93 protein-coding genes, 2 tRNA genes, 1 pseudogene and 1 CRISPR repeat array (2 of these 97 cut by a window edge) are annotated in these 115,343 nt (G+C 62.7%); of the genes and pseudogenes, 34 read left to right on the forward strand and 62 right to left on the reverse strand.

Features of this window, described 5'->3' with window-relative positions; genetic code table 11:
- The 4 genes from ligD to M3465_RS11575 all read right to left on the reverse strand — a co-directional run.
- Window positions 1-1,523 carry the 5' portion of a DNA ligase D gene (ligD, locus tag M3465_RS11560; RefSeq protein ID WP_249501900.1) on the reverse strand. 925 nt of this gene lie to the left of the window's left edge, so 1,523 of the gene's 2,448 nt are visible here — the first part of the coding sequence; its start codon is at window positions 1,521-1,523; its stop codon lies off the left edge, out of view.
- A complete protein-coding gene (ku, locus tag M3465_RS11565) occupies window positions 1,524-2,357 on the reverse strand; it encodes a non-homologous end joining protein Ku (RefSeq protein WP_249501901.1) in 834 nt (277 codons plus the stop codon).
- A 3-nt stretch (window positions 2,358-2,360) separates the two neighbouring features.
- Window positions 2,361-3,215, reverse strand: coding sequence for an SDR family oxidoreductase (locus M3465_RS11570; protein ID WP_249501902.1), 855 nt, complete (start codon window positions 3,213-3,215; stop codon window positions 2,361-2,363).
- 66 nt (window positions 3,216-3,281) lie between these two features.
- Window positions 3,282-5,753 (reverse strand): NAD-dependent epimerase/dehydratase family protein, encoded by a 2,472-nt coding sequence (locus M3465_RS11575; RefSeq protein ID WP_249501903.1) that lies wholly within the window; start codon window positions 5,751-5,753, stop codon window positions 3,282-3,284.
- A 167-nt stretch (window positions 5,754-5,920) separates the two neighbouring features.
- Between M3465_RS11575 and M3465_RS11580 the strand changes: the two genes are divergently transcribed.
- Window positions 5,921-6,658, forward strand: coding sequence for a Crp/Fnr family transcriptional regulator (locus M3465_RS11580; RefSeq protein WP_249501904.1), 738 nt, complete (start codon window positions 5,921-5,923; stop codon window positions 6,656-6,658).
- Here M3465_RS11580 and M3465_RS11585 read toward each other — a convergent pair.
- Genes M3465_RS11585 through M3465_RS11635 form a run of 11 tightly spaced genes read right to left on the reverse strand, consistent with a single transcriptional unit; the run spans window position 6,591 to window position 14,178 of the window.
- Window positions 6,591-7,082, reverse strand: a complete 492-nt coding sequence (locus tag M3465_RS11585) for a CBS domain-containing protein (protein WP_249501905.1) — start codon at window positions 7,080-7,082, stop codon at window positions 6,591-6,593. The genes M3465_RS11580 and M3465_RS11585 overlap by 68 nt on opposite strands.
- A gap of 1 nt (window position 7,083) precedes the next feature.
- Entirely contained in the window at window positions 7,084-7,983 is a 900-nt protein-coding gene (locus tag M3465_RS11590) for a F0F1 ATP synthase subunit gamma (protein WP_249501906.1), read from the reverse strand.
- On the reverse strand, window positions 7,967-9,478 hold the full coding sequence (locus M3465_RS11595) for a F0F1 ATP synthase subunit alpha (protein ID WP_249501907.1): 1,512 nt from the start codon (window positions 9,476-9,478) through the stop codon (window positions 7,967-7,969). The genes M3465_RS11590 and M3465_RS11595 overlap by 17 nt, the downstream gene beginning before the upstream one ends.
- Window positions 9,468-10,220, reverse strand: a complete 753-nt coding sequence (locus M3465_RS11600; RefSeq protein WP_249501908.1) for a F0F1 ATP synthase subunit B family protein — start codon at window positions 10,218-10,220, stop codon at window positions 9,468-9,470. Before M3465_RS11600 ends, M3465_RS11595 begins: the two co-directional genes overlap by 11 nt.
- Window positions 10,221-10,224: 4 nt before the next feature.
- Window positions 10,225-10,515: a F0F1 ATP synthase subunit C gene (locus M3465_RS11605; protein WP_249501909.1), complete on the reverse strand. Its 291-nt coding sequence runs from the start codon at window positions 10,513-10,515 to the stop codon at window positions 10,225-10,227.
- Window positions 10,512-11,213: a F0F1 ATP synthase subunit A gene (locus tag M3465_RS11610; RefSeq protein WP_249501910.1), complete on the reverse strand. Its 702-nt coding sequence runs from the start codon at window positions 11,211-11,213 to the stop codon at window positions 10,512-10,514. Before M3465_RS11610 ends, M3465_RS11605 begins: the two co-directional genes overlap by 4 nt.
- Complete coding sequence (locus tag M3465_RS11615) at window positions 11,204-11,509, reverse strand: N-ATPase subunit AtpR (RefSeq protein ID WP_249501911.1); 306 nt, start codon at window positions 11,507-11,509, stop codon at window positions 11,204-11,206. Before M3465_RS11615 ends, M3465_RS11610 begins: the two co-directional genes overlap by 10 nt.
- Entirely contained in the window at window positions 11,509-11,796 is a 288-nt protein-coding gene (locus M3465_RS11620) for an AtpZ/AtpI family protein (protein WP_249501912.1), read from the reverse strand. Before M3465_RS11620 ends, M3465_RS11615 begins: the two co-directional genes overlap by 1 nt.
- Window positions 11,793-12,203 (reverse strand): ATPase, encoded by a 411-nt coding sequence (locus tag M3465_RS11625; RefSeq protein WP_249501913.1) that lies wholly within the window; start codon window positions 12,201-12,203, stop codon window positions 11,793-11,795. The genes M3465_RS11620 and M3465_RS11625 overlap by 4 nt, the downstream gene beginning before the upstream one ends.
- Entirely contained in the window at window positions 12,200-13,597 is a 1,398-nt protein-coding gene (atpD, locus tag M3465_RS11630) for a F0F1 ATP synthase subunit beta (RefSeq protein ID WP_249501914.1), read from the reverse strand. Before atpD ends, M3465_RS11625 begins: the two co-directional genes overlap by 4 nt.
- Window positions 13,598-13,614: 17 nt before the next feature.
- The gene (locus tag M3465_RS11635) at window positions 13,615-14,178 is read right to left on the reverse strand and encodes an HdeD family acid-resistance protein (RefSeq protein ID WP_249501915.1); all 564 of its coding nucleotides are present in this window, start codon (window positions 14,176-14,178) and stop codon (window positions 13,615-13,617) included.
- Between the two features lie 183 nt (window positions 14,179-14,361).
- Between M3465_RS11635 and M3465_RS11640 the strand changes: the two genes are divergently transcribed.
- The gene (locus M3465_RS11640) at window positions 14,362-14,796 is read left to right on the forward strand and encodes a hypothetical protein (protein ID WP_249501916.1); all 435 of its coding nucleotides are present in this window, start codon (window positions 14,362-14,364) and stop codon (window positions 14,794-14,796) included.
- Window positions 14,797-14,818: 22 nt separating this feature from the next.
- Window positions 14,819-15,106, forward strand: coding sequence for a sll1863 family stress response protein (locus M3465_RS11645; protein ID WP_249501917.1), 288 nt, complete (start codon window positions 14,819-14,821; stop codon window positions 15,104-15,106).
- Between the two features lie 83 nt (window positions 15,107-15,189).
- Here M3465_RS11645 and M3465_RS11650 read toward each other — a convergent pair whose 3' ends face one another.
- From M3465_RS11650 to M3465_RS11670, 5 genes are all read right to left on the reverse strand, one after another.
- Window positions 15,190-16,407, reverse strand: coding sequence for an acetate/propionate family kinase (locus tag M3465_RS11650; RefSeq protein WP_249501918.1), 1,218 nt, complete (start codon window positions 16,405-16,407; stop codon window positions 15,190-15,192).
- 45 nt (window positions 16,408-16,452) lie between these two features.
- Window positions 16,453-18,360 (reverse strand): PHA/PHB synthase family protein, encoded by a 1,908-nt coding sequence (locus tag M3465_RS11655; RefSeq protein ID WP_249501919.1) that lies wholly within the window; start codon window positions 18,358-18,360, stop codon window positions 16,453-16,455.
- 62 nt (window positions 18,361-18,422) lie between these two features.
- Window positions 18,423-19,373 (reverse strand): aminotransferase class IV, encoded by a 951-nt coding sequence (locus M3465_RS11660; RefSeq protein WP_249501920.1) that lies wholly within the window; start codon window positions 19,371-19,373, stop codon window positions 18,423-18,425.
- A complete protein-coding gene (locus M3465_RS11665) occupies window positions 19,370-20,542 on the reverse strand; it encodes an iron-containing alcohol dehydrogenase (protein ID WP_502846115.1) in 1,173 nt (390 codons plus the stop codon). Before M3465_RS11665 ends, M3465_RS11660 begins: the two co-directional genes overlap by 4 nt.
- The gene (locus tag M3465_RS11670) at window positions 20,515-21,276 is read right to left on the reverse strand and encodes a hydroxypyruvate isomerase family protein (protein ID WP_249501921.1); all 762 of its coding nucleotides are present in this window, start codon (window positions 21,274-21,276) and stop codon (window positions 20,515-20,517) included. The genes M3465_RS11665 and M3465_RS11670 overlap by 28 nt, the downstream gene beginning before the upstream one ends.
- 118 nt (window positions 21,277-21,394) lie before the next feature.
- On the opposite strand from M3465_RS11670, the gene M3465_RS11675 reads away from it, so the two are divergent.
- The gene (locus tag M3465_RS11675) at window positions 21,395-22,654 is read left to right on the forward strand and encodes a 3-phosphoshikimate 1-carboxyvinyltransferase (RefSeq protein ID WP_249501922.1); all 1,260 of its coding nucleotides are present in this window, start codon (window positions 21,395-21,397) and stop codon (window positions 22,652-22,654) included.
- On the opposite strand, the gene ade is transcribed toward M3465_RS11675, so the two are convergent.
- Window positions 22,644-24,347: an adenine deaminase gene (gene ade / locus M3465_RS11680; RefSeq protein WP_249501923.1), complete on the reverse strand. Its 1,704-nt coding sequence runs from the start codon at window positions 24,345-24,347 to the stop codon at window positions 22,644-22,646. The genes M3465_RS11675 and ade overlap by 11 nt on opposite strands.
- A gap of 440 nt (window positions 24,348-24,787) precedes the next feature.
- Here ade and acs point away from each other — a divergent pair, with 440 nt between their 5' ends.
- From acs to M3465_RS11715, 7 genes are all read left to right on the forward strand, one after another.
- Entirely contained in the window at window positions 24,788-26,761 is a 1,974-nt protein-coding gene (gene acs / locus M3465_RS11685) for an acetate--CoA ligase (RefSeq protein WP_249501924.1), read from the forward strand.
- 5 nt (window positions 26,762-26,766) lie between these two features.
- On the forward strand, window positions 26,767-27,453 hold the full coding sequence (locus M3465_RS11690; protein ID WP_249501925.1) for an adenylate kinase: 687 nt from the start codon (window positions 26,767-26,769) through the stop codon (window positions 27,451-27,453).
- Between the two features lie 74 nt (window positions 27,454-27,527).
- The gene (locus tag M3465_RS11695) at window positions 27,528-27,815 is read left to right on the forward strand and encodes a DUF4212 domain-containing protein (RefSeq protein WP_249501926.1); all 288 of its coding nucleotides are present in this window, start codon (window positions 27,528-27,530) and stop codon (window positions 27,813-27,815) included.
- A 2-nt stretch (window positions 27,816-27,817) separates the two neighbouring features.
- Window positions 27,818-29,599 (forward strand): sodium:solute symporter family protein, encoded by a 1,782-nt coding sequence (locus M3465_RS11700; protein ID WP_249501927.1) that lies wholly within the window; start codon window positions 27,818-27,820, stop codon window positions 29,597-29,599.
- A 96-nt stretch (window positions 29,600-29,695) separates the two neighbouring features.
- On the forward strand, window positions 29,696-31,519 hold the full coding sequence (locus tag M3465_RS11705; RefSeq protein WP_249501928.1) for a DUF294 nucleotidyltransferase-like domain-containing protein: 1,824 nt from the start codon (window positions 29,696-29,698) through the stop codon (window positions 31,517-31,519).
- 25 nt (window positions 31,520-31,544) lie between these two features.
- On the forward strand, window positions 31,545-32,045 hold the full coding sequence (locus M3465_RS11710) for a hypothetical protein (protein WP_249501929.1): 501 nt from the start codon (window positions 31,545-31,547) through the stop codon (window positions 32,043-32,045).
- Window positions 32,046-32,049: 4 nt separating this feature from the next.
- Window positions 32,050-33,459 (forward strand): 3'-5' exonuclease, encoded by a 1,410-nt coding sequence (locus tag M3465_RS11715; protein WP_249501930.1) that lies wholly within the window; start codon window positions 32,050-32,052, stop codon window positions 33,457-33,459.
- On the opposite strand, the gene M3465_RS11720 is transcribed toward M3465_RS11715, so the two are convergent.
- The 3 genes from M3465_RS11720 to M3465_RS11730 all read right to left on the reverse strand — a co-directional run bounded on the left by M3465_RS11720 (window position 33,452) and on the right by M3465_RS11730 (window position 36,483).
- Window positions 33,452-34,942: a tripartite tricarboxylate transporter permease gene (locus M3465_RS11720; RefSeq protein ID WP_249501931.1), complete on the reverse strand. Its 1,491-nt coding sequence runs from the start codon at window positions 34,940-34,942 to the stop codon at window positions 33,452-33,454. The two genes, M3465_RS11715 and M3465_RS11720, sit on opposite strands and share 8 nt — an antisense overlap.
- Window positions 34,939-35,430 (reverse strand): tripartite tricarboxylate transporter TctB family protein, encoded by a 492-nt coding sequence (locus M3465_RS11725; RefSeq protein WP_249501932.1) that lies wholly within the window; start codon window positions 35,428-35,430, stop codon window positions 34,939-34,941. Before M3465_RS11725 ends, M3465_RS11720 begins: the two co-directional genes overlap by 4 nt.
- A 75-nt stretch (window positions 35,431-35,505) precedes the next feature.
- Window positions 35,506-36,483, reverse strand: a complete 978-nt coding sequence (locus M3465_RS11730; protein ID WP_249501933.1) for a tripartite tricarboxylate transporter substrate binding protein — start codon at window positions 36,481-36,483, stop codon at window positions 35,506-35,508.
- Between the two features lie 132 nt (window positions 36,484-36,615).
- On the opposite strand from M3465_RS11730, the gene M3465_RS11735 reads away from it, so the two are divergent.
- Window positions 36,616-37,506 carry a LysR family transcriptional regulator gene (locus M3465_RS11735; protein ID WP_249501934.1) on the forward strand — a complete coding sequence of 297 codons (891 nt, stop codon included), beginning with the start codon at window positions 36,616-36,618 and terminating at the stop codon, window positions 37,504-37,506.
- Complete coding sequence (locus M3465_RS11740; protein ID WP_249501935.1) at window positions 37,503-38,246, forward strand: sulfite exporter TauE/SafE family protein; 744 nt, start codon at window positions 37,503-37,505, stop codon at window positions 38,244-38,246. The genes M3465_RS11735 and M3465_RS11740 overlap by 4 nt, the downstream gene beginning before the upstream one ends.
- Here M3465_RS11740 and M3465_RS11745 read toward each other — a convergent pair.
- The 11 genes from M3465_RS11745 to M3465_RS11795 all read right to left on the reverse strand — a co-directional run bounded on the left by M3465_RS11745 (window position 38,243) and on the right by M3465_RS11795 (window position 52,654).
- Window positions 38,243-39,808 carry a thiamine pyrophosphate-binding protein gene (locus M3465_RS11745; RefSeq protein ID WP_283255030.1) on the reverse strand — a complete coding sequence of 522 codons (1,566 nt, stop codon included), beginning with the start codon at window positions 39,806-39,808 and terminating at the stop codon, window positions 38,243-38,245. The genes M3465_RS11740 and M3465_RS11745 overlap by 4 nt on opposite strands.
- Window positions 39,808-40,908 (reverse strand): sulfite oxidase, encoded by a 1,101-nt coding sequence (locus M3465_RS11750; RefSeq protein WP_249501937.1) that lies wholly within the window; start codon window positions 40,906-40,908, stop codon window positions 39,808-39,810. Before M3465_RS11750 ends, M3465_RS11745 begins: the two co-directional genes overlap by 1 nt.
- Window positions 40,905-41,570: a fumarate hydratase C-terminal domain-containing protein gene (locus M3465_RS11755; protein WP_249501938.1), complete on the reverse strand. Its 666-nt coding sequence runs from the start codon at window positions 41,568-41,570 to the stop codon at window positions 40,905-40,907. Before M3465_RS11755 ends, M3465_RS11750 begins: the two co-directional genes overlap by 4 nt.
- Complete coding sequence (locus tag M3465_RS11760) at window positions 41,557-42,522, reverse strand: fumarate hydratase (RefSeq protein ID WP_249501939.1); 966 nt, start codon at window positions 42,520-42,522, stop codon at window positions 41,557-41,559. Before M3465_RS11760 ends, M3465_RS11755 begins: the two co-directional genes overlap by 14 nt.
- Window positions 42,523-42,730: 208 nt before the next feature.
- Window positions 42,731-44,491, reverse strand: coding sequence for an L-aspartate oxidase (locus tag M3465_RS11765; RefSeq protein ID WP_249501940.1), 1,761 nt, complete (start codon window positions 44,489-44,491; stop codon window positions 42,731-42,733).
- A complete protein-coding gene (gene sdhC / locus M3465_RS11770) occupies window positions 44,491-44,829 on the reverse strand; it encodes a succinate dehydrogenase, cytochrome b556 subunit (RefSeq protein ID WP_249501941.1) in 339 nt (112 codons plus the stop codon). Before sdhC ends, M3465_RS11765 begins: the two co-directional genes overlap by 1 nt.
- Window positions 44,826-45,152: a succinate dehydrogenase gene (locus M3465_RS11775; RefSeq protein WP_249501942.1), complete on the reverse strand. Its 327-nt coding sequence runs from the start codon at window positions 45,150-45,152 to the stop codon at window positions 44,826-44,828. The genes sdhC and M3465_RS11775 overlap by 4 nt, the downstream gene beginning before the upstream one ends.
- A complete protein-coding gene (locus M3465_RS11780; protein WP_249501943.1) occupies window positions 45,152-45,862 on the reverse strand; it encodes a succinate dehydrogenase/fumarate reductase iron-sulfur subunit in 711 nt (236 codons plus the stop codon). Before M3465_RS11780 ends, M3465_RS11775 begins: the two co-directional genes overlap by 1 nt.
- 125 nt (window positions 45,863-45,987) lie before the next feature.
- Window positions 45,988-47,457 (reverse strand): sensor histidine kinase, encoded by a 1,470-nt coding sequence (locus tag M3465_RS17155; RefSeq protein WP_249501944.1) that lies wholly within the window; start codon window positions 47,455-47,457, stop codon window positions 45,988-45,990.
- 215 nt (window positions 47,458-47,672) lie between these two features.
- On the reverse strand, window positions 47,673-48,941 hold the full coding sequence (locus M3465_RS11790) for a DEAD/DEAH box helicase (protein WP_249501945.1): 1,269 nt from the start codon (window positions 48,939-48,941) through the stop codon (window positions 47,673-47,675).
- A 308-nt stretch (window positions 48,942-49,249) separates the two neighbouring features.
- The gene (locus M3465_RS11795) at window positions 49,250-52,654 is read right to left on the reverse strand and encodes a DUF8508 domain-containing protein (protein WP_249501946.1); all 3,405 of its coding nucleotides are present in this window, start codon (window positions 52,652-52,654) and stop codon (window positions 49,250-49,252) included.
- 348 nt (window positions 52,655-53,002) lie between these two features.
- Here M3465_RS11795 and M3465_RS11800 point away from each other — a divergent pair, with 348 nt between their 5' ends.
- Window positions 53,003-54,268 (forward strand): tyrosine-type recombinase/integrase, encoded by a 1,266-nt coding sequence (locus M3465_RS11800; protein WP_249501947.1) that lies wholly within the window; start codon window positions 53,003-53,005, stop codon window positions 54,266-54,268.
- Window positions 54,269-54,369: 101 nt separating this feature from the next.
- On the opposite strand, the gene M3465_RS11805 is transcribed toward M3465_RS11800, so the two are convergent.
- The 5 genes from M3465_RS11805 to M3465_RS11825 all read right to left on the reverse strand — a co-directional run bounded on the left by M3465_RS11805 (window position 54,370) and on the right by M3465_RS11825 (window position 65,226).
- The gene (locus tag M3465_RS11805; protein ID WP_249501948.1) at window positions 54,370-57,453 is read right to left on the reverse strand and encodes a type III restriction-modification system endonuclease; all 3,084 of its coding nucleotides are present in this window, start codon (window positions 57,451-57,453) and stop codon (window positions 54,370-54,372) included.
- A 61-nt stretch (window positions 57,454-57,514) separates the two neighbouring features.
- On the reverse strand, window positions 57,515-59,170 hold the full coding sequence (locus tag M3465_RS11810; RefSeq protein ID WP_249501949.1) for an RNA-binding domain-containing protein: 1,656 nt from the start codon (window positions 59,168-59,170) through the stop codon (window positions 57,515-57,517).
- Complete coding sequence (locus tag M3465_RS11815; protein ID WP_249501950.1) at window positions 59,170-61,287, reverse strand: site-specific DNA-methyltransferase; 2,118 nt, start codon at window positions 61,285-61,287, stop codon at window positions 59,170-59,172. Before M3465_RS11815 ends, M3465_RS11810 begins: the two co-directional genes overlap by 1 nt.
- Entirely contained in the window at window positions 61,280-61,969 is a 690-nt protein-coding gene (locus M3465_RS11820) for a DUF4391 domain-containing protein (protein ID WP_249501951.1), read from the reverse strand. Before M3465_RS11820 ends, M3465_RS11815 begins: the two co-directional genes overlap by 8 nt.
- The gene (locus tag M3465_RS11825) at window positions 61,966-65,226 is read right to left on the reverse strand and encodes a helicase-related protein (protein ID WP_249501952.1); all 3,261 of its coding nucleotides are present in this window, start codon (window positions 65,224-65,226) and stop codon (window positions 61,966-61,968) included. The genes M3465_RS11820 and M3465_RS11825 overlap by 4 nt, the downstream gene beginning before the upstream one ends.
- Window positions 65,227-65,765: 539 nt before the next feature.
- Between M3465_RS11825 and M3465_RS11830 the strand changes: the two genes are divergently transcribed.
- Both M3465_RS11830 and M3465_RS11835 read left to right on the forward strand, forming a co-directional pair.
- A complete protein-coding gene (locus tag M3465_RS11830; protein WP_249501953.1) occupies window positions 65,766-67,817 on the forward strand; it encodes a hypothetical protein in 2,052 nt (683 codons plus the stop codon).
- Between the two features lie 243 nt (window positions 67,818-68,060).
- Window positions 68,061-69,287, forward strand: coding sequence for an IS256 family transposase (locus M3465_RS11835; RefSeq protein ID WP_249501954.1), 1,227 nt, complete (start codon window positions 68,061-68,063; stop codon window positions 69,285-69,287).
- Window positions 69,288-69,502: 215 nt separating this feature from the next.
- Here M3465_RS11835 and M3465_RS11840 read toward each other — a convergent pair whose 3' ends face one another.
- Both M3465_RS11840 and M3465_RS11845 read right to left on the reverse strand, forming a co-directional pair.
- On the reverse strand, window positions 69,503-71,263 hold the full coding sequence (locus M3465_RS11840; RefSeq protein ID WP_249501955.1) for a TRAP transporter permease: 1,761 nt from the start codon (window positions 71,261-71,263) through the stop codon (window positions 69,503-69,505).
- 60 nt (window positions 71,264-71,323) lie between these two features.
- A complete protein-coding gene (locus M3465_RS11845; protein WP_249501956.1) occupies window positions 71,324-72,277 on the reverse strand; it encodes a TAXI family TRAP transporter solute-binding subunit in 954 nt (317 codons plus the stop codon).
- A 444-nt stretch (window positions 72,278-72,721) separates the two neighbouring features.
- Between M3465_RS11845 and M3465_RS11850 the strand changes: the two genes are divergently transcribed.
- On the forward strand, window positions 72,722-73,552 hold the full coding sequence (locus M3465_RS11850) for a protein NO VEIN domain-containing protein (protein WP_249501957.1): 831 nt from the start codon (window positions 72,722-72,724) through the stop codon (window positions 73,550-73,552).
- Between the two features lie 88 nt (window positions 73,553-73,640).
- The gene (locus M3465_RS11855) at window positions 73,641-74,648 is read left to right on the forward strand and encodes an LLM class flavin-dependent oxidoreductase (protein ID WP_249501958.1); all 1,008 of its coding nucleotides are present in this window, start codon (window positions 73,641-73,643) and stop codon (window positions 74,646-74,648) included.
- Window positions 74,649-74,863: 215 nt separating this feature from the next.
- Here the strand turns inward: M3465_RS11855 and M3465_RS11860 are convergent, their stop codons facing one another.
- The 3 genes from M3465_RS11860 to M3465_RS11870 all read right to left on the reverse strand — a co-directional run bounded on the left by M3465_RS11860 (window position 74,864) and on the right by M3465_RS11870 (window position 79,232).
- The gene (locus tag M3465_RS11860; RefSeq protein WP_249501959.1) at window positions 74,864-75,928 is read right to left on the reverse strand and encodes a DUF4365 domain-containing protein; all 1,065 of its coding nucleotides are present in this window, start codon (window positions 75,926-75,928) and stop codon (window positions 74,864-74,866) included.
- A 134-nt stretch (window positions 75,929-76,062) separates the two neighbouring features.
- The gene (locus M3465_RS11865; RefSeq protein ID WP_249501960.1) at window positions 76,063-77,871 is read right to left on the reverse strand and encodes an ATP-binding protein; all 1,809 of its coding nucleotides are present in this window, start codon (window positions 77,869-77,871) and stop codon (window positions 76,063-76,065) included.
- Complete coding sequence (locus M3465_RS11870) at window positions 77,868-79,232, reverse strand: SIR2 family protein (RefSeq protein WP_249501961.1); 1,365 nt, start codon at window positions 79,230-79,232, stop codon at window positions 77,868-77,870. The genes M3465_RS11865 and M3465_RS11870 overlap by 4 nt, the downstream gene beginning before the upstream one ends.
- An 892-nt stretch (window positions 79,233-80,124) precedes the next feature.
- Between M3465_RS11870 and M3465_RS11875 the strand changes: the two genes are divergently transcribed.
- Window positions 80,125-81,255 carry a metallophosphoesterase family protein gene (locus M3465_RS11875; RefSeq protein WP_249501962.1) on the forward strand — a complete coding sequence of 377 codons (1,131 nt, stop codon included), beginning with the start codon at window positions 80,125-80,127 and terminating at the stop codon, window positions 81,253-81,255.
- Complete coding sequence (locus M3465_RS11880) at window positions 81,252-83,855, forward strand: AAA family ATPase (protein WP_249501963.1); 2,604 nt, start codon at window positions 81,252-81,254, stop codon at window positions 83,853-83,855. The genes M3465_RS11875 and M3465_RS11880 overlap by 4 nt, the downstream gene beginning before the upstream one ends.
- 268 nt (window positions 83,856-84,123) lie before the next feature.
- On the opposite strand, the gene M3465_RS11885 is transcribed toward M3465_RS11880, so the two are convergent.
- The 5 genes from M3465_RS11885 to M3465_RS11905 form a co-directional block, all read right to left on the reverse strand.
- Window positions 84,124-84,537, reverse strand: a complete 414-nt coding sequence (locus tag M3465_RS11885; RefSeq protein WP_249501964.1) for a helix-turn-helix domain-containing protein — start codon at window positions 84,535-84,537, stop codon at window positions 84,124-84,126.
- A 466-nt stretch (window positions 84,538-85,003) separates the two neighbouring features.
- Window positions 85,004-85,771 carry a recombinase family protein gene (locus M3465_RS11890; protein WP_249501965.1) on the reverse strand — a complete coding sequence of 256 codons (768 nt, stop codon included), beginning with the start codon at window positions 85,769-85,771 and terminating at the stop codon, window positions 85,004-85,006.
- 416 nt (window positions 85,772-86,187) lie between these two features.
- The gene (locus M3465_RS11895) at window positions 86,188-87,741 is read right to left on the reverse strand and encodes a DUF927 domain-containing protein (RefSeq protein WP_249501966.1); all 1,554 of its coding nucleotides are present in this window, start codon (window positions 87,739-87,741) and stop codon (window positions 86,188-86,190) included.
- A gap of 126 nt (window positions 87,742-87,867) precedes the next feature.
- Window positions 87,868-88,092 (reverse strand): helix-turn-helix transcriptional regulator, encoded by a 225-nt coding sequence (locus M3465_RS11900; RefSeq protein ID WP_249501967.1) that lies wholly within the window; start codon window positions 88,090-88,092, stop codon window positions 87,868-87,870.
- A 310-nt stretch (window positions 88,093-88,402) separates the two neighbouring features.
- Window positions 88,403-88,492: transfer RNA gene (locus M3465_RS11905), tRNA-Ser, on the reverse strand.
- A gap of 184 nt (window positions 88,493-88,676) precedes the next feature.
- Between M3465_RS11905 and M3465_RS11910 the strand changes: the two genes are divergently transcribed.
- From M3465_RS11910 to M3465_RS11940, 7 genes are read left to right on the forward strand one after another with little or no spacing between them, the layout of a single operon-like run.
- Complete coding sequence (locus tag M3465_RS11910; RefSeq protein ID WP_502846116.1) at window positions 88,677-89,582, forward strand: SPOR domain-containing protein; 906 nt, start codon at window positions 88,677-88,679, stop codon at window positions 89,580-89,582.
- A gap of 47 nt (window positions 89,583-89,629) precedes the next feature.
- Entirely contained in the window at window positions 89,630-90,820 is a 1,191-nt protein-coding gene (locus M3465_RS11915; RefSeq protein ID WP_249501969.1) for a D-alanyl-D-alanine carboxypeptidase family protein, read from the forward strand.
- Complete coding sequence (gene tmk, locus M3465_RS11920) at window positions 90,817-91,443, forward strand: dTMP kinase (RefSeq protein ID WP_249501970.1); 627 nt, start codon at window positions 90,817-90,819, stop codon at window positions 91,441-91,443. The genes M3465_RS11915 and tmk overlap by 4 nt, the downstream gene beginning before the upstream one ends.
- Window positions 91,440-92,558, forward strand: a complete 1,119-nt coding sequence (locus tag M3465_RS11925) for a DNA polymerase III subunit delta' (RefSeq protein WP_249501971.1) — start codon at window positions 91,440-91,442, stop codon at window positions 92,556-92,558. Before tmk ends, M3465_RS11925 begins: the two co-directional genes overlap by 4 nt.
- 45 nt (window positions 92,559-92,603) lie before the next feature.
- A complete protein-coding gene (locus tag M3465_RS11930) occupies window positions 92,604-93,407 on the forward strand; it encodes a TatD family hydrolase (protein WP_249501972.1) in 804 nt (267 codons plus the stop codon).
- Window positions 93,407-94,207, forward strand: a complete 801-nt coding sequence (locus M3465_RS11935) for an MBL fold metallo-hydrolase (protein WP_249501973.1) — start codon at window positions 93,407-93,409, stop codon at window positions 94,205-94,207. Before M3465_RS11930 ends, M3465_RS11935 begins: the two co-directional genes overlap by 1 nt.
- Before the next feature lie 16 nt (window positions 94,208-94,223).
- Window positions 94,224-95,159, forward strand: a complete 936-nt coding sequence (locus M3465_RS11940) for an AEC family transporter (RefSeq protein ID WP_249501974.1) — start codon at window positions 94,224-94,226, stop codon at window positions 95,157-95,159.
- A 72-nt stretch (window positions 95,160-95,231) separates the two neighbouring features.
- A CRISPR array of direct repeats spans window positions 95,232-97,944; the repeat unit is 29 nt; unit sequence CGGGTCATCCCCGCGGGTGCGGGGAACGC.
- A 61-nt stretch (window positions 97,945-98,005) separates the two neighbouring features.
- Here the strand turns inward: M3465_RS11940 and cas2e are convergent.
- The 10 genes from cas2e to M3465_RS11990 all read right to left on the reverse strand — a co-directional run bounded on the left by cas2e (window position 98,006) and on the right by M3465_RS11990 (window position 106,426).
- Window positions 98,006-98,290: a type I-E CRISPR-associated endoribonuclease Cas2e gene (gene cas2e, locus M3465_RS11945; protein ID WP_249501975.1), complete on the reverse strand. Its 285-nt coding sequence runs from the start codon at window positions 98,288-98,290 to the stop codon at window positions 98,006-98,008.
- Window positions 98,287-98,481, reverse strand: a complete 195-nt coding sequence (locus M3465_RS11950) for a hypothetical protein (RefSeq protein WP_249501976.1) — start codon at window positions 98,479-98,481, stop codon at window positions 98,287-98,289. The genes cas2e and M3465_RS11950 overlap by 4 nt, the downstream gene beginning before the upstream one ends.
- A gap of 42 nt (window positions 98,482-98,523) precedes the next feature.
- On the reverse strand, window positions 98,524-99,219 hold the full coding sequence (cas1e, locus tag M3465_RS11955; RefSeq protein ID WP_249501977.1) for a type I-E CRISPR-associated endonuclease Cas1e: 696 nt from the start codon (window positions 99,217-99,219) through the stop codon (window positions 98,524-98,526).
- A 3-nt stretch (window positions 99,220-99,222) separates the two neighbouring features.
- Window positions 99,223-99,897 (reverse strand): type I-E CRISPR-associated protein Cas6/Cse3/CasE, encoded by a 675-nt coding sequence (gene cas6e, locus M3465_RS11960; protein ID WP_249501978.1) that lies wholly within the window; start codon window positions 99,895-99,897, stop codon window positions 99,223-99,225.
- Window positions 99,894-100,595: a type I-E CRISPR-associated protein Cas5/CasD gene (cas5e, locus tag M3465_RS11965; protein ID WP_249501979.1), complete on the reverse strand. Its 702-nt coding sequence runs from the start codon at window positions 100,593-100,595 to the stop codon at window positions 99,894-99,896. The genes cas6e and cas5e overlap by 4 nt, the downstream gene beginning before the upstream one ends.
- On the reverse strand, window positions 100,588-101,658 hold the full coding sequence (gene cas7e, locus M3465_RS11970) for a type I-E CRISPR-associated protein Cas7/Cse4/CasC (protein WP_249501980.1): 1,071 nt from the start codon (window positions 101,656-101,658) through the stop codon (window positions 100,588-100,590). Before cas7e ends, cas5e begins: the two co-directional genes overlap by 8 nt.
- Window positions 101,655-102,143: a type I-E CRISPR-associated protein Cse2/CasB gene (gene casB / locus M3465_RS11975; RefSeq protein WP_249501981.1), complete on the reverse strand. Its 489-nt coding sequence runs from the start codon at window positions 102,141-102,143 to the stop codon at window positions 101,655-101,657. Before casB ends, cas7e begins: the two co-directional genes overlap by 4 nt.
- Entirely contained in the window at window positions 102,140-103,615 is a 1,476-nt protein-coding gene (casA, locus tag M3465_RS11980; protein WP_249501982.1) for a type I-E CRISPR-associated protein Cse1/CasA, read from the reverse strand. Before casA ends, casB begins: the two co-directional genes overlap by 4 nt.
- Before the next feature lie 80 nt (window positions 103,616-103,695).
- A complete protein-coding gene (cas3, locus tag M3465_RS11985) occupies window positions 103,696-106,161 on the reverse strand; it encodes a CRISPR-associated helicase Cas3' (protein WP_249501983.1) in 2,466 nt (821 codons plus the stop codon).
- Window positions 106,162-106,339: 178 nt separating this feature from the next.
- Window positions 106,340-106,426 (reverse strand) — tRNA-Leu (locus M3465_RS11990).
- 161 nt (window positions 106,427-106,587) lie between these two features.
- Here M3465_RS11990 and lipB point away from each other — a divergent pair.
- The 4 genes and pseudogenes from lipB to M3465_RS12010 all read left to right on the forward strand — a co-directional run.
- A pseudogene (gene lipB / locus M3465_RS11995) lies at window positions 106,588-107,289 on the forward strand (lipoyl(octanoyl) transferase LipB); the annotation flags it as partial.
- A 227-nt stretch (window positions 107,290-107,516) separates the two neighbouring features.
- On the forward strand, window positions 107,517-109,190 hold the full coding sequence (gene ctaD, locus M3465_RS12000) for a cytochrome c oxidase subunit I (RefSeq protein ID WP_249501985.1): 1,674 nt from the start codon (window positions 107,517-107,519) through the stop codon (window positions 109,188-109,190).
- A 245-nt stretch (window positions 109,191-109,435) separates the two neighbouring features.
- Window positions 109,436-109,927, forward strand: coding sequence for a DUF2244 domain-containing protein (locus M3465_RS12005; RefSeq protein ID WP_249501986.1), 492 nt, complete (start codon window positions 109,436-109,438; stop codon window positions 109,925-109,927).
- Between the two features lie 12 nt (window positions 109,928-109,939).
- Window positions 109,940-110,866, forward strand: coding sequence for a hypothetical protein (locus tag M3465_RS12010; protein ID WP_249501987.1), 927 nt, complete (start codon window positions 109,940-109,942; stop codon window positions 110,864-110,866).
- 19 nt (window positions 110,867-110,885) lie between these two features.
- Here M3465_RS12010 and M3465_RS12015 read toward each other — a convergent pair whose 3' ends face one another.
- Window positions 110,886-111,350 carry a GatB/YqeY domain-containing protein gene (locus tag M3465_RS12015; protein ID WP_249501988.1) on the reverse strand — a complete coding sequence of 155 codons (465 nt, stop codon included), beginning with the start codon at window positions 111,348-111,350 and terminating at the stop codon, window positions 110,886-110,888.
- Window positions 111,351-111,530: 180 nt separating this feature from the next.
- Here M3465_RS12015 and carA point away from each other — a divergent pair, with 180 nt between their 5' ends.
- Window positions 111,531-112,700 carry a glutamine-hydrolyzing carbamoyl-phosphate synthase small subunit gene (gene carA, locus M3465_RS12020; RefSeq protein ID WP_249501989.1) on the forward strand — a complete coding sequence of 390 codons (1,170 nt, stop codon included), beginning with the start codon at window positions 111,531-111,533 and terminating at the stop codon, window positions 112,698-112,700.
- A 66-nt stretch (window positions 112,701-112,766) separates the two neighbouring features.
- Window positions 112,767-114,545 carry a glycosyltransferase gene (locus M3465_RS12025; protein ID WP_249501990.1) on the forward strand — a complete coding sequence of 593 codons (1,779 nt, stop codon included), beginning with the start codon at window positions 112,767-112,769 and terminating at the stop codon, window positions 114,543-114,545.
- Between the two features lie 31 nt (window positions 114,546-114,576).
- On the opposite strand, the gene M3465_RS12030 is transcribed toward M3465_RS12025, so the two are convergent.
- Window positions 114,577-115,224 (reverse strand): GntR family transcriptional regulator, encoded by a 648-nt coding sequence (locus tag M3465_RS12030; protein ID WP_249501991.1) that lies wholly within the window; start codon window positions 115,222-115,224, stop codon window positions 114,577-114,579.
- A 102-nt stretch (window positions 115,225-115,326) separates the two neighbouring features.
- On the opposite strand from M3465_RS12030, the gene M3465_RS12035 reads away from it, so the two are divergent.
- Window positions 115,327-115,343, forward strand: partial view of a pyrimidine 5'-nucleotidase gene (locus tag M3465_RS12035; protein ID WP_249502013.1) — the start only. The gene runs 628 nt beyond the window's last position; only the first 17 of its 645 coding nucleotides appear in the window; the start codon lies at window positions 115,327-115,329; its stop codon lies beyond the right edge, outside the window.

Raw genomic sequence — 115,343 nt, forward strand, 5'->3', positions numbered from 1 at the left:
ACCTCCCGCGCGGCCTTGTCCTCGCGCAGGCCCAGATAGCTGCCATGCCTGATATGCCCGTCGGCGGTAAATTCGGTGAAATCGACCTCAGCCACCAGTTCGGGGCGCAGCCATGTCGCATGTTTCGCCACGTCTTTTGGCACATCGTCGAAGGGCGGCGTCTTGCGCGGCGTGAAGGCTGCGGCCAGCGTCTCGAATGCCTCCGCATCGAACCCGGTGCCGACCCGCCCGCGATAGCGCAGCGTTTCGTCTTCCCATGTTCCGAGCAGCAGCGAGGCAAACGGCCGGTCCTTGTCCGACGGGGAATAGCCGCCGATCACGAATTCCTGCCGCCGCGTGCATTTGACCTTGCGCCAGTTCCTCGTGCGCTTGCCGCGATAGGGCGCATCGATCCGTTTGGAGATGATCCCCTCCGCGCCGGCCTCGCACGCCTTGGCAAACACCTCCGGCCCATGCCCCTCGACATGCTCGCTCATTCGCAAAGGGCCGTCCTTGGGCACGCCCGACAGGAGCCGCGCCAGCCGTTCCCGGCGGTCCATCTGCGGCGCGCCGGTCAGGTCCTCACCGTCGAGCGACAGCAGATCGAAAGCGAAGAACACCAGCGGATCGCCCTCCGACAAAGCCTTTTGCAGCGAGGAGAACGCCGAGCCGGACACCTTGCGCGCCATCACCTCGCCATCGATCAGCGCCGCATCGCAAGGCAGCGGATCGAACGCATGTTCCAAAGCAGCGAAACGGTCCGACCAGTCCTTGCCCGACCGCGTATAGAGCCGCGTGCCGCCCTTGCCCAAGGCGGCAAGGCAGCGATAGCCGTCGAATTTCGTCTCGTGGATCCAGTCCTCGCCTTCGGGCGCTTCATCAACCAGCGTCGCAAGCTGAGGCTTTTGAAATTTCGGCAAGGCTTTGCCGCGCTCAGGGGCGGCGTCCGCAATATCGCTCACCTCCTTTTCATCAGCAATATCAGACATTTCACGCCCGGTCTTCACAGACCGGTCGAACCCGCCGGTCAACGCGTCGGGATCGTCCTGCGCGTAGTCATCCCGCTCCTTGATAAGCAGCCAGTTCTCGCGCTTCTCGCCGCCGCGCATCCGAACCATCGCCCAGCCGCCGCGCATCCGCTCGCCCTGCAACGTCAGCTTCAACTTGCCCTTTTCCAGCCCTTCCGCCACGTCGCCTTGCGGCTCCCAAGTGCCGCGATCCCAAAGCATGACGGTGCCGCCGCCATATTGGCCCTTTGGGATGGTGCCCTCGAAACTGCCGTAATCGAGCGGGTGTTCCTCCGTCCGCACGGCCAAGCGCTTCTCGCCCGGATCGGGGCTCGGCCCTTTCGTCACCGCCCAGCTGAGCAGCACGCCGTCCCATTCCAGCCGGAAGTCGTAATGCAGCCGCGTGGCCGCGTGTTTCTGCACCACGAAGGCCAGCCCGTCCTTTCGCAGCTTGCCCGGCTTACCGGCGGGTTCGCCTGTCTGGTTGAAATCGCGCTTGGCGTTATAAGCGGCCAGCCTGTCGGGGGTCTTCGCCATCTAGCTTGCCTTCTTCTTCGCGCGCCCACCCTTTTTCTTGCCACTGTCGGCTTTCTTCAGGCTCTCCTTCAGCGCCGCCATCAGGTCGACGACATTCTCGCCCTCGGCGGCCTTTTCGCCCTTGGCGGTGGTGCGCGGGGTTTTCTTGTCCTTGCGCTTGGCTTCGATCAGATCGCGCAGGGCGGCCTCATAGCTGTCGGTGAAAGCCGACGCATCGAAGGGCGCGGTCTTGCGGTCGATCAGGGAGGTGGCGACCTCCAGAAGATCGTCATCAGCCTCGGCATCCTCGATGGCGGAGAACATCGGTTCGGCCTCGCGGATTTCCTCGGCGTAATGCAAAGTCTCCAGCAGCAACCCATCACCGCAGGGACGGATCGCGACAAGCTGTTCCTTGCCGCGCATCGTGAGTTGCCCGAGCCCGACCTTTTCCGCCTGCCGCAGCGCGTCACGCACAACGCGATAGGCATCCTGCGCCAGCTCATCGGTGGGAACGAGGTAATAGGGCCGGTCGAAATAGAGCGGCGGTATCTCGCACACGCCGACGAATTGAACGATTTCGAGCGTTTTCTTCGACTCCAGCTTGATCTCGTCAATCTCTTGGGGATCGAGAAGGATATACTCGTCGTCCCCGACCTCGTACCCCTTCACGATATCGTCGCGATCCACCGGCCCAACGCCCTGCACCGTCTTTTCGTAATGCACCCGTTTGCCGGATGGCTTGTGGATCTGCCGGAACGAGACTTTCGAGCCTGTCTTCGTTGCGGAATAGAGCTCCACCGGGATGGAGACCAGAGACAGACGCAATTGCCCCTTCCACGTGGCGCGCGGAGCCATGCCCTACCCTCCGACCAGATCGCCGCCATTGGGATGCAGCACCTGGCCCGTCATGTAGGACGCGTCCTCGCAAGCCAGAAACAGCATCGCGGGCGCTACCTCGTTCGGCTGGCCGGGCCGGCCCAGCGGCGCGGATTTGCCGAAGTCCTCGACCTTGTCGGGCGGAAAGCTTGCCGGGATGAGCGGCGTCCAGATCGGCCCCGGCGCCACGCCGTTGACGCGGATGCCGTCCGGCGCCAGCTTGCTCGACAATGCGCGCACCATCGACAGGATCGCACCTTTGCTCGACGCATAATCGACCAGCAGATCCTGCCCGCGATACGCCGTCACCGAGGTTGTGCACACGATCGACGCGCCGCGTTCCAGATGCGGCAGCGCGGCCTGCACCATGAAGAACTGCCCGCCCAGATTGGTGCGGAACGTATGAAAAAGCTGCTCCTCGGAAATGTCCGTCACGTCCTCGCGGGCGTGCTGTTCGGCGGCGTTGTTCACCAAAACGTCGAGTTTGCCGAACTTATCGACGGTTTTCGACACAACCTCCTCGCAAAAGGACTTGTGCCCTAGATCGCCGCTCAGGCAAAGCACCCTCCCGCCTTCCTCGCGGATGGCCTCGGCGGTCGTTTCGGCATCCTCGCCCTCATCCAGGTAAACGATGATCACATCCGCGCCTTCGCGCGCAAACAACACTGCCGTTGCCCGCCCGATCCCGGAATCGCCCCCGGTGATGATTGCGCTTTTTCCCTTGAGCCGCCCGGAGCCGGGATAGCGCGGCATGAATTCAGGCGGCGGGTCCATGCGGCTTTCGACCCCCGGCTGGCGGTCCTTGGTTTGCAGCTTGTCCAGATCGTCTGTCTGCATTGTCTGTCTCCGGCTTTGGACTGTCTCGAAAGGCAAACGCCGGTTGAAGGCGGGGGTTCCGCGCGGTCAACGGATGAAGCGATCCCAGTCCCCAAAACTGCCCTTGACCGTCCCGCGCGGGATGCTCAGCCCGATCAGGGCCAGTCCGCAGAGCACCGAAAAGGCCAGCCCCGCAAGAGACGCGCCCGCCACCATCGGCGCGAAGATCAGCACCACGCCCATCAGAGTATTGAGGAACCGGCCCAGCCGCGCGACAGGCGCAAGCGCCGCGACCGTCACGGTGATGACCAACGCGCCGACGATATGGTTCGTTGCGGCAACGCCGCTGCCCCAGGGAAAGACGAGCGGCGACAGCATCAACACCACGCCAATCCCGATCATCGCCACGAAGGTCCAGGGGAAACTCATCCCGCCGCCCAGCATCTCGCCCAGAAGAACGCGCGGGGAGCGTTCGAAATCGTCCTGCCGAAGATCGGTCTCGCCCTCATCGGTATCGCCGGTGAAGAACACGCGCAGCCATGGTTGGCCCGCCTTGTGACGGCGGCGCAGGAATTGGTAGGTCGCGACCAGTTCATCCAACGAATAGGGGATCTGCCAGACCATCGCGGCGGCGGCGATCAGCGCCAGCGTCGAATAGGTGCCGATCACGATGGGCTGGATGACGATGAAGAAGATCGAAATCGCCCCAAGCGGCACGATCATGATCCCGAAGAGCACCACCAGCCAGGGCATCGTGCGCCAGCGCCGCGCCGAGCCGACGGCCCCGACGATGATCTCCAGTGCATAGGTCAGCGCGCCGACGCCCGCGTCGGGGACCGGCCAGGCCTCGGAGACCGAGGAGGTGATGATCTGCTCGGTCCCGTTCTTGCCTTCGAGTGTGCCGGGAAAGAACGGCTCCCACACGCCGTCGATGGTTTCGAGCTGGTAGCCCGTCAGGTAACGCGAGACGAGCAGGCCGACGACGGCCAGAACGATCACCGGCAGGCGCTGGAACCAGTCCGAGGGCGAATAGCTCCAGCCCTTCGGAATGGTCGGGCCGGTTTGCGCGGCCACGGGCGAAACGCCCGGCGATGGCGGCAAGCAGAGTGCCAGCGCGGTTGCGAGCATCCCGACCAGCGTGCCGTTCAGATAGGCCGCGCCGTTGTCGGTCCAGAAAACCAGCGGCGCGAACATGATCCAGACACCGACCGCCGCCGCCGCGAACCGTGCCCAGGGCGCGCGCCATGACAGCGACATCAGCCCGAAGGCGAAAAGCAGCAGTCCGGCCAGAACGTCGCTCGCGATCATCCACGGATCGTCCAGCCCCAGAAGCGGCGGCGAGGTCACCATCCAGACGCCCAGCCCGGCATTGGCCCATCCGGCCCAGAGATTGCGACGGTGCTGCGTGCGATACTCTTCCTCGTGCCGCGCGCGCAGCGCCTCGACATCGTCCGTGCGCGCATCGGCGGCTTCGAGCCAGGGCGGCGGCGTGATGCCGTTCGCCCGATACCATTCCAGTGGATCGTCCTTCAGTTTGTCGATCAGAACCGGCAGCTTGTCCGCGATCCGCTCCTTCGGCTCCCAATCCAGAAGATGCCGCGCCTTCGAGATGTCGAGCGCGTAGTGATCGCTCGCCATGTCGATCATGAAGGGCCGGATGAACGGCTTTTCGCCCTGATCGAAAGCGTCGGGCACCACCGGCTCCGCATCCGTCTCCAGCTTGGCGCCCAGCTTTGCGACCGGGGCGGGCAGAACGAGCGTGCGCCATGTGTCCTCTCCGTGGATCAGCGCGCCGATGCGGTTCTGCAGCGCCGTGTAACTCATCGTGTCCGGCTCGCCGGCAAGGATCACCTCGCCCGGCTCCAGATCGCCCCGGCGGTCCACCACTTGCCGGAACAGGCGCATCATGTCGTTCAGGTGAATGAACGCCTGCCCCGCATGCGTATCGCCCGAATAGACATGCGACTTGAAATCGCGCTCGTAGATCCGCGCGATCTGGTGGCTCAGCGTGGGAACGGCGGTTTCGTCGTCGTAGAGCCCAGCAAGGCGCAGGAACACGGTTTTCATGCCCTCCGCTTCCTCGCGGATGATCCTTTCGGTGCGCGCCTTGGATTGCGGATAGGCCCAAGCGGGCGCAAGTGGCGCGTCTTCGGTGATCCGCTCGCCCGGAACGCCGGGTTCGTGCACCAGCATCGTGCCGGAATAGACGAATTGCTCGACCTCGACCTTTTGCAACGCCCGCAGCAGGTTGCGCGTGCCCTCCTCGTTGACGGCCTCGTATTGCGGGCGTTCCTTGCCGCTGAAATCGAAATAGGCCGCCAGATGGACGACCGATGCCACGTTCCTTTCGCCAAGCATCTCGCGCAACGTATCGACAGCGTGCTCGCAGGATTTCGCATCCGTGATATCGCAGCCGATCATGTCCTCGCGATCCTCGCAAAGCTGCGGCAGATCGAACCCGATGACCCGATACGCCCCGGACAATTCGCGGCTCAGGGCCGAGCCGATATTCCCCGCGGCGCCGGTGATGATGACAACTGATTTGTCCTGCGTGCTCATGTGCGTCCCCTCATATCTTACCCGCCCAACGAACGACTTTGCCGATGGTTCACCGCGGCGCGGCGTCGGCCGTTGCGCGAATTTCCGCTCATGCGCTGTTGAGAACGGCTGAAACCGCGGGCAGGATCGCTTAGAAGTTGTGCAACGCGTCAAGACGGGACAGATTCATGACCCTGCCGATCCCATCCGGCACCGGCATCGCGCCGGCCCGTTTTTCATCCATTGTGGACGAATACCTCAACCTCTGGCCGCATCTGCCCGTCCAGCACGCCGCAAAAGGGCAGTTCATCGTCGATGAGGGCGATTTCGCCGACAGCTCGATCCTGCTGCTCGATGGCTGGATGGCGCTCTCCAAGACGCTGCCCGACGGCGAGCGGCAGATCATAGACGTGCTGCTGCCCGGCGATTTCGTGCTGCTCGGGGCCAGTGTCGCGCCGGTCGCCGCCTGTTCGGTGGAGGCACTGAGCGATGCCAGCTACACCGTGCTCACGCCCGAACGCGCCAACGGGCCCGAGCCGGTGATGGCGCGGCTACGCACCCTTCTGGCGGCGGTGCTGGTGACGACGCAGGCGCGCACCGCCGAATTGCTGCTTCGGCTCGGCAAGAGCAGCGCGGCCAGCCGAACCGCCTATGCGCTGCTCGAACTCTACGTCCGGCTGGAGCCGCTCGGCCTTGCCAGCGATGGCCGGTTCAGCCTGCCGATGACACAACAGAAGATCGGCGAATTCGTCGGGCTGAGCAACGTCCATGTCTGCCGCACGATGCGCCGGCTCGAACGCGACGGGATTATCAGCCATCCGGCACCCGGCGAGATTCGCATCGACGATCTGGAGGCGCTCAGCCGGATCGCCGATATCGATCTTGCGCTTTTCCGCGAGGAAATCCTGCTGCGCCGTCCGAGTTGACGGTCTCGCGCAGTTCCACGATCTCGCCCAGCGTCTGGCCGGCCATTTCCTCGCTGGCATCTTGGGCGATATCGCCCAGCGTCACGATCCCGGCCAGGGCGCCCTGCGCATCGAGCACGACCAGTCGGCGCAGTTGCAGATCGCCCATGAGCGCCGCGGCTTCGGCCAGCGGCTGATCGGTGCGGCAGGTGAAGACCTTGCGGGTCATGATCGTCTCGATCGCCCCGTCGCCACCGCCCGCGCAGGCCTTCGGACACCACCGCGTGACGATATCGCGATCGGTGACGACGCCCAGCACGCGGCCCGCCTCGCAGATCGGAACGAACCCGATGTCGAGCTTGCCCATCAGGGCCGCGACCGCCCGGATCGAGGTATCGCCTGTCACCGTGGTGATGGGCCTGCGCATGATGGTTTCGACCTTCATTTCATCCTCCGCCTGCAATATTCCGCCGCGCGCCGCGCCGGTCGTGTTTCAGCGCCTCGAAACCGATGATGACGTCCATCAACTCGGTCGTGATCTCGGACTGCCGCAGCATCCGCATGTCGCCCGTCAGCCCCTCCAGCCGTTCGTCGATGGAGCGTTCGGCCTGCTGCATCCGCGCCAGACGCGCCGCGTTCTCGGTCACCAGCGCCTCTGCTGCGGCGTGGAAAATCTCGGCAAAGAGATAGCCGCGGATCAATGCGGCGAGCAGCGGCGCGGGCGCCATGCGGGCAAAGGGCAGGCTGCGCGACGCCCAGCTTTGCCGCGTGAAACCGCGCAGTAGGTCCGGATCGAAGGGCAAAAGCCGCTGCAGCGCGGGCGCCTGCCGGCCATGATCGCCCCGCTGCATGAAGATCAGCGCAACAGGCGCATCGGGCGCCCCGCGCAGATCGTCCAGCGCCGAGATAGCCCGCCCCGCGAGCCGCCCCAGCCCGTCCGCGCTGGCCGGCGGCATCAGCACCCGCTCCAGCACGATCCCTTCGGCGCTCAGCGCGTCCTCCATCCGTGCGCCGACGCAAAGCACGCGGGCGGGCGCGTCCGCCACCGCGCGCAGCACGCGCGCCGCGACCGTTTCGTTGTAATTGCCGCACAGCCCGTGATCGGATCCGAAGGCGATCATTACCGGCGCCGCGTCCCCGGCCTGGGCTTGCGGCAAAGGCCCATGTGCCAGCACATGCGCGTGCAGCCCGGCCAGAACCGTGCGGCGGTAATCGCCGATCGCGTCGGCAGCCTCCTCGTAGGGCAGCGCGTTGATCGCCGACATGGTTTTCATCGTGCGCACGATACCCCGAATGCTTTGCATCGTGTCGCCGCGGCGGGTGAGCTGTTCAAGCGTCTGCGTCATCGCCGCCCCCGCGCACCGCCGCCCTGGCTGATGCGATCACCTGCTCGCGCAGATCAGCCTCCAGCGCCTCGCCTGCGGCAATGCGCTCGGCCAGCCCGTGATCCTCCTGCCCGAGCGCCGAGCGCACGGCCTGCATCGCCGCTGCGGCGCGCGCCTCGTCCATACCGTCGAACACGCCCTCCATCGCGGCCAGTAGCACGCCAAGCTGTTCGCCCGCCGGGATCGGATCGCGCTCGGGCTGGCGTAGCGCGCTGCGCACCGCCGCGCCGCGCGCGAGCCGCTGGCGTGTAGCCTCGTCCAGACGGGTGCCGAACCGGGCGAAGTCCTCGAGTTCTTCGAATTGCGACAGCGTGACCCGCAGGTTGCCCGCCACCTCGCGAAACGCCCGCGCCTGCGCCTTGCCGCCCACGCGGCTGGCCGAGACGCCCAGATCGACCGCCGGGAACTGGTTGCGCCGCACCAGACGCGGCGAAAGGTAGATCTGTCCATCGGTGATCGAGATGAGGTTCGTCGGGATATAGGCCGACAGGTTCTCCGCCTGCGTCTCCACCACCGGCAGCGCGGTGATCGAGCCATGCCCTTCGGCGAACTGGCCCGCCCGTTCGAGCAATCGCGCATGGACATAGAAGATATCGCCCGGAAACGCCTCCCGTCCCGGCGGGCGGCGCAGCAGCAGCGACAATTCGCGATAGGCATGGGCATGGCGCGTCAGATCGTCGAAGACGATCAGCACATCGCGCCCCTCGGCGGCGAAGGCTTCGGCGACGGTCATCGCGGCATAGGGCGCGACATAGGCCAGACCGGGTGCATCCTCGTCGCCGGCAACGACGATCACGCTGCGATCCATCATGCCGCCATCCCCGATGGCGCCGATCACCTTGGCGACAGCATCGCCGCGCTGACCGATGGCGCAATAGACGCAAGCGACCTGCGTGTCGCGCTGGTTGAGGATGGCATCGACGGCGATGGAAGTCTTGCCGGTCTGGCGATCCCCGATGATCAACTCGCGCTGGCCCAGTCCGACCGGCACCGCGGCATCGATGGCCTTCAGCCCCGTCGCCAGCGGGCGCGACACCGCGCGGCGTGCGCGGATGGGGGGCGCATCCGCCTCGATCGGGCGGCGCGTCTGCGCCCCGAGCGCGCCTTGGCCGTCGCGCGGACGGCCCAGCGCGTCGACCACGCGGCCCAGCAACTCCGCACCCACCGGCACGCCGATCACGCGCCCGGTGCGCCGCACGTCCTCGCCGGGCGCGACGCGTTCGGACGGGCCGAGCAGCACAACGCCGAGCCGGTCCGGCTCCAGATCGAAGACGACGCCCTGCACGCCCGACGCGAACTCCAGAACCTCGTCGGCCAGCGCGCGCGCCAGACCGGAGACGATGGCCACGCCATCGGCCACTTCCGCAACGCGGCCGATCTCCCGGACCACCGGGGCGGGCGCGGGACTGGTGATGAGCGCCTCCAACAACGCGCCGGTGCCGGTGTCAGGACGCATCGCGCATCTCCTCGGCAAGCGTGTCGAGCGTGGCGTCCAACTGCGACAGGTAACTTTCGACAGTCCACTCGATCTCCGTCGCGCCAAGCGTCAGGCGCAGGCCCGGCGACATGGCGGGATCGACGTCAAAACGCAACGCAGCGTCCGGCACGAGATCGGTCACGGCTGCCTGCACAGCCTCCCGCGTCTCAGGCGGTAGCGCTTCACGGCTGATTGCGGTGATCGCGGCGCCGCCCTCGGCCGCGCCCGCCAGATCGCCCGAGGCCGTGCGGAGCCGCTCCGCCCCGCGCTCCACGATCCGCCGTTCGAGCGTTTCATCGGCCAGATCGGCCAGCGCTTTGCGCGTCAGTGCCAGAATGGCGGCGGCCCCATCGCGCTCCAGCCCGGCCCGCATCTCCTGCGCGGCCCGCTCGCGCTCTTTCAGGCGCTCCGCTTCCTCGGCCCGCGCCGCTTCGCGTGCCTTCTGCAGAAGCTCCGCGCGCTCGGCTTCCGCATCGAGCCGCGCGGCGGCGAGCACATCGGCGCGGCTGGCGCTCAGTGCGGCGATCTCGGCGCGGTATTCCGCCTCGCGCGCTTCGGCTTCGGCACGAATCTGGCCGGCCTCGCCCATGCGCTCGGCAATCTCGGCCTCGCGTGCATCGATGCCGTCCAGGATGGGACGGTAGAGAAACCGTTTCAGAAGCCAGACCAGCACGAGGAAATTGGCGATCTGCGCCCCGACGGTGATCCAGTCGATCGACATCGCGTCAGCCTCCGGCTCCCTGCCCGGCCGCTTCGAGCGCTGCGTTCCAGAACGGGTTGGCGAAAAGCAGGATCATCGCGACGACGAAGCAGTAGATCGCGGTGGATTCGATCATCGCCAGCGAGACGAAGAGCGTGCGCGACAGCGTACCGGCGGCATCCGGCTGCTGCGCAATCGCGCTGAGCGCGGTGGCCGCGGCGCGGCCCTCGCCCAGCGCGGGGCCGATGGCGCCAAGCGCCACGGTCAGACCGGCGGTAAAGATCGAGATCATGGCGATGAGGGAAAGATCGGTCATGCACTGTCCTTTCGTGGCACGGATTCGCCCGGCGGCGGCGTGGCCGTGGCCGAAGAGATGTAGACGGTTGCGAGGATGGCGAAGATATAGGCCTGGATCACGCCGGTCAGCAGGCCGAGCATGTTCATCAGCACCGGGAAGAAGAACGGCGCGATGGCAAGCAGGATCGCCGCGATCACCGCGCCCGACATGATGTTGCCGTAAAGGCGGATCGCCAGCGACACGCCGCGCGACACCTCGCCGATGATGTTGAAGGGCAGCATGATCGGCGACGGCTCGATATAGCTGCGCAGATAGCCCGCAAACCCCCGGTTGCCGATCCCGAACAGCGGCACCGCGACGAGCACCGCCAGCGCCAGCGCCACCGTGGTCGAGAGCGACGCGGTCGGCGTGTCGAAGCCCGGAACGACCGTCAGAAGGTTGGCGGTCACGATGAAGAGAAACAGCGTGCCGACGAAATAGAGGATGCGCGGATCGCGGTTGCCCGTGATCTCGGCGATCTGGTCCACGATCCCGCCCACGGTGACTTCGAGCGCGGTGCGCCAGCGGTTCGGCGGCACATCGGGCTTGAGGTTGCGCGTGACGATGGCCGCGATGCCGGTCAGCAGCGCCATGATCACCCAGGTGTTCACGATGGTGGCGTTTATCGCCACACCGGCAAGCGTGAAGAGGATCGTATCGTCCGGCGTCAGTTGCATGGCGCGCGCTCCGTGCTTGCCGGCAGCCGCCGGCGGGCGATCAGCAGAATGAGCAGCCTTGCGGCCAGGAATCCCGCCATGAACCCGCCGAGCATGGGCGCGCCCTGCAGCGCGACAAGCCAGCCCGCGCCGAGCAGCGCTGCGAGCCGCAAGGCCGCGCTGGCGAAAAGAACCGCGCCGGGCCGAGCGCTGCGCAGCGCGAGCCGAAGGCCGACGGCGAGACCGCCGAAGAAGAGCATGGCGGCCAGCCCGCCCGCAGCCGCGCCCAGCGCGAGCGCCGTCCAGTCCAGAGCCATCACTTCCCGCCTCCTTCCCTGTCGATCCAACCCCAGGCGATCAGCCCCCCGATCACGACCCCCGCCAGCAGGAGCGCCAGCGTCCAGGAGAAGTCCTGCGGCAGGGTCCGGTCGAGCCAGAACCCCAGCAAGGCGCCCCCCACCGTCGGCACCGCCACGGACCAGCCGACCATCCCGAAGGTGCCGATCCCGCGCAGCGGGCTCGGGGCTGGATCGTCGCGCGCGGTTTTCATCCGCCGCGCGCCATGTCCGATCCGCTCGGCGCGTCGCTTGTCATCCTCGCTCATGGCTGTGCCTTCCTCAGATTGGCGAAGCTGCGCACCATGTCCGCTTCGAGCCGCGACAACGCGGCGCGTGCCATGCGTTCCTCGTCCTCGGCAGCCGCGAAGCTGTCCGAAACCCGCGCGGCCACGCTGTCCAGATCATCGCTCTCGATCCCGCGCCGCACCGCGATCTCGACAAGATCGCCCGTCTTGACGAGCACTCCTTCATCGATCCCGAAAACACGCTCGCGCCCGCCCTCATCGGTGAGCAACAGCACGGAGGGCACCAGCGCCGTGACGAAATCGGCATGGTTCGGCAGGATCCCGAAACGGCCATCCTCCGCCTCGGCGGTCAGGCGGAGCGCGCGGCCGTGATATAGGACCGAGGAGGGCTGGCGCAGGTGGATCTGCATGTCGCTCGCCATGCTCATGCCGCCGCCTCCTCAAGCTCCGAAAGCGCGCCGATCATGTAATAGTCGGTCTCCGGCCGCTCGAACGTGGTTTGCGACAGGATCGCCTCGCAGCCGTCCAGCGTCTCGGCGATCGGGACCAGCCGCCCTGTCGTTCCGGCCGACGCGCCGACGGTAAAGAAGGGCTGCGTCAGGAACCGCTCCAGCCGCCGGGCGCGCGCGACCACGGCGCGGTCATGCGCCGACAGTTCCTCGATCCCCAGCATGGCGATGATGTCGCGCAAATCCTCGTATTCGGCCAGCGTGCGACGCACGCCGCGGGCGATGTCGTAATGCCGCTGCCCCACCACGTTGGGCGTCAGCATCACCGAAGTGGAGGCCAGCGGATCGACCGCCGGATAAAGCCCCTCGGACGCCCGTTTGCGCGACAGCACGACCGATGCCGACAAATGCGAGAAGATATGCGCCGCCGCCGGATCGGTGAAATCGTCCGCCGGCACATAGACCGCCTGGATCGAGGTGATCGCGCCGCGCCGGGTCGAGGCGATGCGCTCCTCCAGTTCGGCCAGTTCGGTGGCCAGCGTCGGCTGATAGCCCACGCGGGAGGGCATGCGCCCCAGAAGGCCCGAAAGTTCCGAGCCGGCCTGCACGAAGCGGAAAATATTGTCGATCAGCACCAGAACGTCCTGCCCGCGCGTGTCGCGAAAATACTCGGCCATTGTCAGCGCGGATTTGCCGACGAGAAAGCGCACGCCCGGTGCCTCGTTCATCTGGCCGAAAAGCATCACCATGCGCTCGCGCACCCCCGCCTCGCCCATCTCGCGCCAAAGCTCCTCGGCCTCGCGGGAGCGCTCGCCGATGCCGCAGAACAGGCTGACTCCGGAATGATGCTCGACCGTGTTGTGAATGAGCTCGCTCAGCAGGACGGTCTTGCCGACACCAGCACCACCGAAAAGCCCCGTCTTGCCGCCGCGCTCGATGGGCGAAAGCAGGTCGATGGCCTTGATCCCGGTTTCCAGCACTTCCGCGCGCAGCACACGGTCGGCCAGATCCGGCGGGGCGCGGTGGATCGGATCGCGCCGAACAGCCTCGGGCGGCGCGGCGCCGTCGAGCGGCGCACCGAAAAGATCAAGCATCCGGCCCAGAACGCCCTCGCCCACCGGAACCGTGATCGGCCCGCCACTGCTTTTCACCTTGGCGCCAAGGCCAAGCCCGCGCACCGGGGCAAGCGCGATGCAGCGCACGGCGTTCGGCCCGATGATCGCCGCCGCCTCAAGCGGCAGGTCGCCCGCGTGCAAAAGCGTGCCGATCTTCGGGCAGGCCTGCGCGAAGGCGACATCGACGATGCCGCCGCGAATGGCGGTGATCCGGCCCTCGGCAGGCGCGTCATGCGCGATATCGGGGTCTGCGTTCATATCGAAAGCTCCGGCGCTCAGACCGTCGCGGTCTCATCGGGATCCATCCCCTTCAGACGGAAGGCGAGGATCACGAAAAGCACGCCGAAGAGCACCGCGTAGAGACCGATCAGCCATGTGACCGAAATCAGACCCGCAACCGGCATCGCGATCAGCAACCCGCCGAAAAGGATCGACAGCACGCCGCCGAGGATCAAGAGCCACTCGCCGGTGATCTCGTGCCGGATCTGGAAGGCCAGCACGATCCGCAGCACCCCGCCGATCACCGCCCAGGCTGCGATGAACATCAGCAGAACGAAAGCGGTCACACCGGGCATGAGAAGCGTCAGCAGGCCGAAGACGATCCCGAGGATCGATTCCAGCACCAGCGGCCAGATCCGCTTGAACCGCTCGCGATAGCGCACCGTGTCGATCAGCCCGAAGACGCCATCGACCAGCACATAAGCCCCGAGCATCACCACAAGGACCGCCATGGTCAAAGCGGGCCAGAAAAACGCTGCAAGGCCAAGCAGGATTGCGGCGATGCCCCGCAGAAGGAAAATCCACCAGTTGCGCTGCATTCGTTGTAAAATCGGCTCCATTTGAAATCTCCTTACTCTTATGTCGGCATTGCGATTGCCCCATGTCTATCGGACGCCCATGCGGCTGCATTAACGCCCGTTAAGCCGGCTGCCGCGCGGCTCGCCGCCGGTCTTGACGAAAGTTAATGCAGTCCCGCGCGGATCGCGCCATGCTGCCTGCGCAATCATGAAAGGAAACCTGACATGCCCGCTGCCAAATCCCTTCCGCTCAACGATCTCCAGCAACAGGCGCTCGACGCCGCGCAGGTGATGTTCTCGATGAATCCGGCCTATGCGCCCCAGGTCACCCATTTCTGGGAGGCACAGGATCTCATGCTCAAGGAAGCCGAGAAATTCGCCTCTTCCTGGTTCGAACGCCGCCACGAGGCGACGCAGTCCGCGCTCAAGGCCGCAACCGACGCCGACAATACCGATCTTCGCCATCCAGCCGTCGCCATGCAGGCGATGCTCGATTGGCAAAAGAACTCGATGGAACGCATGGCCGAGGACTTGAGCGAATGGTCCGCGATGATGTCGCGTTGCGCCGGCATCTGGACCAGCAACGAGACCGAAGCGATGGAAGAGACCGAAGCCAACGCCAAACGCACCGCCAAACCGGCCAAATCCACCGCGCTTTGAATGCTTATTCAGGAGAAATGACATGGACAGGCAACAGGATTACCAAGCCAAGCTCGATGCCCAACTCGCCGAATGGAAGGCAGATATCGCCAAGCTTCAGGCGAAGGCCGAAGCGGCCGGTGCCGAAGCACGCGAAGACGTCCGCGAAGCGGTGGAGGGCCTGCAAAAACGCCGCGAGACGCTCAAGGTGCAACTGAAGGAAATGCGCAAGGCTCAGGATAGCGCGTGGGACGACATCAAGAAAGGCGCCGATGACGCTTGGGACGATATAGAGCGCGCCTTCAACCGTGCATGGAGCCGGTTCTCCTGACCAGAAACGCCGCCCTGCCGTCGGCTCGGGCTCGGGCGCGGGTTCGCGCTCGACCCGAGGATCTCGCAGCTCACCAGACCCGGTCAAGCCCGCTGAACACGCCCCTCCGCCCCGGCGCCGACGAGGGCAGCCGCCCCGCGGGCGAGGATCTGTTCCTCATCCGTGGGGATCATCCACACCGGCAGGCGGCTGCTTGCCGTGGTCAATCGCGGACCACCGGCGGCGTTCGCGCCGGGGTCGAGTTCGGCTCCGGCCCAGCCGATCGCCTCGACAAGACGGGCGCGCAGGGGGGCGATGTATTTGCCCATGCCGCCGGTCAGGACGACGCCGTCCACCCCGCCCAGTGCGGCGATCAACGAGCCGGTCCAGCGGCTGAAGCGATAGGCGAAATAGGCCACCGCCTCCTGCGCCTCGGGGCGCTCGCTGGCAATGAGATCGTTCATCTCCCCGCTGATCCCCGACACGCCGAGCAGGCCCGAGCGCGTATAAAGCATCTCGCGCACCTCCGAGGCGCTCATGCCGCGATCCTCGATCAGATGCAGCACCGCGCCGGGATCGACCGCGCCGCAGCGCTCGCCCATCGGCATTCCGGCAAGCGCGGTGAGACCCATCGTCGTCGCCACGCTCTGCCCGTCCTTCATCGCGCAAAGGCTCACCCCGTGGCCCAGATGCGCGACGATCACGCGGCCACCCGCGACCTCCGGCCAATCGCGGCGCAGGGCGCTGGCGATGTAATCGTAGGACAGGCCGTGAAAGCCGTAGCGCAGGATCCCGGCATCGGTCAGCTCGCGCGGCAGGGCGTAGATCTGCGCGACGCGCGGCGCGGTGCGGTGGAACGCGGTGTCGAAACAGGCGACCTGCACCGCGTCCGGGTAATGTGCTGAAAACTCGCGGATCGGGCGCAGGTTGTGAAGCTGATGGCTCGGCGCGAGCGGGGCCAGTGCTTCGAGCGTTGTCAGAACCTCGTCCGTCACGCGCACCGGCTCTGCGAAATGCTCCCCGCCATGCACGACCCGGTGCGAGAAGGCCGCGATGCCCTGTTCGCGCATCACCGGATCCAGACGCGCGAACACCTGCGCGAGCGCCGCCTTGTGCGCAGCGTCCGCTCCCCGGTGCCGCCCCAGCGCGGTTTCGTCTTCGGTGCCGCGCACCAGATCGCGGTCGGCCAGGACCATCTCGCCGGTCAAACCCCGAATGGAGAAGCTGCGAACCGGCTTCGGATCGCCGCCGGACAGTTCAAACACACCGCAACGCAGGCTCGACGAGCCCGCGTTTATCGTCACGATCAATTTCTCAGACATATCCATCCGTTCTCATCTTGCGTCATCGCCCGCAGGCTCGCCCAATCACCTTTGATGCACGTAAATTCCCGGCGCATCATTCGACGGCAGATCCGGCGCGCCCGGCACCCCGAGCTGCGGCGGCTCCTTGGGCTTGCCCGACCGCTGACCGAGCCAGCGCACGAGTTCCGGCCACCAAGAGCCGTCCTGTTCGGGTACCCGCGCGCGCCAATCCTCCGGCGCGGTATAGGGATCATCCTCACGGGCCATGGCGATCCGGTAGCTGCGGCCCTTGTGGCCCGGCTCGCTGACGATGCCGGCATTATGGCCGCCCGAAGTCAGGACGAAGGTGACATCGGTATCGGTCAGAAGATGCAGCTTGTAGACCGATTGCCAAGGCGCGACGTGATCCCCGGTGGTCGACACGCAAAAGATCGGCGCGTCGATATCGGTGATCGCCACCGGCTTTCCGCCAATCCGGTATTGCCCCTTGGCCAGTTCGTTATCGAGGAAGATCTGCCGGAGATATTCGCTGTGCATCCGGTAGGGCATCCGCGTGGCATCGGCGTTCCAGGCCATCAGATCGAACATCGGCTGCCGCCGACCCATCAGGTATTCATGCACATAGCGCGACCAGATCAGATCCTTTGAGCGCAGAAGCTGAAACGCCCCGGCCATCTGGCTCGTGTCGAGATAGCCCTGATCCCACATCATGTGTTCGAGGAAAGACACCTCGCTTTCGCTGATGAAAAGCTGCAATTCGCCCGGATCCTCGAAATCGGTCTGCGCCGCGAAGAGCGACAGCGTCTTGAGCCGGTCGTCGCCGTCGCGCGCCATCTGCGCCGCCTTCGCAGTCAGCAGAGTGCCGCCGAGGCAATAGCCGATGCCGTGGACCCTCTCATCCGGCACGATCCGGCCGATCACGTCCAGCGCCTCCTCGACGGCGCCGAGGTAGTCGGCCATGCCGAGGTCACGATCCTCCGCATCGGGGTTGCGCCAAGAGATCATGAAGACGGTGAAGCCCTGCTCCACCAGATACTGGACCAGCGAATTATGCGGGCTCAGATCGAGGATGTAATATTTCATGATCCAGGCCGGCACGATCAGGAGCGGCTCGGGGCGGGCGGTATCGGTTTGCGGCGCATATTGGATGAGTTCCATCAGATGCGAGCGCCAGACAACCTTGCCCGGCGTGACGGCGACCTCGCGTCCGGGCAGGTAGTCCTCGGCCCCGACAGGCGGCTTGCGCGACGCGGCGCGCTGCCAATCCTCCATCAGGTTCTGCATCCCCCGCACAAGGTTCGCCCCACCCTCGCGAGCGGTATGGGCCAGAACCTCCGGATTGGTCCAGATCGCGTTCGACGGCGACATCATGTCGAGCATCTGCCGCGCGACGAAAGAAATTACCTTCTCGTCCTTGGCCGACATGCCGTCGATATTGTTGGTGGCGTTATACCACCATTGCTGCGCCATCAGAAAGCTCTGGTAGATCATGTTATAGGGCCAGCGCTGCCATTCCGGCGCGTCGAACCGCTTGTCGTAATCGAGCGGCAGGATACAGGGATCGCCGCGCCCGCTCAGCGCCGGCGAGGCATGCGCCATGGCGAAACGGGTCGCCTTGTTCACAGCCTTTTCCGCCAGTTGCAACTGCTTGCCCGGCGATCCTGCCAGATGCACCCACCAATTGAACATCCGCGAGGACAGCCCGAACGGGGTCACGCCCCGCGTGAAGCGCGCCATATGGGCCTTGATCGCGCGGTCGAGCATCTGCGTGCTGTAGCCGTCGGGTTCGGTTGCCGCGCAAGGCGGCGAGAGTTCGGGCGAGACATGACGGCTGCTTGCGGGCGGCGCCGCAGTCCCCGGCCCCGGCCCCGGCGCGTCAGGAACCGCGCGCAGCGGCGGCAGCGTATCGCGAGCCCCATCCTTTCGATCGGGCCTGGGCGTTTTCCGGCGGGTCTTGCGTTGTTCAGCCATGGCGGCCTCCTTTCGACCGGCCCATCGCTAGGCGGCCCGTAAGACAAGCGCATTAACGGACGTTAAGTTTCCACCTGCCCCGCCCGCGCCGCCTGCGCCGCTACGTCCCTCGCCACAGCCTCATGATACAGCGCGCGCAGATGCGTCGTTAGCGGTCGTGCGCCAGTGCCGACGGCCTTGCCGTCAATCGACGCCACGGGCGTCAGCGCGCCGAAACTTCCGGTCAGGAACGCCTCATCCGCCGAATAGGCCTCGTAGAGCGAGAAATTCTTTTCATGCACCGGAACCCCGTTGCGGCGGCACAGATCGATCACGTTGGCCCGCGTCACCCCGTTCATGCAGTAATCGCCCGTCGAGGTCCAAACCTCGCCCTTGCGCACGACGAAGAAATTGCAGGCGTTGGTGGTGTTCACAAACCCGTGCGGGTCGAGCATCAAGCCTTCATCCGCCCCCGCCGCCTCGGCCTGAAGGCAGGCGATCACGCAGTTGAGCTTGGAATGGCTGTTGAACTTGGCGTCCTGGCTATGCGGCAGCCCGCGCACCTGCGGCACGGACGCAAGGCGGATGCCCTTGTCCTGAAGGCCGCTCGCGGGCCGCGAATGTTCCATGATGATCACCAGCGTCGGGCCTGAGCGCGACAGGCGCGGGTGCTGGAACGGCTTGTCCTTGATCCCGCGCGTCAGCATGAGCCGGCAATGCACATCGGTCGTCATCCCGTTCGCCTCCGCCGTGCGGCGCAGCGCGTCGGCAATGCCGTTCCGGTCCATCCCGACATCGAGGCTGACCGCATGGCAGCTGTCGAAAAAGCGGTCCATATGCGCGTCGAAAAACGCCCAATAACCGTCATAGAGCCGCATCCCTTCCCACATGCCGTCGCCAAGCAGGAAGCCGGAATCGTAGACCGACACTTTCGCCTCGTCCCGGTGCACCAGATCGCCATTGATGTAGATCTTGATATCGCGGTTGCGCGCGTCCTCTTCGGCGTCATGGGTGGTGAGTTCGGATTTGCTCATCTGGCCTGCTCCATCAGGTTTGAAAGGTCTGCGCGGCTCAAGGCCACAGGGTTCGCCTTCATCGACGACGACTGCACCGCCGCGTCCGCCGCCTGCGCACGCATCTCCTCGGTGATGCCCTGCGCGTCCAGCCCCGGCAGCCCCGCCGCGCGGGACCAGCGGTGCAATGTGTCGAAGGCATCGGGGGCCGCACCGCCAAGTGCCTGCGCGATCCAGCCCCGGACCTCGCCCATACGCAACTGCAGCCGCGCATCGCCTTGCCCGGCTCGGGCGTTCGCCCTCAGACCGGCAGGCAAAAGCGCGCCGCAGATCGTGCCATGCGCCGCGCCCGACAGCCCGCCCAGCGGCCCGGCCAGCCCATGCACGACGCCCAACCCCGAATTGGCCAACGCCAGCCCGCCGCACAGGCTCACCCAGGCCATCGCATCGCGCGCGCCGGCCTGCTCGCCGCCCATCAGATCGCGCAGCGCGGCCAGCCCTTTCGGGATCGCATCGCGGCACAGCGCGTCGGTCATCACATTCGCGCGGCTGCTCAGATAGGGTTCGATCACCTGCGTGATCGCATCGAGCCCCGACGCCAGCGTCACCCCGCGCGGGCAACCATCGGTGAGCGCGGGATCGACAATCGCCAGCTTCGGCAACATCCGCGCGTCTCTCAAGCTGACCTTGCGCCGCGCCTCGGGCACGGCAATCACCGCGTTGCGAGTGACCTCCGCGCCGGTTCCGGCGGTTGTCGGAATGGCGGCAAAGGGCAAGGGATCGTGCTCAAGCGTCAGCCCCTTGCCGACCACCTCCAGATGATCGCGCACCGGGCGCACCGCCGGCAACAGCGCCGCGATGGCCTTGCCCGCATCGATCGCCGCGCCGCCGCCCAGGGCGATGACGCTTTGCGCAGCGCTCGCACGCGCCGCAGCCATTCCGCGTTCGATCAAGGGCAAATCCGGCTCGCCAGGAACGGCGAAGACCGTCACGCGCACGCCCGCTTGCTCCAACGCCGCGCGCAGCCAATCGGCGCGTTCGGGCGTGCCGCCAGTGACGAGCAGCGCCGCATCGCCCATCGCGGCCAGCGCCGGCACCGCCTCGCGCGCCGCGCCGCGTCCGAAGCGGATGTCCCCCGCCGTGGCAAAGGCGAATGGCCCGGTCATGACGCTTTCAGCTTGTCCATCCATCCAAGGCTCTCCTCCGTTGCGCCCTCTGGCCGGTATTCCGCCCCGACCGGCCGCGTCCAGCCCAGCCCCGCCAGATGGCGCAGCACATGGGCATAATCGAGCTCCCCATGATCCGGCGCGCCCCTGTCCGGCACAGCAGCGATCTGCACATGCCCGATATGGGGCAACAGCCGCGTCAGACGGCGCGACACGTCGCCTTCGGTGATCTGCACATGGTAGCAATCGAACATCAGCCGCAGATGCGCGTCGCCCACCTCCTCGATGATCCGCGCCGCCTGATCGGTGCTGCGCAGGAAATACCCCGGCGCGTCATAGACGTTGAGCGGCTCGATCAGTAGCGTGATCCCGAGCTCCCGCGCCGCGTGCAGCCCGTAGCGCAGATTGCCGAGAAACACCTCTCGCGCCGCCGCGCCTTGCGCCTTGCCCGCCATCACATGCACCGCCTGCGCGCCAATCTGAGCCGCATAGCCCAGCGCCTCGTCGATGGACGCCCGCGCGCCCGACTCGCGGCCCGGCACGGCGCAGAGGCCGAACTCGCCAGCATCGCCCTTGCGCGTGTTGATCCCCAGCATCGGCAGGCCGGTTTCCATCAGGGCGTCGCGCACCGCACCCGCATCTTCGGGGTAGGGCCAATGACATTCGACCGCCGCGAAACCCGCCGCCTTCGCCCGGCGGATCGCGTCGGGCAGGGGCAGGTTCGCCCAGAGCATCCCCAGATTGGCCGAAAAGTCCATCGCGCGCCCTCCTGACATCTCGCATAGCCGCCCCGTGCGCCCGTGAGAACCCGTATTTGCGATTGCCCCGCGCGGCAAATGCCGTAAACCGACGCGCGACAGCTGTGAAGGAGCCGCCATGTCTTTGCCCGTCGCCCGGATCGCCCCCGTCGCCGCCGCCCTCACCGGCGCGGTCACGCTGCCCGGCTCGAAATCCGTCACCAACCGCGCGCTTCTCGTGGCGGCGCTGGCGCGCGGCACGTCAACGCTCACCGGCATCCTGCGCAGCGATGACACGCGCTACATGATGGCCGCCCTGCGCGCGATGGGCGTGCGGATCGAGGAGGTGGACGACACGACCGTGCGCGTCACCGGCACAGGCACGCTGGACGTTCCGGCAGAGCCGCTGTTCATCGGCAATGCCGGCACAGCGATGCGCTTTCTTACCGCCGCCGTCGCATTGGTGCGTGGCCGCGTGATCCTGACCGGCGACGAACATATGCAGAAACGCCCCATCGCGCCGCTGCTGGAGACGCTGCGCGCCATGGGCGTCGACGCGGCCTCGCCCACCGGATGCCCGCCCGTCACCGTGAACGGAACAGGCCATTTCGACGCGGGCGAGATCGAGGTGAGCGGCACGTTGTCGAGCCAGTATATCTCTGCCATCATGATGCTCGCCGCGATGGGGGATGCGCCCACCCGCATCCGCATTGGCGGCGGCAAGATCGGCGCGGTCGGCTACCTGCAGATCACCGCCGCCGTCATGCGCGCCTTCGGGGTGCGGGTGGACTTTCCGTCAGAGGCCGAGATCACCATCCAGCCCACCGGCTACACCGCCGCCGATTACGCCATCGAACCCGATGCCAGCGCCGCGACTTACCTTTGGGCCGCCGAGGCGCTCACCGGCGGGCGGATCGACATCGGCACCGCGCCCAAGAACATGAACCAGCCCGACGCGCACGCGCACGCGCTCATCGCCGCCTTCCCGAACATGCCGGCAGAGATTTACGGTGCGCAGATGCAGGACGCCATCCCGACGCTCGCCGTGCTGGCCGCGTTCAACAAAACGCCCGTCCGCTTTACGGGCATCGAGAACCTGCGCGTGAAGGAGTGCGACCGCATCGCCGCCGTGCATCAGGGGCTGACGCGGATCGACCCCGATCTGTCCAGCGTCGAGGGCGACGATCTGATCGTTCACGCCCGCCCCGATCTTGCCGGGCAAACCCGCGACTGCCTGATCGACAGCCATGCCGATCACCGCATCGCCATGAGTTTCGCCCTCGCCGCCTTGCGCATCAACGGTGTGACGATCGAAGACCCGGATTGCGTCTCCAAGACCTTCCCCGCCTATTGGGACGTGCTGGGCGACCTTGGCGTTCAGGTGGAGATCACGCGATAATCTCGAACTTCGTTACATCGACCATCCCCCGGTCGGTGATCTTGAGCGCGGGAATGACCGGCAGCGCCAGAAAGGCAAGTTGCAGGAACGGCTCGTTCAGCGTCACGCCCAGCCCCCGCGCGGCGCGGCGCAGATGCTCCAGCGCATCGCGCACTGTCTCGAACGGCTCAAGGCTCATCAGCCCCGCCACCGGCAGCGCCAGTTCCGCCAGCACCTCGCCGCCCGCCGCGACAACAAAGCCGCCCTCGATCTCGCCCAGCCTGTTCGCGGCCAGTGCCATATCGGCGTAATCGATCCCGACGCAGGCGATGTTGTGATGATCATGGCACACGGTCGAGGCAATGGCCCCGCGCTGCAATCCGAAGCCGCGCACAAAGCCGGTGGCGATATTGCCGTTCTTTCCATGCCGCTCGATCACCGCGATGCGCACCAGATCGCGCGCCGGATCGGGGCGCTTGTCGCCATCCTCCACCGCGATTTCCTCGCGCAGATGCTCGGTGAGGATCTTGCCCTCCATGATCCCGATCACATCCGTCTCCGTCTTGTTGGCCTTGGCGCGGAAATCCTCCGCCAGCAGCTTGCGCGCATGAACCGACCCTCGCGCCACCGGATCGACCGTGCGACGCGCCGCAAACGCCTCCGGTGTCGCCTCGACGCCGCCGCAGAACACCGTCTGCACGTCGCAACCCTCCAGCGATCCGACAGCCACGATATCGGCGCGCTTGCCGGGCGCGATCAGCCCGCGATCCTTCAGCCCGAACGCCTCCGCCGCCGACAGCGACGCGGCGCGGTAAGCGGCCAGAGGCGGCGTTCCCAGCGCGATCAGCGTGCGGATCATGTAATCGAGATGCCCCTCCTCGCCGATATCCAGCGGATTGCGGTCATCGGTGCACAGGCACATGTAGGGCGCGGTCCGTTCCGTCAGCAGAGGTTGCAGCGCGTGCAGATCCTTGGACACCGACCCCTCGCGGATCAGCACCCGCATCCCCTTTTGCAGTTTCTCGCGCGCTTCCCCGGCGGTGGTCGCCTCATGCTCGGTCGAGATTCCGGCGGCGATATAGGCGTTCAGCCCGCGCCCCGAAAGCTGCGGACAATGGCCGTCGATATGGCCGCCCTCGAAGAGCGCGAGTTTCTCCATCACCCCCGGATCGCGATGGATCACGCCGGGATAATTCATGAACTCGGCCAGCCCGATCCCCGAAGGATGCCCGCACAGGTCGGCCAGATCGTCGGCGGACAACTTTGCGCCGGCGGTCTCCATATGGGTCGAGGGCACGCAGGAGGACAGCTGCACGCGAATATCCATTAGCGTGTGCTCGCTGGCGCGCTGGAAATAGCGGATGCCGTCCGCGCCGATCACATTGGCGATTTCGTGCGGATCGCAGATCGCCGTGGTCACGCCATGCGGCGCCACGCAGCGGTCGAACTCGAAGGGCGTGACCAGCGAACTTTCGATATGCAGATGCGTGTCGATGAAGCCGGGAACGAGCGTCAGGCCCGACATGTCGCGGATTTGCGCGCCGTCGTAGCGCTCGCAAATGCCCGCGATCACGCCATCCACGATCGCGACATCCCCCTTCAGCAGATCGCCCGTCACCAGATCGAGGATTTGACCGCCCCGAAGCACGATATCGGCAGGGACGTCGCCCAGCCCGGCGGCGATGCGTCGCTCCAATGGGGATCGGTCTGTCATATCGCTGTCTCCTTCGCGAGGGTTTGCCGATTGATAGCGCGGCGACGACCCGCTTTGCCACCGCAATGTCATGCGCTAACGGTTCGGGAGCGATTCGCGACTTTTATGCGCCGCTTTGCATACGATCGCATACCGGTTCAAAATGTCGCAGAGCCCCCACCGAAAGCCCCAAGCCGAAAGGCGACATATTCGCGCCACACTATACGATCGACCAACGCGCCAAGTTTCGTGGCAAAAGAACGCTTTACCTAGCGTCTTGTTAATTTCTTTTCTTTTTTGCAGCCGTTCTTGAAAATTTTTTACATCTAAGCCTCTGTTTTAATTTTACTTATTTATTTGTTTTCAGTTTCGCGTATCATCCCGACAAGCCGCGATAACACGCCTGTGATCGCAGTCAGGAGCGCCCGACCCGGTCGGGCGAAGTGAGGGAGATCGAAAACATGACCGACAAATCCACCACCGAATTCACCGCCGGCAGCTACCCGCCTTCGGCCGAACTGGCCAAGAATGCCCATGTCGATGCGGCGCGCTACGAGGAAATGTATGCGCGTTCGGTCTCCGATCCCGAGGGGTTCTGGGCGGAAGCTGCGGAGCGTCTGGACTGGATCAAGAAGCCGACGCAGATTCAGGATGTGGATTTCACGCTCGGTCAGGTCAAGATCAACTGGTATGCCGACGGCACGCTGAATGTGGCGGCCAACTGCATCGACCGGCACCTGGAAAAGCGCGCCGATCAGACCGCGATCATCTTCGAGCCGGACGATCCCAACGAGGAGGCCCAGCACATCACCTATGCCGAGCTGCACCGCCGCGTGTGCCGCATGGCCAACATCCTCGAAACGCTGGGCGTGCGCCGCGGCGACCGGGTGGTGATCTACCTGCCGATGATCCCCGAGGCGGCCTATGCCATGCTCGCCTGCGCGCGCATCGGCGCGATCCATTCCATCGTCTTCGCCGGCTTCTCGCCCGACGCGCTCAGCGCCCGCATCAACGGCTCGGATGCCAAGGTTCTCATCACCGCCGACGAAGCCCCGCGCGGCGGGCGCAAGACGCCGCTCAAGTCCAATGCAGATGCCGCCCTGCTGCATTGCAAGGACACGGTGAAATGCCTCGTGGTGAAGCGCACCGGCGGTCAGACCACATGGATCGCGGATCGCGACTACGACTATAACGAGATGGCCCTGGAAGCGGAGGACTATTCCGCCCCCGCCGAGATGAATGCCGAAGACCCGCTTTTCATCCTCTACACATCCGGCAGCACCGGGCAGCCCAAGGGCGTCGTGCACAGCAGCGGCGGGTATCTGACCTACGCCAGTCTGACGCATGAGATCGTGTTCGATTACCATGAGGGCGATGTCTACTGGTGCACCGCCGATGTCGGCTGGGTCACCGGCCACAGCTATATCGTCTACGGCCCGCTGGCCAACGGGGCGACGACCGTGATGTTCGAGGGTGTGCCAACCTATCCCGATGCCAGCCGCTTCTGGCAGGTCTGCGAAAAGCACAAGGTCAACCAGTTCTACACCGCCCCCACCGCGATCCGCGCGCTGATGGGCCAGGGCAATGACTATGTCACGAATTGCGATCTGTCCTCTCTGCGCATCCTCGGCACGGTGGGCGAGCCCATCAACCCCGAGGCGTGGAACTGGTATAACGATGTCGTCGGCGGCGGGCGCTGCCCGATCGTCGATACGTGGTGGCAGACCGAAACCGGCGGGCATTTGCTGACCCCCCTGCCCGGCGCCCACGCGACCAAGCCCGGCGCTGCGATGAAGCCGTTCTTCGGCATCTGCCCTGTCGTGCTCGATCCGCAATCGGGCGAGGAGATCCACATCTCCCCGACCGAGGGCGTGCTGGCGCTCAAAAGCAGCTGGCCGGGCCAGATGCGCACCGTCTGGGGCGATCACGAGCGGTTCGAGAAGACGTATTTCTCGGATTACAAGGGCTATTACTTCACCGGCGACGGCTGCAAGCGCGATGCCGATGGCGATTACTGGATCACCGGGCGCGTCGATGACGTGATCAACGTATCGGGTCACCGGATGGGCACCGCCGAGGTGGAATCCGCCCTTGTCGCCCATTCGAAGGTCGCCGAGGCTGCGGTTGTCGGCTATCCGCACGACATCAAGGGCCAGGGCATCTATTGCTATGTCACGCTGATGAACGGCGTGGAGCCTTCGGACGAGCTGACCAAGGAATTGCGCAACTGGGTCCGCACCGAGATCGGCCCCATCGCCTCCCCGGACGTGATCCAGTGGGCGCCGGGCCTGCCGAAGACCCGTTCGGGCAAGATCATGCGCCGCATCCTGCGCAAGATCGCCGAGAACGATTACGGCTCGCTGGGCGATACATCAACCCTCGCCGATCCGTCGGTCGTCGACAATCTCATCGAAAACCGCGCGAACAAGGGGTGAGGGACATGGACGGAACCACCACACAGACCGCAGCGCCCGTTCTCATTCTGCTTGGCCCTCCGGGGGCCGGCAAGGGCACGCAGGCGCGGATGCTGGAGGAAACCTTCGGTCTCGTGCAGCTTTCCACCGGCGATCTGTTGCGCGATGCCGTGGCGCAGGGCACCGAAGCCGGACAGCAGGCCAAGGCCGTGATGGAGGCCGGGCAGCTGGTGAGTGACGATATCGTCATCGCCATCCTGCGCGACCGGCTCGCGCAGCCCGATTGCGCGCGCGGCGTCATCCTCGACGGCTTCCCCCGCACTGCGGGACAGGCCGAGGCGCTCGACGCGCTGCTGGCCGAGAATGGCCAGAAGATCAACGCCGCCATCAGTCTCGATGTAGACGATGCGGCGATGGTAACGCGCATTTCCGGCCGCTACACCTGCGCGGCCTGCGGCGAAGGCTATCACGACAGTTTCAAGACGCCTGCCGCGGAAGGCCGCTGCGACAAGTGCGACAGCACCGAGTTCAAGCGCCGCGCCGATGACAACGCCGAAACCGTCGCGGCCCGGCTCGACGCCTATCACGAACAGACCGCCCCGCTGATCGACTATTACGCGGCGCAGGCGGCGCTCATGCGGATCAATGCGATGGGCCAGATCGACGAGATCGCGAACAAGATGGGCGCGATCGTCAAGGCGGCCACCCGCTAGGGCGGGGGCTGAAAAGGGATGCGCGCATCGCCCCTCGATGCGCGTTCAAGGAGAAAAAAAGGAGGAGCCGCATCATGGCGGACCATTCGACACACACGCCGCACGCGGTCTCGGAAGCCGACAAGGGCTACTGGGCCGCAAACGTGCGCATCATTCTGATAAGCCTCGTGATCTGGGCGCTTTGCTCGTTCGGATTCGCGATCCTGCTGCGTCCGTTGCTCTCGGGCATCAGCGTTGGCGGAACCGATCTGGGCTTCTGGTTCGCCCAGCAGGGATCGATCCTCGTCTTTCTGGCGCTGATCTTCTTTTACGCCTGGCGGATGAACAAGCTGGACCGTGAATACGGCGTCGAGGAGGAATAAGAATGGATCAATTCACAATCAACCTGCTGTTTGTGGGCGCGAGTTTCGCGATCTACATCGGCATCGCGATCTGGGCCCGCGCGGGCTCTACATCCGAATTCTATGCCGCCGGCCGCGGCGTTCACCCCGTCACGAACGGCATGGCGACCGCGGCGGACTGGATGTCGGCGGCCTCCTTCATCTCGATGGCCGGTCTCATCGCCTTCACCGGCTATGACAACTCGACCTACCTGATGGGTTGGACCGGCGGCTATGTGCTGCTTGCGCTGCTGCTTGCGCCCTATCTGCGCAAGTTCGGCAAATTCACCGTTTCCGAATTCATCGGCGACCGCTTCTATTCGCCCACCGCACGGCTCGTTGCGGTCATCGCGCTTCTGGTGGCCTCGCTCACCTATGTGATCGGGCAAATGACCGGCGTCGGCGTGGCCTTCGGCCGTTTCCTCGAAGTCAGCAACACGGCGGGACTGCTGATCGGTGCGGTGATCGTCTTTGCCTATGCCGTGTTCGGCGGCATGAAGGGCGTGACCTACACGCAGGTGGCGCAATATGTCGTGCTGATCATGGCCTACACGATCCCGGCCGTGTTCATCTCGCTGCAGCTGACGGGCAACCCGGTTCCCGGTCTCGGCCTGTTCGGCGAGCATCAGGCGAGCGGCGAGCCGCTTCTGGCCAAGCTTGACCAGATTGTCTCCGAGCTGGGCTTCAACGAATACACCGCGCATCACGGCGATACATTCAACATGGTGCTCTTCACCCTGTCGCTGATGATCGGCACCGCGGGTCTGCCGCACGTCATCATGCGCTTCTTCACCGTGCCGAAAGTGGCCGATGCCCGTTGGTCAGCCGGCTGGGCGCTGGTCTTTATCGCCCTGCTCTATCTCACCGCTCCGGCGGTCGGAGCGATGGCACGTCTCAACATCACCGAACAGTTCTGGCCGAACGGCACCGGCGCCGAAGCGGTCAGCGTCGAGACCATCGCCACCGATCCCGATTACGACTGGATGGGAACATGGCAGCAGACCGGCCTTCTGGGCTGGGAAGACAAGAATGGCGACGGGCGCATCCAGTATTACAACGACGAGAACCCGGCGATGCAGGAACGTGCGGCCGCCGAAGGCTGGGAAGGCAACGAACTGACCAACTTCAACCGCGACATTTTGGTTCTGGCCAATCCCGAGATCGCCAACCTGCCCGGCTGGGTGGTCGGCCTGATCGCGGCAGGCGGCATCGCGGCCGCGCTTTCGACCGCGGCGGGCCTGCTTCTGGCGATTTCCTCAGCGGTCAGCCATGATCTCATCAAGGGTCAGATCAATCCGCAAATCTCCGAAAAGGGCGAACTTCTGTCGGCCCGGATCGCGATGGCGGTGGCGATTGCCGTGGCAACCTATCTGGGCCTCAACCCTCCGGGCTTCGCGGCGCAAACCGTGGCGCTGGCCTTTGGCCTCGCGGCGGCGTCGATCTTCCCGGCGCTGATGATGGGCATCTTCACCAAGGTGAACAACAAGGGTGCCGTGGCCGGTATGCTGTCGGGCCTGATCGTGACCGTCATCTATATCTTCCTGCACAAGGGGTGGTTCTTCATCCCCGACACCAACAGCTTCACCGACGCCGATCCGCTGCTCGGCACGATCAAGTCGACAAGCTTCGGTGCGGTCGGTGCAGCGATCAACTTCGCGGTGGCCTTCACGGTTTCGAAGATGACCGCATCGATCCCGCAAGAGATCGAGGAGCTGGTCGAAAGCGTCCGCGTGCCGCGCGGTGCGGGTGCCGCACAGGACCACTAAGCACCGGGAGGCGCCGCTTGCGCGGCGCGCCCCTTCACCATCGGTCCCGCGCCGGATAACCGGGGCGGGACTTTTCATTCCCGGACGGGCCAGACCATGACGCTTTCCAACGCCGCGCGGCTTCAGTTTCTCTCCGCGATCCACCCTTACGATTCGATGGAGCCCGCCCTGCTGCAATCCATCGCGGAGGCCATCGAGCCGCAACATTTCGCGCCCGGTGCGCAAATTTACGGCCTGTCGGTTCCGCTGAGCGGGCTCTATATCGTGCATGACGGCGAGGTGGAGGTTCGCGACGAACATGGCGTTCCGGTCTCGCTGCTCGGCCCGCGCAACAGTTTCGGAGAACGCGGGCTGTTGCGCGACGGGGTCAGCCTGACCTCGGCACGCGCGATCACCGACAGCACGCTTTTGCTGCTGCCCGCCGACCACTTCCACCGCGCGATGGCGCAGAGCCCCGCCTTCCGCCGCTTCTTCGACCGCAGCCGTGCGCCCCGCCCCGGCAAACCCGATCTCGCCACCATCCGCGTCGAAGAGCTGATGGCGCGCGCGCCGCTCACCTGCGCGCCCGAAACCCATGTGCAGCACGCGGCAGAGCAGATGCGCGATGCGCATGTCTCCTCGATCTGCGTCACCGAAAGCGGCAGCCTGCGCGGGATCGCCACGATCCGCGATATGTCGGGCAAGGTCGTGGCCGGCGGGCTGTCGGGCAATACGCCGATCGCACAGGTGATGACCGCCGATCCCCTGACCCTGCCGCCCTCGGCCATCGGCTCGGATGTGCTGCACATGATGATGGAGCGGCGGATCGGCCATATTCCGGTCTGCCATGGCGATACGCTCGTCGGCATCGTCACGCAGACCGATCTCACCCGTTTTCAGGCCGTCAGCTCGGCCGAACTCGTCGCCGAGATCGCCCATTCCGGCAGCGCCGCCGAGATGGCGACTGTCACCGCGCGCATCCCGCAACTGCTCGCGCAGCTTGTCGCGGGCGGCAACCGGCACGAGGTCATCACCCGGCTCATCACCGACATCGCCGACACGGCGACCCGCCGCCTTCTGGCCTTGGCCGAAGCCGAACTGGGCGCGCCGCCGGTGCCCTATCTCTGGCTCGCTTGCGGATCGCAGGGCCGGCAGGAACAGACCGGCATCAGCGATCAGGACAATTGCCTTTTCATCGATGATACGATGACGGATGCGGATGCGCCCTATTTTGCCGCGCTGGCGCAATTCGTCTGCGACGGGCTGAACACCTGCGGCTATGTCTATTGCCCCGGCGACATGATGGCGAGCAATCCGCGCTGGCGGCAGCCCGTGCGCGTCTGGCGCGAGTATTTCAATGGCTGGATCAAGACCCCGAACCCCGAAGCGCAGATGCTCGCCAGTGTCATGTTCGACCTGCGCCCCATCGGCGGCACGACCCGGCTTTTCGAGGATCTGCAGGCCGAAACGCTGGCAAAGGCGTCGGCCAATTCGATCTTCGTGGCGCATATGGTGTCGAACTCGCTCAAGCACACCCCGCCGCTGGGCCTTTTGCGCGGCTTCGCGACGATCCGGTCGGGCGAGCACAAGAACCATATCGATCTCAAGCTGAACGGCGTCGTGCCGGTGGTCGATCTGGCGCGTATCTATGCGCTTCAGGGCCGGCTGACGCAGGCCAACACCGCCGCGCGGCTGGAGGCGGCGACCGCGTCGGGCGTTCTCAGCAAATCGGGCGGGCGCGATCTGCGCGATGCCTATGACCTGATCGCGGAGACGCGGCTCGAACATCAGGCGGCGCAGGTGCGCAGCGGCGCACGGCCGGACAATTTCCTGAGCCTCGCCGATCTGTCGGACTTTGAGCGAAGTCATCTGCGCGATGCGTTCGTGGTGATAAAATCCATGCAATCGGCCGTTGGCCACGGGCGCGGGATGCTCGGCTGACGCGCCAACTCGGGGAGGAGTTGCGATGTTTCTGGAATTGATCGGCGTCATCGTGGCGGGCATTGCGGGCGCGGGCGTCATGCTCATCGTCTCGCGCCTGACGGGCGGGCGGCTGCCGAAATGGCTGGTGCCGCTCGCGGCCGGGGCGGCGATGCTGGGCACTGCGATCAGCAGCGAATACAGCTGGTTCTCGCGCACTTCCGAAGCGATGCCCGACGGGCTGGAAGTGGTGCAGAGCGTCGAATCTACGGCCTTCTACCGCCCATGGACCTACCTTGCGCCCTATACCGACCGCTTCATCGCGCTCGATACCGAAGGGTTGCGCAGCAACGCGAACGATCCCGATCTGCACATGGCCGATCTCTATCTCTTCCGCCGCTGGGGGACGGTGCAATCGGTCCAGGTGATGGTCAATTGCCTCACCGGGCAGCGCGCCGATCCCGCGGGCGGCGATGGCGGCGCGCCCGTCTGGCGCGACGTGCCGCCGGACGATCCGCTCGTGCGGGCCGTCTGCGACAGGGTGTGATGCCATGCCGAAACTCACCCTGCGCCTGCGCGTGTTCCTCTTCTTCTGCCTCATCGCCCTCGGCTCGCTCTGTTCGGTGCTCGCGGCGATCTGGCTCGGTCATGCCCGCGCGCTGGAGACCGGCCCGGCGGATGGCTTTCTCTTCGCGGCCATCGTCGCGGGGTTTCTGATCCTCGGCATCACCGCCGGGGTTTGGCTGCTTTTCGACGAGAATGTCGCCAAGCCCATCGAACGGCTCGCCGCGCAGATGCGCAGCCGCGCCCATGCCGGGGTCGAGGCCGATCTTGACACGAAAGCCGCGCGCTATCTCGGCGATCTCGCCCCGGCCGCCTCCGCCGTGGCGCGCCAGCTCGGCGACAGCGCGCTGAGCACCGCGCAGGCCGTCGCCTCCGAAACGGCCCGGCTGGAGGCTGAAAAGGCCCGCCTGACCGCGCTTCTGACGGAAATCCCGGTGGCGACGATCCTCGTCACGCCCGGCGGGCAGATCGCGCTTTACGACGCGCAGGCGGCCGAGATCCTCTCGCAGATCGGCGTGCCGCGTCTCAATGCGCGGATCTCCGAGTATTTCGCCGCGAAGAGCCTCGATGCGGCGGTCGGCAAGCTGCACAAATCCGGCAAGGATGTCCGCTTTACCGCCCAGTCACCCGATGGCACGCAAAGCTTCGACGCGCGGCTCAAGCCGATGCGGGACGGCGGCTATCTCATGGTGATCGACAGCCAGACGCTCGACATATCGCCCGAGGCCGAACGCCCGCTGGTCTATGATTTCGACCTCCTCGATCAGGGCGATGCCGGGTCCGATTTCGCCGAGCGCCCGCTGCGGCAGCTTTGCTTTTCGGTCTTCGACACCGAAACCACGGGCCTTCTGCCGCATAAGGACGAGATCGTGCAGCTCGGTGCGGTGCGGGTGCTCAACGGGCGTATCGTTCCGGGCGAGCGGATCGACCAGCTGGTCGATCCCGGCCGCCCGATCCCGCCGGGCGCGACGCGCGTGCATCGCATCTCGGATGCGATGGTGCGCGGCAAGCCGCGTATCGCAGAGGTTGCCCGGCGCTTTCACGACTTCTCGCGAGAGGCCGTGATCGTCGCCCATAACGCGCCGTTCGACATGGCCTTCCTGCACCGTCACGCGCACACCACCGGCCTGACCTGGGATCATCCGATCCTCGACACCGTGCTGCTCTCCGCCGTGCTGTTCGGCGCGAGCGAGAAACACACGCTCGACGCGCTGTGCGAACGGCTCGGCGTCACGATCCCCGACGCGATGCGCCATACGGCCATCGGCGATGCGCAGGCCACCGCCGAGGTGCTGGTGCGCATGTTGCCGATGCTGGAGGCGCAGGGCCTGACCACCTTCGGCGCGGTGATCGAGGAAACCCGCCGCCATGGCCGCCTGCTCGAAGACCTCAACTGAGCGGCACGCGTTTTCGCAACGTGCTGCGCGTGATCGCGAAGACCGTCAGCCCGGTCAGCGCCCAGAAGAACCATGTGATCGGCCCCCGGAAGAGGATCACCGGGTCACTGCCCGACATCAGCATCGCCTGACGGAAATTGTCCTCCAGCAGCGGACCGAGGATGAAGGCGATCAGGAACGGCGCGGCCGGGATGCGCGCGCGCATCATCAGGTAGCCGACCCATCCCATTACGAGCATCACCCCGACATCGAAGATATTGTTGTTCACAGCAAAGACCCCGTAAATGCACAGCACCAGAACCGCGGGCATCAGCAGGCGCTTGGGCACATCGGCCACGAACCTGAACCCCCGGATCGCCACCGATCCGACGATCAGCAGCAGAACCGAGCTTATGATGAGCCCGATGAACAATCCGTAAATGATATCGACATTGAGGATGAACATCATCGGCCCCGGCTGCAGACCGTGCACCATGAAGGCGCCGATGATGATGGCGGTGATCACATCGCCGGGCACGCCCAGCGCCAGCAGCGGGATCAGCGTGGCCCCGGCGACGCCGTTATTGCCGGCTTCGGACGCCGCGACGCCCTCGATCTCGCCCTTGCCGAAATTGGCCTTGTTCTTCGATGTGCGCCGCGCCTCCGAATAGCTCAGAAAGGCGCTCGGCGCCGCACCGATACCGGGGATGGAGCCGAGAAACACGCCGATCAGGCTGCCGCGCAGGATGCTCTTGATGCTGCCGAGGTAATCGGCCAGCGTGCAGCGCGTCTTGCCCAGCGACCGGGTCTTGCCCAGATGCGCCACCGGGTTCCATGCCATCGCGATAATCTCGGGAATCGCGAAAAGCCCGATCAGCACGGCGATGAAATTCAGCCCGCCCATCATGTTCGGATTGCCGAAGGTGAACCGGTTGGTGCCATAGACCAGATCGAGCCCGATCGTCGCCAGCAGCAGCCCCGCCAGCGCCGAGAGCGCGCCGCGCAGCAGGCTTTCGCCCGACACGCCGGCGATGATCGTCAGCGAAAAGAGGATCAGCGCAAAGAACTCCGGCGGGCCGAAATTCATCGCGAACGACGCCAGCCAGCCCGCGAAGAGGATCAGCGCGAGGTTCGACACTGCATCCGCCGTGCAGGAGGCATAGAGCGCCATGCCCAGCGCGCGGCCCGCCTCGCCGCGTTCCGCCATCGGGTGCCCGTCGAGGATTGTGGCCGAAGAGGCCGGCGTGCCGGGCGTCTTGATCAGGATCGCCGGGATGGAGCCGCCGAAGATACCGCCCTTGTAGACGCCCAGCAGCAGAAGGATCCCGTTGATCGGCGCCATCGAAAAGGTGAAGGGCAGCGCCAGCGCAACCGCCATCGTTGCCGACAGACCGGGGATCGCGCCTCCGATTACACCCACGATCAACCCGCAAAACAGCATCAGGAACGCTTCGATGTTTCCGACCAGCGCGAAGCCGGCCGCGAGGGACTCTATCAGGCTCATGGCAATCTCACGAAATTGCCCTGCGGCACCGCAACCCCCGCGACATGCGCAAAGAAGCCGTAAAGCACGAGCGGGATTAGAACGGCGCAAATCACTGCCGCCACCGGATGCCGCGTGCGGAACAGGAAGGCGGTTGCCAGAAAGGCCAGCATCGAGGTCCAGACCATGCCCAGCGCCGGCAGGAGCAGGAAAGTGGCCGCCATGATGAGCGCAAGCGCCGCCAGCCGCCCCCATTTGGGCAGCATCGGCCCCGGTTCGGCGAAACCGTCTTCTTCCGGTTCACCAGTGATGGACACCGCGATCAGCCCCAGACCGACCAGCGCCGTCAACACCGACAGGATGTAGGGCCAAAAGAGCGGCGAGAGCACGATATTGTTGATATTGCTGGGCGCGGAGACGAAACGCGGGATCGCGTAGAAGAACAGGAAACCTGACGCCAGTAGGGACGCGATCCCGAGGCGCAGGTTGAGGGCGGTGCTGTCAGGCATGGGGCAGAAGGCTCCTTTGAAGGCCCGCGCCGGCGCATGCCCGGCGCGGCGGTCTGGCAAGGTCCGGCGCGCGGCTCACCCCTCGACGCGCATCCCCAGCTCGTCGACCAGCGCCTTGAAGACCTTGTATTGCCCTTCGATGAAGTCGTTCGCCGCTTCCGGGTCCATCAGCTCGATCACCGATCCGCGCGCCTGCATCGTATCGAGGAATTCCTGATCCTGAACCGCCTGGGCCATCCAGTCGCCCCATTTGGCGGCCACATCGTCCGGCAGGCCCGCCGGCCCCGCGATCCCGGTCCAGCCGACAAGCTGGTTGAGCCGCGGCTTGCCAAGCTCGTTCGCGGTGGGCGCATCGAAACCGACGACCGGCTCTTCGGTCGTGACCATCAGCGGGGTCAGCTGATCGTTGGCGACGAAACTCGCCACCGCGGAGGAATTCGTGCACAGGAACGTCGCCGTGCCGTTCAGAACCGCCGTCGCCGCCGCGCCGCCGCCCTTTTGCGGGATATGCGTCGCCTGCTCGAGCGGGTTTTCCACGCCGAACTCCTTGAGCACCATCGCGCCGGCGAGATGCAGCAGCGATCCCACGCCCGAGGAGGCATAGCTGACGCCGCCTTCCTTCACCCTGGCGATCAGATCGTCCATCGTCTCGATCCCGCTGCCCGCGCGCACGGCGCAGGCAACCGGGTTGATCTCGTAGACTGTGACGAAACGAAAATCATCGAGCGTATAGGGCAGCGTCGCCTTCATCGCCGGGTTCACCGAATGCGATCCCACGCGCGCGAAGAGCATGGTGTAACCATCCGGCTTGGCATTCTGGGCAGCGACCGATCCCGTCGCGCCGCCCGCGCCGGTGACATTCGCCATCACCAGCGGTTTGCCGACCGCCTTGCCCAGCGGCTCCGCGATGGTGCGCGCCGAGATATCCGTTGCCCCGCCGGCGCCATAGGGGATGATCATGTTGATCGGCCGCTCCGGGTACTCCGCCAGCGCCCCCGTCGCGGCCAGACCCGCGCAGAGCGCGATTGTGGCGCCCATTCTTTGATATGTCATAAATCCTCTCCTCCCGTGTTTCATTTCGGCCCTTCACAGGCTCTTGCATCACCGTAACCTTAAGATAAGCTTAGATGAAGAATTAAAATCTTACATCTTCCGTAAGCCCTGCGAACAATACCCCGGTGCGAGATGTCCATTCGCCTTCTCAAGACACTGATCGCCGTCGCCGATCACAAGACCTTCAGCGAAGCCGCCGACGCGGTGTTCATCACCCATGCGGCCGTCAGTCAGCAGATGCGCACGCTTGAGGGTGAACTTGGCCTTGACCTCTTCGACCGCAGCCACCGCACCCCGGAACTGACCCCGGTGGGGCGCGCCATCACGGAAAAGGCGCGCAAACTTGTGCGCGATTACGACAATCTCGTGCCGTCCGTGCTTGGCGACGAAGGTTTCTCGGGCGAAGTGACGCTCGGCGCGGTGCCGACGACGATGACCGGCCTTGCGCCCCGCGCCATGTCGATCCTGCGCGCGACATATGCCGACCTGCGCATCCGCATCCACCCCGCGCTGACCGGCGCACTACTGGCCGATATCGACCGCGGGCAGCTCGATCTTGCCATCGTCACGCGCCCGGTGCTGATGCCGCCCGGCATGGGGTTTCTCGATATCGCCGAAGAACCGCTTCACCTGATCGCCAGCCGGGAATTGCCGGATGACGACCCCATCGCGATCCTTCAGACGCAACCGTTCATCCGTTTCAACCGCGATGCCGTTGTCGGAACGCTGATCGAGACATGGCTGCAGGCGCGGGATATCCGCGTGAGCGAGACGATGGAGCTCGAAAATCTGGAAGCGATCGCAAGCATGGTTCACGCCAATCTCGGCGTTTCCATCGTGCCGCGCGCTTGCGTGGTCAACGATTATGCGCTGCCGGTCAAACGCCTGCCCCTGCCCGACGGCGCGCCATCGCGCAGATTGGGGCTGGTCTTTCGCAAGAACCATCCGAAACAGCGCGTGATCGAGGAGATCCACAACGCGCTGCTGAGCGCTGTAGCACAATCGCAGCAGCGCCCGAAATGAGCGGGCAGGCCGCGATCTTCATCCTTCTTGGCGCCTGCGCAGGAGGCTTCGTGAACGGGCTTGCCGGAACGGGCACCGCGCTGTTCGCACTGGGGTTCTTCCTCGTGGCGCTCGATCCGGTTTCGGCGGTGGCGGTCGTTTCGCTCATGTCGGTCGTGACGGGGTTGCAGGGGCTTTGGGAGGTGCGCAGCGCGCTCAAGGTGGATGTTCCGCGCCTTGCGCGCTTTACGGTGCCGGGGCTCGTCGGTGTGCCGGTCGGCATTTCGCTCCTTGGCGCGATCGACGCCGACATGCTCAAGCTGCTGGTCGCTGCGCTGCTTATCCTTTATGGCGGATTTTTCAGCTTCCGCGCCGACCTGCCGAAGTTCGAACGCCGCACGCCGCTTCTGGATAGCGCCATTGGCCTTGTCAGCGGCGTTCTGGGCGGCATGGCGTCGCTCTCGGGCGCATTGCCGACGATCTGGTGCTCGATGCGTCCCTGGCCCAAGCGGGAAACCCGCGCCGTGCTCCAGCCCTTCAACGTGACTGTCTTGTCAGCGACCACCGCGATGCTCTGGTGGCGCGGCGCCTATGACGGCCCGACGATCACCGCCTTCCTGATCGCCCTGCCCGCCGCGATGCTGGCGGCGCAGATCGGCCTTCTGGTATTTCGCCGCCTAAGGGACGACACGTTCCGCCGGCTCCTGATCGGGCTTGCGCTGTTCCTTGGTGTCGGGATCGCCCTGCGCGCGGCGGTCTAATCCGGCAGCGGCGCGGGGTGGCCCTCGATCTCGACATCGATGCAGGCCGGCTTGCCGCTCGACAATGCGGACGCCAATGCGTTCGGCAGGTCCGCCGGATCGGAAACATGCGCGCCGAAGCCGCCAAGCGCCGCCACCGCCAGATCATAGCGCGCGCCGCTGAGCGCGCAGCCGTGCACGCGGTCGGCGCCGAAATCGCGCATCTGGATCTGATGCTCGGCGTTCCAGCGGCGGTCATTGCCGATCACCGCCACGAACGGCAGATCCTCGCGCAGCGCGGTTTCGAACTCGGCAAGGTGAAACCCCGCCGTGCCATCGCCCATCATGGCGATCACGGTCGCTTGCCGATCCGCCGCGCGCGCGCCCATCGCGTAGCAGAGCCCGCCGCCGATGGCACCCGACACCCCGTTGACGATCCGGCGCGGTGCGGTGATGCCCGCTTGCGCCCATTGGCCGAACTCCCCGCCATCGCAGATCAGGACCGGGTTCGGCACGGACTGAAGCGCTGCATCAACTGAGGCGCATAACATTCCGGGATCTATGACGGTTTTCGTTCCGCATGATACCATCCGGCGATTGCAGGCTGCGTGCAGTCGAGCCGCCCAGCCGGATATCGGCGCTTGGTCGGTCCAAGCGCAAAGAGCTTCGGCACAGGCCCGCGCGTCGCCCTCGATCTCCAGCGCCAGACGCGCCCCGACATTCCGCCTCGCGCGGGCGATCTCTGCTGCATCGGCCGTCACGATCGCCCAGTCCGCACCCGGTGCCGCTTCGCCGAAACGCAAGGTGAAATCGAGCGGCTTGCCTAAAAGCGCGATGCGGTCTGCCTCCGCGATGACAGGGCCGGCGGCCCCGAGCGACGGATCGGCAATTCCGCGCGGGCTTTCCATGACGATCACCGGCGCGCCGGTTGCGGCTTTCAGCCGTTCGGCCAGGCCGGGCGCGCGTGTTGCATTGAGCGCGGGGCCGAGGATGATGACCGGCCGTTCCGTGCCCGCCAGAAAGTCGCGCAGCGCCCCGGTGTCCGGGGTATCAGGCGATGCAACAGCCTGCGCTTGCACAGCACGCGACTCCGCCGCCAGCAGATCCGCCGGAAGCGACACGTGCACCGGGCCGGGCCGTCCCTCTTGCGCCACGCGCATCGCCTCGTGGATGGTTCTGGCCAACTCCTCCGGCTGCGTCGGGCGCACCGACCATTTCGTCAGGCTGCGCGTCAGCGCGACCTGGTCCATCTCCTGAAACGCGCCCTTGCCGTCCTGCGCCGCCGGGCTGTCACCGCTCAACAGCACAACGGGCGTGTCGGACGTCCGCGCCGTCAGCAGCGTTGCGATGGCATTGCCCAGCCCCGCCCCCGCCGTCACCAGCGCAACACCGACGCCACCCGCGATTTGTGCATAACCTTCGGCCATATAGACCGCCGCCGCCTCGTGCCGCGTGTGGTAAAGACGTATCCCGGCATCGAGGCTCGCATCGAATAGCGGCATGATCTGGTTGCCCGACAGGGCGAAGATGTCCTTGACCCCCTGCGCCGCGAGCGTCTGCATAACCGCATCCGCACCCCGCATCAGGCCGCCGCCACATGCACGGTGATCCGGTGCACCGCATTGTTTGCAAAGCCCGCCATATCGAACGGCGCGTCGAGCGGCTGTGTATTGCCCTCGGCATCGGTTGCGCGGCAGGCCAGCTCATGCACTCCCGGCGGCGCGTCCCAGTCGATCTGCCAGCCGGTCCATGCATAGGTGTCCGCGCGGCCCGTCAGTTCCGCCTCCTTCCACGCGCCGTTCAGCAGCACCTCGACCCGTTCGATGGGAACCCCGCCACCGGACCATGCCCGCCCCTGAAGCGTCACCTTGCCTGCCTGCATCCAGCGTTGCCGCGTGACCCAATCGGGCACGCCCGGCGGCACCATCAGCGATTTGACGCGGATCGTCGTGATCGGCCGGCCGGGGTCGTCCTCGCTCGCGCGAAAACGATAGGTCTGCACCTGCTGGAAGCCCTGATACCGTTCGGTCAGCGCCTCGATCCGCGACAGCCATTTCACCGACGCCATGCCGTACCAACCCGGCACGATGATCCGCAAAGGCGCGCCGTGCTGCGGCAAGAGCGGCTGGCCGTTCATGCCCCAGACCAGCATCACGTCGAGGTCAGCCACCTGCTCCGGCGTGAGCGAACGCCCGAAATGATGCGGCTCGCCCTTGTCGAAGCCGTAATCCGCGCCAAGAAAGGCGAAATCCTGCACGTCCGCCTGCGGTTTCGCGCGTTCCAGCAAGGGCGCGATCGGCGTTCCCGTCCATTCCGAGGTGCCGACCGCCTCATAGGCCCAGGGCATCGAGAAACAGCGCGGGCTGACCCCGATCCGCCCGTTGCCCGCACATTCCAGCGTTACCGGGCGCGTGACCTCTGGCAGCGCGCGGATCTCGTCCATCGTGAGGCTGTAGGGCGCATCGAACGCGCCTTCAAAACGCAGCACATGATCGGCCCCGGACAGGATCGGGACGTCGAAATGATTGAGCAGGTAATGCGTGCCGGTGGGCGTGATATCGAGCGCCAGCGTTTCCAGCAAGGCACCGGAGTTGCGGTTGGCCAGCGCCACCTCTTCGCGCGAAAACACGCCCTCGGTCACGGGCGGGCGCTTCGCGTCGGGCGCAAAAGGATTGGTCGTCATATCACCTCGTCGGAACGGTCATCGCTTTCGCCATAGCGTTTGAGCACAGCGGGTTTCGTGCCTTCGTAGACCCGGTCGATATTCTGCGCGATCTTGGCGTTCTCGCGCTCGAACAGGCAATCGCCATTGAGGTCGGACGCCACGATGAACGGCCCCATCCGGTTGCACTTGATGACCCACATCGCCTGCGCAAGGCCCAGTTCCTCGTGCCAATGCACGGCTTCCACATTCTCGACCCCCCGCCCCAGAAGCGCGCCGGTGCCGTAGCCGACGGTTGAGAGATAGACCGCGCCGTTCGGGACGAAATAGCTCTTGTAATCCTTCGAGGTCATGCCCCCCTTGCCGATGATGAGCTTCGCGCCGGTCTTCTCCATCCATTCGGGCAGCCATTTGGCAAAGCGGAACGAGGCGGTGGCGGTGACGGCCCCCATGTCGAAACTGCCATCGGCATTGATCCGAGCGGCGGGAGAGCAGTGGAAATTCGCGGCGCTCTGGGCGGGCAGCTCCATCGGGATATTCGCGCGCTCCTCCAGGGCGCGCATATAGACGCCTTCGCGAGCGGTATACATCAGTCCGTCGAGGTAAACGATATCGCCGAGGCGCAGCTTGGCGATGTCCTCCTCGGTCGGCGTGGTGGACAGGCGGATTTCACGCGGGCTCATGCGAAGGCTCCTTCACCGAATCCCATTCCACGGTTTCGCGGCGCATATAGGGGGTGAACCAGTCGGGATCGGTGCGATATTCGACGCGGCCATCGGGCCAGAGCCGGGCCACTGCGCGGCGCGAGGACAGGCAGAAGGCATGCACCGACATGGGCATACCGCCGGTATGGCAATAGCCCACTTCGATATTGCACTGCACCACCATGTTCTTGCCGACGAACCCCATCGCGCCCATGCCGATGGAGTTGCCCAGCTCCTTGAACTCCTCCTCCATCTCGGCGATGCGCGGATCGGGGTTGCGGCTGCCCACGGTGCGCAGCACCGAGGCGCGTTTGCCGAGCGTCATGCAAATATCCTTTGAGCCGCCAAGGCCGATACCGATGATCGCCGGCTGGCAGGTCAGACCGCGCTTGCCGAAGGCCATCAGGCTGTCGAGATAGAACCGCTTGATCCCCTGTATGCCGTCGCTGGGAAAAAGCATCCGGTAATCGGTGCCGAAGAGCCCGCCCTTGTGCACGGTGATGAGGTCGATCCACTCGCCCTCGGGCTCGAAGGCGTATTCGATCTCTGGCGCATTGATGCCGACATTGTTGTCGTGATCGGTGCGCCAGAGCGGATGCACCCGGTTGGGGCGCAGCGGCACGCCGTTGGTGGCGCTCGCCGTCGCGCGGCGCAGCGCGGTCTCAAGCGCGCACATGCCGCCTTCGACCGATGCATCGTTGCCCATCTTGACGAACCAGCGCGGCACGCCGGTGTCGCCGCACATGGCGCGCCGGTCCTCCTTGGCGGCCTCGTAGTTTTCCAGCATCGCCTTGAGAACGAAGCTGGACAGATCACCGTCCTCGGTTTCGGCGGCTTTTTGCAAGCCGTTGAGGTAATCCTCGGGAATGTCGATGGCCGCCTTGTCCATCAGGGTTTCCGCGGTGGACTGGATGAGGGATAGGGGGATCATGGGGTCTGCCCTCCGAAAAGGTGTGGCTGCGCCAAGCCCGACCTCGGGAGGGCGGTTGCATCACGGGCTGTTGGTCGTTCTACAAAGCACCAGCGCCGTGCGTGCATCGGGCCGATCGACGAAAGCCCTCCCGTGGGGGAGGTCGGGCTTGGCGCAGTCGCGCCGGGTTGCGCTGTCCGTCGCATTTCGCTCTTTTGCTTTAACCGTCTCATTGCGCCGCCACCAATGTCTCCGGCTCCCCCTCCGGCAGCACCGTTTCCCCCGGTCGCACGATGGTGAACTGCACGTCCTTGCGCCCCACCTCGACCTTGCCATCGACCTGCCGGGCGACGGTGAAATAGCTGTCCTCCATCGCGCCGGGATCGGGGAAATCCTCGCGGTAATGAGCGCCGCGCGAGTTTTCGCGAGCCAATGCGGCCTTGGTGATGACCTCGGAAACTTCGCAGAGCGACGCCAGATTGAGCCAATCATGCCATGTCAGATTGAACGCAAGGTTGTCGGCGGACAATCCGGTTTCCATCAAGGATTCCCGTATGTTGTAGATACGTGTTAACCCCCTCACAAGGCCGGTTTCGGTGCGCATCACGCCGACCTCGTCCCACATGGCGTTCTGCAAGTCCTGGCGCAGCGGCATTACCAGACCGGGGCTGCGCGTGAACGGGTGACAGGCGCGGGCAAGCTCGGCCTCCATCACGTCCATGTCCGGCTCGCGCAGGCCGAAGCCTGCCACGTCGCGCCCCATCACATCGCCCGCGATGCCGCCGTAAACCGTGGAGTTCGCCACCCCGTTGCCGCCCAGCCGGTTCGACCCATGCGCCCCGCCCGCATCCTCTCCGGCGACGTAAAGCCCCTCCATCGCCGTGCGCGTGTCCACATCGACGACGACGCCGCCCATGAAGTAATGCGCGGTCGGCACCACCTCGACCTTGCCCGCCGCCAGATCGAACCCGCAATCGGCGCAGCGTTTGACCATGCCCTTGAACTTCTCGGACACGAAATCCGGCTCGAGATGCGCCATGCTGATGAAAACGCCCTCCTGCTCGGGATCGTTGTTCTTGCGCATCTCGGCATAGATGCCCCGGCTGACCACATCGCGCGTGGCGCGTTCGCCCTTGGCGTCGTAGTCGAACATGAAGCGTTGACCCGCGTGATTCACAAGCTGCCCGCCCGCGCCGCGCAGGCCCTCTTCCAGCACCGTGCCGGTCATCCGCGTATGATCGCCGGCCAAGAGCCCGGTGGGATGGAACTGCACCATCTCCATGTCGCGCAGCGGAAAACCGGCGCGCAGGGCCATCGCCAGCCCGTCCATCGTCTTGTCGCCGGATGGCGTGTGGTACTTGTACATCGACGGGCCGCCGCCCGTCGCCATCAGCACCGTCTTCGCGCGGACGAAGCGAAACTTGCCAGTGCGCATGTCGATCATCAGAACGCCCGCCAGCGCGCTGCCATCCTTCGTCGGGATCAACCCGATGGCGCGGTGTTCCTGCAACTTCTCGACTGGGCGGGACAGCACCTGCTCCATAAGGCGGTTGATGATCTCGATCCCCGTCAGGTCGCCCTTGTGCACCGTGCGGTCCGCGGTCTGCCCGGCAAAGGCCTTCTGGTGCAGCGTGCCGTCGGGGTTGCGGTCGAAGAAGCAGCCGACCTCGTTCTCCAACTCGCGGATGCGCACCACCGCCTGCTCGCACAGCCGCCAGGCCATGTCCTGATTGGGCAGCCATTTGCCGCCCTGGACCGTGTCCATGAAATGCCGCTCGACGGAATCTCCGTGGCCCAAGGCGACGTTGTAGCCGCCCTGCACCATCCGGGTGCAGCCGCTCTTGCCGATCAGGCCCTTGACGGCGATCGTCACCTTCGTGCCCTCGGGCGCGGTCTGCATCGCGTGAAGGGCGGCGAACATGCCTGCCCCGCCGGTGCCGAGAATCAGGATGTCGGTATCGTGCCGGTCGATGTCGCGCGTGGTGAACATCAGATCGCCCTCAGCAGGAAGGTGGTGGACACAAGGAACGACCCCGCGACCGCCGCCGCCGCCCATGTCTTTTGCGGCGCGGACCACGGCAGCCATTCCAGCGCGAGGAGGCGCAGCCCGCCGAAGACATGCACGGCCAGCAGGAAGACGAGGCCGAATTCCGCCAGCTTGACCAGCGGCATGTCGGTCAGGGTCAGGAAGGCATCCAGCCGCGCGGCATCGGTGACGGCCATCGACAACACCCAGAAATGCAGCGGCAGGAACAGGGCCAAAGCGAGGCCCGACAGCCGGTGCAGGATATAGGCCAGCCAAAGCGGATGGGCGCGCGCGACGATCATAGCGTCACCGCCAAGACCGCTTGCGCGCCAAGCGCGAAGAGGCCCACTCCGATCAGCGCCGCCGCAGCGTTCAGTAGCGTGCCGCGCAGGCCCGCCCATTCCAGCAGGATGGTCCGCAGGCCGATGGCGGCATGGATCGACACGGCGATCACGAACATGCCGTAAAACGCGAACCACAGCGCGGACCCTTGGGTGCGCCCCAGGATTTCAGCCGCCGATAGCCCGCCCTGAATCGCATAGATCATCACGCCGATATGCACGAGCACGAAAGGCGCCATCACCAACGCGCTCAGGCGTTGCGCCATGTAAAGACGGAACTCCATCACTTCGCTCCTTTGAAAAAGCGCCGTGTCGTGGCGCGTTTCAGCCCGAGGATCGCAGACAGCGGATCAAGGTCGTTGGGGCAGTATTGCGTGCACGATCCCATCGAGTGACAGGAATGACACCCGCCCTTTCCAGACACGGCATCGAGGATCGCACCCTTGTTGGCGTCCTTGGCATCATTATACACCGTCCACGCCCGTTGCAGCGCGGCAGGGCCGAGGTAGTCGGGATTGCCCGCGACCGTATCGCAGGCGGAATAGCAGATCGCACAGTTGATGCATTCGATCCCGGCGCTGGCGGTCTGCCGCTCCGGGGCTGCCGGATCGACGGGCTGGATCTCCTCCTCGCGGCTGCGCGTCGGATGATGGCGCCCTTCGGCGGCGACCCATTTGTCGAAGAACGGATCCATGTCCGCGGCCAAATCCTTGATGACCGGCAGGTTGCGCAGCGGGCCGACATGCAGCGCGCCATCCTTCAGCACCCGGCTCACATGGGTGCGACAGGTCCAGCGCGGCACACCGTTGACCATCATGGCGCAGCTTCCGCACATGCCGACGCGGCAGGCGAAGCGATAGGTAAGCGTCGGATCGGCGTTCTGCTGAATCCAGGAAACGACATCGAGAACGGTCTGGTTCTCGTAAGCCGGAACATCGAAACTTTGGCGATGCGACTCTGTGCCCGCCCCACCACGCTCGACCGTTACCTTCATCGCCGTCGCTTGAGCCGCCACGTTGCACCTTGGTTCAATTCCGGGTTTGAGCGAAAAGGTAAACGTCAGAAATGATAACGGAAAGCCAAAAATAGCTACCGTTTATGTAAGAGAAATTTTCACTTTCAGGCGCGCGTCGTCTCTGGCAGCGTGATGTGCACGGCGTAGATGTCGCCTTTGGTATCGGTGTCGATATGCGCGCCGAAGTCATTGGCAAGTTGCTGGATCAGCATAGAGCCGACTCGGGTCGAGCTGATGGCCTCTATCGGTTGCGCGCTTTCGATCCTGTTTTCCACGGCGATGACCGTGCCATCCGCAGAGCTTTGCGCCGCGACCTCGATATCGGCCGAGCCGTCCTTGCTGAGCCCGTATTTCAGCGTATTGGTCAGCAACTCGTTCAGGATCATGGCGAGCGTCGTCGCCATGTCGCTGTGAAGGCGCCGGTCGGCGCCGTCGATGATGAGCCGGAGATCGGTTTCGCCCAGCCCGACGCTGGAACGGGTCTGGGAAACCAGACGGTCGAGCAGTACGTGCAGCGAAACATCCGTCTTGTCGCCAGCCAGTTCCATCATGCCATGCACCCCGGAGATCGCATTGATCCGCGCTTCCAGCGAGACAAGCGCTGACATCGCGCTCTGCGCGCTGCCTTCGCCCGATCTTGCGATCTCCTGCTTCTCCACGCGCAGCATCGCCAAGGCAATGGCAAGAGAGTTCTTGATCCGGTGGTTGGCTTCGTTGACGAGTGCCTCGCGCAGGGACAATTCGCGGCGCAGCTGCCTGCGGTTGGTTTCCACATCGGTCAGGTCGATGAAGGTGCCGACAAGCTTTTCGCGCCGGTCGGCGGGATCGACACTGACCTCGGCGCGGATGCGCAGGAACCGTTCGCTGCCGTCGGTTTGCGGCACGCGGTAATCGAATGCCGCCACCTCGCCGCGCGGAGCAGCGAAGATACGTTCGACCTCGTCGTAAACGCCTTGAACGTCTTCGGGATGCACGCGTTCGAAGAACGGAGTTGCATGTTCCCCGGCCTCGCCCTCGGCGAAGCCGAACATCCGGTCCACGGCAGGCGAGCGGATGAAGAGATCGGTTTCCGGATCGTATCGGAAATAGCTCAGCGCAGCGGTCGACACAGCGGTGCGCTGCAGGCTTTCGGAGAAGTTCTTGTCGAGAATTTCGCGGGTCACATCCTGCGCGATCTGCAGGATCGCGACGACCTTGTCGTCTTCGATCACGGGCGACATGCGCATCCGCCAGTGATGCTCGACGAAACCGCCGGTTTCGGCGATCAGGTCGTATCGGTAGGGGCCGATATCGACGGTGTTCCTTGTGTCCACGATGACGGCCACCGCATCCTCGATAGCGCTCTTCGCGGCGTCGCCGCCTTCGTTGGGCGGGAACGCATCGAACATGCCCCTGCCGGCCACATCCAACCCGGTCGATTGCGTCATGGCCTCATGCGCAGCGTTACGCCAGAGCAGGGTAAACCTGTCATCAGGAAGGAAAAGCAGCGCCGCGGCGGGGGCTTGCTCAACCGCGCTTTTGACAAGCGCGCCAAGGTTCGTGGGTGTCGCGTGATGTTCAGAGATATCAACCACGACGTGCGACCACCCGGTTCCGATTCGATCAAGGAAAAGAATTAACTAGCAAGCTCAACATCCTATACCCTGCGGGGCGGTGTCAAACAAGACAAAGGCTGTGCGGGTCGGATATGTGAAATGTCATTCGACATAGGTCCGGCTGTCTGCGGGAACGTGTTCGGACGCCAAGAAAAAGGCCCGCCTTTCGGAGCGGGCCTTCGTGCTGTGTTCGCTCAGGCGGCCTTGCGGGCGCGGCTTCGGCGGCGGCGGTTGCCACCCGGTTTCGCCTTGGTGCCCTGCCCGCCATTCTGTCCGCCCCCATGCCCGCGCGCACGCCCGCGCGATTGCGCCTTGCGGGGGACCGGATCTTTCGGCGCGGTGCCGCTGGCGACGGGCACCTCGATCTTCATCAGCTTTTCGATCTGACGCAGCAGGTCGGCCTCGTCCGGCGCGCAGAAGGCGATCGCCTCGCCCTCGCGGCCCGCGCGGGCGGTGCGACCGATGCGGTGGACGTAATTATCCGGCACTTCGGGCAGATCGTAGTTGACCACATAGGCCACGCCGGGAATGTCGATGCCGCGCGCGGCGACATCGGTCGCCACCAGCACGGTGATCGTGCCGTCGCGGAACGCCTTGATCGCGCGGTCGCGCTGGCCCTGGCTCTTGTTGCCGTGGATCGAAGCCGCGTTGTAGCCATCCGCGACCAGCCCCTTCATCAGCTTCTCCGCGCCGTGCTTGGTGCGCGAGAAAACCAGCGTGAGCGCATCCATGTCCTGCGACAGGATCTCGCGAAGCTTGGCCTGTTTGGCGGATTTGTCGGCAAGGTGATGCACCGATTGGGTGATCTTGTCGGCGGCCTTGCCCGGCGGGGCGACCTGAACCTTCTTGGGGTTCGTCAGGTAGGCGCGGCTCAGATCCTCCATCTGTTTCGGCATTGTGGCCGAAAAGAGCATCGTCTGGCGCGGCGTGCCCAGCTTGGGCGCGATCCGGCGCAGCGCGTGGATGAAGCCCATGTCGAGCATCTGGTCGGCCTCGTCCAGCACGAGATGCTTGACGGTGCGCAGATCGACGGCCTTGCGGTCCATCAGGTCGATCAGCCGGCCCGGCGTGGCGACGAGGATGTCGGTGCCTTTCAGAAGCTGGTGGATCTGCTTGTTGATGGATTGCCCGCCGACGACGACATTGACCTTGAGTTGGGTCTTTTTCGTTAGGGTCCGCAGCGACTCGGCGATCTGGTTCACCAATTCGCGCGTCGGCGCGAGGATCAGCGATTTCGCGGTGCGCGCGGCGGGGCGTTCGGAACTGTCGAGAAGGTGGCTGACCAGAGGCAGGCCGAAGGCCATCGTCTTGCCGGTGCCGGTCTGGGCGAGACCCAGCACGTCATGGCCCGCCAAGGCGAGCGGCACGGCCTGCGCCTGAATGGGGGTAGGTGTCGTAAGGCCGGCGTCTTGAAGCGCGGCGAGGAGAACGGGCTTGAGGCCCAGTGTGTCAAAATCGGACAAGAAATTTCCTTTGCAGCCCGACGCATCCTGCGCAGGGCATGGGGGCGGGCCGCATCACGCGGCCAACGAGGGTGTCCGCAGCGCGTTCAGGACGAGACGAAAGAGCCCCGTGCCGTCCGGCACTACGTCAGGGACCCTGCGTGATGGGGAACTGAATTGCTTTATCGCCGATGCACCCATGATGACGGGCGCGGCAAGCTCACGCGGCTGCGCGGCGATGGAGAGCAGATGGGGGCTTGCGGCAAACAAGTCAAGCAGGAAAGCGCCCCGCGACCGGCATCGGTCGCGAAGGCGCGGGATTTGTGGGCTCAGAGCAATGCGGGTTCCTCGCTTGCCATACGGTCGAAGGCGAAGCCGACGAGCGAAAAGGCGGTATCGCCCAGCGCGGTGATCCCGACCGCATCAAAGCCCTGCCCGTCCAGCCCGACCGACAGCGTGCCCGCCGATGCGCTCTCGACGCTCGATCCGATCTGCGTGCCGCCATCGAAGAAGGACAGCTCGACATCTCCCGATCCGCGCAGAGTGGCGAAATCGAACATCGCCATGAGCGCATCGCCGAACGCGCCCTCCTCCAGCTCGAACACCAGCGTTTCACCGTCATTGACGAGGACCGTCTCGCCCCGGAACAGATCGTCGGCGCGCGACAGGACACCGATTTCACCCCGGAAGCTGGTGACATACTCACGGCCCGGTGCGCTGGCCCCGAGCTCGATGCCGACATCGTCAAATGCGATGTCGTTGCGGATCACCGGCACGCGGTCGGTATCGACGACGCTGCCCTCCACGCTTTCCACCGCGCGCGTGCCGAGGAACCACGCCTTTTCCAGCGCGACCGACACGGTGACGGTTTCAGGCTCCGGCGCGCCGAAATCGAGCAGCGCGATAAGCGGGTCGTGATCGCTGGCGCGGCTTTCGGTTTCGGCGAATTCGGAATTCACATGCACCACGTCGAACTGCGCGCCCGCGATAAGCGCGTCAGAAACGAGAATGTGATCGAGCGACTGGCTGTTGCCCTGGAAATTGAACGTGTAGCGTTCATCGGGGTCCAGCGTGTTCGTCAGGTTGGTCAGCCCGGCGGCTTCCAGCCCCGTCAGCGGGGAGACGAATTCGAACTCGTTGAAATCGCCCAAAACGACGATATTGGCGTCTTCGTCCTGCGCCAATTCTGCCGAGACGAAACCTGCCACCGCTTCCGATTGTGCCTGCCGTTCATCGAGCGAGCCGTTGACGGTCACGTCCTCCTGCCGGTCCGCGAAATTCTGCTCCACGCCGAAAATGGGGGCGCTGCCGCCCTTGGACGAGAAGTGGTTGTTGACCACCGTCACCTCTTCGCCATTGAAATCGAAACGCGCGAGGAGCGGCAGGCGCGCGCCGTCGAAGGCGGCCCCCGGGTCCTGGCTTCCGATAGTCGCGACAGAGCCGTCGATCAGCGACACGCGGTTCTCGTTATAGAGGAACCCGGTGCGGATATTGCCTCCGGGCTGGCCGCCGCTGGTGTTGTCGCCGATGAACGGGTTGTCGATATAGGCATATCCGGTGCTGCCGTTCAGCGTGCCGTCATCGGCCAGATCGATGGCGTCGATCAACGCGGCGAAGGTGCCCGCCGCCGAAACCGTGCCGTCATCGGCGGAACCGGAGCCGTCCTGCACTTCCTGAAGCGCGATGATATCGGGGCTGGCGAGGTTGGTCAGGATCTGCTCGGCGATCGCATCGAAGCGGCCATCGGCCAGATCGGCGTCGCCATCGGCGTCGTTCGGATCGAGGTTGAGCACGTTGTAGCTGGCGATGCTGAGCGCGCCCTCGGAGCCGTCCAGATCGGTTGTTTCAGGCTCAAGCGCCGAGGGTTCGATCACCGTAACGGTTTCCGTCGGTACGATCTCGTAATTGCCGAAGCTGTAGGATACCACGCCCATCACATCGTCGAAGGCCGCGCCGGTGCTGACCTGAACGGCATCGCCGGGGCTGACCGTGGAATCCCAGTCGATCTGGACTTTCTCGGGGTTGAAATCGTCCGGCGAGATATTGAGCGTTCCGCGATCCGACAGGCCGGACGCCCCCGCGCCGCCATCGACGGCGATAAAGACCTCTCCGAAGCGGTTGGTGCCGGAGATGGCGACGGGTTGCGGCACGGTGACGAGCATCGCCTCAAGGCTTTCGTAGAAATCGATCCCGTCGGTCTGCGGATCGAAGGACGCGAAGGCATCGTCGTCGATATTCACATCGGGCAGCGGCCGACCGGAGGCGCCGAGCACCACCGAGGCAGGCAGTGGATTGCCCGAGGACAGGACCGTGATCTCGGGCGATCCGGCAAGCTGCGTCGTGCTGAGATTGCCCGATCCCGCGCCGCCGGGATAAAACTCGGAAACCGTGCCCGTCACGTCCACCGCATCGCCGACGCTCACGCCCGGCGCCGAGGAGGTGAAGACGAAGATCGCATCGGAGGTGGCGATATTGCCGTCGCCATCCGGATCCTGAAGGTAGAACCCGTTGGAATCGACCGCCGTCACGATCCCGGAGGTCGTCACCCGCGCGCCGTTTCCTCCGCTGGTCGGATCGAGCGGGGTGTCGCTGACAAAGCCGGAGACATGGCCGGCGCCCTGAATCTCCATGATGGTGACGCGCTCGGGCCCGGTCGTCTGGGCATTGGTTTGCCCCGGCGTATCGGCGGAAAGATCGGAGAAATCGAGCAGCGTGAAGGCACCGGTGCCATCGGGCAGACGCGCCGCGCCGGCCGGGGCGAACCCGCCGGACGATGCGACGACCAGATCGGAATAGCTCAGATCGGGGGTGGCATCCGCATCCTCGATGGACAGGCTGGCGAGGATGCTGTCCCAGGGCGTGCTGTCGAAACTGCCGTCATCATCGGTGTCCAGATCTTCGCCCGTCAGCGCGGTAAAGCCGTCCACCAAGAGGAAGGTCTGCGGAGAGCCGAAGAAGTCTAGCGCCGGAACGCCCACATCGCCCGGCTCCAGCGCGGGATTTTCGCTATTCGCGATCAGCAGAAAGCCGTTCTCATCCGCGACCGCGCCATCGAGACTGATCGCGGCGTCAATATTGCCGGGCGCGAATTCGCCCGAAATCGCAAGCAACGTCTTGCCATCGAAGGATTGCCCCGGCGCGGCCAGCAGTTCGACGAAATCATCCGTGTCCGGGCCGGACTGCGCCACGCGAAACTCGTTGATCGCGATATCGCCGCCGCCGGTGCCGTTCGGGATCGGAAAGGGGCTGGCGGCGCTCGCGTTGCTCGTCTCGCCATCGAGCGCGTTCGGGCCGCTGAATCTCCATTCAGCCGGATCGAAAACGGCGCTCGCCCCTTCGGACGGGTCGCGCGACGCCCAGCCGTCGAGATACTCCCAGACCTCGCCATTGCCGTCGACGTCGATATCGCCGAACAGGTCGATCACCGCGCCGTTCTCGAAAAGCTCGATCGCGTCATCGCCGTTGATCGAGGCCGCGGCGCTCGTGTAATCGGGCGCAAAGCCGAAATATTCGGTGAACCCCGTGCTTTCGCTGGCGACATGGATGGTCGACCCGGCGGCGAGCGGCCCGGCGGGAAAGGTAAATTCCTGCCCGTCGCTGCCACCGCCGTTATTGGCCGAGCCGAGGCCGAAAACCGACAGATCGGAAATGTCGGGCAGCGCGAAAAGCTGGATCGCCTTGGGCAGCCCGCCCGGAAGCGGGCCGTCGATCACGCCGGTTATCATCAATGTCATGTCGGGAACCTCCTGTTGCCGGCCGGGTGCCTTCATCGCCCCGGTCCTTCCGCCCGACGTTACCCGCCGACGTTGAAATAGCCTGGAGAAAATTCACCCCGTCTGCCGCACATGGCGATTTTCCGCCCATCGCCGGATGGAACCTGCGCGCGCGCAGCTGTTGGTGACGGGGGTGATGGTGGCGGAGGCTCAGTCCGCTCACCACAAGTTGCAGAAAGCTGCATGAAGCCGAATTTACTATTGTGATTGCAAAGACTTAAGAAATACCCCCAATCTTCACCCTTGCAAATGGACGCACGAAACTGCACTCAATTGCACATCTTTTGGTGGCAAGGATGGTGGCAATAAATGCCTAAAAAGGCGACTGAACTCAAGGACCTCCAAGTGCGTCGCCTGACTCAGCCTGGCCGACATCCGGTCGGAGGCACACCTCCGGGTTTGAATCTGAACATCACCGAGAACGGCGCTCGGTCTTGGATATTCAGAGTCACCGTTGGCCGCAACAGACGACATATCGGTCTCGGCCCCTACCCTGAAGTCTCCCTGGCCGAAGCACGCCAGAAAGCCTTGGACATGAAACGGTCCATTGCCTCTGGAAGCGACCCAGTGGAAGACCGTAGAGCACGGCGAGAAGCACTCATGGCGGAAGTGCGAAAGCGCACGTCCTTCGAAGAGGCCTTCAATCGTTTTTACGAAGAGAAGGTCCAAGGCGAGCTGCGAAATGCGAAACACATCAAACAGTGGCAATCGACGTTGAGCACATATGCCTTTCCGACAATCGGCGATAAATCCGTCGCCGACATCACCGTCGAGGACATCCTCTCTGTCCTTCGCCCGATCTGGTTGGCGAAGAACGAAACAGCATCCCGGGTGCGCCAAAGGCTTGAAGCGGTCTTAGACTGGTCAACGGTGATGAAACTGCGCGAAGGCGACAACCCGGCGCGCTGGAAAGGCAACCTGCAGCAATTGCTCCCATCGCCGGGCAAGGTTCAAAAGGAAAAAAAGAGCCCAGCAGTGGCGTTGGATCAGATTGCTGTCTGGTTTGCGCTCGTTCGATCGAGAGACGGCATATCCGCTAGGGCGCTGGAGTTCCTGGCGTTGACGGCAACCCGGTCAGGCGAGGTGCGTGGCGCGCGCTGGGACGAGATCGATTTTGCATCTGCCATTTGGACAATACCTGCCGACCGAATGAAAGCCTCACGAGAGCATCGGGTTCCGCTCTCCAAGTCGGCAGTCGCGTTGCTTGAGAACCTCCCGCGGATGGTCGATTGTGAACTCCTCTTCCCCTCGTCCAAGAATGGCATCATTTCTGATATGAGTATTTCTGCCGTGATGCGGCGGATACAGGAAAGCGAGGAGAAGGCTGGCAGGACGGGATTTCTGGACCAGAGGTCCCGTCGGCGGGCGGTTCCTCACGGTTTACGCTCGAGCTTCCGGGATTGGGCGGCAGAACGCACCAACTATCCGCGCGAGATGGCAGAACTCGCTCTTGCCCATTCGGTCGGAAACGCCGTCGAACAGGCTTACAGACGCAGCGATATGGTGGAGCGACGGCGCAATATGATGGAAGACTGGGCCGAGTATCTTGCACCGCTCATCAGAGCGAAATCATAATGAATGAAGCATTGTCACACAATTCTGATACCGGATTCAATCCCACACCGAATACACACCAGCTTGCAATCACCTCACCGGGCCCGCCAACAAGAAGGTGATTAAGCCACTTCCTTAACGATAGCCATCAATTCGGCGTAACTAGTCACAACATCATATTTAACGCGGTCTTCATTGATCCGGCGACCGATTTCGTCAAAAAACTTCCTCGCGCATTTGATCTTGGTCTGTTCCAATTCGCGCATTTTCATTGAGGGTAGGTCAGACTTCGTCTCAGCAACAAAGTAAAGGTGCTTGATACCGCCCTCTTTGAACGCGATCGCCCAATCTGGGTTATAGTCACCAACAGGCGTTGGGATCAGGAAACCACGTGGTAGTTTGGAGTAAACGACGACCTCTTCGCTGGTATCAAGATCCATGACGAAGTCCCGCTCAACCTTTGAATCGACGATCGCGTGATCGTAAACGTGGTTCTTCAGCTTGTCGGTTGCCTTCTTGAAATCATTGCCGGTTTCGCCCGCAGTAAACAGCTCTGAATCATAGCGCTCTTCAACCGCATCGTAAGTGAGCTTTTCAATGATGGCTGTCGCTTTTTGTTCTTGGATCAAGTGCGACGCATCGGCGATGAACTGTTCGGGGTTCTTGGCAAACTCGGCAAATTTTACTGGCTGAAGCCGGGCCAGAATTTCGCCCACGGTCTTGCGGGTCAGATCGGTATTCTGGGCGATGGATCCGATTACGTCGTATGACACGCGAGAATGCGCGCTCTTGCCACTCTCAGATTGAATTTTCCCCTGCACGAAGGCACTGCCAGCACGTAGGCTCTCATCGGTTACGTCATCTGACAAAGCACCCTCGGTCACAAGATATTGCAGTGGTGCCACCTGCAAATCTTTTTCTAACCGGTCAATGCAGCTTTTGATCAGTGCGGGGCTATCGAACTCGACCTGATAGACGGCTTTTCGGTTAATCCTACGCCATAGTTCTTGAAATTCCTTGCGATGGAAATTCTCATTTAACCGGTTTCTCTTAGGTTTGCGCCCATCGCTGAACATGTCGTCTACGGCCTTGCCGTTGAAAACGGTGTCAATCAGCGCGAAGACCGCATCGCCATGAACTTCCAGCTCCTCGGGAAGCGCTGCCAAATCCTCCAACTTGCGGGCCTCATGATAGCTGGCGGTGATATGGCCATCTTCATCCACATAATCGCTCTTGATCAGGAAGCGCTCCAGCTTCTTGGCCAGTGATTTGTCTAAGACCAGTTCCAGATCGCCGGTTTTCAACGTTTTGCCCTCGAAATACTCGGCATCCGCCTGCTTCGACCGAGCCGAAAGGTTCTCGACGATCTCCTTCTGCAGCGCCGTCACGAATCCCTTGTAGCTTTCCGATGCGACCACGGTCAGCACGTTGATGTCATGCACGGTAACCGGATGATCCATCCGCTCACCATTGCGATTGACCGCGATCCGCAAACCTCGTCCAACCTCCTGACGCCGTGAGATCGTGTTCTGGCTTTCATTGTGCTTTAGCATGCACATCACGAAGACATTGGGGTTGTCCCACCCTTCACGCAGGGCCGAGTGGGAAAAGATGAACCGAGTAGGTTCATCAAACGACAGCAACCGCTCCTTGTCTTTCAGGATCAGATCATAATCACTCGGTTCGGTCGACTGGCCCGCCAACTCGCCACGAACGACGGCCTTGGGGTCCGTCATCCGACCCTTCTTGTCGATCGAGAAATACCCGCGATGGGTCTTGGCTACCTCGATACCGGCGAGATAGTCGCGATATTCCACATTCTCCAAGGGCAACTCAGCCAGCAGTTCGTCAACCGCCAGAGCATATTCTTCTTCGAATACCCGGGCATATTCGCCTTGCTCGTCAGCCTGATCGTAATCGCGATACTTTACCACCTCATCGATGAAAAACAGCGATAGCACCTTGATCCCGCGCGCAAACAGCACCTGTTCGCGCTCCAGATGAGCCGAGATAGTCTCGCGAATCTGTATCCGCCGGATGTCGCGTTCCGTAACATCGCCAGACGCTTCACCAGCGTGCAGCACATCACCATTGGTAAAATGCACCGTGTCATCGCGGGCGTCGATATTGCTCACAACGAAATCCTTGTAGACTTCCAGCCCCTTGGACAGATCGAACAGGTTGCGTCCCTGTTCCAGCTTTCGGGCGACACGTTTGATCCCGCTCTGCATCTTGACCTCGATATCCACCCAGGCGACCGGCGCGGCGCTTGAGGTCTCGATCCGGTGCAGGAACAGATACGGGTTCGTCCCGCTCAGGCCTTTGGTTTCCACACCGCGCACCTTGATCTTTTTGACCAGCTTCCGATTGAAGGCGTCCACGGCGTCCAGACGATGCACCTTGTTGTGGACTGTCCTATGTGTCGCCGAATAGCGCAGGATGAAGAGTGGGTTGAACAGCGGTAAGCTTTTTTGTGTCGCCGGCCCTTCCATCTTCTGCGGCTCGTCCAGGATCAGAATGGGGCGGTTCTTGGCGATCACGTCAATGGGCTTGCGCGACTGGAAATCGTCCAGCTCGTCATAGATCCGCCGGTTATCTGCACCTGACGCGTTGAACGCCTGAACGTTGATCACCATCACATTGATCCCTGCGTCTGAAGAAAAGCTCTCCAGCTCGTGCAGCCGCTTGGAATTATAGACGAACGCCCGGACCTTTTTGCCGTATTCCTGCTGGAAATGCTCAGCCGTAATCTGGATCGACTTGGCCACCCCTTCGCGGATCGCAACGCTAGGCACCATGATGATGAACTTGGACCAGCCATAGCGCTTGTGCATCTCGAACATGGTCTTGATGTAGACATAGGTCTTGCCCGTGCCCGTCTCCATCTCGACATCGAGGTTGATCTGCGCGCCGGGCTTGTAGCTGGCGGGCTTCTTTCTGCCCTTGTCATCGGTGTAATGCGTCAGGCTCTCTGACAGGGGCAACAAGGCGGCGCGCTGCACCTTGTGAATGTTCCCCAGAATGACATCCTCGGGCAGCTTAACAGGGGCGTTGCCGAAGCCGTCCAACTCCAACCTCGACTGCGCGCCTGCACCGGGATCGATGGTGTATTTCAGAACATCCTGCTGGGGCTGGCCTTCAAAGCAGTCGACCACGGCATCGACAGCATCGGTCTGATAGGGTTGCGACTTGAACTTGATCTTCATAACGGTCGCTTTCTTAAATCCAGCACTTCTTTCTTAGATGCTTTCTTAGGATGTTCGCGTTTCATTCGCTTGCCTTCCACTCCGGGGCGGCTCGTGATCCTGCATTGAAGATCACTCCATCCACACGTAACTTAGTGAGAATATTGCCTATTTTGCTCTTTTTCTGCGCATCGCTCAGGGCGTCACTGAGCTTATCCCAAAGAAGATCGTCGATTTCCTTTCTTGAAGCACTGCCGAACTTGCTTAGAAACTTGAGCACAAGATCGGCATAATGCTGATCGTCGAAGGCGCTGGTCTTGATATACTCGGCCTGCCGGGAAGACGCGGCAGCTACGGCAGCAGACACACGAAGGTTCGGCCTGCGCCCCTCAACCAGCCCCTTGCGCTTCAGCGCCTGGATCGCCGCATCCGGCACCTCTAGCCCTTTCTGCACCCGGTCCAGCGCCAGCACATCCGTGAGCTGCAAGCCGCCGTTTTCCATCAGCACGCGCGTATAGGCCGGATCAACCACCCCACCATAGACTGTCATCACCACCGCATCGCCCGCCACCTCGTAATCCGGCATTGGCAGATAGCGCCGACGCTGCGTTTCATACATCCGCTGGATGCCATAGCCCATCTGGTCGATCATGTTCAGCTCGACCATGGCCTGCACCAGATAGGGGTTGCGATAGCCCCTTGGTGTCTTGTCGCCGCGCACATAGTCCTCAGGGGCGCCTTCAAAGAAACGACCAGCGTTCTCGAACACCAAGCGATCCGGACGCTCGGTCACGATGATCCGCTGATTCTGGCGATAATCCTGATGGGCGATGCAATTGTGCAGTGCTTCGAGCACCACCTTCTGATCGTATTTCGACACCTCATGCGGCAGCAATTCGTCATCGGGCAAAAGGCGCAGCTGGATGTTGCGGATGCGTTGATAGAGTTGTGTCGTCGTCAGCAGGAACGGTGGGCCGAAATGTTCGTAGGCTGTTTCCGGTCCGACCAGCTTCCATGTCATCTGAGCGGGCTGCGGGGACAGCAGGTAAGCGCTTTCCGCTTTGCCCAGTAGCAACAGAGCGGCGCGGGTCACTTCACCGCGCTGGGTGACCTTGGCGCGATCCAGAAGGGTAGCCACCGGCCATCCACGCACCTCATCCGCGTCGATCCGGTTTTGGTGTTTCAGCGCAAAGCCACTTCGCGCACGGTCCAAAGCCTGCGGGTCCAGATCATCAAGCGTGGCGCCGTCCACCACCTGCGCGCTCCAGTCGGTGTTCAGCGTCTGCGCGCGAATTTCATCCAGCTTGGCCAATCCCAAGGGAGACAGGCTTTCACCGGCCCGGGAGAAATAATGGCCCTGCCAGGCAATCGGAATGCCACGGGGGGCGGGTGGGATTTCCATCATCACCACGCGGTGACCATTCACCTCCACCTCATGGATATGTCGAAAGGTCGTGGTGGGGTCCGAGCCTTCCGCAATCTGCTGCTTCAGGCTTTGCAGGTGTTCCGGAGCGATGCGGTAGTCTGTCCCCACAACGGCCCTGCTCTTGTTGTTCACACCGAACACAAGCCAGCCCGCATCCACGTCCTTCAGGTTCGCCTCGTTCGACAGAGCGGAGAAGTATTTCCCGATATCGCCCGTGGAGTAGGAATTGGACGCCTCCTTGAACTCGACCACCTCGTTTTCCCAGGTGTTGATCAGGTCTGTCAGTTTGAGGCGCAGCGCGGCGGGGGTCATCAGATCGCTTTGACCTCGGTATCCGGCGACAGAGCCTTGAAGATCTGTTTCACGTTGATCTTGGTCGCGTCATTTTTGAAGCCCGTGTCCTTGAACACCACGCGCAGGGGGTGGCGGGCGGCGAGCGTCTTGACCAGGGCCTCGTCCACTCCGTTGTCGAAACAGGCGATCAAGGCGGCGCCAGCGACGGTGAAAACGGTCTTGCCCTCAACCGTCTCACGCGTGATGGGCAGGGTCAGGTCAACGCCCCAGTCGAGCAGCACCTGGAACAGCAGGTCTTCGGGTGAGCGGTCGGGTTTGATGTTGTCCACGTTGGTAAGCAGGTCGGCCTGATTGGTGGCGTCAGGGGTGTAATAGACATCGGCCATGTTCGAGCTGTCGATTTTCAGCACGCGAAAGCCCACATCCCCGTTCCAGTCGTCCGAAACGCTGGAAGTCAACACAGCTGCGCCAGCGCGGCGGATGCGTTCCTTCGATACCTCGGACAGCACCAGTGGCCTATCAAGCTTCTTCATCAGCTTAATCGCAGCCTGAACGGTCTTCTTTGCAGTTCCTGTCGTATTACGTTCTGCCTCTTCGAGGCTCTCTGGTAGCTGCACCATGATAAATCGGTGATTGCTTCCATAGGTAGAGTTAGCTCTAAGAACAGCCTCGGCGGTGCTGGCTGAACCCGCAAAGAAATCCATGATGATCCCAGAACGATCATTCGGGGTTACGTATTCTATCAATCTTGCAAGCTCGTCATGGTCTTTCGGGTTCGTAAAGACTTTGCCCTCCATTAGCTTTCGCAAGTATTTAACAGACACTTGGGATTGCTTGTAGAAATAGGCCCCGCGAACCTGAGTTGCAAATTCAGCGTCTTCGGTTACTTCTTCCTCTTCCGTTTCCGAATCTTGATCGTCAAGCGGACCCTCTGCTTCGCCGGGTGCAGGGCGAATGTGGGCTTTGCGAAAGGGTGGCTCTGAGTGGTCTTCACGAAACTCGACTAAACCAAGTTTAATTTGCCTTTGCATCTCGTCTGGCGAAGCGTAGATCCAGCCGCGTTCTGGAACGGCACAAGGCTTCTTAGTTAATGGATGGATTACATCATACCGAGGGCCATCACCGCCTGGCCATGAGATATCACGATCACGCCACGGCCCATACTTATCCACTCGTTTGTATCGCGCCCATTTCTTCGCAGGGTGACCTTTGGGCAGGTCAGAATACCACTGCGTTAAATTCGTCTCGATGGCCTTGAAGTCGTCACCGTGTATAGCTCGAAGTCTCGTGAATTCATCCCAAATATCGCGGGCACCGGGTTTCTCTTCTCGCCAAGCCTCGTTTCGCTCTCTCAGCTTGGTGACGTTCTTTCCGAACACCAGCATATATTCGTGGCCAACCGAGAAGAACTTGGCATCGTTCTTCCGACCTTTTTCCCAAGTAAGCTGAGCGACAAAATTTCGCTCCCCAAAGACTTCGTCCAACAGTTTACGCAGGGACGCTTGTTCATAGTCGTCGATACTGACAAGGATTATACCCTCATCCATCAAAAGACGTTTTGCCACGGACAAGCGGGAATACATCATCGACATCCAGTCAGAATGAAACCGCCCTCTGGTTTCGGGGTTTGATACAAGTTGCCCACCTTGGGCGTCGCGTTCGCCCGCCTTTTCTTCTTGCTCTTTTTGGCTACTCGCGAAGTTATCCTTATAGATGAAGTCCTTCCCCGTATTATAGGGCGGATCGATATAGATCATCTTGACCTTGCCCAAATATGTCTCTTGCAACAGCTTGAGCGCCTCAAGATTGTCGCCCTCAATGAAAAGGTTGCGGGTGGTGTCGAAATTTACGGATTCCGCCCGCGAGGGCCGCAGGGTTTTCGCAATCGGCGCATTGGCCGTAATCAACGCCTGCCGCTTGCCCGGCCAGTCCAGATGATACCGCTCTTGCGGCCCTTCCACGATGCTGTCCGACAATTCCTGCCGCAGCAGGTCAAAATCCACCGCGCGGCGCAGCGTGCCGTCTGGCCCGATGCTTTCCGTCACGCAACCCGGAAACAGCGCCGCGATCTTGTCCACATTCTGCGCGGTCAGGTCGGGGCTGTGCAGTTTCAGCTTTTCGATCTCGTCACTCATGGTTTCCCCCGCCCGTTTTTCCCGGGTCTTTCATATGATCAAAGGCCGCCTGTGCCTCAGCCAGTTGGCCGTGCAGCGTCACCTTGATACTGAACTGGCTTTCGCGTTTCAGCTTCGATTGAAGCTGCGCAATCTCACGTTCTTTTGCCCTGATTGCCGCCAGCCGTTCAAGTCGGGTTTCGACATCTTCGCCTGGGACAGGTGTGATTGGCATGAGCGCAGACAGCATCCTGTAGTAGAGCGCGCCCAGGTTGACCGCCACCGGCAAGGGCTTGCGCGGACTGTCCTGCGCGACCCAGTCGCCGTGCAGGTGATCACATAGCACCCATTTGCCGCGCTCCGCCTCGGACGGGCGTTTGTAGGCGGCGGCGGTTTGAATGTGTTCGCCGACCAACAGCTCGAACACAATCGGGAAGGGAACAGCGCGGTCAATGGCGCGCAGAACATCATCATGCAGCGCATCGCCCTTGAGCGTGACGCGGAACACCTGAATTTCCGGCACGGCAGATGTGGCTGGCAGATTCAGCGTTTCGGGGGCGAGCTTGTGTTCCCAAGTGATCTGGTCCACCTCGCGCACGAAACGGTCACGCAACGCCGTGTTGACGGATGCCCCGTCGTAGATGCGGGATTTCGGGATCACGCGTTTCAGCGTGGTCTGGGGTGGGTATTGATACAGCGTCATGGATCTCGCACCACGATGAAGGCGATGAGTTCGAAATCCTCCAGCCCCGCGATGGTTTGCGTCAGGGCTGTTGTATGCCCACCTGAGAACAGGCTGTCGATGTCGCGTTCTTCCTTGACCTCGATCATCGAGCGGATCGCGTCATTCAGCAGGCCTGAATAGGTGCCCATCTTGCGCCCATCCTGCGTTTCCGCGTTGAAGGCGGCGCAGAGGTCACGAATGGGCTGTGTGACGCCCTTGCAGCCCGACCGGATCAGATCGAGCAGACGTTTGACCTGCGTCTGATCCGCGATGATCTGCCCGTCCTGACCGATGTAGATCAGGTAATAGGGGTGCAGCCGGTTCTGCTGGTTGACGTTGATGCTGTCGTGGATGTTGCGCAGCGTGAAGATCACACCGGGATGTAGGCCACGTTTGGGGTCGGATGGGATAACTGTGTGAAGCCCATGCGGCATGCGCGGCAAGTCGTCATGGGTCTTGAGGTAATTGAGCAGATCCATGCGGAAGTCATTCAGCCCAAGGTCGGTGATGGAAATGCCGGTCTTTACGTCTTCGAGCTCAATCACCTCGTTCTGGAGGCGCTGAAGCTGGTCCCTGCGGTAGGCTACATCAGAGCTTTTGGCGGTGAGCACGTTATCCTCACCGGTGCCCGCCATGTCGACGATGTGCATGCGGTTTTCGACCCGCTCCTTGAGGTTGATGTATTCGTCGAGGCTGATGTCAGGCCAGTAGTTCGAAAGCTGGATCTTGGTATTGGGTGATCCGATCCGGTCGATCCGCCCGAACCGCTGGACGATACGAACCGGGTTCCAGTGGATGTCATAGTTGATCAAGTAGTCGCAATCCTGAAGGTTCTGCCCCTCAGAAATGCAATCGGTGCCGATCAGAATGTCCAGTTCAGCCGGATCATCGGGAATGATCTTGTCCTTTTCCTTGGCACGAGGGGCGAAGAGCGTCAGGACGGACTGGAAGTCATAGTATTTCTTGAGTGTTGTGCGGGGATTGCCCGATCCGGTGACAATGCCGCTGTGCGTGTTCTGCGCTTCTGCGAAATGCGGCGCGAGCCGATCGAACAGGTAGTTCGCGGTATCGGCATAGGCTGTGAAGACGACTACTTTGCGATTGCCGGGGTTCAGCTGGTTGCCCATCTTGCCCGCGATCTCGGCGATGAGGTGCTGTAGCTTCGCATCGTCGTCGGGAGTGACCTTTTCCATCTCTGCAATCAGGCCGTCGATGATGATCTTGTCGACCGATAGCTCCTGCTTCCAGGCGGTGATATCCATGTCGGCGAGATCGATCTTGATCTTCTTGCCAACCGAGAAATCGGCGAAGTCTTCATCTTCGTCCGCAACAGCCTCCAGGTCGATATCCAGGTCCTCCACAGTCGCAGCACCGCCCGAGGCCTCGAATTGGGCGATGGCTTCCAGCGTCCGGCCGATATTTGCGGACAGCGCGCCAAGCGTCTTGCGGAATGCATGGACGGAGCTTTCCAACCGCTTGAGCAGGTTTGTTGTCATCAAGGCTTGCAGGCTCTTCTCGCGGTCAGCCTGTTTCAGCGTGCCTTTGCCGCCCTCCGTCTTGGTATCGTAGAGGTCTTCATATTTCTTCAAACAACTGGGCTGGATGTAGTTGACCGGTGCATAGACGGCCATCTTCAGCTCGCTCAGCTTGGCGAAGATCTCGTTGAACCCGATGACATCCTCGCGGTGCGTAATCGGCAGATGATGTGACAACGGTTTCAATCGCGTTGGAAACTTCCCGATGTCCGCTGTGTCGTAGAATGTTTCGATATGCTTGCGGGATCGCGCGATGGTCACCGCATCGAGCAGCTCGAAGAAATCAAAATCCAGTGCCTTCAGGATTGAGGCCGGCGTCCTTTGATCCGCGGGCAAGTTGGACCAGACGTTGAACGCAGTTTGCGCGCGGCGGAATATTTCTTCCACGCTTGCCCGGGTCTTGAGGTTCTTGCTCAGCGCGTCCGAATGCCCTTCATATGCGAGGGCCAGCTGATTCTTGAGGTCTGTGAACCGGTTGTTTACTGGGGTCGCCGATAACATCAGAACCTTGGTCTTGACTCCCGCCTTGATCACTTGGTTCATCAAACGCTGGTAACGAGTCTCGCGGTCCTTGTAGACATCGTTGTTCCGGAAGTTGTGGGATTCGTCGATTACAACCAGGTCGTAGTTACCCCAGTTCACGCGATCGAGCCGCATCCCGAATGACTCGCCAGACTTTCGTGAAAGGTCCGTATGGCACAACACGTCGTATCGAAACCGGTCCTTGGCGAATATGTTGGTGGTCAGGTTTGCGTTATAGTTGCGCCAATTGTCAGCTAACTTTTTTGGACACAGGACCAGAACGTCCTTATTGCGCAGCTCGTAATACTTCACGACCGCCAGAGCCGTGAAGGTTTTGCCCAACCCTACACTGTCTGCAAGGATGCAGCCATTATATGTTTCCAGCTTGTTGATGACGCCGACTGCCGCGTCACGCTGAAAATTGAACAGCTTCTTCCACACAAGGCTTTCAAGATAACCGGTTCGATCCTTGGGCAAAACGTCCTCATCGATTTCGCTCAGGAAATCGCTGAAGAGGTTGAACAGGATCATGAAGTAAACCCGCTCGGCTGGGTTCTCCTGATAAACGGACTCGATGTGCTCAAGCACCTCCGCCGTGACATCGCGCAGCTTTTCGTCGTCATGCCAGATCTGATCAAAGAGATTCAGGTAGGTCTGCGCGAACTGCGGCTCCTCCATGACCTGTGTGTAGCTCGAGACGGCGTCACCGCGCTGATACCCCAGGTCAACGGCAGTGAAGCCGGAGAGAGGCATGTAAGCGACTTCTGCGTCTGGCTTTTGAATATGCGCGAATTGCTGCATCGGCGCCGTCGTTGAGTTGGACTTGAAGCGAACCTTTTTTCTGATCCAGTCAGCGCATTCGCGAGCCACAGCTCTCTGAGTCATCCGGTTTCTAAGTTGGATTTCGAACTCACTCCCGGACAATACCCCCCCGGACCGTATCGTGGGAATGAAGAACTCTCTCCGCTCTTTCTTGATCCTGTCGATCGCTCCAGCCGGGACGAATGTTGGTGATGTGAAAATAAAATCGAGTTCATCCAAGCCGTTCAGCTCTGACTTGAGCGCGTCATATGCGTAGATGGAGAAGCAGGGAGCGGCGATTCTAAATTTACCTGCTCCGGCTAGCTCCTTCTTGAGATCGTCGCCAAGCAGGTGAGTAGCGTTGTCCAAGATCCGCAATTACACATCTCCCAGTTCAATTTAACGCATGTGACACAACCTACTTCCTCCACGAAGATGTGCAACGCCGTCCAATATTTTTCGCTGCGCCGTCTCAAAGCAGGTCGGTTCTCCTCGATCTGCTCGATCCGAGCTCGGCACAACCAATTGCTTGGGATCATAGATCGCTTGGCAAGTCAGTCGTGCAGGAGGCCACAGAAGGCTCTCCTGAGCGCTGGTTAACCCAGAGTCGCGAACACTAGCCTCTTTGTTGCTCCGCCCTTCCTGATGCCCTCCCAAAGCGTCAGCGGACCCGGCAAACATCAACAATGGCAGAGTCCCTTGCGCACCGCAGTTTCTTGAACTGTGACAGCACCCAAGACATGCACCGCTTGCAAGTTGACACCGCTCTCAAGCCGGGACCATGGATACACAGGCATAAGCTCCCGCTGATTCTGAAAACGACCCTCCAGGATCAGGAAATCCCGGTTCGCGACGCCATCCTGAAATTCAGCTCCGCTTAGAAACTCGAAGCGTTACGTGCAATGGGATGCACAAGATTGCCATCTGACACGACCAACATCCTACATCAGGCTGAACTCTACTACGAGCGGCACCTGCCGAGCGGCATTGGATTGTTTGAACGCGGCAAGCCTAACGACGCACTGGACGATACAGGCTTCATTCTTCGCTTGAACCGGGAAGTCTTTCTTCGCGGAGTGCTGCCAAGAACCGGTAGGGCTCACCACAAAGTGCGTATGATAGGGGCCGACGGGCGCCTTGGCCCACATGCAGAATTGGTCGTCTTTGGAACTTGGTTGATCCTTCACCAGATGCCCGGCAGCATGAAACGGTCGGGAAAGCGCCCAGATCTGCGAAAGGTTCTCAATGTGACGGCAGCAGCGTTTGCGGCATTGCTGTCGCGCGAGAAACCCCGCACCGATGATCCGGTCACAACAAAGGATGTGGCCAGGCTCTGGCGCATCTGTTTTCGGGAGGCGACCACAACCGCGGCACATTCTTCGTCACTGCGTTCCTTGCGCATCATCCTCCCTGAATACCTGGTGCACCTCAAAGCCGGTCATGTCGTTTTCAAAGGCGTGCAGATCACAGGATCACCTGGTCTGAAGCGCTTGGCCAAAGCGCTGGAGACCGGGATCCCAGCTGCCAAGGTCCCTGCCCCAGCACCGACGCCCGCCGCTGCTGCACCGGGGGTGACCCAGCCAGGTGTTTTCGCTGTATCACATGTTGAGTCCAGCCACGCCGGTGCGCCCGTTACTTCGTTCGAGATCACGTTGGCGTATTCTTCGCCGGCTGCCGAGGTGGAATACCGCAGCCTCCCACAGGGATCAGTGCCAGCGACTAGACTGCACTACGACATTGAATCCGTTCAAGCGACAAACCATGGGCACCAGCTTCGTGCAGATCGCGCAGGCCGGGTTGTGTTTGTCCCCGATTTCGACATCGGGCAGGTCAGGGTCAAAGCACTGCTAGACAGGATCGCCTTCACGTTCACAGCGAGGAGCAAGGTAGACCACAACACCCTGCAGAAAGCGATCCAGGCCGCAAACGGACACGGGGTCTATGTTGCAGACAGAACCAGCCGCGCGAACGACGATAGCGACTGGCTCGCCTGTCTGCCGGAGCTCGATCTCAGCAAAACGACCGGATATCATTTCGCAGTGCACCTGCAGGACCCGACACCGACACGCCTCCGTGCCGCGCTTGATGCTGCTAACAGCGTCGCCGGGATAGACGGTGCAGTGCGGCCGTGCATGCTGGAACTCGCCATCGACTTCTATCCGCGATCGACAAACGATCCGACTGACGCCCTCCTCACACGGGAGCAAATCGTCGGTCTGGCGCAACGGCATATCTGGTCAGACGGGAGCAGACTTGCATCCCCGGACAGCAGGCCGCCGCGCCAAGAGGACCCCCGCCAAGTCTACCAAGAAGGCACACCTGGTCAGATGCGTTACCTGTTTCCTGACAAAGCTGACCGATACCATTCGGACCGTGAACTCAAGGAAACGGGTGTTAGAAAACGGCTCCTTACCGCCCGGTCAGGGAATGACCTATACCTGAACGCAACAACCTATCGCGGAGACAAGGGCGCGCCTCTCCGTGTCAACATTCAGCACAAAATCGCTGACCGGAGGCACATCGCCAAGGGTGCGAAATACGATCTGGCCGCCGAACAGCGCCGGACGCGGGTTGAGGTGACACTGACATCGCTTGAAGAATTGCAGAACGTCGGACTGAAGACTTTGGATGATCTCTCGAACGCCCCATTCCGGAAGATGATCCGCAAGCTGCTCACGTTTCGCCTCGCCACGTGTGGGTCCGACAATCACGCAATCAATGAGGGGTCAGCATTCGAGTCAATTATCGCCGCGACCTGTTTCACGCCACTGGCAACTGTCGAGCAGATTGACGGCAGACACGTCGCGAAGGGTGTGACCAGAGCAGCCTGTTGCTCCACTTCAGTTGTCTGCGTTCAAGGCGTTTGCGTATATCCAGCACATGACTTGCCGGACGACACAGGCAGATTTGATCCAGGCTATCTGCCGGCGTCGGAATGGATCGGGATGAGGACTGTCGCCGCTTTCTAGGATTTCCATCCTACCTGACTCGGAACGCTTGAAAGCTACAGCATCTTCGGACGCCCACCTCGTGTCCAGGTCGGTCAAATGACCTGTTCATGATTATTCCCGGGTGGAAATAGTCATGAACAGAAGAAGCGGGACAAGGGGGCGGTCGTGTCGCGGAGTTGGTGGAAATTCGAGGGCGGCGTAATCTCCGGGTGAACTGACACCCACCCAACCGGCGGCGGCAACCGCCAGGGAGATCACGCCATGAACCAGATTACCGACACCGCGAGCTTTGGGCTACTGACCGAAGAGGCCGGGTTCGATCCGATCGAAGAGCGACTTCGAGCCAACGTGCGCGCGACCATCGAAGCCGTGGTCGAAGAGGAGCTGGCCAGCTTCCTCGGCCGCCTTCGCTACGGCCGGGGTGACAGCGCTGCAAAGGGCTATCGCCACGGGCACCGGGAGCGGCAACTCACGGGCACCTTCGGCACCGAGACGGTGCGGGTGCCGCGGGCCCGGATCGCGGATGAAGCAGGCAAGGCGACGGAATGGCGGTCGAAGGCGCTGCCCCGTTACCAGCGCTTGACCAAGAAGGCCGAGGCCCTGATCGCGGCGGTTTACCTGGCCGGCACTAACACCCGACGCGTCAAGCGAGCGCTGTTCGGGCTGTTCGAGGGTGCCGTCAGCAAGGACGTGGTCAGCCGAGCCTGGCGCAAGGTGAAGGTGGACTGGGACGCCTGGTGCGCCCGCAGCCTCGCGGATGAGGACATCGTCCGGCTCATTCTCGACGGCACCGTGATCAAGACCCGGATCGACAAGAAGGCAACGAACATCTCGGTGCTGGCCGCTATTGGCGTGCGGCGCGACGGCCAGAAGGTGCTGCTTTCCATCAGGAATATGGGTGGGGAGAGCACGGCAGCCTGGCGCCAGTTCCTGGATGACCTCGATGCCCGCGGCCTGACGAGGCCCGAATTCGTGATCGTCGACGGCGCCCCGGGCCTCGAAGCCGCGCTGGCAGCGCTCTGGGGCGAGGATCTGCCAATCCAGCGCTGCACAGTTCACAAACACCGCAACCTCTTGGCCCATTCGCCGAAGCACCTCCACGACGAACTGATAGAGGAGTATCGCGACATGATCTACGCGGACACCGCGGCCGAGATCGAGACGCGCTGCAAGGCGTTCCTGCGCAAATGGCGCCTGAAGTGCCGAGCGGTGGCCGACAGCTTGGAAGAAGCGGGCGACCGGCTATTCACCTTCACACGGCTCGATCCGTCGCAATGGAAATCCGCGCGCACGACCAACGCCATCGAACGGCTGAACGGCGAATTTCGCCGCCGGATCAAGACGCAGACCGTGCTGCCATGCGCAGGGACCGTGCCCATGCTGCTTTGGGCGCTGCTCGCCTCCGGCCAAATCCAGATGCGCAAGGTCGACGGATGGGAGACCCTCTCTCAGCCCCTCGAACCCATGTCCCTTGACCTCGCCGCCTGAGAGGCCGAACCTTCACATGTCCGGAGCACGCTGCCAGGGAATTTCCACAGCATTCGCGACACGACCAAGGGGGCGTCGCCAAACCAGTCATTCGAAGCGCAAGTCCGCACGAAGGTGAAAATACCTTTTAACCGCCAATAGTTCGATCTTCGGGCGGCCGGGATTCAAGCCAAGCGCCCCGGGTCTCAGATCAGGAAACGCCGAGGGTCGCTACCCTAATTCATGAAAACCGGCACAAAGATGATCAAGGCTCCCGCACCGACCAGTCCGAAGCGCATCTTACCGAGGCGTCGTCGGATCATTCCGATAGACATCATTGCGAGGCCGAGCGCGATCTGTAGCGCAGTTGCCACTGCCGCTATGGGCGAGGCGGCGAGGTCAATCAGGGCTGGGTTCGCAATCATCGCCAATGGTATGATGTAGAGCCCGAAACCAAGCGACATCGCGGTGATCGCGACTTTCAGCCAGTTTTCTCCGATCATCCCGGCTGCGATAAAAACCGCGCCGCAGACCGGCGGCGTGATCGTCGATAAAAGCGCGAACCAGAAGACGAAGAGATGTGCCTGAATCGTGTCGAGGCCAAGCTCGCGCAGCGCAGGCCCCGCGACTGAGACACAGATCACGTATGCGGCTGTGGTTGGCACCTCCATGCCAAGGACAAGGCACGCGAGCGCAGTCAGAAGGAGCGCGGGCCAGAGCATGCCGCCCGCCCCTGACAGGATCAGAGATGTGATCTTCACGCCGAGTCCAGTGATCGCAAGAACGCCGATGATGATCGAGGCGCAGATGATGATCGCGGCGATCATGGACACCTGACGCGCCGCATTGAGGCAGGCCTCCTCGATCCGCGCCGCCGTGTCACGCCAAGAGCCGATGCCGCGTGCGTTGAAAAACAGAAGAACGAAGGCCGAGAGGATCGCCACGCTGGCGGCATATTGCGGCGTGACACGGATGATGAATAGACCGGCCAGCAGCACAACGAAGGGCACCGCAAAGAAGGCCGAGGTCACAGCGACGGTGCGCCAGCCCGGCGAGTCTTCTGCGGCGATGCCCTTCAGATCGTAGCGGCTGGCGTAGGCATCGACGCCGATCCAGACGGCAACGAAATAGAGGATCGCAGGCAGAAGCGCCGCCGCCATGATCTGGGTGTAGGGCACGCCGGTCAGTTCGACCATGACGAAGGCCCCTGCCCCCATCAAAGGCGGCATGATCTGTCCGCCCGACGAGGCGACCGCCTCGACTGCGGCCGCCAGCCGCTTTGGATAGCCGAGACGCGTCATGGCCGGCAATGTGATAGCGCCGGTCGAGGCAACGTTGGCCGAGGCCGAACCAGAGATCGAGCCGAAGAGCGCCGAGGACAAGACCGACATCTTGGCCGCCCCGCCCTTGAGCCGGCCGGCAGCGGCCGAGGCGAGGTTCATGAATCCTTGACCGGCTTCGCCGGCATTCAGGACCGCGCCGAAGATCACGAAGATCGCCACGACGCTGACCGACACGCCAGTCAGACTGCCCCAAATTCCCCCTTCGGCGATCGTCAGCGTGCCGATAAAACTGGCCAGCGGCGTGCCGGAATGGCCGAACTCGCCCGGAATATACTGGCCGAAAAGGCCGTAGAGCAACGCCAGAAGCGCCACCAGCGGCAGCGGCCATCCAATCGCGCGGCGCGCCGCCTCAAGCGCAACACCAAGAAGCACGAAACCGACGGCCATCTGAAACGGGCTTTCGATGAAGCCATACTGGTTTGCCAGCCTCCGGTGCATCACCGCGACCCAGAGTGTTGCAGCGATGCCAATCACCGTCAGGGTAATCCCGCTGATCCGCAGCCAACCCGTCTGCCCTGGGACGAGAAGGATCCATGGCAGCGCCAGAGCGAGGTGCACGGGACGGCTGATCAGGTTCGGCACGAGGCCGAAGAACACCAGCGTCAAGTGAAAGGCGACGAGAGCCGCCGCCAGAAGGAAGGCGAGAAGACGCATGTGTCAGGCCTTTAGGAAACTGAAATGGGCCGGGGGAGGTTTCCCGGCCCGGTCGTGGCGCTACTTCTGCGCGTCGCTCAGCGCGATGCCCGCTTCTTCGTAATAGCGGACCGCGCCGGGGTGGAAGGCAACGTTGACGTTTTCCATCAGCCCGGCATCGACCCCCGCCCACCAGGGCGCGCTTTCGGCCATCTTCTCACGCTCCTCCCAGAAGGTCTTGGTCAGCTGATAGGCAGCGTCATCGCTCATCTTGGTGGTCGTGAAAGCCGCCACAGGCAGCGATGTCGTCACGATGTCGCTGTCCTGACCGGCATAGGTCCCTGCCGGGATCACCAGCTTTGCGCGCCCGGTTTCGGCGATTTGCTCGTCGCTCATCGACAGGACGTTCACCCCCATGCTGGCCGCCGCTTCGATCACGTTGGGCGCCGGGAACGATCCTGCGGTCACAAAGCCATCGATCTGACCGTTCTTCAGTGCAGCCACCGCGTTCGAAAGTTCGGCATCCGCCAGGGTGACCTTGCCCTCCAGACCAAAGAGGCCGAGGTATTTAGCACCTTCTGTTGCTCCGAACGAGCCCGAGCCGAGCAGGATCGTTTTGCCCTCCATGCCAGCAAAGTCGGTCACACCGCTGTCGGTGGACATTACGAAATGCATGGTCAGCGAGGGGATCGGGAAAAGCGCTCGAATCTCGCCGAAGGCCGCATCGCCCTTTCCGTCGAACGGCCCGGTCGCCTTTTGCGCGGCGCCGACCAGCGCAGGCGGCGTGGTGAAGACATAGTCACCGCCCCGGGCGCGCACTTCCATGACGTTCTGGGTCGACCCCTGGCTTTCCTCGATCGTGACAATCATTCCGCCATCCGTGCCCGCCTTCACCGCCTCGGCGATCTCGACGCCCATCTGGTAATAGGACGTGCCGGATTTGGCGGATTTGTAGGTGATGCGCTCCTGTGCCTGGGTGGCCGTTGCTGCAACGAGCGCCAGAGCGGCGAGTGGAACGAAGTGTATGAGTTTCATGGTATCCTCCCTTGAGATTGGTTTTTTGCTTTCGGACTATCCGACCGACTTCGTGCCAGAGAAGCAATGGCGTTTTGTATCACGCGGTGCAACTAAATCGGCTCGGCGCGACGCATGTCACTGAGGAAGAATTGATCCCCCGGCACTTCTGGCAACACGACGCATCGGGATGGCGTCGTTCACCCTTTTCTAGGCCATCTGTGGGAGCCGCCGCATGTCACCAGTCAACCGGTGCCGCTCTGGCCATTCCTGGGGCAAGGTCAGTGCAAATGACCAAGTGGCAGCGACTGGATCTTGTGGCGAGCGCAGGTTCCCCGGTCCTCGCTAGACTGCGTTGCTCGGAAACACAGGTAAATGACCCAACGAAACAAGCTCGTCGCCACGCACCACAATACCCTCGTGACTGGTCACAACACGTCCCGCTGCACCCTCTAAGCTGATTACATGACATCAGGTGATTGGTCAGATTCAGCAAACGAGGCTGTCGTGGAGACCTATTTCGCGATGCTGAGCGACGAGTTGTCGGGGCGCGCTTACAACAAGGCGGCCAACAATCGAGCGCTTCAAGAACAGACCGGTCGCAGCCGTGGATCAATAGAATTCAAGATGTGCAACGTTTCCGCTGTCTTTCGAGGGTTCGGTTTACCCATGGTCGCTGGTTATCAACCGCGCTTCAATTTTCAGATGTCGCTGGCGGAAGCGGTCTCCAATTGGTTGGCCCGTCATCCGGAATGGGAAATGGCGCTACATCGACCACCTCCGAAACACGTCGCCGAACCGGAACCCTTGTTTGTCGGAACAGCACCAACTCTGAAGAACACAACGCCTCCCGACGAAATGGAGCAGATGCAGCATATTGCCCGGCATTTTGATGTGGCTGGACGAGACGCGCGCAACCGCAGCCTGGGACGCGCCGGTGAAGAACGGGTCTTGCAGCACGAACGAACAATTCTTCAACAACATGACCGAGCCGACCTTGCAAGCCGCGTCCGATGGGTTGCGGCCGAAGTCGGCGATGGCGCTGGATATGACATCGCCAGTTTCACACCTGACGGTGAGGACCGGTTGATAGAAGTGAAAACCACCAATGGCTGGGAGCGCACACCGTTCTACATCTCTTGCAACGAATTGGCCGTCGCCGACGAGCGACGAGAGCATTGGTGTCTTTTCCGACTGTATGAGTTTGCGCAAACGCCCAAAGCGTTCGAATTGCGGCCGCCTCTCGAGGCGCATGTCTCGCTGACAGCGACTGCCGTTCAGGCAAGTTTTCAGTGAATTAGGAGAACGAAGCATCCCGTTTGTGCACAGCAGCAGCTTGGCTTGACCGGCCAGGATGATTAGCTGACTGCTACCGGAGGCGATCATGCAGAAATTCTCACTCCTCGACCTATCACCCATCCCGGAAGGCAAATCCGCCGCGGATGCACTGGCGTCGATGGTCGACCTAGCCAAGGCCGCTGAGCTGTTCGGCTATCACCGCTACTGGCTGGCCGAGCACCACAACATGCCCGGCATTGCCAGTGCAGCCACCGCACTCGTGATCGGGCATGTGGCAGCAGCGACTTCGACCATCCGCGTCGGTGCCGGGGGCATCATGCTGCCCAATCATGCACCGCTGGTCATTGCCGAACAGTTCGGAACTCTGGCGACGCTTTACCCCGGTCGGATTGACCTCGGTCTGGGCCGCGCACCGGGAAGCGACATGGCCACCGCGCGGGCGCTGCGACGGCATATGGCTCCGGAAGACAGTTTCCCGCAGGATGTGCATGAGTTGATCGGCTATTTCGACGAAACATCGGAGGAAACTCCGGTGCGCGCTATCCCCGGCAGCGGCACCCATGTTCCCGTCTGGGTCCTCGGCTCAAGCCTCTATGGCGCGCAACTGGCCGCGTGGCTTGGACTGCCCTATGCCTTCGCGTCGCATTTCGCACCCGCCCTGCTGAAAGAGGCATTGAGCATCTACCGCAACACGTTCCAACCGTCCGAACGGCTTGCCAAGCCCTATGTGATGATGGCCGCAGGGGTCTGTGCCGCACCAACCGATGACGAGGCCGCATTCCTGCGATCTTCACAGCTCTTGGCCTTTGCCCGCCTGCGCACCGGCAGACCGGGCAAGCTCCCCCACCCGACCCGTGATCTGCACAAGGAGATACCGGCACCGGTCATGGCACAGGTCCAGAACGCCCTGTCCTGCTCTGCCACGGGATCGGCGAAAACTGTGCACCGCCAGCTGCGATCATTTGTCGACAGCTTTCAGCCGGATGAACTGATCATCACCGCCATGATCCATGATCACGCCGCGCGCCTGAGGTCGTTCGAGATCACGGCGGAGGTTCTTGGTGATCTCGTTGAGGGTTCGGCCGCTTCTTGAAACGGCCCAAGAGAGACATCCGCCTGATGGTTGCATTCCTGCGGCCGCAACCCGCTTTACGATCATTCGCAGCATGTGCGAAATCACGATACCCGCGAAATACCAGTCTGCTGACAAAGTGGGCGTTCGCTGCACTCGAACAGCAACCCCTTTTGGAGGCAGGAGCGTAATGTCGCCCGCAACACTAACTCGACTGACCCCGCTAGCCCAATAGTCTAGGGCACTTTGATCCGAAGAGATTGGAGATAAACAGCATCCGCCCGATTTGGCCATTTCATAGTGCAATAATCGCGGTGCTCTTCCGGAATATAAAGAATACCAGCGCCAGTTTCAAACGAGGTTTCTAGTCTAGCAATTTTAAGCCAAATACTCATCGCATCCAATTCCGCGTGTGCTTCCCGAAACTGGCAATACCAACTCAACTCATGTAGTTCTAGCTCGTCGAATCGACGTGGCAAATCAAGCGACTTGGCATAGTCCGGAAAGCCGTCATAGAGTCCAAGCAAACCATCAAGGCCGGCTAACGAATAGGTGTCTCCCCTAACAACCATCTTCAGTATTTGATCAACATCCAGCCTGTCGCCAAATCGCCGAGTGAGGTCGACCAGAACTTTTCCAAATTCTTGCGAGTCTACACGCGAAAGGTGCGGGCCTCGCTTGATAAGTTTGTCGATGGCACCATTGAAGATCGCGATGTGGCCGTTCTTGCCGAGATGCTCGAGGAGCTCAGAAGCAAGCGCCAATGCCGTCGCATCATACTTTAATGAAAACACCTCGAAAAGCTTTTGAACGGCCATCAACTGAGAGCCTTCGGTTACGCCAAGCGCGATCTCTGGTAGCTGATGCTGGAACGACAGGTCTAGCCGGTTCTCTTCCGGGACCTTCACCAGAACGCTTTTGGCCCCGTATAAGATGTCCTCTCGGCCAATTAGGTAATCCTGGAGCCACAAGTAGTGGATTTCGTTGCTCCGGACATTCACCAAGAGAAGTAGAACTGGGACTCGGAACTGATTCGCATAACTCAGGTATTCAGTCCTTAGTCGAACGTAGTAGCCACGGTTCTTATGGATAGGACTGAGTGTTCCCTTGACCTGAAGTTTGACGAGGGCGCCAGATAATTCTTCAACACCATCAGTGACCTCAACAAGCTCTGCCTCCAAATCAATTCCGAAGTCATGCGATTGACTTCGGCAAATCCAATTCGGAGCATTAAGGAACGCACCTTGGGCAATATGCTCAGCTTGATCTCCGATCCTCTGCGAAATTGATCGTTTAGGCAACGTGCTGCTCCAATTTTAATCTGCAAGTGGTTTTTATTGCCTTCAGTGTAAAGCAAGCTTTTGCACGAAATGACTATCTCCTCGTAGCATTCACTCACCACGCAAACTCGAAATCAACCATCAACCATCAACCATCAACCATCAACCAAATAGCCATTTTGCTCACGTCCCCAATACGATTGATAGTTTGGACCGTGGCTTTCCGGCTGCTGTCCTTTTTCAGGTCTACTCATTATGATCGGCAGAGGGGCCGGTAAATCGGGGCCGACGATGATCGCTTCGCCCTGTGATAGGGATGGAATGAATGCGGCTGCGCTGCGATCCAGATCACCACAAGCTCGTTCGATGGTCTCGCGGTCTCGGTCATTTGTGAGCCTGTGAACAAACAAGGTTCCAAGTTGACTGAGAACATCCTGCGGCACATCTCTGGGACGCTGGGTCGCAATCACGGTCGTCAGCCCATACTTCCGACCTTCCTTTGCAATCAGGCCAAATGCATCAAGGTTCACACTATTGAATTCATCGCCAACAGTCCGGCCAATAAATTGATGCGCTTCATCCAGACAACAAACGAGCGGATTCTGGCGAAACTGGCCTCGCCGTGCAAGGCCGAGCAGGTAACGCCCCAGTGCATTCAAAAGCAATTCTCTGGTGTTGTGCTTAAAGCTCACCTTCTCGAAGGAAAGCACCATTGCATTGGAATTTGAATCGGCCAAGAAACGCTCAATCTCTCGACAAATATCCAGACCCGTGTCTGAGAACAGACAGGATAATTCGGGGGAGGTCAAAAAGGTTTCAATGCGAATGATCAGTGAGTTGCAGTATCCAACTGCATTGTTTTCGATTTGACCATATCTCGATGCATCGTTGTTATGCACTGGCCTCACGCACTCGTTTCGCACTTGCCGAGACAGCGCTTTGAAATCAAACTGGCAAGTCTCAACTGCCAACTCGTCTGCAAGTATCAACTCAGCTTGACCGTATGCGAGGCGGCTCTGATTTGCTTTTTCAATGGAACCTTGATCTTCCACAACCACGTGCCCAACCAGCTCGTCGTCTCTGCGAATTAATATATTTCGCCTCGAACCGTTCTCCTCGACGGGGAACCGTTCCGCATCGGCCGCCAAAACTCGAGCCATACGAAGGCTCTTCGTTGCACTCCTCAGGGCTGGACCCTGACTTTGACCGGTTGGAGTAAGAAGAGCGTGCAGGTCCAATTCCGACAAGTTTTCACTCGGGAACCGAACCAAGGGCTGATCGTCATTGTCGGTTTCGCTAAACGAATACTGCCATGCGCCAGCCACCTTTCCTGTGAATTCTCCCGTGGGATCAAACAGTATACACTTCCCACCGATACGCACGATCTCATTGACGAGGCGGGAAACGGTCCAGCTCTTTCCCCCGCCCGTCGCGCCAAATACACCGCAATGACGACCGAACAGCTTCTCCGGCGGAATGCTGAGGGTAGCATCGTCCAGCCCGGAAAGGTGTCCCAGCTCGACGACCAGTTGCCTACCGCCTCCCTTTATGTCGCCTTCCAAGGCATCCTTGATGGAATTGGAAAGCGCTCCACCCTCTGCGAGGTAGACCCCATCACCTACCCTTGGTTGCGTGTTGATGCCTCGTGTCGCTTTCCGAGTGGTTTTGCTAACGGTGGCCAAGAGCTGGACTCGCCCCTGCGGCTCTACCGTGGGGTCGGTTTCGATCTGGTGCTCAAGAACATTTCGTTGCCTTTCGGGAATGCCGACCTCCGTCACGCGCCCCAAGATCGCTGAGCGGTCGCAATCGACAAACACGAAATCGCCAACCGAACCTTTGGCCAACCCGCGCCGACCAAGGGCTGCAAGTGCATTCGGCAAGGTGAGTTCAACGGCACTTGCCGTCACCCTTGTAACCGTTCCGATGCGCTTGGACGGGTCGATCAGAGAGGCAAGTTCGCTCATGCGCCGTCGCCCTCGCGTAGCTTTTCAAGCCGATCCTGCAAGAGCTGACGATCCGTCTTGCCCGATATCATCGGCAAGGCGTCGGCAAGGTCTTCGAAGCGGCCATTCAACATCGTGATGCGCGTATCACCCTGCTGCACAAGTCGCGCGATCTTGCTCTGGTAAGGGCGTTGTGCCGCCAGATCGAGGTCGATCTCCTGCGCGTCTTCATCAAATAGCTTTTGATGCTCCACGAACCCGCGATCACAAAGGACCAGGTGCAGCGACAGGTTCGTTTCGATAGCTGACCAGATCGGGGCGCTGATATGGTCGTCTGCAAAGCCGAAGCCGGAGACGATCAACGTTGTATCGGGTTCCCGCAAAGCTGCCTGAAAGGCTGCGAACATGTCGAGATAAGGGGTTTCGAACGCCTCCTGATACTTAGAAGATCGAGGATAGATCAGGACTGGTTTGCGGTCTTCGGCGGTATCATCGACGCTTCGAATGACGACTTCATCCGACCGTCGCCGCCAATCCACCGAACCATGCAGCTTGTAGAGGTGGAACACACCGTCAAGGTAGTCCGCCTTCGTGCTTGAAGCGGCCCGCCGCACGATATCATGGTCGAAGTGGTCACGGTTGAACCTTTGCTCTGCGCTGTGGGAAAATCCGTCTATCAGCACGACTCCGAGACGCAAGCCAGCCGTTTCGATGCAGAGATCGTAATTCGTGGTGAACAGCCTCACTCTGGGCTTTTCCGGTGATCGGCGGGCGAACTTCTTCAAGAACGCCCAGTGTGCTGGCAAATCAGTTTCCGCACCAACGAAACCCACTTTGCCCAAGATCGTGTTCTCAGCAACGCGAACGAACTCAATCAGCTCTTCCAACCAAGGCCAATCAGCGAAATCAGGATCGTTCCTTGACCGAATACTGAGCAACTCGATTTGCATTTTGCAGAGGCTCAAAAGGCTTTCGATATCTCCGGCTTTCTGCTTCCCATCACTGTCATTCTGCGGCAAGTTGCCCGTTATTTTCTTCGCCAGATCGTCGAACTCTTTGTTGTCAACCAAATTGTCTTCTGAAACAGCGTCCCGAACGGCATGCCAAAGGTCGCCCATCCCCGGAGCATGCGGCCCGCGATCGTTGTTGGCCGAAAAGGACGCTCCAGACCCCAAAAGCACCGCGACATTGGTCGAATGCAGAGCGGCCAGTAGAGCTTCCTCAACCTGATCCTTGCATCCTGCCTTGGGTTTCTTGCTGGGCTCTTGAGAATCCTCGTTCTCACCCTCCCAGCGCAGCCACTTTCCGTCGCGCGTCAACAGGCGCAGCAACTCTTTTTTGCCAACCGGCTGCCCATCCCAAAAGTTGTTCAATTTTAACACCCGAAAATACAATCCTAAGGCGAGGCTAGTTTAGTTTGACTGCCTGGTAAATCGTTCAAAAAACACGGTGCTCAAATGGGTTCGCACTTTGAGGCCACTGGCAAACGAATGGCAGCTTTTTGTAACTCTGTCGTTTCAACTTGCTCCTGCTCCAAACGACTGGAACCCGCCCGGTCCGGCAAAACGAGGACTACACCAGTTCAGCGTGTGAAACGAAAAATCATGAAAAGCTCGGCCCCACGTCGCATCGCCAATACTACATGTAGATCTGGGCTACTGTGAAACCTACTGAAAACGGCAACTTCCGGCGGGAAATCTGGGAAAACCGCGGTCACATTTCGTCTCAATTTTTCCTCTAAGCACACAATCCCTCAGATTTACAAACGCACGCCTCGCAAGCCATTGAAAAGATTAGATTGGAAGTCATCGAGGATCACGCAGACTGCGTCGGAACCTTTACGTCCCTGCCTTCAACCTTTCCCACACCAGGAATGGGGTAATAAAATACCTTTAACTATAACCGACCCCGCGCAAGGTCATGCAAGGCGCACGCAAGGCACAACTCCCACACCAGAAAGGCAACGCAAGGATCAGACACGGAGAGCGGCAAATCTAGATTTGGTGTTTGCGCTCAACATGAACTGACCGAAATCTCGCTCAATACCTCAACGATTAGAGATCTTAACACCTGGGATGAAAAGAACACGCATACCGCAAAGGACGGATTGCCTGCGCTACCCTGACGTGAAATGATCACATCATGTCATGCGATGAATCTAAGAGTTCCGTTGGCAGGTCGCCACCTTAGGTGAGGAGCATCCACGCCGCATTTCCCCCTAGAAACATCCGGCTACACACTCCGACTGCCACCATAAAATCCCGAGTTTCACCTATGAGTTTTCGCTTCATCCATTCCAGCGACCTGCATCTCGGCCGCCGCTTTCTCAACCTGCCTGAAGCGCAGGACGGCAACCTCCGCGGTCGGCTCATGGAGGCCCGCTTCGACAAGATCCAGCGCCTCGCCGCTGCAGCGCGCGAACACGGCGCTGCGCATGTTCTGCTGGCCGGTGACACTTTCGACTCGGCAACCCCTTCTCCCCAAGTGCTGCGTCAGGCGCTGGCGGCAATGCGGGACGAGGGCGAGGTCACGTGGTGGCTTCTGCCCGGCAACCACGACAATATGCGCAATGCGGAACCCATCTGGAATCAGATCAGTCGTGATGGACCGGACAACGTCCGTGCGCTGCTTGATGAAGCCTCTACCGATCTCGCTGAGGGTGTCACCCTACTCCCGTGTCCGGTTCCGGTGCGTGCGACAGGGCGCGACCTGACGGACGCTCTACCACGCATGGATACACCAGAAGGCACGATCCGTATCGGCCTTGCCCATGGAGGCGTCGTGGATTTCTCTGACCGTGGCGATCACATTCCGCCGGACAGAGACCGAACCGCAGGTCTGGACTACCTTGCGCTCGGTGACTGGCATGGTCGCATGAAGGTGTCGAGCCGAACCCAGTATTCCGGGTCGCCGGAGCAGGATCAGTTCAAGCATGGGATTCGCGGTCGCTGCCTTGCCGTCACTATTTCCGCTCAAGGAGCACAGCCAGAAGTCACCGAGATCGAAACCGGCAGCTTCCTGTGGCAGGAAACTGAGCTGGCACTCCACGAAGGCGAAGATGCAGCCACCGCATTAGAAGCCCTTCTGCCCTCTCAGGATTGGCGAAACACGCTGCTCAAGGTCCGTGCGTCCGGTTGGGCTCCCATGTCTGGACATGCTGGGCTCAACATCACTGCGGAGCGTCACGCGCCCGAGTTTGCCTATCTTGAACTTGATGCAGCCAGCCTCGGCACCTTGCACAGTGTTGCCGACCTCGACGAGATCGACCACGCAGGTGCCATGCGGCTCGCTGCAGAACAATTGATGACCGAAGCCGAAGATCCGGCCCTCTCAGAAGACGATCGCGCCGTCGCTGCCGCTGCGCTCAACCGCCTCTATGCCTATGCACAGGAGGCGGCGAAATGAGGCTGCGTTCCATCACCCTGAAAGACGTTCGACGTTTCATTGAACCTGTCCGCATCGATGGGATCACCGATGGCGTGAATGTGCTGTGCGCTCCGAACGAATTCGGGAAATCGACCGTCTTCGATGCGCTCCGAGCGCTGTTCTTCGTCCCTCACGGGTCGACCAAGAAAGACATCAAGCATCTCCGGCCGCATGCCGGCGGTGCACCTGAGGTCTCCGTCGAGGTGCAAACCCCGGATGGACTGTTCGTGATCTCCAAGCGCTGGTTCGGCAAGTCCGCGGCGAAGGTCATGCGTGGCGATGTCCTGATCGCGCAAGCGGACGAGGCTGAAGCCTGGATCTCTCGCCTGCTCGGCGGTGGTGATGGCGGTCCTTCCGGCCTCCTCTGGGTGCGACAAGGGCTTCTTGGCCTGTCAGATGGTGAAAAGAGCGAGCAGACGACGGCTCTTGAAGCGCGCCGGGACCTTTTGTCTTCGGTGACAGGCGAAGTGGAGACGATGACCGGTGGTCGCCGAATGGATGCCGCGCTGGCGCGTTGTCATGAAGAACTGTTTGCCTATGCCACTGCGACCGGACGCCCTAAAGCGGGCGGCCCTTGGTCGGATGCCATTCAGGAAGTCGAAACGCTCTCCGCAGACCGCGACAAGCTCGCAAGTCAGGTTGAGCTCCTCCAGTCTGCCCTCGACGAGCGCAGACGCCACCGCGATGAGCTTGCAGACCTGGAAGCCCCGGACGCCGTCGCCGAGCGCAAGTCGCGCCTTGACGCAGCAGAGGCAGCTTTCGCGGCCGCGGAGGCCTATACAGGCAAGGTCAAGGCAGCAGAGCAGGCACTGCAGACGGCCACCTTGGTTGCGGATCGCGCGCGACAGGAACTTAAGGTTCTCCGTGACGCCCGGATAGAGAAGTCGGCAAGTGAAACGGCCGAGCGGCTAGCCTCCGAACATCTCGTTAAGGCGCAGGACGAACTTGCGAGGCATGAGAAGGCGCTTGCCGAAGCCACAAAGGCACACGATGAGGCGGAAGAAGAACGCAAACATGCAGACACCCTCGTGCGCAGGATCCAGGCCCAAACGTCCGCCACCGCCGCGCGCGAACGCCGCGCTGAGCTGGAGGAACGGATTGAAAAAGCACGGTCCTGCCGGGAAAAGGTTGAAGCCGCCAAGGCCACTGCATCGGTCGGACCTGATGACAGGCAAATGGAGAAACTACGAGGGCTCTCAGCTGCCCTCACAACGGCGCGCGCACTCAGGGATAGCACGGCGACACGGGTGACCATGCGCTACGCTCCAAACCGCGCAGGGCATGTTCAGCAGGCCGGTAAAGCCCTTGCCGACGGCCGAGAGCTTGCGATCCACACAGACACGGTATTGCACCTCGAGGGTCTTGGCGAGTTGACTGTGCATCCCGGCGAGAGACCTGCTGATATTGGAGATGTCTCTCAAGCCGAAGCCGATCTCGCTGAGGCCCTGACTTGGCTTGGGGTCTCGTCGGTCGAGGATGCCGCACGTGCGCACCAGAAGCGCCAGGAAGCAAAAAGCAAGCTGCTGCAGTTGGAGGCTGAGTTCCGGGGCCACGCGCCAAGAGGCATCGAAGATCTGCAGAAACAGATCGCAGCACTCCCGGATGCACCGGCACAGGACATCGAAGAGCTGCCTCCGCTGGATGAGGCAGAGGTCAAGCTTCAGTCGGCCAGTAGAATGGTCCTGGAACTGCGTGCCAGAATGAATGCCGCGCGGGATCAACGGGACAAGGCGCGCACCGCACACACAACAGCACTCGTGCGCAAGGAAGAGGCAGAGCGGCGGCTGAACTCGGCAATAGAGGCTTTGGGGCGCTTGGCGCAGCAGGACGAAGATGCACTGGCGGCTGTCGCCGCCCAAGCTAACGAGAAACGCCTTGAAGCAGAAAATGACCTCGCCGAGGCGCAGTCTGGTGCACCCGACATCGCCGCGGCCAAGGCTGCGTTGACGCGTGCGCAGTCGATCGAGGATGCAGCACGCATCAGGATTGAAGAACTGCGACCAACCATCGCTGCACTGGATGAACGGATCCGGGGGAGCGCTGGTGAAGCGGTCGAGGAGCGGCTTCAGGAAACCGAGGAGAAGCTTGAGGCGGCCGAGATGCGGTTGGCTTGCATCGCGCGCGAGGTCAAGGTGCTGGAGCGTTTACAGGCAACTCTCGAAGCGGCCCGTTCGGCGGCACGAGACCGTTATTTCGAACCGGTCGCCGGAGAATTGCGCCCCCTGCTCCACCTCCTTTGGCCAGATGCCGAGCTGAACTGGGCAGACGACACGCTTCTTCCGCAGTCGCTGATCAGAAACGGTCAGGAAGAGACCGTGGACATCCTGTCAGCTGGCACGCAGGAGCAGATCGCGCTCCTGGTTCGGTTGGCCTTTGCCAGGCTCCTGTCAAAGGACGGACGCCACGCTCCGGTCATCCTAGACGACGCGCTGGTCTTCACCGATGACGACCGGATCGAGCGCATGTTCGACGCTCTGCACCGCCAGGCTAGCGACCTGCAGATCATCGTGCTGAGCTGCCGACAGCGCGCGTTCCGGGACTTGGGTGGAAAAGCGCTTCAGATTTCTACCACCGACTGACAAACGAAATGGACGACTTGTTCATCAAGCCAACATGCGTTGTGCGCGTCCTCTCAGCGGCCCGGAGAGAGTCGCTGAGAGGCAGCTTGCGCTTGGCGCTACCGACCCAGCCTGGGTGCGCTGAGACTCGCCCTGAGGGCCTGCACAGCGTGCAGCGAAGGGCTGCGGACTTTGCCGCCGTAGAGATCTCGCAGGAAGGTCAGCCACGCCAGTTCCGCGTCTGTGACAACCGGCGATCTTTCGGGAAGTTTTATGCCCAAATTCATGATCAAGCTCCAAAGATGGCACGAAGGGACGTGCGCAGCCGGTTGGTGAGGCGGGGATCCGAATGACCGGACGCATCACGGATTTCATTCAGCCAGTCGATCTCGTTGTCAGTCACGATGGTCTTGAAGATGTCATCCACTGCGGCGCGCGTCGTCTCGAAACCGGCCTGGTCCAATGCGAGGACGAAAAGGAATTTCGGGTCAACCTCGAGCGCCTTGGCCATCGCCGGGACACGGTCCAGCGGTAGCTTGGAACTGCCCGCCTTGATCATGCTGACGTAGTTCGGGTTCGGAAATCCGGCCTGTATGGCAATCTCGCGCTGGCTCTTTTTACCGGCCAGTTCAAGTATCCGACGGTCAAGGAACTTCGCCAGCTTGCTGTTTTCATAGGGTGTATTTTTCAATGGACGCTCCATAGCCTCCGTCACATCATGCGACGTTTCATGCTTCAGCTATAGCGAGCGCAACGTTGGGGAGACGTTGGGTTCTTTCGTCCGCAGACTTAAAGCTTAAGGCTGTCTTGGTGGTCGAAAAGACATCTTTGCCGGTTTTTCACTGGGACCGGTGGGTCAGTGGGACCAGATGTGACTTCGCGCAGACGATGGCACCGCAGTATTTCCCTGCGTTTGTCGCAAGCATCTGAGACACGGGCCAACCGAAAAAGTTGGCCCGCTTGTTACTCACTCAGAGGGCATCAGGTTCGCCCTGCGGACGCCCGGAGGCCTCCATGCTCGCAAGTTCCATCAAAACTGTCTTCAACGGCTTGCGCAGCGAACCAGGCGTCCAGGGAACCGGTAGCGTGTAATTCGAACGCTCAGTATTGGGATGTTCGAGATTTTGAGCGGCCGGTAGTGGGTGCAAGCAATTGTTCCTTGCCTCGCGTCAGACGAGTTCTGAACCGGAGATATCATCCTCGGTCAGAAGCGCAATCTCGAGCTCGATCGCGGGCCAGCGCTTGCGAAAGGCCTCACGATCCCAGGGCTTCGTTTCGCCAGTCTTGGTGTTCATCAACCGGACGATGTTGGCAGAGCGGAGACTGGCCACGCGCTGCTCGTGTGTCAGACAATCGACACCGGGAACGTTTGCCAGGTGAGCCGCCGCTTTCCGGATGTTGTCGTCACTGCGCAACGCATTGTTAACGATGCCGGTCCTCCTCATCTCATTCGTGAGCGTGCTGCGAGGATTGCGGATATTATGCAATGCACGGCTTGCCTTCTGTGCCTTGGACTTCGCCTCAGACTCGGCCTCGGCTTTTGCGACCTCTGAGCGAAGTCTCTGGATCGAGACATAGCCAATGTCGCACGAATAGACGCGGAGCTTGCACGCACGAATAATAGCGATAGTGGGCAGCCAGCGGCTAAGCCGGTTAACCTTGAACACGAGGAGGGATGCACCGAGGCGTTCGGCGGCCCGCATCGCTGCCTGGAAGCCGGGACGCTTTTCGGAACCGGGACCAAAGGCAGAGGCTTCGTCAAAATCCTGACCGACGACCTCCATCTTCCTGGCACGGGCGAACTGACTCATGGCGATAAACTGCTCTTCGATACTGGGACCATCGCTCTGGGCCAGGGTGGAGACACGTGCGTATAGGAACACGCGACGGCGCGGCGCGCGGGAATTTTTCGTCGTTTCGGAGGTGGGCTCATACATCGTTAAAGGCCTTATCCTATTGGGTTATTGTGACTGAGAGAGGGGTGGTCATGCGTGTATTAGCGCGAGCCCATCCGAGGCCTTCTTCAGCAGGCGCTGCGCATGCCAGTTGCAACTCGGATCACATGGACCGCATGGGACACTCGAAGAGCTGCGCACCTTTGCCACCGTTGCTTGATTGTGGACGCCACCGCACCGAATAAGTGAATGGCAGCATCGGCACAGCAACCAGGACCGTGTGCCCACCAGGACCACCACAGGTTTGGACAAGTGGTCTGGAGGCAGGTTTGAGGAATTCGGGCTTGGTTTCATGCTGTGACCGTCGGGACCACCATGACCAGAACATTGAAGAATGGTCATGGTGGTCCCAGCGGTCCACTTCGGTGCGTGGTCAGCCTTGTTGTGCAACGTCGGCGTCAGCTCTCCAAGATGCTGGAATTAACCGCGTATACCTTGGGCCGACCCGGAGTGCTACGACCCATCCGAAGCTGCAAGGTCTCTCCTTTGTCTGTCTTCAGAAGACTCGCTGCCTTATGCAACCTCGCCGCCTGTTGAGCATTCTCGGACCCGTGGATACGCCACCACGTTTCCGGGCGAATATAAACCCATGCGCTGTCCAGCCAGCCATCCACATCTCCATCAGACCCGATCGGTTCAAAACGTTCCATGTGCGCCGTCAGATATGTGCGGGTCCTCTCAACCATGTTGCGCATCAGCTCCAGATTACGTTCGGACCGGATAAGATGATCCAAAAAAGCCGTGCCAGCATGGCCATGATGGTCGACAGCGCCGCGATGCAGTTTCTCCGCAAACAGCATCGATGTTGTCTCGCCGTGCAAATCATCGAATGCGCCATACAAGCGTCCGTCAGATTCGATATCGACAAAACGGATCTCCTGACCCGCGTGGATTTTCTTACCGGCCGATGCCATGTGGTCTGCAAGAGAGATTTCGCCACTCGAGAGAACGGCGATGGTCCAGGACTCGCTGGACTTCAGCGCGCCATTCGATGTCATCCGGCTCTTACCCCTGCCATTGGCCAACATGTAAACGATGTCGCCTGCAATCTTTGGCGACACTTCATGCAATTCGTTGAGCGCAAGAAGACCTCCGCTGCAACCTGATGCAACGGACTCCAGTGCATTGTCTGTTGCGCGCCAGCTCTGGACAAAACCAATTGCACCCCAGACAGAAGCCGCAACTTCAAGAAGTGTCGTTTTCCCCCGTGATGTCAGACCACGAAAATGAAACCCCCCGCTTTCCATTGACAAAATCTGCAACAGCGGACCCGCGAAGGCCTGTGAGACAGCCAGCAACATCAGCGGGTTCCCGATGCATTTCGCGGCAATAGCCTTCCGCCACTCGTCAAGTGATCCCTTCGTGGTCACTGACGCTCCAAGATCACCTGTATCGCGATCGAAAACGGCGTTCTTTTGACCGATGGTTACGCCATTTCCAAGGACAAACGTGTCCGCATCTGCGTCAAGCCATCCAGACTTTGACACGCGCACAAACCGCTCCTGAGGCCGCCATTCTCTCAGAAAGTCGGCAACCTCTTTCCGCACGTCGCTGCCCTTTCCCAGCTGCAAGCCACAGTCGAGCAAAGGCCGCAACAAGGCCGCCGGTGAACCGGAAAAATCGACTTCGTCGATCAAGCGCCGATGGGTATGACCGTCAGCGTCGACGATGTCCAACACGCGGCTCCAACCTGTGCTGTCGACACGGCGACAGATGCCAACAACCCTGACCGGGCTGCAAATCCACGTGGGATGCTCATCGCCGGCCTCGTCCGGTTCCAAATGATAGATTCCCTCCGACCTCCAAAAATACCTGTCAAGAATACCCTTGGCATCAAGCGGAACAGACTTCGAAGCACTAGACGCCGAGGTGGTCAGTCCTTCACCGTGAAGCTTGATGATATTTGAAGAGGTCTCAGAAGGACCTTTGGGCACGTGAAGTTCGTTGTTCATGTTTCATCCTTTGAAAGCGCACGACTTCGGCTGCCGCGAAAAGTGTTTCGCCGCCTTCGGTTGATTTGCCGGTTTTGAGAAAATTCAGACGCCGGAATGAAGGAGGTCAGGTTCCGGCAGACTGCCTTATGTTAAGATGACAGCCGACCCAGACGCGACAAAGCCAAACGCGCATGTCGCCTCCCATGCCTCGATATCCGCCAAGCGCCAACGAGAGGTCTTGCCACCAAGCTTAACTGGCTTCGGGAAATCGCCCTCGCGGCGCCAGCGCCAGATCGTGTCCTTCGAGACGTTGTAGCGAAGCGCCACCTGTTCCACCGACAAGTAGACACCTGCAGGGACTGCATTCATTCGAGATCACTCCATGAAGACTGCGCACGAAATTGATCCCGTTGCCTTAAGAGGCTACGGGATTCATTTTTATATTGCAGTGGTTTAAGCCTGAGCAGTAGACCACACTTTGCGGGAAAAATCAAGCGGCTTCATGCCGTGCAGCATGAGATCTTGTAGGCGATTATCTGGGTCACTGGCTTGCGGCCCGCGTTCGCTGTTGCCGCTAGAAAGCTTCTGGCAGAAATGCCCCACTTATGGAGGCAAGGATGGTGGCAAGAAATCTCTAATAGATGAAAAAACAATAAAATCAGAGGCTTAATAAAAAAATTGGCGGAGGCTCAGGGATTCGAACCCTGGGGACGCTTTCACGCCCAACGGTTTTCAAGACCGCCGCATTCGACCACTCTGCCAAACCTCCGATAGGGCGGGACATAGCGGGGCGGGTGCGATTCTGGAAGGCGCGGGCGGGAAAATCTGCCGCGGCGTGTGAGCGGACTTTTCTTGCGGCGCGCAAGACTGTAGGCTTCGCGCAAAACGAGGACGAGGCTGCGGACAGGCGCAATGGGACGCCTCCAGCGGCATATCGGAGAGGCGAGCAGGCGATGAAAGTGACGAACCCCCACCTTTGGTTGCGGCGCGGGCCGCGGACGTTCCTGCTCTGCAGCGGCGCTGCCCTCGCTCTGGCGGGATGCGAGGGGGGCGGCATGCCGGGCTTTTTGCAAGGCGCCGAGAGCGACGCCGCACCGGCAAGCACCGGCGGCGCGGCCCGGTCCACACGGCTGGTGGAGCGCGATGTGGAGGCGCCGGAGGTGTTCCAGGTGTCCGAGCCGGGGCTTTGGGATGGGCGGCCCTCGCTGGGGGGCGTCTGGGCGGCGCATCCCGATGTGACCGAACCGGAGCGCGTCATCATCCGCAACGAGACCAATGGCAAGTTCGTGATCGGCGCGCTTTTCCGCAAGGAACGCGAGACGCCGGGGCCGAAGCTGCAGATTTCCTCGGATGCGGCGGCGGCGCTCGATGTGCTGGCCGGCGCGCCGACACAGCTCAACGTCGTGGCGCTCAGGCGAGAGGAAGTGCCGGGCGAGGCCACCGCCGCGCCGGCGCAGGATGCGCCGGGTGTCGATGGCGGGCTGGGCGGGCCGAGCGATGTGTCCGAAACCGCGCTCGATCCGGTGACGGAAAGCGCGGCGGCGGCGCTGGACGCGGCGCCCGCACCGGCGACGCAACCCCCTGCCCCGGCTCAGGCACCCGCACCGAAACCGGCAGCGCGGGCGCTCGACAAGCCGTTCATCCAGATCGGCATTTTCAGCATAGAGCAGAACGCCGAGAACACCGCGACCGCGATGCGGCAGGCCGGCATGGTGCCGACGGTGCTCAAGCAATCCTCGAGCGGCAAGACCTTCTGGCGCGTCGTCGTCGGCCCGGCACAGACCCGCGCAGAGCGCAGCGCGTTGCTTGAAAAGATCAAGGCATCGGGCTTTACAGACGCCTATGCCGTCACCAACTGACCTGCCGCGCTGCATCGCAAAGCGGGCCGCCTGACCGGAGAGCTGCCATGATCCGCCGCCCCAGAACCCTTCTTGCCGCAGGGCTTGCCGCGCTGCTGCTGACCAGCGCGCCGCTCGCCGCGTTCGACACAAATGCGCGCGCGGCTTTCGTTCTGGACGAGACCACCGGCACGGTGCTTCTGTCCAAGAACGCCGATGAGCCGCTGCCGCCCGCCTCCATGTCCAAGCTGATGACGCTTTACATCGCCTTCGAGGCGGTGCGCGACGGGCGGTTGCAGATGGACGAGAAACTGCCCGTTTCGGCCCATGCCAATTCCTTCGGCGGCTCGACGCTGTTCCTGCGCGAGGGCGAGCGCGTTTCAGTCGAGGATCTGCTGCGCGGGATCATCGTTCTGTCGGGCAACGATGCCTGTGTGGTGATCGCCGAGGCGCTGTCGCCCGATGGGACCGAGGCCGGATTCGCGCAACTGATGACGCAGCGCGCGCAGCAACTCGGGCTGACCAGTTCAACCTTCAAGAACGCCAGCGGCTGGCCCGCCGAGGGTCATCTGATGTCGATGCGCGACCTGACGCTTCTTGCGCAGCGCATCATCGAGGATTTCCCCGAATTCTACGAGATGTTTGCGGAAAAGGAATTCCTCTTCGACGAGGAGGAGGCGCAGAACCGCTACAACCGCAATCCGCTTCTGGGGCTGGGTATCGGCGCGGACGGGCTCAAGACAGGGCATACGCAGGAGGCCGGCTACGGGCTTGTAGGCTCGGCCAAGCAGGGAGAGCGGCGGGTGATCTTCTCGATCACGGGGCTCGACTCGACGCAGGCGCGCGCACAGGAATCCGAAGCGATCGTCAACTGGGCCTTTCGGCAATTCGCCGAAAAAACCGTGACGCGCGCAGGCGCGGTGATCGCGGAGGCCGATGTCTGGATGGGCGCGCAAGGCAAAGTCGGACTGGCAGCGAAGGAGGACGTGACGCTGCTTCTGCCCAATACGCCGGGGCGCGGCGTGACGGCGGAGGTGGTCTATACCGGCCCGATCGAGGCGCCTGTCACCGAAGGGCGGCAGCTGGCCGAGCTCATCATCAGCCCCGAGGGGCTGCCCGAACACCGCATCCCGCTTTTCGCGGCGTCGAGCGTGCCGGCGAGCGGCTTTGTCGACCGGATGATGAATGTCTCGCAGGTGTTGATCGGACGGCTCCGGCCGGCATCGGCAGAGGTGGCACCTGCCGAGGGCGCGATGTGAGCCGAAGCGGGCTTTTCCTCAGTTTCGAGGGCATAGACGGGTCGGGAAAATCCACGCAGGCGCGGCTTCTGGCGGATCGTCTGCGCGGCGCCGGGCGCGAGGTGGTGCTGACGCGCGAGCCGGGCGGCAGCGCAGGGGCCGAGGAGATCCGCGCGCTGGTGCTGCAGGGCGATCCCGACCGCTGGTCGGCGGAGACCGAGCTTCTTCTTTTCACCGCCGCGCGCCGCGATCATCTGGAGCGCACCATTCGCCCGGCATTGGAGGCCGGCAAGATCGTGATCTGCGACCGTTTCGCCGACAGCACGCGGATGTATCAGGGTCTGTCGCGCGGCGATCTGCGCGGCAAGGTCGATGCGCTGCACGATCTGATGATCGGGGTCGAGCCCGATCTGACGCTTCTGATCGACATGGATCCGGCCATCGGGCTTGCCCGCGCCAAGGCGCGCAACACGGCCGAGGAGCGGTTCGAGGATTTCGGCCAGCCGTTGCAGGAGCGGATGCGCGCGGGCTTTCTCGAACTGGCCAAGGAATTCGCGCCCCGGTTCCACGTGATAGACGGCGCGAGATCGCCGGAGGCGGTGGCCGAAAGCATCTGGGCCACGGTGAGCGCGCGTCTGCCATGAGCGAGAACAGACCAGAGCCGGACCGCATCGACGGTGCGCCCCATCCGCGCGAGACCGAAGCGCTATTCGGGCAGGACGCGGCACAAGAGGGGTTCCTGCAAGCCTTCGCGTCTGGGCGTCTGCATCACGGCTGGCTCATCACCGGGCCGCGCGGGGTCGGCAAGGCGACGCTGGCATGGCGCATCGCACGGTTCCTGCTGGCGACGCCGCCGGAAGATGGCGGGATGTTCGATGCCCCGCCCCCGCCGGTCGATCTCAACATCGCCGCCGATCATCCGGTCGCGCGGCGGATGTTGGCCGGATCGGAGCCGGGGCTTTTCGTCCTGCGCCGTCCCTATGACGAGAAGGCCAAGCGGCTCAAGGCGCAGATCACTGTCGATGAGGTGCGGCGGCTCAAGAATTTCTTCGCCCTATCGGCCGCCGATGGCGGGCGGCGGGTGGTGATCGTCGACACCGCCGATGACATGAATGTCAACGCGGCCAATGCCTTGCTCAAGCTTCTTGAAGAGCCACCAGACCGCACGGTGCTGCTTCTCGTCAGTCATCAGCCGTCACGCCTCCTGCCGACGATCCGCTCGCGCTGCCGGGAATTGCGGCTTTCGCCGCTCGGACCGCCCGACATGGCGCAGGCGCTGGCGACAGCGGATATCGATCCGGCGGGGGCGGATCCGGCGGCGCTTGCCGCGCTGTCGGGCGGATCGGTCGGCGCGGCGGTGCGGCTGCTCGAACAGGACGGGCTGACGCTCTACGCCGATCTGGTCAAGCTGCTGGGCACCCTGCCCGACCTGAGCCGCCCGCTGGCCATCGCGCTGGCCGAAAGCGCGGCGGGGCGCGGGACGGAGGATCGGCTCGATCTGCTGCTGACACTGCTCGATCGCGCATTGGCACGGCTTGCCCGCACCGGCGCGACGGGCAAGCCGCCCGATCCCCCTGCTGCCCCGAAGGAGGCGGAAATCCTCGCGCGGCTCTCGCCCGGCCCACAGGCCGCGCGCATCTGGGCGCAGCTCGCGCAAAGCGAGGGCGACCGGCTGCGCCACGGGCGCGCGGTGAACGTGGAAACCGGCTCGCTCCTGCTCGGCACGTTCCTCGCGTTTTCGCAAGCCTGCCCCAGATAGGGCGGATGGCTTGACGCCACTCTTCGCATTGCCGATATCTCGGCCATGAGCATAGAGCAGATCACCGACAGCCACTGTCACCTCGACTTTCCCGATTTCGACGATGAACGCCCCGAGGTGATCGCCCGGGCGCTGGACGCCGGCGTGCGGCGCATGGTGACGATCTGCACCCGGCTCCGGGTGGAGCCGCAGGTGCGCGCCATCGCCGAAGCGCATGAGCCGGTGTTCTACGCCGCCGGCACCCATCCGATGAGCGCCGCCGAGGAGCCGATGACGACGGTCGAGGACCTTGTCGCGCTGGCGCGGCATCCGAAATTCGTCGGGATCGGCGAGACCGGGCTGGATTACCACTATACCAGCGACAGCGCCGACGTGCAGAAGCAATCGCTGCGCGTGCATATCGAGGCGGCGCAGGAAACCGGACTGCCGCTCATCATCCATGCCCGCGCCGCCGATGAGGACATGGCGCGCATCCTGACCGAAGGGTTCAGGGCACGGCCCTATAGCTGCGTCATGCACTGCTTTTCATCCTCGGCCGAACTGGCGCGTGCCGCTCTCGATCTGGGGTTCTACCTGTCGATGTCGGGCATCGCGACTTTCCCCAAGAGCGGGGAGCTGCGCAACATTTTCGCGGCCGCCCCGGTCGATCGGATCCTGGTGGAGACCGACAGCCCCTATCTCGCCCCGCCGCCCCATCGCGGCAAGCGCAACGAGCCGGCCTATACCGCCCACACCGCGCGCATGGGGGCGGAGATCTTCGGCATGGACTACGCCGATTTCGCCGCGCAGACGGAGGCCAATTTCGAACGGCTCTTCACCAAGGCCGCGCAATACAAGGCCGCCGCGTGATGAGCGAGCTGCGCTTCACCATTCTGGGCTGCGGCTCTTCGGGCGGTGTGCCGCGGCTCGGCGGGATCTGGGGCGATTGCGATCCGGCCAATCCGCGCAACATCCGCCGCCGCTGCTCCATGCTGGTGGAGCGTGTGGAGGACGGCCGCGCCACGCGGGTTCTCATCGACACCTCGCCGGACATGCGCGCGCAGCTTCTCGACGCCGGGGTCGGCACTCTCGACGCGGTGGTCTACACGCATAGCCATGCCGATCACGTCCACGGGCTCGACGATCTGCGCATGGTGGTTTTCAACATGAAGCACCGCCTGCAGGTCTGGGCCGATGGCGACACGCAGAACGATCTCTTCTCGCGCTTCGGCTATGCGTTCGTGCAACCTTCGGACAGCCCCTATCCGCCGATCCTCGAAATGAACACGATCGACGGGCCTGTGACGGTCGCCGGCGATGGCGGACCGCTCACGCTCGATCCGTTCCGCGTGGGTCACGGCAGTATCGACGCGCTGGGGTTCCGCATCGGCGATCTGGCCTATCTGCCGGATGTCGCCGAGATCCCCGAGCCGGTCTGGCACAGCCATCTTTCCGGGCTCGATACCTGGGTGCTCGACGCGCTGCGCCGCAAGCCGCATCCAACGCACGCGCATTTGGCGCAGGCGCTCGAATGGATGGAGCGGGCAAAACCGCGCCGTGGCGTTCTGACGAATATGCATATCGATCTCGACTACGCGACGGTCTCGGCCGAAACGCCCGAGCACATCACCCCGGCTTATGACGGTATGGTGATCACGCTGCCGCTTTGATCGAAAGGCTGCGGTGATGCAGGCGCTGATCGAGATCATCCTGCCGGTCTTCGTCCTTGTCGGCTTTGGCTATGCGGTCGCCTGGCGCGGTATCCTCAGCGCCGGAACGGTGGATGGGTTGATGATGTTCACCCAGAAGATCGCGATACCCTGCCTTCTGTTCCACGCGATCTGGACGCTCGATTTCGAGGGCAGCTTTTCGATCCCGCTGCTGATGAGCTTCTATTCCGGCTCGCTTACGGGGTTCTTCGCCGGCCTTCTCGGCGCGCGCTTCCTCTTTGGCCGCGATTGGGAGGATTCGGTGGCGATCGGCTTTTGCTGCCTTTTCGCCAATTCGGTCCTGCTTGGTCTCGCGATCACCGAACGGGCGTATGGCGCGGATGCGCTGGATGCGAATTTCGCCATCGTCGCTCTGCATTCGCCCTTCTGCTACGGGCTGGGCATCACGGCCATGGAGATCGTCCGCGCGCGCGCCGCGCGCCAGCCGAATCGAAATGTGCCGAGGCTCGTTCTCAAGGCGATGTTCCGCAACGCGCTGGTGATCGGCATCGTGCTGGGCGCGCTCTTCAACCTGGCCGGGCTGTCCCTGGCAGCGCCGCTGTCGGACGCGCTCGACATGATGGTGCGCACCGCCCTGCCGACGGCGCTTTTCGCGATGGGCGGGGTGCTCTTTCGCTACCGGCCCGAGGGCGATATGCGCGTAATCCTGTTCGTGTGCGCGGTCAGCCTCGTGCTGCATCCCGCGATCACCTGGTCACTCGGCTCTGCCTTCGCGCTGGAGGACGGCGCTTTCCGCAGCGCCGTTCTGACGGCCGCAATGGCGCCCGGGATCAACAGCTACGTCTTCGCCGACATGTACGGCCGCGCCCGCCGCGTCGCGGCCTCCTCGGTCCTGCTGGCCCATGCGCTCTGTGTGGTGACCGTCTGGCTCTGGCTCGCTGCCCTGCCGTGACCGTCGCTCACGGTTCCGTCCCCGCGGTTGCGGGGAACGCGCGGCGGTGATGATTGCTGCGTTGGTCATTGCCGGGTCATCCCCGCGGGTGCGGGGAACGCGGCAGCATGACTTGGCGCGGATACCTATGCGTAGGGTCATCCCCGCGGGTGCGGGGAACGCGCGATCCGCGCGGGCATCTGGGACGTGTCCGGCGGGTCATCCCCGCGGGTGCGGGGAACGCTGGCTTTCGGGCCTCGGCCTATGGATCGTGATCGGGTCATCCCCGCGGGTGCGGGGAACGCTGTTTAGCGGCATCGGCGGCTTCAGTCTCGGCCGGGTCATCCCCGCGGGTGCGGGGAACGCAGGCGGCGGCGGGGCCAATTCGACTAGTGATACGGGTCATCCCCGCGGGTGCGGGGAACGCGTTACCCTGCGCTACTGAACCTCGCCTCAATTCGGGTCATCCCCGCGGGTGCGGGGAACGCGTCGAGCGCAATTTGTTCGTCGCAGATGTTCGCGGGTCATCCCCGCGGGTGCGGGGAACGCTTCCACGCATCGACCGATAGCAGCGCGATGCCCGGGTCATCCCCGCGGGTGCGGGGAACGCACATGCGATCACCGGCTTGACATGCAAGCCGCCGGGTCATCCCCGCGGGTGCGGGGAACGCGAAAGCCGCTCGAACCCATCCGTTCCGAGCCGCGGGTCATCCCCGCGGGTGCGGGGAACGCCAGAACGCGCGACATGGGGCGAGGCAACGCGCCGGGTCATCCCCGCGGGTGCGGGGAACGCCATGTTAAGCAAGTTCGCACCAACACGGCGGGCGGGTCATCCCCGCGGGTGCGGGGAACGCGTGACGTTCGAGGTCAGCCCCGAGGCTTGCACCGGGTCATCCCCGCGGGTGCGGGGAACGCGGCCCCGCTGATGGGTCGGAGGTCAGCGAGGCCGGGTCATCCCCGCGGGTGCGGGGAACGCATTCCGACCGCAAAGCGCTTGGCGTGATTTGCCGGGTCATCCCCGCGGGTGCGGGGAACGCAGGTGGCAGAATTTGCCGAGTGGGACATTGATCGGGTCATCCCCGCGGGTGCGGGGAACGCGGCCCAGCCCTCCACAAGAACCTCGCGGGTCACGGGTCATCCCCGCGGGTGCGGGGAACGCAGGTTGCGGACCATGCTAACGCCAACCCAATCCGGGTCATCCCCGCGGGTGCGGGGAACGCTGCCCCATAATGCGCCGCCGTCTGGCCTCCGCCGGGTCATCCCCGCGGGTGCGGGGAACGCACGCCATCGAAGGCACATTCGACCTATCCGGCCGGGTCATCCCCGCGGGTGCGGGGAACGCCAAGGCAGCTTTAGCGAGCTATTGCAGACGTCCGGGTCATCCCCGCGGGTGCGGGGAACGCTCTGCCGCCTCGTCAATCACCCACTTGATGACCGGGTCATCCCCGCGGGTGCGGGGAACGCGGGTGTATTGGAGCATCCGTGGGGCAGTCATGCGGGTCATCCCCGCGGGTGCGGGGAACGCTTGGCCTTCCAGTTGTAGAAGCTCTGCGGCGTCGGGTCATCCCCGCGGGTGCGGGGAACGCTCATTCCATGCGGCGTCACGTTCCGCCTCTGCCGGGTCATCCCCGCGGGTGCGGGGAACGCCCTGTGTGTGAAAGATCGTTACTGGACCGCAGCGGGTCATCCCCGCGGGTGCGGGGAACGCTCGAGCGCAACAAACCCGCTTGGCCCCTTCCACGGGTCATCCCCGCGGGTGCGGGGAACGCGGGTTCCGCATTCCGGCTATATCGGTCAGGATCGGGTCATCCCCGCGGGTGCGGGGAACGCTGGGAATTGCGCGGCCCGCGCGGTGGCGTTCACGGGTCATCCCCGCGGGTGCGGGGAACGCGTGACAAAGAACCGGCCCGGAACCTGATTGCCCGGGTCATCCCCGCGGGTGCGGGGAACGCCTACTTCGTTGGGCTGGAATGTGAGCCTGACGCGGGTCATCCCCGCGGGTGCGGGGAACGCGATTATGGACGATCCGAAATACGGCGAGCCATCGGGTCATCCCCGCGGGTGCGGGGAACGCATTGATTGGCTCGTGACAGAAGCTGGCGCAGACGGGTCATCCCCGCGGGTGCGGGGAACGCCATGGTGCCGTCCGATGACTGGTGGTCTACCTCGGGTCATCCCCGCGGGTGCGGGGAACGCGTCCGGTTTCGGGAACCAGAACGTGCCGTTCGCGGGTCATCCCCGCGGGTGCGGGGAACGCTCTCTCTGAGGATTGGATAACATGACATTCGACGGGTCATCCCCGCGGGTGCGGGGAACGCTCGACCAGACGCGGCAGCAGCGCTTCACGCGCCGGGTCATCCCCGCGGGTGCGGGGAACGCCCGTGCAAGGCGATGGTCCGTTCCAGTGGGGCCGGGTCATCCCCGCGGGTGCGGGGAACGCTTGCCAGCTACGAAGCGCAATTCCAGACCGACCGGGTCATCCCCGCGGGTGCGGGGAACGCCCAGCGATTTGACCCATGCCCGCCGCACCTCGCGGGTCATCCCCGCGGGTGCGGGGAACGCCGGGCGGGCGCTGCTGGCACGAAGGAACGTCGCGGGTCATCCCCGCGGGTGCGGGGAACGCGGCCGGATTTCCCGCCCGTAAGACCGCACGGCCGGGTCATCCCCGCGGGTGCGGGGAACGCGGAGACAAGCACGCTCGCAATGATGGCTGACGCGGGTCATCCCCGCGGGTGCGGGGAACGCTTGTAAAGGGGTCTGGTTTCTGGATGGGTATACGGGTCATCCCCGCGGGTGCGGGGAACGCTCTTGCTGTAAGCAATTGATGCACCACGAAAATCACAATGTCAAAGAACGTACCGGGGATTTCACCCTTCTCGGGGTAGAAAACTCACCAGTTTCAACCCGTCGAAATCCACCGGCATACGCCGGTTGCGTCCGGCGGTGCGAAAGTCGAAGCCCTGATCGGTTGGCGCCTTCCAGACCATCACTGCGTCGCCGGTTTCGATCCAGGCCTCGACCTGCTCCCAGATGCGCTCGCGGGTGCGGGCCGAATAAGCGCCGACGAACACACCGGCGCGCACCTCGAGCAGCCATGCGGCGAGGCGGCCGCGCAGGCGGGGCGGCGCGTTGGAGACGACCACGACCATCATCCGCGATGGCCCGCGTCGCCGCCCGGCGTGTCGTCCTCGAAGGCCGGGCCGAGCGCCTCTTTCGGCGGATCGGGGCGCGGCAGTTCTCCGGCGGCCAGAACGGCTTCGATCTGCGGGATGATCCGGTCGAGCAGCCGCGTTCGGCGGAACGCATCGCGACAGGCCAGCCGCACGGCGCGGTCCGGCGGCATGTCGAGCTTGCCGCGCGCGTGTTGCCCGGCAACGCGGAACGCCTACGGCACGACCGTGTCCAGCTTGTAGAGGTCGGCGATGTCATAGACGAAGCTGAGTGGCTTTCCGGTGTGCAGAAAGCCGATGGCGGGTGCGTAGCCCGCGGCGAGCACAGCGGCCTCGGTCAACCCGTGCAGGCAGGCGGTCGCCGCCGAGAGACAGCGGTTGGGCACATCGCCTGCCTCCCAGTCGGAGGGATCGTAGCGGCGGCGCTTCCAGTCCACGCCGTGCTGCCGCGCCAGAAGCGCATAGGTTTCGCGCACCCGCACGCCCTCGATCCCGCGCAGCTGGTCGATGGACCGGCGCTGGGGGGCATCCTCGCCGAACCGCATCCGGTACATCTCGCGCACCACGCGCAGCCGTGCGGCAGGATCGAGCGCGATGGACGCTTGCCAGAGCAGCCTATCGGAGCGCGCCCCGCCCGGTTGTCCGGCGGAATAGAGCCGCACGCCGGCCTCCCCGACCCAGGTGACGAGCGTTCCGGTGCGCGCGGCCAGCGCGACGGCCGCATGACTGATCCGAGCACCCGGCTCCAGCATCACGCCCGCCAAGCCGCCGACCGGGATATGGGTGCGCGTGCCATCGGCATTGACGGCGACGAAAGCCCCGTCCCGCACATCGAGTTGCGCCCGCTCCACGAACACGAGCGAGGAACGATCCTTGAGCGGGATCGGCTTGGGCGGCGGCAACCCTTTCATCGGTCAGGCGCGCCGGATCAGCATGAGTCCGCAGCCGAACGCCTTGGCCCGGCCGAAGCCTTGGCCGAGCCGGGCGAGAAACGTCTCGGGATCGTTGACGTTAAGCGTTCCCACGAGATCCAGCACACCGAAGCGGGGGCGCCCCTTTCGGTTGGGCAATCGCGGCATCTGGAGGACCGAATAGTCCTCTACCGAAACCTCGTCCGGGGCAAAGCCGCCGCGCTGCCCCTGCCCCTCCAGCCAGGTTTGTGCCGCCTGCCGGGCAAGGTCCATGCGCTGCGCGGCGCGCTGATCCTTCGGCACGCCGTGCAGCGCGTCCATCACCACGTCGACGCGGCGGCCCCTGCCGTTGCCCGCCCGATCCTTCGTCGCATTGGCGCGCAGTTGAAAGGCCAGCCGGTCGCCCGCGCGCAGATCGGGGGCAAAAGCGCGCGTTTCGGGCGGCTCGAAGAAAGGGGCGTTGCCGGGGGGGCGCGCCGAGAGGACGAGATAGCCGCCTTGCCCGTCCGCGCGCCAGAGGAAATCACGTTCGGCCGCGGGATCACCGGCGAAAAGCGACCAAAGCAGGCGGTGATCGGCATCGCTGCGCCGCCCCGCCTCCGGCGGTTCGATGAGCGCGCGCACGGCGTCGAGCGACACGTCCCGGCGCTTTTGAAGCCGCGAGAGATAGAGCGTCATGGCGCGGCCTCCGCATGGGGCGCGGGTCGGATCTCGACCGGGGCGATGGAGACCTGGCGCGGGCCGAAATGCCAGAGTTCGCGGTCCAGCGGCATATCGTTGCGCCGCTCGGTCACAGCGCCTTGCAGCGTGCCTTCATCGGCCACGAGCTGCCGCGCGACGGCTCCTTCGCGCCAGGGCGGCAGGCGCAGCTGCGCCAGCGCATCCTCCAGCTCGCCGGCTTCGATGCGGCGCGGGGCGAGCGGGGCCGAGAGCGGGCAGGATTTGCGCCCGAGATACAGCTGGAATACCGGCCTTTCCAGCGCGGCCTTGATCTCGTCCAGGGGTCCGTCCCAGAGCGCCACGCCATAAAGCGGCGCCATGCGATAGTCGCGGCTTGTCAGCACGGTGTTGAGTCGGGTGCGCCCACGCCTGAGGGCTTCGGGGCGCGATTGTGGATGCTTGACGGCGGCGCTCGGCACGGTCTGCGCGGTGTGGTAGTCGCGCAGTGGCGTGCCGGCGTCGAAGATGGCGACCGCCATGCCCAGATCATCGAGCGCGGAGAAATCGCCGTTGCGCCGGATGCCCATCGCCGCGCCGATCAGGCCGAGGATCGCGGAGCGTCCCGGCCATGCAAGCGATCCGCGCCGTTCGTGACCTGCGAACTCCCCCATCGCGCCGAGCGTCGCCGACAGGGTAAAGACCAGCATGTCAGCCATCCTGCACCGCCTTGCGGGCGAAACCGGCGACCTCGTCAAGACTGCCGCTGCCCTCGTGCACATCCATCACTGCGCAGGCATCGCAGCATGCACCATAGGCGCGGTCGATCTTTTGGGCCATCTCTTCCAGCGCGCGCACCGATCCGGTTTCGAGATTGTTCGCCTTGACCGGTGTAAAGAACGCCCCCGACAGATCGCGCGGCTGTTGGCTGCCTGTCTCGGCGCGCAGGTAGATCGCGCGGGGATGATGGGCGAAACTGTTCTGCTTGCCGCGCGGCGTCGCCGTCGCCAGCGCCCGGACCAGCGAGTCTACGCCCCGCGCGGCCAGCTCGCGATCTCCGGCGAGGTTTTCTGTCAGCAAATCGACATTGACGCACGCATATAGGTAAAACACACCGGAGCCGAACGGGTTGTCTCCCAAATGTCCCGCTCCGGTATCCTCGCGCTTGTTGAGATCGTCCACGGCGGTGAACCAGTCATCCTGCACCATCGCCGCGTGGGTCGTGATCGCATGACTGACCTGCACCGCCGCGTCGCGGTTGAAGTCCGCATTTGCAGCCAGCATGCGCCCGAACATCGCGATATCCACCGCCCCGTCGGCATGACGAAGGACCATCTTCTTCAAGTCTTTTTCCTTGGGCAGGTCGTCGCCCCTCGCATGGGCGGCGGCGAGATCCTCGGCCAGTTTCCACTCGTCGGGAGAAATGAACGCCAATGTGCTGGCGACCCTGTCGTCGGGGTGATCCTTGGGCGCATCCTCCAGCTTGCCGAAGATCTCCGCCACCGCCCCGGCGGCTTTCGTCGCCGTGTCGCCCTCAATCCCGTCGGCGATCAGCGCCTCGCGCAGCTTTTCATGGAGCCGCTTCGTCCGCGTGCCGCGATGACCCGCCAGATCGGACATGAAATAACTGCTTTCCCGAAGCGCCCGCTTGACCGATTGGGAGGACAACCGAAGGCGAGGCGCGCCGCCGACATGGGCCTGCTTGGGCTGGCCGGCATCGTCACGGTTCGGATTCGAGGGCGGATAGGCGGTCAGCACATGGAATTGCAGAAAGGTCGTCATTCGGTCGTCTCCTGTGAAACCCGGCTCGCCGTTCCGGGCATGTCGGTGTGGTAGTAGTCGAAGGTCCAACGGATGCGGGTATCTTCGTTCCAATAAAGCAGGTCCGCCCCGAGCCGGCCGACATTGCAACGCCGATCCACCGCGGGAAGAACACGCCGCAGCGCCGAAACGAGCGCGTCATGCTCGCTACGGATCAGCCGTTCGAACCGCGCATTCGAGATAGCCGGCTCTTTCAGTCCCGGTCCCAGACGGCGCGCCAGCGTTTCCTTCGTATCGCCCCGGATTTCGGCCAGAATGCGCGCAACGGGGATAACCTGCTCTTGCTTGCGCAGCCTTTGGGCCAGCACATGAACCGCGGGTTCCGCGGCCACATCGACCGGGGAAGCCGCGCGCCTGAGCCGTGCCGCCAGCCCCCGCGCGGCGGCATCCTCGCGCTTGCCCAGATAGCTGTGCCACCAGCTTGAAATGGTGTCTTGGGTGCTCATGCCGGTTCCTCTTGCTGCAATTGGCCGACCGTAGATACGAAATCGGGAAACTTCTTCGGACCGAGGGCCAGCAGGTTGCGGCGCGCCCTGACGATCTCTGCCTGTTGCTTTGAACTGCGCGCATCAATGGTGGGAACGGCGCGCGCGTCGAAAAGCGCCAGCGCCGTGCGGCGCAGATCGGCGATATAGGTTTCGGCGAAATCCTCCGGCAGCCGTTCTTTCGCCAGATCGCCGATCCGCGCGAGGAAGCCCGGCTCCGTGCGGACAAAGAACTCCTCCCGGACCGCGTCGCGCGCCTCGCCCGATGCAATCACCGCACCCATCGCGCCGCGCAATACCTGGGCGACCTTGTCGGCCACGGAGATCATCTGCTCAACCGGTCGTTCGCGCCCGTTCGGCAGATCGAGCAGCGGCTGGACCGAGTGGAGAAAGCTGCGCGGGGTGGCGTTCTTCATCGCCCAGCCCGCCACGATCAGGGTTGACTTCGGCCCGCGCCGCAGACGCGCGCGCTCCTGCCAAGTTTCGACCGCCTGCGCACGACGCTTCTCGTCCTTGGCGTCCCTGACATTGGCGACCACCCCAAGCCAGTTGCGATAGCCGAACCCGCCGGGTTTGGGATGGACCGGCAAAAGCTCGGCCCCCTCTTTCACCCGGTAATAGGGGGAGAGGGGATGCTGCCAGCCGGCGTAATTCGTGCCCGAAGGTTTTTGAATCGCGCCCGTGATGGCACCGTCTTCGTCCTGCATCAGCCAAAGCCGACGCGGCATACCGAAAAACGCTTCGACCTTGTGGCCGTGTTCGGGATAGGTCTGCGTATCGCCCTTGCCATCCGACAGGCGCGTGGGGCGCATCCAGGGCAGATCCTCCGGGCTGGCCGGAATGCCGTAAGGCACGTTCGCCCAAACGAGCGGCCAGAGCCCTTCTCCCGGATCGACCAACGTGACCATCGGCCCTCCGCCGCGCATCGACGTGCGGATACCCGCCCCGCCGGCCGGTGCAAACGCCTGAAGTGTGTAAAGCGTCATGGCAGCGAGCGTCGGTTGCAGCGCGGCATAGCGACCCTGCCGCACCATGAGATCGGCGTTCTTTCTTGCCGAACTTGCCCCGGCCGAGTCGATGAAAAGCTTGTCGGCCGGAATCGCTTCACCCTCCAGCCCGCCCAGTTCCTGCAAGAAGCGCGGGCCATCCCCGGTCAGGTTGAAGGCCGGGGCGAAGGGCGATAGCGCGTCGCGCAGCGCTTCGGCGGTCAGCCCGGCGCGCCAGGCGTTCAAATCCTCGGGCGGGGCGGCCATCAAAATCAGCCCGATCAGCAATTCGTAACAGGCCAGATCGAGATCGGCGCGCGGCCAGTCCGGCGCGGCGATTGCGGGATCGATCATTTCCCAAGGCGCGATCACCCGCGATGCGCCGTCTTTGAGACGCACGGGAATCCAGCGATCGTTCAGAAGATTAAGACCTGTTCCTTGCTCCATGCTCCAACCCGGACCCTTGCATTTTTGTGGACATCAGGCCATACACGACATGGTTGTGTCAACAGGCTAGTGAGTTCTTTCTAAAAGAATAATAGCCCTGCATCTTTGTCATATCGCAACCCCTCGCATATCGTCCCATCCTGGGCCACGGGGCAGATCGTGACGCTGTTGTGCTTCCAGTCGGGCCAGTCGGCACTCAGCGCGGCGATTGCGCTGTCTGTCTGATCCGGCAGATCCAGCGCGGCGAGCCGGCGTTCGGAGGCTTGCACTTCGGACAGCGGCAGCGCACCGAGGGAGGCGTCTTCGGCCCATGGCGCCAATGCGCCGTCCTGCCAGCGCACCAGCAGCAGGATACGTTGCGGCTGACCGAGACGCGTGGGGTAATCGGTGTCCGCCGCGCCTGCGGCGGCTGCGCGAAACCCGTCCTCCAGCGAGACGAGGTTCTGCCGCGCGTGATTGGCCTGGGCAAAGCCCGCGCCGCGCCGCTCGGATTCCGCCGCCTCGATGGGTTCCGGCACCGGGCAATCCGCCTCGCCCGCCTCGATCAGAGCGCGCAAACCTGACGGGGCACGGATCTCGCCCGCCTCGAAGATCGCCTTGGCGGAACGCCATTGCACCGCCGCGTTGTAAGTCCAGGCTCCGCCCTCCAGAACCTGTGACAGCCAATGCGGGCTATCGACCTTTTCCGGATCAGGCGCGAGCACATGCAACACCGGCGCGGCAACCGGGCGCGTTTTTGCCGGGCGGCGGTCCATGTGACGCCAGAGCCGGCCGGCCCGCTGCACCAGGGCCGCCACCGGGGCAAGATCGCTAACCATCACATCGAAATCGAGATCGAGCGAGCTTTCCACCACTTGAGTAGCGACCAGCACCCGGCCGGGGCGATCCGCGCGGTTCTTGCCGAAACGCTCCAGCGCTTCCTCCTCCAGACGCTTGCGATCAATCAGTGCAAAGCGGGCGTGAAGCAGGTCGGCCTCCACCCCTGCGGCACGCAGCGCCTCGGCCCCGGCGATGGCATCATCCACCGCATTGCGCACCCAGACGCAGGCGGCCCCCATGCGCGCCGCCTCGGCCAGATACGCCACCGTTTCGCCGGCCGATGACATGCGCTGGATTTGCACCGGACCACGCGGCCCGGTTTCTTGCGGAAAATCACGTCGCGCCGTGCCGCCCGCGATGCTCAGCGCGGGAAACGCCGGATCGCTTTCTACGCCGCCATAGGTGCTCATCAGCCTCGCGCGCAAGGCAAGGGGCAGCGTCGCCGTCAGCAGGATCGCGGAGCCGCCCGCCATCCGGTGCGCTTGCAACAGGCGCACCACTTCCTCGGTCATGTATGGATCGCCGGTTTCGTGCACCTCGTCGATGATGAGGATCTTGGAGGACAGCCCGTAAAGCCTGAGCGTCGAGAATTTCGTCGGCAACACGCCGAGCAATGCCTGATCGACAGTGCCGACGCCGACATCGGCCAGCAGCGCGCGCCGGCGATTGTCGGCCAGCCACAACGCACAGGCCGGACCGCCCGAACCGGATGCGTCACGCCCTACAAGATCGGCGAACGCTTTGGACAGGCCGGACCGGCCATGCGCGAGGGTCAGGCTGGGCGCGCCGTTATAAAGCCTTCCGATCGCCTCGGCCGCCCGGCCGAACATCGCGTCCGCCGTCGCCATGGTCGGCAGCGCGATGTAGAGCCCCCTGCCCTTGCCCGCCGCCATCATCCTCTGCGCCAGCATCAGGGCGGCCTCGGTCTTGCCCGCGCCGGTTTCGTCCTCGATCACCGCCAGCATCGGACCCTCCGGCATGGCGATTTCGCTGCAGGCAAGCTGCATCGGGCGCGGTTTCGGGAAATCGAATAGCGGTTCGGTTGCCAGCGATGGACATTCCAACCCCGCTTCGGCGACCGCGCGGCGCGCTTTCTTGCGCGCAAGTCCGAGATAGGCCGAAGGATCGGGGCCCGGAGCGCAGGCGGGAAACCACTGTGTATTTGAGCCGATCCAGTCCGCGGCCGTCACAAGGCCCGGCACCCACCAGCTGAGCGCGACCGCATCATGAGCGCTCAAGCCCCCCAGCGACGCTCTGGGCCAAAGTTCGAAAAACGCGTCGATTACCGCACCGGAATCGCTGCGCGCCTTACCGCCCGCGTCAAACGCAATATCGACCAGGTCTTCGGTATTTGCCGAAGGTGGCCTTCCATGGTGACCGGCGGTTGCGGCGTAGAGTTGGAAATGCGCATCGGGATCGCCGCCGAGCCGATCGAAGAGCTTGTCCCTGTGATGGTCGAGCAAGGCTTCGGTCACTTGCCAATGGCGATAGGCGCCCTGCGGCGCGCCGGTTTGGATCATGGCGCGAAACTTCGCGCCGATCTTGCCCAGATCGTGTAACGCGACAAAGAGGACCACCGCATCGCGCAGATCGCCCGAAAACGCTTCGCTCTCCAGCAAAACCTCCGCCACGGCCGCGATATCGAGCATGTGATAGACAGCCGGATGCGCCGGCCCGCCCGGCGTATCGCTGCTTTTTCCCGGCCAGTCGTTTAAGATTTGTTCCATATCGTCCGAGACTTCCAGCAAGGCAGACCCGGTGGAAAAGATCGCAGGTTTCGAAAAGGTTCAACCCCGGCAATGGCCCCCCGCGCAACCTCGCATCGACAGGTTCGGCAACCGTCGATCAGCGAGCCGGAGACGCAGGAGCGGACGCGATGAGCGTTGCGATACTTTTGAAGATGAATGGTGCGGTCGAGAAGACTCGAACTTCCACGGGAGTTACCCCACAGCGACCTCAACGCTGCGCGTCTACCAATTCCGCCACGACCGCACTGCCGATGACTTGGTAGGCGGGTGATTAGCGAATGGGGCAAAGCGGGGCAAGAGCAAAAACGCACCGAATTTTGGCACTCGCTTTCATCGGCGTCGAATATTGCAAAATGGCGCCCGACATGGTGAGAAGGACCGAGCAAATCCAATGCGACAGGCGCGACAGTGGTTGAATGGCGGATTTCCGGCGGGCTGACTGAATATGACGAGGCGGTTGCCGCGATGGAGGCGCGCGCGGCGGCGATTGCGGCGGGCAAGGCCGAGGAATTGATCTGGCTTCTGGAGCATCCGCCTCTCTATACCGCCGGCACAAGCGCGAAACCGGCCGATCTGAAGGATCCGGAGCGGTTTCCGGTGTTCGAGACCAAGCGCGGCGGGCAATATACCTATCACGGTCCGGGGCAGCGCGTTGTCTACGTGATGCTCGATGTGGGCGCGCGCGGGCGCGATGTGCGGTGCTTCGTTCAGGATCTCGAACGGTGGGTGATCGCCACGCTCGCAGAGTTCGGGCTGACGGGGCATATCCGCGACGGGCGCGTCGGCGTCTGGATCGAGCGGCCGGACAAACCGGCGCTGGGGGACGGCACGCGGGCCGAGGACAAGATCGCGGCAATCGGTATCCGGTTGCGCAAATGGGTCAGCTTTCATGGCATCTCGATCAATGTCGAGCCGGATCTGGAACATTTCGACGGGATCGTGCCATGCGGCATCACGCAATACGGGGTCACGTCGCTTGTCGATCTGGGATTGCCGGTGACGATGGAAGACGTCGATGTCGCGCTGCGGCGAACATTCGAGGATGTGTTCGGCGATGGCGCGACAGGCGCGTCGCACTGTGTCAGGGACGCCGCATTGCAGCGTTGACGCAACGGCACTGCTGCACATCAACCGTTCCTTCATCTTCCAAACCCAGTTTGGCCGAAGCGAATCGAAATCGAGAGGCTGCAAGGCATGAACTGCGACAATAAAGTTTGATCTGCGTCAAATACATCCGTTGCCGCTGCGGATCGCCCGCTCTAAAAAGAGCATCGGAGTGACAGGTTCAGCCCGCCAGAGCTGTGCCTCATCGATATCATTTGCAGGAGGCAGATATGGCAGACGCCGCCATTCACGGCCATGAACACGAAGATCAGCGCAGTTTCTTCACGCGCTGGTTCATGTCCACCAACCATAAAGACATCGGGATTCTTTACCTGATCGTCGCCGGTCTCGCGGGTTTCATCTCCGTGGCTTTCACCGTCTACATGCGCATGGAGCTGATGCATCCGGGTGTGCAATACATGTGCATGGAAGGCGCACGCCTGACCGCCGCTGCCGTGGGCGATTGTACTCCCAACGGGCATCTGTGGAACGTGCTGATTACCGGTCACGGCATCCTGATGATGTTCTTTGTGGTGATCCCGGCGCTGTTCGGCGGTTTCGGCAATTATTTCATGCCCCTGCAGATCGGCGCGCCCGATATGGCGTTCCCGCGCCTGAACAATCTCAGCTTCTGGCTCTTCGTCGCCGGCACCACGCTGGCGGTCTGCTCGGTCTTTGCGCCGGGGGGCAACGGGCAACTCGGCTCCGGCGTCGGCTGGGTGCTTTATCCGCCGCTTTCCACCACTGAGGGCGGGCTGTCGATGGATCTGGCGATCTTCGCGGTGCATGTCTCCGGCGCATCCTCGATCCTCGGTTCGATCAACGTGATCACCACCTTCCTGAACATGCGCGCGCCGGGCATGACGCTCTTCAAGGTGCCGCTGTTCTCATGGTCGATCTTCATCACCGCGTGGATGATTCTGCTGGCGCTGCCGGTTCTGGCGGGTGCAATCACGATGCTGCTGACCGACCGCAATTTCGGAACGACCTTTTTCGACCCCGCAGGCGGCGGCGATCCGGTGCTCTATCAGCACATCCTGTGGTTCTTCGGGCACCCGGAAGTCTACATCGTGATCCTGCCGGCCTTCGGCATCATCAGCCATGTCGTCGCCACATTCAGCCGCAAGCCGATCTTCGGCTATTTGCCGATGGTCTGGGCGATCATCGCGATCGGTGCTCTGGGCTTCGTCGTGTGGGCGCACCATATGTATACGGTGGGCATGTCGCTGACGCAGCAGAGCTATTTCATGCTGGCCACGATGGTTATCGCGGTTCCGACGGGCGTGAAGATCTTCTCCTGGATCGCGACCATGTGGGGCGGCTCGATCGAGTTCAAGACGCCGATGCTCTGGGCCTTCGGCTTCCTGTTCCTCTTCACCGTCGGCGGTGTGACGGGCGTTGTGCTCGCGCAAGCATCGGTGGACCGGGCCTATCACGACACCTACTACGTTGTAGCGCATTTCCACTACGTGATGAGCCTCGGCGCGGTGTTCGGCATCTTTGCGGGCATCTACTTCTACTTCCCGAAGATGACCGGAAAAATGTATCCCGAATGGGCCGGCAAGCTGCATTTCTGGGCGTTCTTCATCGGCGCCAACCTGACCTTCTTCCCGCAGCATTTCCTGGGCCGTCAGGGTATGCCGCGGCGCTATATCGACTATCCCGAGGCGTTCGCCTTCTGGAACTACGTGTCGAGCTGGGGTGCCTTCCTGTCCTTCGCATCGTTCCTTTTCTTTATCGGCGTGATGGTGTGGAGCCTCGCCAAGGGCCGTGCCGAGACGGCGAAGAACCCGTGGAACGAATACGCGGATACGCTGGAATGGACCCTGCCCTCCCCGCCGCCCGAGCACACGTTCGAGCAGCTGCCGAAACGGGAGGACTGGGAAAAGACCCACGCCCATTGACGGCAGGGCCGAACGCTGTCGAAAAACCCCGGTGCATGCATCGGGGTTTTTTACGTGGAAGCTCCTGTTGTCCGGCGGTATGTTTCTTCTAGTTTCGCATCCGAGAGGAGCGGCGCATGTCCCGCAAGTTCAGATCGCACCCATGATGGCTTCGTCCCCGGCTTTCCATATCGCCCCAGCCGCCCCGCCGCCTCAGGCGTGCGTGCGGGGCTGCGACACCCGGATGACAAGACCCTGACGCACACATGCCCTACACATGGACGGAAACTTCCCGGAACACCGCCGAGCTTCGATTATGGCCGCATCAATCGCTGCCCGCCCGGGGTTTCGCCGCCACGATTCTGGGCATCTTTACACTGTGGACAATCCCGCTTTACGGCTTGCTCGGCACGCTTGCGCTCTGGGGCGTGCTGCCTTTCGTCCTGATCGCGCTCGCGGCGATGTGGTATGCGCTCAGGCGCAATGATCGTGACCGCCAAATCCTCGAAACGCTGCGCCTGAACGAAAGCGATTTTCACCTCATCCGCGAGGCGCCGAACGTGCCCGTGCAGGAGTGGCATTGCAATCCCTACTGGACCCGCGTGAACCTGCATGCGAAAGGCGGGCCGGTGCCGCATTACGTGACCCTGTCCGGCGCAGGGCGCGAGGTTGAGATCGGCGCGTTTTTGAGCGAAGAGGAACGCAAGGCGCTCTTCGCGGAATTGAGCGATACGATCCGGCGCATCGCCGCCCCCTGATCCAGAGGTGCCATGGCACAGGTTCCCGCCGTTCCCAAAACGACCCGCGCGCGCCATCTGCTGCGCGCGCGCCTCTCGGCCAGCCCGACACCCGCCGCTGCGATGGTCGCGTCCGAACGCGCGGCGCTGGCGCTGCGCGCGGCGTGCCTTCGGCAGAAGCGCGCCGGTCAGGTCACGTTCCTGCTGCCGCTCGTCGGTCCCGATCAGGTCGGCAATTGGGGCGCCGTCATCGATCGCCTGCAAGCAACGCTGCGGGCGTTCCAGCGCCAGCGAAACCCGAACTGGTCCGCTGCGATCTGCTGTCAGGAACGGCCGGACATCCCCGACGATCCACGGCTCACCTTCCTGCGCTTCACTGATCGCGCACCGGGCAACGACAAGTGGCGTAAGCTTCGGATGCTGGCCGAAGCACTGCCGGATCTCGCACAGGGGCCGGGATACGCGATGTCCTTCGATGCCGACGATCTGCTCCACCCCGCTGCGGTGGACGAGATGCTGAGCCGGCAGGCGCGAGGCGGTTATCTGGCGCAAACGGGGTATGTGATGGACGCCGCGACCGGCGATATTGCGCTTTCCGCGCGGCCCTCCGTCACCGCACCGATGCGCAAACCGTTCTGGAAACTCTGCGGCAGTTGCTGCGCGATGTATCACGACCCCTCGGAGCCCGCCTCCACCCGCTTTCTGGCCGAGATGACGCAGCACGAACACCGCATGTTCCCCTATCTCGCCAAGCTGGCCGGGCAAGATACGGCCCCGCTGTCGCAGCCCTTGGTTCTATATATCATTAACCACGGAGAGAATTTCGGCGCGCGGCGTGGCCGAACCGGATACAAGACCCGTTTCGTGCAGCGCTACCGGATCACCGATCCCGACGCACTGACTGCGATCCGCCGGGATTTCGCGTTGGACCGGGCGCGCGATGCGTCGACGCATCGCTGATTTTCCGTGGATCGGAAAATCACGCCTGTGCCAGACGGTCCTTCACCATCGGGCCGACTGCGCCGAAATCCATCTGCCCGGTATATTTCGCCTTCAGCGCGCCCATCACCTTGCCCATGTCCCGGATCGAGGTCGCTCCGGTCTCGACGATCGCCGCATCCACGGCCTGCGCAACTTCTTTGTCCGAAAGTCTGCGCGGCAGAAACTCCTCGATCACCTTGATTTCCGCAAGCTCACGCTCGGCCAGATCGAGCCGCCCCGCCTCCTCATAGGTGCGCGCGGTATCCTTTCGTTGCTTGACCATCTTACCAAGGATCGCAAGCAGTTCGCTGTCATCGACGCCGGTGTCATCGGCATTCGCGCGAGCCGCGATATCGCGGTCCTTGATGGCGGCGTTGATCAGCCGCAATGTCGAGAGCCGCGCGCTGTCCTTGTCGCGCATGGCCTGTTTGATTGACGAGGTGATCCTAGTGCGCAGATCCATGACATGCCATCCAGATGATTGAACGAAGATACAGCCTAAGCGAGGAACGGCATCGGCGCAACCGCCCCTGACTAGCGCCAAGCCATTGATATAAATCATGAAATTAATTTCCGCTTTTGCTTGACCGCGCCGCCCGCTCCCCCTAGTTTCCGTCCGATTTGACCTTTGCGGAGTCGCGCCATGCCACAGTCCCCCACTGCTTCCCCGACCGCCTGCCTCGTTCTTGCCGATGGCACGGTGTTTTATGGTCAGGGTTTCGGCGCAACCGGCGTGACGGTGGCTGAGCTTTGCTTCAACACTGCGATGACCGGGTATCAGGAGATCATGACCGATCCGTCCTATGCCGGGCAGATCGTGACCTTCACCTTCCCGCATATCGGCAATGTCGGAGTGAACCCCGATGATGACGAGAGCAACGATCCGGTGGCCGAGGGTATGGTGGTCAAATGGATGCCGACGCAGAGCGCGAACTGGCGCGCGGCGCAGGAGCTTGGCGATTGGCTCGCCTCGCGCGGACGCATCGCGATCGGCGGCGTCGACACGCGGCGTCTGACCCGCTCGATCCGCCAGTCGGGCGCGCCGCATGTCGCGCTGGCGCATGATCCCGAGGGCGCATTCGATATCGAGGACCTGCTCGCCCGCGCGCGGGGATTTCCCGGGCTCGAAGGGCTGGATCTGGCGAAACAGGTGACCTGCGCGCAGAGCTACCGCTGGGACGAGATGCGCTGGGCCTGGCCCGACGGCTATGCGCGACAGGAGAACGGGAGATACAAGGTCGTCGCCGTGGATTACGGCGCGAAACGCAACATCCTGCGCAGCCTCGCCAGCGCTGGATGCGATGTGACGGTGCTGCCCGCGAGCGCAACTGCCGAGGAGGTGTTGGCGCATGACCCCGATGGCGTGTTCCTGACCAATGGCCCCGGCGATCCGGCAGCGACCGGCGAATACGCCGTGCCGATGATCCGGGAAATACTCGACAAGACCGATCTGCCGATGTTCGGGATTTGTCTTGGGCATCAGATGCTTGCGCTGGCGCTCGGCGCGAAGACGGTCAAGATGAACCACGGTCATCACGGTGCCAATCACCCGGTCAAGGATACCGAAACCGGCAAGGTGGAGATCACATCGATGAACCATGGCTTCGCCGTGGACAGCCAGACGCTGCCGGAGGGTGTGATCGAAACGCATGTCTCGCTTTTCGACGGTTCGAATTGCGGGATCCGCATGGCCGATCGCCCCGTCTTCTCGGTGCAGCAGCACCCCGAGGCAAGCCCCGGCCCGCAAGACAGTTTCTATCTCTTCGAACGGTTCGCGGCGTCGATGGAAAAGGCGAAAACTGCCAAGGTCTGACGCGCGTTAACCGCCGCTTAACGGTTTGCGCTCTAGGATGCCCCGAACAGTCTCTTCGGGGGTGCCATGGGCCAGGCCGAACTCAAACCGCACATGCCATTCCTGCGTGCAGACGACGCGCATGTCGCACCTGTGCAAAACGCCGATGTCGTTCTGCGAAATGCGCGTGATCTGGCTGCGTCGCGCCGGCGGCTCGATCCCGACACCCATGCGCCCGATCCGGCGCTCGACGGACTTCTGCCCCCGGAATTCTGCGCCGAACACCGCGTTTTTCCGTGGTCCACTTTGGGCGATGCGACGCTGATCGGGATCGCGCATGAGGGTGACCGGACACAGCTGCGCGACATGCTGGAGGCGCAGATCGGCCCGGTTCTCTTTGGCGATGCGACCGAGGAGGTGATCCTGCGCCTTGTCAACGAACGGCACGGCGACTACCTCGCCAACTTGGCCGAAACGCAGGTCGCGAAGGACTACAGCTGCCGCGACATAAACAAGCTCACTCCGCGCCGCGCCATTCTGGCTACGCTGTTCTTCGGAGTCAGCCTCGCGCTCATCTTCCTCTTCCCCGAAGCGTTCTTCATCGGCGTCACCGCGGTCGCCGTGTCGAACGTGCTGGCCTGCGCGGTGTTCAAGATGGCCGTTCTCCTTGCCGGCTACACCAAGCCGCCCGGCAAACCCATTCACGTTCCGCTTGCCGAAAAACCGCTGGTCAGCCTGATGGTGCCGATGTTCAAGGAAGCGGCGATCGCGAATGAACTGGTGCGGCGTCTGTCACGGCTGAGCTATCCGAAAGCGCTGCTCGATGTGGTTCTGGTGCTGGAGGCGTCGGACAAGGCGACGCGTCAGATGATCCGCGCGCAAACGCTGCCGGCCTGGATGCGCGTGATCGAAGTGCCCGATGGCGCCCTGAAGACCAAACCGCGCGCATTGAATTACGCGCTGCGGCACACGCGCGGCGATATCATCGGTGTCCTCGACGCCGAAGATGCCCCCGCCACCGACCAGATCGAACGCGTCGTCGAGGCGTTTCATATCTCCCCCAAGGAGGTGGCCTGCGTTCAGGGAATCCTCGATTTCTACAACACGCATTCCAACTGGATTTCGCGGTGTTTCTCCGTCGAGTATGCCACATGGTTCCGCGTCGTTCTGGCCGGCGCGGCGCGGCTCGGCTTTTCGATCCCGCTGGGCGGCACCACTGTCTACCTGCGCCGCGCCGCGCTTGAGCATGTGGGCGGATGGGATGCGCATAACGTGACCGAAGACGCCGATCTCGGCGTCCGGCTCGCGCGCTTCGGATACCGCACGATCCTTGTGCCCACCGTCACAAGGGAAGAGGCGAACAACCGCATGATCGCGTGGATCAAGCAGCGCTCGCGCTGGCTCAAGGGATACATGATCACCTATCTTGTCCATATGCGCCGCCCGTTCCGGCTTGTCCGCGAAATGGGGCCGTGGAAATTTCTCGGCTTTCAGTTCTTCTTCCTGACCACGATCCTGCAATTCACGCTGGCACCGGCGCTCTGGTGTTTCTGGCTCGTGCTCTTCGGGTTCTCGACACCCTTTACCGAAGCGCTGCCGCAAGGCTGGCTCGGGGGCCTTCTGGCCCTCTTTCTCGTTTCGGAACTGGTCTCGCTGCTGGTCGGTTTCGTGGGCGTCGCTCGCACGCAGCATGAAAAACTCATGCAATGGGTGCCGATGATGATGTTCTACTATCCGCTCGGTGTGTTCGCGGTCTACAAGGCGCTGTCGGAACTGGTGTTCAAACCCTTCTATTGGGACAAGACGCAGCACGGGCTTTCCGCGCCAGACATTGCCGGCGGGGATATTCACATCACCCGGCGGTAGCTCCGCAGACTCTTCTGGGCGGCCGGCCGCCTCACTCCTCCTGCGCCATCGAATCCAGCTTGAGCCGGGTGACGAAGGCGACCGAAATGTGATCGCGCAGCGCGTTATAGGCGGCGTCCTCGTCCCGCTGTGCAATCGCGGTCACGATCGCCTCATGCTCGCTCAGGGCCTTCTCGCCGCGCCCCTCGGCCGCAAGCGAAGTCGTCGCCATGAGCGCCATCGACCGGTGCACGAGATCGAGCTGCTGGACCAGGAACCGATTGTGTGAGGCAAGATGGATCTGCTTGTGAAATCGCCGGTTGGCGCGCGCGAGCACCGCCGGTTGACCCAGAAAGGCGCGATCCTCTTCGACCATGTCGCGCAGCACCTGCACCTCCTCCTCCGTCGCGTGCCGCGCCGCGAGACGGGCGGCCAGCCCCTCGAGCTCCGTGCGCACGACGTAAAGCTCGGCCATCTGGTTGTGATCGAGCGAGGCCACGATCAGCGACCGCCCGTCACGCGCCAGAAGCGATTGCGTCTCAAGCCGCTGCAGCGCCTCGCGGATGGGGGTGCGCGACATGCCGAACCGATCGGCCAGATCGCTTTCGACCAGACGGTCGCCGGGGCGGTAGATCCCGACATCGATCGCCTCCAAAATCGAGGAATAGGCATCCTTCTGCGGAGGCTTGTCATCACTCATGTCGGTCCGTCCCTCGTGGCTTGGCCGAACGATAGCGCCGCCGGACCAAAAGACGCAAGCCGCGCCATTGCCAGCGGCGCCGTCCCGGCTTACCTGTGCCACATGGTAAAGGCAGCTTT

Origin of the sequence: Marivita sp. GX14005, assembly GCF_023370775.1 — a bacterium.
In the GTDB taxonomy this organism is placed as follows: domain Bacteria; phylum Pseudomonadota; class Alphaproteobacteria; order Rhodobacterales; family Rhodobacteraceae; genus Marivita.

Excerpts from the sequence above, each read along its gene's own strand:
- ku (WP_249501901.1), bottom strand. The coding sequence starts at position 2,357 with ATGGCTCCGCGCGCCACGTGGAAGGGGCAATTGCGTCTGTCTCTGGTC.
- M3465_RS11570 (WP_249501902.1), bottom strand. The coding sequence starts at position 3,215 with ATGCAGACAGACGATCTGGACAAGCTGCAAACCAAGGACCGCCAGCCG.
- M3465_RS11575 (WP_249501903.1), bottom strand. The coding sequence starts at position 5,753 with ATGAGCACGCAGGACAAATCAGTTGTCATCATCACCGGCGCCGCGGGG.
- M3465_RS11580 (WP_249501904.1), top strand. The coding sequence starts at position 5,921 with ATGACCCTGCCGATCCCATCCGGCACCGGCATCGCGCCGGCCCGTTTT.
- M3465_RS11585 (WP_249501905.1), bottom strand. The coding sequence starts at position 7,082 with ATGAAGGTCGAAACCATCATGCGCAGGCCCATCACCACGGTGACAGGC.
- M3465_RS11590 (WP_249501906.1), bottom strand. The coding sequence starts at position 7,983 with ATGACGCAGACGCTTGAACAGCTCACCCGCCGCGGCGACACGATGCAA.
- M3465_RS11595 (WP_249501907.1), bottom strand. The coding sequence starts at position 9,478 with ATGCGTCCTGACACCGGCACCGGCGCGTTGTTGGAGGCGCTCATCACC.
- M3465_RS11600 (WP_249501908.1), bottom strand. The coding sequence starts at position 10,220 with ATGTCGATCGACTGGATCACCGTCGGGGCGCAGATCGCCAATTTCCTC.
- M3465_RS11605 (WP_249501909.1), bottom strand. The coding sequence starts at position 10,515 with ATGACCGATCTTTCCCTCATCGCCATGATCTCGATCTTTACCGCCGGT.
- M3465_RS11610 (WP_249501910.1), bottom strand. The coding sequence starts at position 11,213 with ATGCAACTGACGCCGGACGATACGATCCTCTTCACGCTTGCCGGTGTG.
- M3465_RS11615 (WP_249501911.1), bottom strand. The coding sequence starts at position 11,509 with ATGGCTCTGGACTGGACGGCGCTCGCGCTGGGCGCGGCTGCGGGCGGG.
- M3465_RS11620 (WP_249501912.1), bottom strand. The coding sequence starts at position 11,796 with ATGAGCGAGGATGACAAGCGACGCGCCGAGCGGATCGGACATGGCGCG.
- M3465_RS11625 (WP_249501913.1), bottom strand. The coding sequence starts at position 12,203 with ATGAGCATGGCGAGCGACATGCAGATCCACCTGCGCCAGCCCTCCTCG.
- atpD (WP_249501914.1), bottom strand. The coding sequence starts at position 13,597 with ATGAACGCAGACCCCGATATCGCGCATGACGCGCCTGCCGAGGGCCGG.
- M3465_RS11635 (WP_249501915.1), bottom strand. The coding sequence starts at position 14,178 with ATGGAGCCGATTTTACAACGAATGCAGCGCAACTGGTGGATTTTCCTT.
- M3465_RS11640 (WP_249501916.1), top strand. The coding sequence starts at position 14,362 with ATGCCCGCTGCCAAATCCCTTCCGCTCAACGATCTCCAGCAACAGGCG.
- M3465_RS11645 (WP_249501917.1), top strand. The coding sequence starts at position 14,819 with ATGGACAGGCAACAGGATTACCAAGCCAAGCTCGATGCCCAACTCGCC.
- M3465_RS11650 (WP_249501918.1), bottom strand. The coding sequence starts at position 16,407 with ATGTCTGAGAAATTGATCGTGACGATAAACGCGGGCTCGTCGAGCCTG.
- M3465_RS11655 (WP_249501919.1), bottom strand. The coding sequence starts at position 18,360 with ATGGCTGAACAACGCAAGACCCGCCGGAAAACGCCCAGGCCCGATCGA.
- M3465_RS11660 (WP_249501920.1), bottom strand. The coding sequence starts at position 19,373 with ATGAGCAAATCCGAACTCACCACCCATGACGCCGAAGAGGACGCGCGC.
- M3465_RS11665 (WP_502846115.1), bottom strand. The coding sequence starts at position 20,542 with ATGGATGGACAAGCTGAAAGCGTCATGACCGGGCCATTCGCCTTTGCC.
- M3465_RS11670 (WP_249501921.1), bottom strand. The coding sequence starts at position 21,276 with ATGGACTTTTCGGCCAATCTGGGGATGCTCTGGGCGAACCTGCCCCTG.
- M3465_RS11675 (WP_249501922.1), top strand. The coding sequence starts at position 21,395 with ATGTCTTTGCCCGTCGCCCGGATCGCCCCCGTCGCCGCCGCCCTCACC.
- ade (WP_249501923.1), bottom strand. The coding sequence starts at position 24,347 with ATGACAGACCGATCCCCATTGGAGCGACGCATCGCCGCCGGGCTGGGC.
- acs (WP_249501924.1), top strand. The coding sequence starts at position 24,788 with ATGACCGACAAATCCACCACCGAATTCACCGCCGGCAGCTACCCGCCT.
- M3465_RS11690 (WP_249501925.1), top strand. The coding sequence starts at position 26,767 with ATGGACGGAACCACCACACAGACCGCAGCGCCCGTTCTCATTCTGCTT.
- M3465_RS11695 (WP_249501926.1), top strand. The coding sequence starts at position 27,528 with ATGGCGGACCATTCGACACACACGCCGCACGCGGTCTCGGAAGCCGAC.
- M3465_RS11700 (WP_249501927.1), top strand. The coding sequence starts at position 27,818 with ATGGATCAATTCACAATCAACCTGCTGTTTGTGGGCGCGAGTTTCGCG.
- M3465_RS11705 (WP_249501928.1), top strand. The coding sequence starts at position 29,696 with ATGACGCTTTCCAACGCCGCGCGGCTTCAGTTTCTCTCCGCGATCCAC.
- M3465_RS11710 (WP_249501929.1), top strand. The coding sequence starts at position 31,545 with ATGTTTCTGGAATTGATCGGCGTCATCGTGGCGGGCATTGCGGGCGCG.
- M3465_RS11715 (WP_249501930.1), top strand. The coding sequence starts at position 32,050 with ATGCCGAAACTCACCCTGCGCCTGCGCGTGTTCCTCTTCTTCTGCCTC.
- M3465_RS11720 (WP_249501931.1), bottom strand. The coding sequence starts at position 34,942 with ATGAGCCTGATAGAGTCCCTCGCGGCCGGCTTCGCGCTGGTCGGAAAC.
- M3465_RS11725 (WP_249501932.1), bottom strand. The coding sequence starts at position 35,430 with ATGCCTGACAGCACCGCCCTCAACCTGCGCCTCGGGATCGCGTCCCTA.
- M3465_RS11730 (WP_249501933.1), bottom strand. The coding sequence starts at position 36,483 with ATGACATATCAAAGAATGGGCGCCACAATCGCGCTCTGCGCGGGTCTG.
- M3465_RS11735 (WP_249501934.1), top strand. The coding sequence starts at position 36,616 with ATGTCCATTCGCCTTCTCAAGACACTGATCGCCGTCGCCGATCACAAG.
- M3465_RS11740 (WP_249501935.1), top strand. The coding sequence starts at position 37,503 with ATGAGCGGGCAGGCCGCGATCTTCATCCTTCTTGGCGCCTGCGCAGGA.
- M3465_RS11745 (WP_283255030.1), bottom strand. The coding sequence starts at position 39,808 with ATGCGGGGTGCGGATGCGGTTATGCAGACGCTCGCGGCGCAGGGGGTC.
- M3465_RS11750 (WP_249501937.1), bottom strand. The coding sequence starts at position 40,908 with ATGACGACCAATCCTTTTGCGCCCGACGCGAAGCGCCCGCCCGTGACC.
- M3465_RS11755 (WP_249501938.1), bottom strand. The coding sequence starts at position 41,570 with ATGAGCCCGCGTGAAATCCGCCTGTCCACCACGCCGACCGAGGAGGAC.
- M3465_RS11760 (WP_249501939.1), bottom strand. The coding sequence starts at position 42,522 with ATGATCCCCCTATCCCTCATCCAGTCCACCGCGGAAACCCTGATGGAC.
- M3465_RS11765 (WP_249501940.1), bottom strand. The coding sequence starts at position 44,491 with ATGTTCACCACGCGCGACATCGACCGGCACGATACCGACATCCTGATT.
- sdhC (WP_249501941.1), bottom strand. The coding sequence starts at position 44,829 with ATGATCGTCGCGCGCGCCCATCCGCTTTGGCTGGCCTATATCCTGCAC.
- M3465_RS11775 (WP_249501942.1), bottom strand. The coding sequence starts at position 45,152 with ATGGAGTTCCGTCTTTACATGGCGCAACGCCTGAGCGCGTTGGTGATG.
- M3465_RS11780 (WP_249501943.1), bottom strand. The coding sequence starts at position 45,862 with ATGAAGGTAACGGTCGAGCGTGGTGGGGCGGGCACAGAGTCGCATCGC.
- M3465_RS11795 (WP_249501946.1), bottom strand. The coding sequence starts at position 52,654 with ATGACATTGATGATAACCGGCGTGATCGACGGCCCGCTTCCGGGCGGG.
- M3465_RS11800 (WP_249501947.1), top strand. The coding sequence starts at position 53,003 with ATGCCTAAAAAGGCGACTGAACTCAAGGACCTCCAAGTGCGTCGCCTG.
- M3465_RS11805 (WP_249501948.1), bottom strand. The coding sequence starts at position 57,453 with ATGAAGATCAAGTTCAAGTCGCAACCCTATCAGACCGATGCTGTCGAT.
- M3465_RS11810 (WP_249501949.1), bottom strand. The coding sequence starts at position 59,170 with ATGACCCCCGCCGCGCTGCGCCTCAAACTGACAGACCTGATCAACACC.
- M3465_RS11815 (WP_249501950.1), bottom strand. The coding sequence starts at position 61,287 with ATGAGTGACGAGATCGAAAAGCTGAAACTGCACAGCCCCGACCTGACC.
- M3465_RS11820 (WP_249501951.1), bottom strand. The coding sequence starts at position 61,969 with ATGACGCTGTATCAATACCCACCCCAGACCACGCTGAAACGCGTGATC.
- M3465_RS11835 (WP_249501954.1), top strand. The coding sequence starts at position 68,061 with ATGAACCAGATTACCGACACCGCGAGCTTTGGGCTACTGACCGAAGAG.
- M3465_RS11840 (WP_249501955.1), bottom strand. The coding sequence starts at position 71,263 with ATGCGTCTTCTCGCCTTCCTTCTGGCGGCGGCTCTCGTCGCCTTTCAC.
- M3465_RS11845 (WP_249501956.1), bottom strand. The coding sequence starts at position 72,277 with ATGAAACTCATACACTTCGTTCCACTCGCCGCTCTGGCGCTCGTTGCA.
- M3465_RS11850 (WP_249501957.1), top strand. The coding sequence starts at position 72,722 with ATGACATCAGGTGATTGGTCAGATTCAGCAAACGAGGCTGTCGTGGAG.
- M3465_RS11855 (WP_249501958.1), top strand. The coding sequence starts at position 73,641 with ATGCAGAAATTCTCACTCCTCGACCTATCACCCATCCCGGAAGGCAAA.
- M3465_RS11865 (WP_249501960.1), bottom strand. The coding sequence starts at position 77,871 with ATGAGCGAACTTGCCTCTCTGATCGACCCGTCCAAGCGCATCGGAACG.
- M3465_RS11875 (WP_249501962.1), top strand. The coding sequence starts at position 80,125 with ATGAGTTTTCGCTTCATCCATTCCAGCGACCTGCATCTCGGCCGCCGC.
- M3465_RS11880 (WP_249501963.1), top strand. The coding sequence starts at position 81,252 with ATGAGGCTGCGTTCCATCACCCTGAAAGACGTTCGACGTTTCATTGAA.
- M3465_RS11885 (WP_249501964.1), bottom strand. The coding sequence starts at position 84,537 with ATGGAGCGTCCATTGAAAAATACACCCTATGAAAACAGCAAGCTGGCG.
- M3465_RS11890 (WP_249501965.1), bottom strand. The coding sequence starts at position 85,771 with ATGTATGAGCCCACCTCCGAAACGACGAAAAATTCCCGCGCGCCGCGC.
- M3465_RS11895 (WP_249501966.1), bottom strand. The coding sequence starts at position 87,741 with ATGAACAACGAACTTCACGTGCCCAAAGGTCCTTCTGAGACCTCTTCA.
- M3465_RS11900 (WP_249501967.1), bottom strand. The coding sequence starts at position 88,092 with ATGAATGCAGTCCCTGCAGGTGTCTACTTGTCGGTGGAACAGGTGGCG.
- M3465_RS11910 (WP_502846116.1), top strand. The coding sequence starts at position 88,677 with ATGAAAGTGACGAACCCCCACCTTTGGTTGCGGCGCGGGCCGCGGACG.
- M3465_RS11915 (WP_249501969.1), top strand. The coding sequence starts at position 89,630 with ATGATCCGCCGCCCCAGAACCCTTCTTGCCGCAGGGCTTGCCGCGCTG.
- M3465_RS11925 (WP_249501971.1), top strand. The coding sequence starts at position 91,440 with ATGAGCGAGAACAGACCAGAGCCGGACCGCATCGACGGTGCGCCCCAT.
- M3465_RS11930 (WP_249501972.1), top strand. The coding sequence starts at position 92,604 with ATGAGCATAGAGCAGATCACCGACAGCCACTGTCACCTCGACTTTCCC.
- M3465_RS11935 (WP_249501973.1), top strand. The coding sequence starts at position 93,407 with ATGAGCGAGCTGCGCTTCACCATTCTGGGCTGCGGCTCTTCGGGCGGT.
- M3465_RS11940 (WP_249501974.1), top strand. The coding sequence starts at position 94,224 with ATGCAGGCGCTGATCGAGATCATCCTGCCGGTCTTCGTCCTTGTCGGC.
- cas2e (WP_249501975.1), bottom strand. The coding sequence starts at position 98,290 with ATGATGGTCGTGGTCGTCTCCAACGCGCCGCCCCGCCTGCGCGGCCGC.
- M3465_RS11950 (WP_249501976.1), bottom strand. The coding sequence starts at position 98,481 with ATGCCGCCGGACCGCGCCGTGCGGCTGGCCTGTCGCGATGCGTTCCGC.
- cas1e (WP_249501977.1), bottom strand. The coding sequence starts at position 99,219 with ATGAAAGGGTTGCCGCCGCCCAAGCCGATCCCGCTCAAGGATCGTTCC.
- cas6e (WP_249501978.1), bottom strand. The coding sequence starts at position 99,897 with ATGACGCTCTATCTCTCGCGGCTTCAAAAGCGCCGGGACGTGTCGCTC.
- cas5e (WP_249501979.1), bottom strand. The coding sequence starts at position 100,595 with ATGGCTGACATGCTGGTCTTTACCCTGTCGGCGACGCTCGGCGCGATG.
- cas7e (WP_249501980.1), bottom strand. The coding sequence starts at position 101,658 with ATGACGACCTTTCTGCAATTCCATGTGCTGACCGCCTATCCGCCCTCG.
- casB (WP_249501981.1), bottom strand. The coding sequence starts at position 102,143 with ATGAGCACCCAAGACACCATTTCAAGCTGGTGGCACAGCTATCTGGGC.
- casA (WP_249501982.1), bottom strand. The coding sequence starts at position 103,615 with ATGGAGCAAGGAACAGGTCTTAATCTTCTGAACGATCGCTGGATTCCC.
- cas3 (WP_249501983.1), bottom strand. The coding sequence starts at position 106,161 with ATGGAACAAATCTTAAACGACTGGCCGGGAAAAAGCAGCGATACGCCG.
- ctaD (WP_249501985.1), top strand. The coding sequence starts at position 107,517 with ATGGCAGACGCCGCCATTCACGGCCATGAACACGAAGATCAGCGCAGT.
- M3465_RS12005 (WP_249501986.1), top strand. The coding sequence starts at position 109,436 with ATGCCCTACACATGGACGGAAACTTCCCGGAACACCGCCGAGCTTCGA.
- M3465_RS12010 (WP_249501987.1), top strand. The coding sequence starts at position 109,940 with ATGGCACAGGTTCCCGCCGTTCCCAAAACGACCCGCGCGCGCCATCTG.
- M3465_RS12015 (WP_249501988.1), bottom strand. The coding sequence starts at position 111,350 with ATGGATCTGCGCACTAGGATCACCTCGTCAATCAAACAGGCCATGCGC.
- carA (WP_249501989.1), top strand. The coding sequence starts at position 111,531 with ATGCCACAGTCCCCCACTGCTTCCCCGACCGCCTGCCTCGTTCTTGCC.
- M3465_RS12025 (WP_249501990.1), top strand. The coding sequence starts at position 112,767 with ATGGGCCAGGCCGAACTCAAACCGCACATGCCATTCCTGCGTGCAGAC.
- M3465_RS12030 (WP_249501991.1), bottom strand. The coding sequence starts at position 115,224 with ATGAGTGATGACAAGCCTCCGCAGAAGGATGCCTATTCCTCGATTTTG.